The sequence below is a fragment of the Scytonema sp. UIC 10036 genome (assembly GCF_009725235.1).
The window spans coordinates 1-87,992 of record NZ_WJFC01000032.1; the positions used below are offsets into that span (position 1 = coordinate 1).

Below are 87,992 nucleotides of genomic sequence, written 5' to 3' on the forward strand. Positions count from 1 at the left end.
CCCAGCCTCAGGCTGGGAATGCCTTTTTAGGACGTCTTTTGTCACATTCCATTGCAGCCAAATTTTTCCGCTTTTTATGTCAATATGGATAATACAACTATGTATCCAATCCTGACCTTCCAGCTTATATAAACGATTTGGTAACGATCGCGTTCCGTATCAAAAGTTGTCTCAACTTCAACATCCCCGTAAGCAGGTTTTTCTTTTCCATACTCTCCAAGCATCTGTTGCACAAGCTGCCGATGTCGTACTATTTTTTCCATTCCACAATTACCGAAAGTATTTTCAGGAGTAAGTTCAAATGAGTAAGCTGGTAATACCAAATTTTACAGGAAACCAAATGGGGCAAGTCACCGTCACTTTAACTCTTACAAATCTAATCGATCAAGTTTTAGCTCAGCGAGGTTTTATTTCTTCTGAAGAAGTTCGCTCTTGTATCCTAGATGATGTTTTGGTAGATACGGGTGCAACAATGCTATGCTTACCCACTGCCATTATTAATCAACTCGGTTTAGTTCAGTCTGGCGAAGCGAATGTAGAGACAGCAGCCGGAATAAAGCTGGGACGGATTTTTCGAGCTGTTGACCTCTGTATTGAGGAGCGTCGAGGGACTTTTGATTGTCTGGAATTAACAGACGTGCCTTACGCCCTGCTAGGTGTGACACCAATGGAAGTTCTTGGGCTAGAACCAGATTTGAAAAATCGTAAGTTGCGGGTATTACCTATGAATTCCGAGCAAACTTATCTTAGTATTTTATAAGGAAGTATCAAAGTCATAGCATTGCATCTACCTTAAGCCCTGCTGTTTCAAAATCTCTGAAACCCAAGCAGCATTCTCTTGTGACAGTGGAGGTATGGGTTCTTGAGTATAGTCAATTACCAAATCGTAATTCCCTTCATCATATATTTCATTAATTAATATTTGGATATCTAGTAACGGTTCCGGATCGTTGTCTCGTAAAGGTAGGAAATAGCTAGGAATTGGATTTGGTAAATTAAAGGCGTATAAATCAGCTTTCGGACGATTGGAAGCACGGCTTATCAAAATTCTATAATCACTTTGAATGTTATTTGGTACTTGCTGAATTGGCTTTCCATCCCGCAGTAAATCAATTTCAACTAAATTCGTAGAACTTCCTAAGATTTGTAAACGCTTCTTTATATATGCATTTCGTCCTTCCCCCGAACGCTTGTTTTTAGGCGAAAGAATTTCAATGACAGTTATTACTTCTTGTGTTATGACATCTCGCACTTCTAAATAAGTTTCCTTGATGGTTTCGGGCATAGTAACATCTACTGTGACAACTTCGACTGATGGTGTTGTAACAGCGGTCGCTGCTTTTTGTGGTGATGATGTCTTTTGCGTATTCTGTACTGCAACATCGGCAACACCTACTAAAAGCGAATCTTCATCTGTTGTTTGATATACACGCTTTTCAATCGCCGCTTTATATTTAGGGCGCAATTGAGGGTTCAGTTTCCGGAAAATAGCTACTATCAGCAGGTTATGGATTTCTGCCCAAAATAAGGGATTCTCTAGATATGGGTTCATCCCCGAAAATGGTGAAGTCATTACAATACCTCATAATAATCTTTACTCCCTCTCTTAGAAAATAGACGCCGCATATAATAATAAAATTCAAATTGACACCAGAGCAAGCAACAAATGGCGCTAGACCAAGTAAGAATCATCTTAGTAGAGCCATCCGGACCAATGAATGTGGGATCTGTAGCACGAGTGATGAAAAATTTTGGGTTTAATCATCTAGTGTTAGTCAATCCTCAATGCGATCCGCTTTCACCAGAAGCACTGCAAATGGCAGTTCATGCTAAGGATATTCTACAATCGTCTCGAACGGTGGCAACTCTACCAGAAGCTTTACAAGGATGTACGCGAGCGATCGCCACAACTGCTCGCGTTCGTGACTGGGGAACACCTATGGAGAATCCCCGCGAAGTATTACCGTGGTTGCTCCAAGAACCAAAACACTCAGCAGCGCTGATCTTCGGTAGGGAAGATCGGGGCTTGAGCAATGAAGAACTGAACTACGCTCAACGATTTGTTCGCATTCCCACCAGTTTTATCTATCCATCTCTCAATCTAGCAACTGCTGTTTCTCTCTGCTGTTACGAACTGGCAGTTTTTGATACTGAGAATCAAGAGGATACTGAGACCGAAGAACTCATCGCTGCAAAAAATGTCTTAGACAATGACCCTGCTTCTTTGGACGTTGTGGAAACATACTACCAAGAACTAGAATCCCTTCTCCTCAAGATTGGTTATCTTTATAGCCATACATCAGCAAGTCGCATGGAAAAGTTCCGACAATTGTACAATCGCGCTCAGCTACAAACGAAAGAAGTTGCTATGTTGCGAGGTATTTTACGACAGGTAGAATGGGCTATTGGGAACCTTCATAACCATGAAGATTCATAATTCATTATTTCCAGTACACACAATCTTTTTCTCAAAGCTTACAATCATGGCTTAACCTATAGACAAATAATTTGGAGGGCTTGATTCATCATGATTGGGAGACTGACACCTAAAAAAATCTTTTTCACTCGCAATAGGGATTAGTATGTAATTGCACGTGTACTTTAGCGTTGGTATTTATTAAAATCAATTATATTATAAAAATTTATCATCATTATATATTATGAATACAAGAACGCGTATAAAAGTTATCTCACAACGTCAATCCCCTCCTCGGCGTCCCAATTTACGCAAAGTCCAAAAACTTCCACAGAAAAAGATGGAGGTACGCAACCAGCAGCGTCCCCCTCAACAAAAACCAACATCTTCACGTGTAAAAGTTATTCCACCATTGAAACCAGCCACTGTACCGAGAAGGCAAACAAAAGGAGTCGCTCCACCCGTTCAGCACTCTGCTACTTTTAAAGGGAGGATTCCTCCTTACAACCCCAACACTGTAGAGTTAAAAACTGTCAGAGTGCAAAAGCATCCGGTGATGAAACAACCATTATCATCTCGAAAAACGCGATTAAAGCCGATGGCAAGAACAATGTTATATGCCCTGCGGTTGTTAATTGTGGGAGTTGGTATAGGTGCGATTGTAGGTACTGTTTTATCTGTGTTAGATCCAGCCACTCGTCTGGCGACACCACCGGGCGCATCATCCGATACCACTGTTGAACAAAAAGCACAGTCCCAACCAACACCAACACCAACACCAACACCGACAGCGTCTAGTGTGTCTTTATCCCAAGAAAATATTCCCTTAAAATCGGCTATCCAAAGTTTGGCTGCATCAAATCCAAATCTCACACCAGGAGTTTTCTTGCTCGATTTAGACAACAGCGGTTATGTGGATTTGAATGGCTCTGCCAGTTTTGCTGCTGCTAGTACAATTAAAATTCCAATTCTAGTTGCTTTCTTTCAAGATGTCGATGCACAAAAAATTCGTCTTGATGAAAGCTTAACCATGTCCAAGGGAATGGTAGCAGGTGGTTCTGGGAATATGCAGTATAAACCAGTAGGAACCCAGTTTACAGCGCTTGAAGTTGCTACGAAAATGATGACAATCAGCGATAATACAGCAACTAATATGCTGATTGCTCGGTTGGGTGGTATTGATGCGTTAAATCAACGTTTTCAAAGTTGGGGTTTGACAACGACTGCGATTCGCAATATCTTACCGGATTTGGGAGGTACAAACACAACCAGCCCCAAAGAGTTGGGTACTTTGATGGCAATGGTTGGTAAAGGAAATTTGGTGAGTATGAGATCGCGCGATCGCATTTTGGACATTATGCGCCGAACTGTGAGAAATCACCTGTTACCAGCTGGTTTAGGTCCGGGAGCAACTATTGCTCACAAAACTGGTAATATTGGGACAATATTAGGAGATGCAGGTCTAGTGGATGTGCCTACTGGCAAACGTTATGTTGTTGCTGTCATGGTGCAACGCCCAAGAAACGATACCGATGCTGAAAAGCTCATTGTCTCCATTTCTCGCGTTGCTTACCAACAGCTTAGCCAAAGTTTTACCGTTCCAAATAACATGGGAAGCAGCATACCAACCACTAGCTATCAGCAGCCACCAGTGATAAGCCCTCCACCAGCCATAAATCAACCGTTCCCCAATGGCATGAGCAACACCTTACCTCCCACTGGATACCAACCCCCAGTCATGAATCCACCATTCCCCAATGGTATCAGTACTAATGTACCACAAGCGGGGTATCAAGCACCTGCGATCGCTCCACAAGTAGCACCGCAATATTACTACAATCCATACCAAAGATAAGTTTTCCAATTCCATGACTTCTAAAACACCGTCAATTCAATTTTTTGCTGGCATTTTTGAAGAACTGAACAATGTCAGCCTGCGCCGTAACCTTCGTTCCGGTAACCGTATTATTGTAATGCTTTTTAAACAAGTGAAAGCTTTAGATGGATTTAATAGCTTCACACAACAATCTTTGAACTCAATGCTATTAACTGATGAAGAAGGAGAAATTCGTGTCACACCTTCTTCAACTCAGTTTATTTTTGGAGGTGCAGAAGGGGATGAATTGCAGAGAGTAGAGTGTAAATTTGAAATCGAGCAAGACGATCAATGGCAAAGATTCATGCGTTTTATGCAGCGATATGCTGAAGCAAATGGTATGGCATATGGGGAATCATAAGTGACTAACCTACAGAAAAGATGATGTCTAACTCGATATATCAAAACCCACAGTTACCATAGCGTTAGCTGTAAATCATGAATTTGTTGTTTTGGAGTTTCTAAAGTGATTAGTTTAGGAATAGCAGCACGGCTCATCTCGTAATACTCTAAATTCCGCTCAATTCCAATGCAGCAAATGCCCATAGCTTCTGCTGCTGCTACTGTTGAACCAGAACCCATAAAAGGATCTATAACTACGCCCTCACCCAAAGGCAATGCTGCATAAACTATCTGTCGAAGAAAAGACTGTGGTTTAAGACTTGGATGATTAGCAATAGCGCGTTCTTTTTGAGAAGTTCTTTTGCTAGGAATAACATCCCCCAATGGTGTACCATCTGGGTTTCGTCTTAACCCATCAGTTTGGAATTGTCGGAGACAGTCACTCAGCTTCATTCCTGAGGGTATGGGCGCTCTAAAAACGCCCCAAGGTTCATAACAACCTCGCAACATAGAGGAGACATTGGGAAATTCATCTTCAGCTTTTACTCCATCCCCTCGAAGATTACTTAATTAATTGAACCGTTTTTTTAAATTATTTCATAAATACTAAAAAAATCCTACACAGAGAGTGAGCTATATTTAGCGTTTTTGGAGAAATTCCTACGCAATTAACAGCGTTGATACCTCATCCCTGGACGTTGTGAAACTAAACCAATTAATTCTAACTGTAGTAAAGCGCTGGATACTAATCCTGGAGCCATAGCAGTTTGTTGAACAATAAAATCGAATGGTAATGCTTCTGAAGAAAGTACATTCATAACTTGTTGAAGTTCTGGAGATAAATCGGGTAAAGTTAATTGCTGCGGTGGAGAGGCGGCTTCAATAGAATCAAGTTCCGGGATTGCTCCTAGCATTTTGAGGAGTTCGTCTAATTCTCTAAGAATGGGAAACGCCCCTTGGCTAATAAGTTTTAAACATCCTTGGGAAGGGTAGTCATCTAATCTTCCTGGTAGTGCGTAAATATCTCGCCCAAATTCATTGGCATAACTAGCAGTAATCAAAGCACCCGATTTGATTGGTGCTTCCATCACTAACACGGCGCGGCTTAAACCAGCTATGATCCGATTGCGGCGGGGAAAATGAGTGCGATCGGGTGGAGTTTTTGAGGGATATTCACTCAAAACTAATCCATTAGGCAAAATCTGTTTGTAAAGTTCTTTGTTTTTAGATGGATAAACAACATCTACGCCCGTACCAAGGACTGCTAGTGTACGTCCTCCTGCTTTAATCGTAGCGCTATGGCTTTCCGTATCGATTCCGTCTGCTAAACCGGACACAACTGTGAAACCATTTTTAGCTAAAGCCATACTAATTTGACGAGTCCAACGCAAACCATACTCTGAGGGCTGACGTGTTCCGACAATACCAACCGTTGGTTTCTGTCCGAGATTTTCTCGCAAATCAACTTCGCCGCGATAGTACAAAATAGGAGGTGGGCTGGGAATCTCTAGCAGCAACCGAGGATACTCTGGATCGGCTGGTGTCCAAAAATGAGGGTTTTGCTGTTGGTGTTGTTGAAGAAATTTTTCTGGGTGCAAACGCGATCGCTGTTGTATAACTTTAGATAATGTTTGAAAACCAAAACCTTCTACCTCTTTCAACTGAGCCTCGGTTGCTTCCCAAGCTGCTGCTAGCGTGCCAAAATGCTGTTGCAATCGTCCTAACAGGATAGGACCAACGCCTGAAATTTGCGACCACGCTACCCAATACGCACGTTCTTGTCCCACCAATTGCCCATCCTCATTCTCTCTGGGTTTATTGTTCCCAAATTTCAGGAGGTTCGTAGTTGCGGTGCATGGGCTGAAGCGCAACTACAAACAAAATAATTACGTTGCTTGCCGAGTTTTTAAATACTCGAATACAGACTTATCTCCAATATCTGGAGGAATTGCTTGCACTGCTTTCCGCACGGCAAATACGACAAACAGAACTGCCCAAATTCCTAATAAAATTTTTTCCCCTTGCGTTGGTAACACCCCAACTAAGTGTCCTAGCAAGAGCAACGGAACTATTGGTGTTAGTATTTTAGTTTCAAAGCGATTAAAGCAAAACGCTTCTTTAAAATAAATCCCTGTCAATGCTGCAAAAGTAAATCCTACCCCCAGTAATGTCACTGGTTGAGTATAAACAGTGACAGCTAAGGTTTCGCTACTATACAACGTTAATACTAAGGCGCTAACACTGCCAATTGCCCAAAAAACTTGCAAAAGTCGGTGTAACATCACCAGATAGATATGTATCATCAGTAAACTGACACCCAAAGCCAGACTAAAACAGACATATAAAGGTGTAAGTACTGAGAAAAATTCTGGTTTCTGGTTAAATAAGACTAAAGCAGTACCCGTAGCAAAGCAGAAAGCAGAGACCATAAGCCCTGTACGGTAAACAATAACACCCCTGCGATCGCTCTGATTAATTGTAAACTCCCCAAACTGACCTTGATAAACTTCCGGTGCAGGTAAAACTTGCTGAGCCATAGCAATAGAAATCCGAGATTTTTAATAACAGCCAATCATCCCTATGCTATTTTATCCGCGTTCATCTGCTACAGGCTGCGGTTCAATTCTTTATTCAAAATACACTTCCAAGCGATCGCCCAACTTTATCTGCAACTGCGATCGCGCATTGCCATTGTTCACAGCAATTTCCACCCAACCATGGCTACCAACCAGGGCGATGACCTCACCAACTTTAACATCACTATAAGTTCCACAGTTGGGAATAGTTATTCCCGCCACTTCTACATTCCATTTTTTCCCCAGCACATCAGTTCCTGGAATGTTAGTCACTAAGTTACCAAAGCGGTCAATATATTGAATACTACCACTTATTCCCGTTTCCATTACCGTACATTTGGCAATATCCAATTGTACGAGAGTTGCGGGATCGATTGAGTCGCCCAACTGCTTGAGGGGAACACCGCTAGAAAGATAAGCTGCAACTGGTGCGAAAATGTCCCTCCCGTGGAAGGTACTGCTGGGTTGAGGGGTTCTCCAATACTTGGGATTTGTGAGTTCTACGGCTGCTATTGCCGTGCTTTCACTCAAAACTCCACCAAATATACCATTATCAGGTCCCACGAGGTAACCTTTGGCAAATTCTACTGCGATCGCCCGTCGCGTATTACCTACACCAGGATCGACAACAGCTAGATGCACTGTACCGACTGGAAAATAAAGGTAAGCATCCATTAAGCAGAACCGAGCAGCCGCGATATCTTGCGGTGGAACTTCATGTGTCAAGTCTACTACCATAAGTTTTGGGTTGATTTGGGCAATCACTCCCTTCATCGCCCCAACGTAAACATCACGGGTTCCAAAATCGGTTAGCAAGGTAAGCATGGGGTTGTAAAGCTTCCACAGCAAGATATTGCTGCTTAATAATATATATTAAGTTTATTTTTTCTGTAGCAAAAGTTACGAAAAATTTGCTATGTTAGGAAAGTTAGACATTTGATGGAGAAATCCAAGAGGCACATTGTTAAAATGAGCAGGAACAGATTGGAATCCGTAAAACAAGCACGAGAAACCCACAAACTAAATATTAAAAGAACTTTAGAACATCGCTTAAAAGTGGCTAGAGAAAAAGGCGATGAAAATCTAGTTCGCCAATTGGAAGCTGAAATGAACTATTTCAGTTAAAAATAGAGTTTTATTGTTCTAGTTCATAGTTTTGTTGTGTGTTAACCCGCCTTGGCGGGTTTTCGTATCTTTAACAGCGAGCTATCATCAGCCCCTAATATTTAATCGGGATGAGCAAAAATACCCATCCTATAAGAAATGTGATTTATTTAGTTTGTGTTTTTATGCATTTGTGAATGCAGATTCGTCTTCGTATATCTCAAATAGTCTATCTAGTTGAGTCAATTCAAAAATCATTTTGAGTGCAGGCGATACAGAGCAAAGACTGAAGCGTCGTCCCATATTCTGAGATAACTTTAACACAGATACTAATGCTAACACCGCAGCACTATCTATAGATTCTACTTTACCCAAATCCAGCAGCAAAATTGAGCAGTCACCCTGTGTTAACAGTGTTGTCAGTTTGCGTTCAAACTCTAGTGCGTTTGCACCATTAATAGAACCATTTGGTCTGATAACTGTCATGTTTGGATTTACAAGTGTGCTTTGCATGGTTCAGCTTTTATGCGTCAGATAATCAAAGTCTTAATGAAAGGATAAATAGGTCAACCAAAACCAAAAAAGGACAAACAAGTCAACAAGAAGGTAGATGACAGAAGGCTAGAGGTAGGAGGCTAGGGTGAGAAAGATGAAGAGTTTGACTAGTATTGATTTTCGATAGCTCAACAAAACTTCTAACCCTCAAACTTGTAAAAGCTTAGCAATTAGTCATAAGTTATAACCACTAACTACCAACCACTAACCACTAACCACTAACTACCAACCACTAACCACTAACCACTAACTACTAGCCATAACCTAATAAGCCCCTGTTTTTTTCAAAACAACGCGTACTGTTTGTAACAAAATCTTCAAGTCCAGCCACAGCGACCAATTTTCAATGTATGAAATATCCAGTTTTACTGCGTCTTCAAAATTATCGATATTGGAACGACCAGAGACTTGCCACAATCCTGTAATACCAGGTAAGACTTCTTGTCTGAGAAAATGCTTTGTTTGGAACTTTTCTACATCTCTAATAGGAAGAGGACGAGGACCAACCAAACTCATCTCTCCTAGCACAACATTAAACAGTTGTGGTAACTCGTCTAAACTGTAGCGGCGTAAAAACTTACCAATTCTGGTGATGCGAGGGTCATTTTTGACTTTAAACAGAACACCATCCTTGACTTCGTTTTTGGCTTCTAAAGCAGCTTGTAACTTTTCCGCATTAACAACCATGGTACGGAATTTCCATATCTTGAATTTTTGACCGTGCAATCCAATTCTGTCCTGTCTAAAAAAGATTGGTCCTGGAGAGTCTAATTTAATCAGTACAGCAAGTGTTAAGTACACAGGTAAAAACAGGAGTATCAGAATGATTGAAGAACAAAGGTCAAAACATCTTTTTACCCAGAACTCACTACCAGTGATTAATGGTGCTGGAATTGTTACAAAAGGAACTTCACCAATCATCCAGAAATAAGATTTGGAAGGAAGTACTCCAGCTTCAGTTGGGATAATTCTGATTGTGATACCGGCAGTATAAAAGTGCCAACAGACGTACAGACGCTTTTTGATGGCATCCCAAGAGACAAAGACCTCTTCAACACCTAGACTGCGAATATAGTCTAAAGTTGTTTCGCGGACGCTTCTGTCCAAGCAACTTGGGTTAGCTACACCAACAACTGTATAACAATCTTCCTTTTCTATAAGCCTGATATTTCTTTCTTGTTCATCAGAATTAGTGATTAGAAAAACTGTATGACGGACGACTCCTTTTTTACGCAATAAGTTAGTGGTCACATCAACAAGGAAACGCCCACCACACAGGAAGGTTACTGAGAATAACCAAAATAGCAAAAAGGTTGAGCGAGAGATATAAGTATTTGGTTCGTAAAGAAAGGCAATGAATAGAAGAAATACATCGGCTAGGGAAACTGCTTTGATAAGACGGGAATAACTCCGACGATTGTACCCCGAACGATATAATCCCTGTGCGGTGAGAATTCCTATTTGAACAAATAGAGTTAGTAGTAAGAAAGAAGATTTTTCTGTCCAAGGAGAATTGACTGGAGTCCCATAAAATACTGCTGCTTTCCATGCTGTCGTTAAAAGTAAGACATCTAGTGGTACTAGCGTCAACACGCGCAAAAATTTAGTTGCAAATCCTTTTTGAATTCTTGCGCCACGACCTGACCTTAAATCTGGTTTGAACCCGATAACTGACAACTTGTAAGTCATATTGACTGTACCTAATTGTTTACTATGGTGTTTTTACTCTTTGGTTGATACATGAGAATTCGCGAGATTAACAATGGAGTAATCGGACGAATTTGAGTTCGAATGGGTAATTTAACGCTTTGACATATGAAAACTATTTTTAGCGCTTTCGAGCTTGGTCAAATGCTCTTGCTATTGCATTCCAAGCTAGTTTGCGTTGAAAGTTGAAATCCAGTGGTAAAGGACGCACTGGTTTACCATCAGAACGTGGTAGAAAAGATGCGTGCCATGTGTATCTATCGCTCAGTCCCCAGGTTAATACTGCAATGACTGCTTTTTCATCTAGCACCACTGAAAGATAATCTTCATAGACACTAGCAACCATGCGATCGCGAACTGCAGAATCTGCAGGCAACTGTTGATCTATTACGTCTAGTTCAGTAATCAGAATTTTTAAACCGAGACTCGCAACATTAGAGAGAAAAGCTCGCAATTTTTTAGGGTTCAAGCCTTTTTCATGAGCCATTAAGTGAGACTGAATACCAAGAGCGTGAATCGGTGTACCCTTCTTTAAGAGATTCTCTAGGAGCTTTAATGTTGCTTTTCTCCTAGCCTCATGTTTGGGTATATCGTACTCAATCCAAGTTTCATTATACACTAACATAGCTTTGGGGTCAGCTGCTGCTGTTGCCCGAAAGGCTAGTTCAATATAATCTGGCCCTAAAAAATCAAGCCATGGAGAGGTCTGCAAAGCATCAGACCTACCTGATTCTGGGTCTATCGCCTCGTTAACCACATCCCAAGAATGCATTTTACCCGCATAGCGTTTGGAAACAGTCGTGATATGGTCTACTAAAACTTTCTCTGCATTCTGGCGGTTAACAACCTCTTTAAACCATACAGGTATATCATTGTGCCATACCAAAGTATGCCCTCTGTATAACATACCATGAGCGCGTGCAAATGCAGCTAGCCAATCTGCTTTAGCAAAGTCATACCGTTCGGGAGCAGGACGGAGTTGAGTCCATTTGAGAGAGTTCTCCGGGACTATCATGCCGCAATCTTTGAGAAAGCTAGCTCTGAAGGGTGTATTGGATTGAAAAAACTCTGGTTCAACTGCTGCCCCATAAATAATTCCTTTTGAAGCAGCACGTTGTTTCAAAGAATTTTGTCCAACCACTTTAAAGTCTCTTTGTGGATTGTAAAGAGCTTGGACTTGACTATTTGTGTTAACTACTTTTCCTGCTGTGACAGCAGCTGACCCTGCTAATCCTGATAACCCAAGAAATAAGATTTGACGTCTGCTTAGAGGAAATTTTGGCAACATGGAAGATTCAGAGGTAGTACAACTGATAACTGGTCATTGGTCACTGGTCACTGATTACTGGTTACTGGTCCGAGTAGGTCTATAAATTTCTGCCGCAACAGCCGATAAAAAAATAATGAATTGCCTACTAAATATCTTTTCCAAAGACGACGAGGTTCAGTCACGAATCTTGTCAACCATTCAAACCCAGAGTCTGTCAGCCACTGCGGACCGCGATAGACAGTATTTGTATAGAAATCGAGGCAAGCACCAAGAGGCAAGAAAACTTTTGTATCGATTCGATCCATGTTGTCTGCAATCCAACGTTCCTGTATTGGCATTCCAAAACCCACGTACAGGATTCCTGGTTTAAATTCATTAATCTTCTCAATCAGAATATCGTTATCACGACCAGACTTATCAAAATAGCCGTGGTGCCCTTCTACTTTCAGATTAGGTGCGATCGCGGTTAACTGAGAAATTGCCTTGTTGACTACTCCTGGCTTTCCCGCAAGAAGGAATAAAGACACATTGTTTCTTTCACAAGCTAACGCCAAGCTTTCTATATAGTCAGGGCAAGTCATGCGATGTGTAGGTTCTACAGAGTACCCAAAAAATTTTGCTGCTAGCAGTACACCGAACCCATCACAGAAAACCACATCAGCTTTATTTAGGAAGTTGCGATACCAAGGCAATTCGCAAGCAAAGTTCATGGCTCGGATATTGACATTACCTACAACTGTCTTCTTTTGAGTTTTCGCTGACTCTACGACATACGAGATCAATTGACAAGCGGTGAGCTTGTGAAATCGAGTTTTCAGTATTGTGACTTCTTCAAATGGTGGCATAATTACACCCCTTACCTCTCTAAAATGAATAAGATTAATGCTGACGGAGATTGCTGCATTGCAAACATTCAGTAAACTTTATAAATTTCGTCACCTCTTATGACGCAATTCAACTTCTCGGTAGTCAAACGTATCGATAGAAGCCAAGAGAGTTACATTGGGGGAATTGAGATTTCTAAGACCTGGAAGCCTATCTCCACGCTTCAACCACACATAAAGATTTTACGGACTCAGTCTAAAGCGTGTCACCCCAATACGAGCGTTTGTATCAAGGCTTTCACTTAAACTACAGATGCACGCTATCAGCACAAACCGATAAGCAATAAAATATTTGCTATCAATTCATCAAAATATTTGTATATTTCGACACATCTACCCTGTCAATTTTTTTCTTTTCATAAATTATTTAATGAAGTATCTGTTAATTATTGTTTGATTGTGAGCATATCGCAATTACCATAGCATTGCAACTCGATTTTATATCAAATATTCAAATTAAAACTTCACAATATCTTTGAAAAAGTGAGCAAAGATAAATGCTATCTTGCTTAGCTTTTCCTGATTGTTAAAACTGTTTCTACTTACGATTTTCACAAATAGTGATAAATGTCATAAAAGTAATATTTGTGAGATATGTGTGTTGGTTTCAGATCGTTTCAAAAGCGAGAAGGGTTATCGTCTATTTTTATTTAGTAGTAATAAAATTATTTCATTTATCCTACTTAATATCCCAATAACATCACCGATCCGTCCTTTGCTGATGTTTAGATGAAATGAGGAGAGTACAATTTTTCCTCTTTTGTTCTCTCGTTCCGATGGTACAAGATTTCCAAGTAGATAGGGCTATGTCCACCATCAACTATTGATGGTGGGCATAGCCCTACCTACTACTTACTTATCAGTTGTGCGGCATAGCCATTCAAATTGTTTGTGCTTTGGGCTTGAAAGTGGAAGCAACGTGCAACTCTTTAAGCTGCTTTGCATCGACTGTCGAAGGTGCCTCTGTTAACAAGCAACGTGCTTGTTGAGTCTTTGGAAAAGCAATCACATCTCGAATGGATTCTTCTTTAGAAAGTAACATCACCAAACGATCCAAACCATAAGCAATTCCACCATGAGGTGGAGTACCGTACTCAAAAGCATCTAACAGAAAGCCAAACTTGTTGTGGGCTTCCTCCGGAGAAAGCCCAATTGCCTCAAAAACTTGCTCCTGCACTTCACGTTGATAGATCCGCAAGCTACCGCCACCAACTTCAAAACCATTAAACACCAAGTCATATGCTTGTGCTCGTGCAGTTTTTAAATCACTGAGATCGTTTGGATTTGGTGCAGTAAATGGGTGATGTAATGCCTCTAGACGTTTTTCGTCAGCATTCCATTCAAACATGGGGAATTCTGTAATCCAAAGCAAGTTAATTTTCTCTGGATCTATCAGTCCAAATTCTTTAGCAACAACTTGTCTCAATCTATCTAAGGTTTTATTGACAGTAGCAGTATCACCTGCACCAAATAGCAATAAATGACCGGGTTTTGCGTCTGTACGGCGTAAAATTTCCTGTTTTTGTTCTTCTGTTAGGTTAGTTTTGATGGCGTTAATTGTGTCGATCTCACCATCTTCTCTGACTCGAATGTATGCTAAACCTTGAGCACCTGCATCAGCCGCTTCCTTAAAGACATCACCGCCCGGTTTAATACGCACGTTGGAGATGATTTCCCCATTGGGGATAGGCAGAATTTTGACGACTCCTCCATTCGCTACAGCGTCCTTAAAAACTTTAAAACCACAATCTGTCAAAATATCAGAGACATTAACAAGTTCTAAACCGTATCGCGTATCTGGTTTATCACTTCCGTAGCGTTCCATCGCCTCTGCATAAGTCAGACGTGGAAAGGGACGTTGTAACTCAAAGTTTTTAACTGTTTTGAAGATGTGACAAACTAACTTTTCGTTGAGTTCGATAATTTCCTCTTGGGACATAAAGCTCATCTCCATGTCCAATTGAGTAAATTCTGGTTGTCTGTCAGCGCGTAAGTCTTCATCTCGGAAGCAACGAGCTATCTGATAGTATCTGTCAAATCCAGATACCATCAATAACTGTTTGAAAAGTTGGGGTGATTGTGGTAAAGCAAACCATTCACCTGGGTTAGCCCGACTCGGTACAAGATAATCCCGCGCACCTTCAGGGGTAGAACGAGTTAACACGGGAGTTTCAATTTCTACAAAACCTTCTACATCTTCCAAGTAACGGCGAATGGCTTTCACAATTTGATGCCGCAATTGTAAGTTATTTGCCATGCGATCGCGTCGCAAATCCAAGTAACGATACTTCAGCCTGAGTTCTTCCCGCACTGGATCTGCATCTGCGGTGGAAACTTGAAATGGAAGTTGTTTGCCCACAGCATTAAGCAGTTTAATATTATCGGCGTAAATTTCTACTTTGCCTGTGGGTATGCGAGAATTTAGAGATTCTTCGGGACGTTGCGTAACCCTACCCTTAATTTCTACAACATACTCATTTCTTAGAGCAGTAGCGTCTTCGTAGGAATTGGAAGTGCGCTGAGGATCGCTAACAATTTGAACTGTGCCACTGCGATCGCGTAAATCTATAAATATCACGCCTCCGTGATCGCGGCGACGATCTACCCATCCGTACAAGGTAACAGTTTCTCCAATGTGTTCTTTTCGGAGTTCGCCGCAATAGTAAGTTCGCATAATTGATTCTTGTTTACAGAGCTAGGGAGTCAAAACTAATATTAAAGCTTTTCCATTATCTAGCATCTATAGCAATTCTAGTAATTCACTTCCAAAAAATCATGCAAAAGCAAGCTAAATACCCACAGGCTAGCACCTACAATATTCGCATGAAAATTTTCTTACCCCTACTCCTTACTCTATAGCTAAAGAATTTTCAAACTAAAAACCATCTATAACTTTCTTTATGGGATGGGCATGACTGCCGTCGGTGAGAACGGGCGGGCGAGGATGCCCACCTCACAATCACAAATGATTCTAACTTCTTTACTTAGAAATCTCCACTCAACCCATTAAGAATGAGGGCGAGGAGCATTAAAAGCGTCCCAGGCGGCTTTTGCAGCATCTTGGAAACGATCGCCGAGTTCGGCAAACTGTTTCCAAAGCTCATGCCAGTTTTTCTCAGCTTCTCGCTGAAGTATTGTAAATGCGTTTTCAATGCGATCGCGTTCTATGAGTGTTTCACCTTCAATTGCTTCTCTTGCGCGACGTACTGCATCTAAAAAAGTTTCCCGAGTTAGAGTTCCTGCGGATTCTGCTTCTGCTTGGGCGCGTCTTCTGAGTGCTTCAATCAGTGCTTTGGTTTCGTGCTTAATTTCATCAGTTTCCCCCGCCATCTCTGTTTCTACCATTTCATTGGTTTGAGGGCTAACTTGTACCACAACTACGTTTTCTTCACCGTTTGCATTGTATGTCATTGGTTTGCCTCCTTGATTGAGTTAGTGGTTAGTGGTTGGTGGTTAGTAGTTAGTCGTTAGTTGTTTTTACCACCAACCACTAACTACTAACCACTAACTACTAACCGTTAACGAAATGAAAATTCAGAATTTCTAGACAGACCTTGTTCTAACTTTAGCAAAGCTTCTACTCTGGCTGCAGTGGGCGGGTGACTGGAGAACAGGCTGCTCATGAACTGTCCGGAAAACCCATTGGTAATTAACAGTGGTTCAAAGGCGGGATTGGCATTAAGAGGTAATTCCCTTGCTGTGGCTTCCAAACGTTGTAATGCACGGGCTAAAGCACGAGGATTGCCTGTCAATTTTGCAGAACCAGCATCGGCGGCAAACTCCCGTATGCGCGATATTGCCAATTGGATGACTGTTGCGGAAATTGGGGCAAGCAGTACTGTTAATAATAAGCCTATCGGATTTGGGCTGTTGTCGCGATCGCTCCTTTGATACGGTGCATACCAAACGCTGTAACTTACAATTTGGGCTAGAAACGAGATTGCGCCTGCAATTGTGGCAGCAACAGCTTGTGTGAGGGTGTCACGATTGGCAACGTGAGTTAATTCGTGAGCGATGACACCTTCTAGTTCATCTTCTGGGAGTAAATTTAAAATTCCTTCTGTCACTGCAACCGCAGCGTGTTCTGGATCGCGTCCCGTTGCAAAAGCATTGGCGGCTGGGCTAGGAACTCTGTATATTCTTGGTACGGGTAGGTTAGCGCGATCGCACAATCGCTGCACCATCCGATACAATCCCGGTGCTTCTTGTGCTGACACGGGCTGAGCGCGATATGCGGCTAAAGCAATCTTATCTGATTGATACCATGAAAATAAGTTTGTTACTGCGGCGATCGCAATCCCCATGACTATCCCACTGGTTCCGCCTATAATCCAGTAGCTTATGGTAATCAAAATTGCGCTTAATAAAGCCAGTAAAGCAGCAGTCTTTAATTGATTTCTCATGCTTTGGTCTCCTTATAATGCTGCACTTTCAAGTTCAAAGCTTGCTAGTAAAAGCATTACTTAAACCACTGTTTCATTTTATCAACCCAACCACAGATTTTAGAGGTAGAAATTTACTCCTGTTAAGTACGGCTTTCCCACCTTATTCTTTATCCTTCATATTTCCTACTTCATACTTCTGCCATAAGGTTGATTGACCTTAGGTATACTAGGGAACATTTTCTCTGAAAGTAGGAAAAGCAAGAAAATCGTTTGAAATTTACTTTGATTTTTAAGTTCTGTAGGTAAAGTAGGAGAATCAAAGCAAGAAATAGAAAAATGCCTAAAAAATAGTATTATTTATCTAAAAATTCTAAAAAAGTTGTTTTTCTCATCCGGGCAAAAATGTATACAATTATCCATTAAGAGTAAATTTTTCAATTTAAGAGCGCATTTTCCTCTGGATGACTCACTACTTAGTAGAGTTTCCAGTTGCAGGATCGACATCTCCGAGGACAAATTCCATGGCGCAAAATGTAAACAAAACAGGGTTGTTGCAGAAGGTTGTAAAAAGCTTGCAGGAAGTTGCAGAGTTTATTTTCAGCCCTTGGTTGCATCGTGCATATGTTAAATCATTGCACAGACGAGTCGAATACTTAGAACGAAGAGTCTATGAAGGTGTACCAAATACAGAGGAACGCCTAGAAGTGTTAATTCAGCATTGGCAACACCAGTTTGACTTACTACAAAATCAAGCAAAAAGTCAGTTAGATAAGCTGGCAGAATATAACCTGCGCCAGCAAATACTAGAAGTCCTTAAGGAACAAACACATATCATTATCCAAACAATAAAACCCACTGTAGAAGAGTTAGTATACGAGATTGAGGAGAAAAAAAATTTAAAAGATAATGAAAGCTCGGCAAACATTCAAGCAAAACAACAGAAGCTACAAGAATCTTTAGCACAAATTCAACAATTGAGTGCTTTGCTACCACGTATAGAAGCACAGACAGCAGCTAGCCTGGAAGCCGGACATTGGCTGTTAGCGACTAGAGAAGAACTGGCACAAGACTTAGCAAACGAGTTATTAGGTTGGCAACATTCACAGGTAGAAGTATTTCGCACTCAATTGAGTAGATACTTAAAGCTCCTAGGGAGTTGTCTGGAAAATGGCATTGAACCTCGTTTGTTATATCAAGGAATTATTACTCACGAGCAACCATCAAGTGAGATTTACCTGGAAGCATTTAATATCATTAAAGGTCGATACATTCCGGAGTGGGAATACTCATCAAAAATTTCCACAAAAGCGGCTAAGGAATTGAAGAAGTATTTCAATTACTTGACTGATTACCTAGTTACAGTTTCGCTCTGAACTGAAACATCCACATTCATAGCTACTGACTAAGTATGTTACAAAACCTTAACCTTAGTAATCCAATAGAGAGGATGCGCTCTTGGAAAGATTACCTTATATTAAGGAAATGGTAAGAGATGGGTTAGTGACGATTCAAAACGTTGAAGTTCTTCACCACGCACCTGTCGCATCAAGCGATCGCTATTTCAATTGAGTGCTACTTACTTTGAGTACTACAATAAGTGAGTTAGAAATGTAGGCTACCCACTTGGAAAACTCATGACTATTTCTAAAGTAGAAGCAAAGCAGTTGCTAGAAAGATTAATTTTTGAGAATACGCCTTCTCACGAGTGGGTGCAGGATGTGTGGGAGTTCAGTCCAACACTGGGAGACGGTGCAGCAAAGTTGTTAGAGGTGTACGAAGCATTGATCGATTGCTGTTCGGAAGAGCAGTTGGACAATTTGCTGCAAAGCTACTATCAACAAAGCCTTGAATGAATTGTTATAAAGTGTTACTATAGATAAAGCATAGTGTTTGGAGAGGTGGCAGAGCGGTTGAATGCGGCACACTCGAAATGTGTTTTAGGGAAACCTAACGGAGGTTCAAATCCTCTCCTCTCCGTTTTCATTACTAGGTAAGCTTTTTAGCAATTTTGAGTTCTTCTAGATTAGCTGAAAATGGTTGAACAATGGTTGAATGGTTGAACAAATGGTTGAATCAGGAAATCTTATTTAAATTATTAAACTACATAGGAATAGCTTAACCTTATATTTACCCCAATACTGCTTGGTTACGAATATTAGTAGGTTGGGTTGAGGAACGAAACCCAACAAACACATTTTTCTTTTTTTAACCAAAACCTACGCAGTATTGATAGTTGCTCGGTGTACCTCTAGCTTCTGAAAAAAAGTTTTTAGCGATCGCTGTTGAGACTGCATAAACCAAATCAGCCAGACATATGAACCGGTAGGAGCAAGAAAAACAACAATTGCTCTTCTAAAAATCAACTACCTACTGGGAGATATCAATGATTTTTTTACGTTCTAAATCCAGCCATTTTGCTTTTTTTATGAGCTTGGCTTTAGCCAGTTCAATTACCAGCACTGTCGCTAGGGCAGAGTCAAATCCTTTTATTGCTCAAAACACCGTAAGTCAAACTGGTGTTCAGAAAATTAATAATCCTATTATTCGCGACAAAATTGATGTACTCACTCCAGGAAAAATCAATGGAGCCGATCCCTTTAAAGAAGGATTTGCTGACTTCAAAGAAAAACCTGGTTTTGCTGACTTTACCAAACCTGTTGATAGGTCAAGTATCACCAATCCATCTATTATACAACGTCCATCAGCAGTTGATACATTCAAACAAATTCAAACTCGTTAAGTTTGAGTATTGCTTTACCTAATACGAAGTGGCAATACATCTGAGTTAAACCTTGTAAAGACGTTCTGGCAAAACGTCTTTACTTAACACATAGGTCATCATTATGATACAGGAAACAAAAAAAGTTCAATTTGTTGTCAAAACATCCAAGCATTGTAACCTACGGTGTCGCTACTGCTATGAATACGCAGAACTAGCCAACAAACAAGCGATCGCACTTGCTCAAATTCAACAAATGTTTACTAATATTGCTAGTTATTATCAACATTTAGAATTTACTGTTGAAATTGAGTTTGTCTGGCATGGTGGAGAACCATTACTGCAAACACCTGATTTTTACTGGAAAGTTTTTGAGTTCCAAAAGCAGATATTTAAATTTGACCATATTCGAGTTAGAAATGGCGTACAGACAAACCTGACATTATTAGATTCACGACGATTAAAACTTTTAAAAGAAGGATTTGATGGGGTAGGAGTTTCAATAGATTTATTTGGAGGATTGCGAGTTTACCAAACAGGTATTGAATCCCAAAATAAGGTTTTAGAAAACATTGATAAACTGACAAGGGCAAATATTGATTTTGGTTGTATCAGTGTCCTCACCAAGCAAAATTTAGAGTTTATTCCAGAAATCTACAATTTTTATAGACAGATGAACCTATCTGCCAGAATATTACCTTTATTCAAAGGCTCGTTTGAAAATCAACATCAAGGTTTCGAGATAACTCCATACGAAGTCTTAGAAGCTTATAAAAAACTGGTAGATTTATGGCTGGCAGATGAAAAATTGGTTTGGATATCGCCAATTTATGAAGCAATTAAGCAGGTAGTTCATCACTACACACCCAATGCTCCAACAAGTTTCTATGATAAACGTGAATGGGAGTCAATATATATTGTTGATGTTGATGGAGAAGTTTATAGCTATGCAGATGCTTATTTAATAACTCACAGCCACGGTAACATCTTTAATCAACCTCTTGGTTCATTAATTAATAGCGAGCGGCATCAAAAGATAGTTATTGAAGCAGAAGAAAGAATTCAAGAAACGTGCAGTCAATGTAAGTTTTTCGGGAGTTGTAGCAGTTATCCAATCGCCGAAGGAAATCGACAATATAATGAACTGAATTCAGACGGTTCGATTAAGTGTATTGTTGATAAAGGACTTCGACAATATATTGAGTATCGGCTATTTGATATGGGAATTATTGATGTGGATAGAGGATACATCAAATTGGAAAGGTTGGAACTCGAACGCCAAAGTTCGCCTAGTTTAGGCTATGTTTAGATTTCTGGCATTGTCAACCCTAAGTATATTTTACTGTTTCCTAATGAGAGTTCTTTGTTCCCTTTTTTGAGTTATACTAACCCCATATTTTGAGGAGTGCAATTATGGGCAACCAGCGCTTGGGGAAACTGTTGTCTTTTGGCTTTATTAGTTTGTGTTTTAGTTTGGGTATTGGTATAGGATTATTTATTCGCTTTGGACAAATACAGCGATCGCAAGCGGCAAGCACATCCACAGATACATTGCCAGTCCCTTTTTCTGTACCAGAGTTCCCAACGTCAGATACTATTACCATCCAAGCGGTTGGAGACATAATTCCCGGCACAAACTATCCTAACTACAGGTTACCAAGCGATCGCGACCAACTGCTGCCAAAGTCTGTACGAGCATATCTACACAGAGCAGACATTCTATTTGGTAACTTTGAAACGAGCTTAACCAACCACCCCTACAGCGCCAAAGACATCAGCCGGGGACAAGTGTTTGCCTTTCGTTCCCCACCCTCCTACGCTCAACTGTTTGCTGATGTTGGATTTGATGTTATGAACATAGCCAACAATCATGCACGAGATTTTGGTTTAATAGGGTTCCGAGACACAGTCAAACACCTTAAAGCAGTTGGAATAGACACATTAGGGCATAAAAATCAAATTCTTGTATTAGAACTTGACAATATTCGAGTTGCGATGATTGGGTTTGCTCCTTACGAACATTACAATTCCATTCACGATCTAGATACAGCCAAAGCACTCGTAGGAGAAGCCAAAAAAAATGCCAACATAGTCATTGTGTCAATGCACGCGGGAGCAGAGGGAACAAGTGCATTACACGTCAAAAATAAAACTGAGTATTTCTACGGAGAAAATCGAGGAAATTCCGTCCTGTTTGCGCGAACAATGATTGACGCGGGAGCAGATCTAGTCCTCGGACACGGTCCCCATGTTCCGCGAGCAATGGAAATCTATAATGATAAACTCATTGCCTACTCTTTAGGAAATTTTTTGGGATATCGAACGCTATCCACAGTAGCCCAAACAGGGTATTCAATGATTTTAGAAGTCAAGATTAATTCTCAAGGAGATTTGGTAGGAAGTAAGATTATTCCCATTCGTTTAGATCGCCAAGGAATCCCCCGTATCGATCAACGCTTCCATACAGTAGGGCTGTTACGTGATTTAATTAGTAAAGATTTTCCCAACCAACAAGTCAAGATTAACAAGAAAGGCGAAATTGTCGTGGACGATAGCGATTTAGTTGCAGAAAAAGAATAATACTATTTTGGATTTTGGATTTTGGATTTTGGATTTTGGATTTTGGATTTTGGTTTTTGGATTTTGGATTTTGGATTGACAGTTCCAGGTTCTACCTTTCTCGTTTTCTCGTTTCCAGGTTCAACCTGGGAACGAGGGATGTGGCGAACTTATCAGACTATACCCCTTGTAAAACCTCTCGATTTAACACTTGATTGAGCTTTCCACTGCGAAAACCTTCCAAATCAAGAGTGACGTACACAAAACCAAATCCCTGAAAAGTAGAAACTAGTGACTGCAAATCTGTCTTCACGACAAATTCTTTAATTTCTTCAGGTGGCAATTCTATCCGTGCTGTATCTCCTTCAGAACGAACTCGCAAACTGTTGTAACCCAGCTTTCTTAAATATATTTCTGCCCTCCCTACTCTTTGTAGCTTGGCTACAGTGATCTCTTCACCGTAAGGAAAGCGAGAACTCAGGCAAGGTTGTGCGGGTTTATCCCACCAAGGTAAACCAAGTTCTTGGGAAAGTTGCCGCACCTCCGCTTTTGTAATACCAACTTCTGCTAGAGGGGAACGTGCGCCTCTTTCCTTTGCAGCCTGAATTCCCGGACGGTAATCACGTAGATCGTCGGTATTCACTCCATCTACCACATAAGGATATCCCATTGCAGTTGCAAGCGGTTTGAGTGTATCATGCAGTTCGCTTTTACAAAAATAGCATCGGTTGACGGGGTTAGAAGTGTAATTGGGGTTTTCCATTTCGTGTGTTTGAACAATTTTATGACTAATCCCAATAGTTGCCGCTTGAATTTTAGCGTCTTCCAACTCCTCTGGTAGCAGCGAAGGGGAAACTGCTGTCACAGCTAAAGCACGTTCACCCAAAACATCGCAGGCAATCTTAGCTACCAAAGTACTATCAACACCTCCAGAGTAGGCAATCAATGCCTTTTCCATTTCTAGAAATATGCTTTTTAGTGTCTCAAGTTTTTCTGCAAGTATCATTTTATTTAATATCCCCTAAGATAGCACCCAATCAATTTCATTGTAGAAGGGGATGAGGAGAATGAGGGGCTGCCAGATCCTCGACTTCACATCAGTTGTCGGGGATCTAGAGCAACTTTAGCTCGCTTTTGCATAAATCAGGTAATATTCTCTAGATAACTCCGAATCAGTACTTGGAGAAGTTTTTGACAAAATTATGAATTTACAATTTGCCCAATTAATTGTTAATGGTATTGCTGTGGGAAGTATTATTGCTTTGGCAGCAGTTGGACTAACGCTGACTCTGGGAATTTTACGGTTATCTAACTTTGCTCACGGTGATTTTTTGACTTTAGGCGCTTACTTAACATTCTTACTAAATACAGTATTTAAGATAAATATTTGGTTATCTATGGTAGTAGCAGCAGTGGGAACAGTTGCTGCAATGCTTTTATCGGAAAAGTTGCTGTGGTCAAGAATGCGCTCTATCCGTGCTACTTCCACAACATTCATTATTATTTCCATTGGGTTAGCATTATTTATCCGCAATGGTATTATCTTTATCTGGGGTGGAAGTAACAAAAATTACGATTTGCCTATTAGTTCTGCTATAGATATTGGTGGTTTAAAAATACCACCCAATCAACTGTTGGTTTTTGTTTTAGCTATAGTGGTGATTTTAGTGTTGCACTATGTTCTACAAAATACCAAAATTGGTAAAGCGATGCGAGCAGTTGCTGATGATTTGGACTTAGCTAGGGTTTCTGGTATTAATGTTGACCAAGTTATCTTGTGGACTTGGGTCATGACTGGTAGCTTGACATCTCTCGGTGGGAGCATGTATGGCTTAATTACAGCCGTGCGTCCAAATATGGGATGGTTCTTAATTTTACCATTATTTGCATCAGTCATCTTGGGAGGAATTGGCAATCCCTATGGTGCGATCGCAGCGGCTTTTATCATCGGTGTTGCCCAAGAAGTCAGCACACCTCTGCTAGGTTCTCAGTACAAACAAGGTGTAGCATTATTCATCATGATTTTGGTGTTGCTCGTTCGTCCCAAAGGGTTATTCAAGGGCACAATATAAAGGGAACTGGGGACTGGAGATTAGCGATTGGGTATTGATTTCCTCATCCCCAGTCCCCAGTCCGCAGTTCCTATTTATCTATTTAACGTCTTACACCAAAATATGAAAATAATAGGCAGCTACAAGGAAGTTAATTGCCAACAGCAGTAACGCCCAACCTGTACGGAAGGGATAAGGTGCTTTTGCTTCGTTTTTTATAACGTCTTCGCCTACTTTTTTCTGAGCTTCGCTAACCATCGCATTCTCTCCTAATTTAAAGACTTATTAACAGATACCAAATATCTGTCATATTTAGCAAAATTCGTTAGAAATATTTGTCCTACTTCTTAATTTTCCCCTGCGTGATAGGAACTCCGAACTAAAGGACCGGAACGAACATGGCTAAATCCCATCTCTTGAGCGATTCTGCCTAATTCATCAAACTCTTCTGGTGTCCAATACTTTTGTACTGGCAAATGTTCTAAAGAGGGACGCATATACTGACCGATGGTTATACGATCGCATCCTACTTTACGTAAATCCACCATTGTTTCAATAATTTCCTCTCTCGTTTCCCCGTGTCCTAGCATCAACCCTGATTTTGTAGGAATTGTGGGGTCAATGTCTTTAACCACTTGCAGGACAAAAAGCGAGCGATCGTATTTAGCACCCCGACGCACTGGTCCCTGTAAACGTCTTACGGTTTCAATATTGTGATTGTAACAGGCAGGTTTAGCTTGCACTATTGTGTTGATGCGATCGCGCTGGCCCTGCTCGCCAACACCCACACCACCCCAAAAATCAGGTGTCAGTACCTCAATTTGAGTTTCTGGGTTCATTTGGCGAATCGTCTCCATCGTCCTCACAAAGTGACCTGCCCCTTGGTCTGGTAAATCGTCACGAGCGACAGAAGTCAGTACCACGTAACGCAATTTTAAAAGCTGCACTGCTTCTGCGACTTTTTGTGGTTCCTCTGAGTCAACAGGCATGGGGGCATGACCCTTATCCACTTGACAAAAAGCACAAGACCTGGTACAAGTTGGTCCCATAAGTAAAAAAGTAGCAGTTTGTTGGGCATAACACTCACCCCGATTCGGGCAACGTCCTTCTTCACAAATGGTGTGAATTTGACGCTGTTTAATAATCCGTTGTACCGTCGAGAGTTCGCTAGCTTTACCAATGGGGCGGCGTAACCATGGAGGCATTGCCATAATTTCAGACTTGATTTGGGATGGCTGCAAAGAAGTCATAAACAATTCAAAATTTTGATAAACCCAGTTGCCTTAAGTATTACTTTGCCACAATCGGAGCTTAAGATCGGTATTGGTTGCGTATGACACTTAAAGTATTGTCACTTCTACCGGAAATTACTCTCCCCCGATCCAGAGATAAGTTGGATATAGTGGGAGAATTCTTGACGCCTAAAGGCGCAACTACCATATAAACCTAAAGTTTCTATTAGAGCAAACAGTCGTGACAAGTAACAAAATTTTAGTTATCGATGACACCACAGTTGTCAGGGTAAAAGTACGAGAAATGTTACCCCCAGGAAACTTCCAAGTTTTGGAAGCAAAAGATGGCCTGGAGGGATTGAATTTAATTCATCAGGAAAAACTGAGCCTGATTATGCTAGATTTCCTACTGCCCAAAAAAACTGGCTGGGAAGTGTTTCAGGAGATCCAAGCTAGTAGTGACTTGAGAAAGATTCCTTTGGTCATTATGTCTGGTCGTAAGGAAGAGGTTACGGAGAAAATCTCCGAACCCTTCGAATATTTTGAGTTTCTGGGAAAACCTTTTGACCAAAAGCAACTTATTGGTGCAATTAAGTCCGCCATGACTAAGGCTAAACAGCCACGTCCCGAACCCGCTCAAGTTGCAGTCGCCGCAACGAACAATGGAGTAGCTGTAACGAACAATGGAGTCGTTGCAACTTCTAATGGAGCCAATGCAGTTACCTCTACTGAATCCGGGGCTTCATCTGCTGAAATCCAAGCATTAAATGAAAAAATTGCCAAAATGCAGGCAGAAATTGATGCTTTGAAAAAGCAACTCAATCAGGTTGTAACTTTTATCAAACAAAAGGTTAAATAACAATAAGTATCGTGATGATATTTCTCTAACGCTGTACTTAATGTAAAGTACGGCGTTTAGATTTTTGGTGTCATGTCTGTAATTATCGTTAACCCTCACGCAAAGACGCAAAGACGCAAGATTTTTATAAGTTTTTGTCTGAAAAATGATACAAACACTATGCTTTTGGGAATACTTATTACAGGGTATATTATTGCGAGTATTGGTGTAAATGTTAGTGCTATCAAATACAATTGTTGCTGTTACCGGTTATCGCATCACTCAACAAATTTACTCGGGAAGCAAAACCCTGGTTTATCAAGGTATTCGAGAAAAAGACCAACAGTCAGTTATCTTAAAGCTGATGCGGAATGAATACCCAACTTTTCATGAAATTGCTCAGTTTCGCAAACAGTATGCGATCGCAAAAAGCCTCAACATTACAGGTATTGTCAAACCCTATAGTTTGGAAAGCTATCGTAACAGTTATGTTTTGATCCTAGAAGACTTTGGCGGTCTTTCCTTAAAAGATTACATCACTCTTGTAGACACTACCCATATAGCGTTTCTACAACAATTTTTTCACATAGCCATTCAAATTGCCTCTACCCTTCAGGAATTACACGGTCACCGCATCATTCATAAAGATATTAAACCTGCTAATATTCTCATTAATTCCACAACATCTGAAGTTAAACTGACAGACTTTAGTATTGCTAGTCTCTTACCGAAAGAAATTCAACAACTGACAAATCCTAACTTTTTAGAAGGTACTCTCGCTTATATTTCCCCCGAACAAACAGGAAGAATGAACCGAGGGATTGATTATCGTAGCGATTTTTATTCTCTTGGCGTCACATTTTTTGAACTCCTGACTGGACAGTTACCCTTTACAACAAACGATCCCATGGAGTTGGTTCATTGCCATATTGCCAAACAACCACCAAAGGCTAGTGATATTAATTCAAATGTCCCTTCAATTTTGTGTGATATCATTAGTAAGTTAATGGCAAAAAATGCTGAAGAACGCTATCAGAGTGCTTCAGGGTTAAAACACGATTTAGAGATATGTAGGAACCAGTGGCAAGAAACTGGAAATATTGTGCCATTTCAGTTGGGAGAACAGGATTATTCCGAGCGTTTTGTAATTCCTGAAAAACTTTATGGTCGTCAACAGGAAGTAGAAAATTTGCTTGCGGCTTTTGAGAGAGTCACAGGTGGTACATCTGAAATAGTTTTGGTTACAGGTTCTTCTGGTATTGGTAAGACGTCTGTTGTCAACGAAGTTCACAAACCAATTGTTCGTCAGCGCAGCTACTTTATTAAAGGTAAGTTTGACCAATTTCAACGCGATATTCCTTTATCAGGATTTGTACAAGCTTTCCAAGATTTAATCAGACAATTATTGAGCGAGCCTGATACCGTTCTACAAAAATGGAAATCTAAAATTTTGTCAGCATTGGGAGAACAAGCTCAAGTTATCATCAATGTTATTCCCGAACTGGAAATTATTCTTGGTACTCAACCACTAGTGACTGAACTTTCTGGAACTGCTGCTCAAAATCGGTTTAATTTATTATTTCAGAGGTTTATTAAAGTCTTCACTACAAAAAAACATCCTTTGGTTCTCTTTCTGGATGACTTACAATGGGCAGATATAACTTCTTTAAAATTTCTTCAGTTATTGATCTGTCAAAATACTCCTTTAGAAGAGCGCTCTAAAGACTTTGACGATCGCGAGAAGCGAACTATAGGTGAGGAAGGTTTTTTACTGATAGGTGCATATCGAGATAATGAAATTTCTCAAATTCATCCTCTGTCTTTTACTTTGGATGAAATAGAAAAATCAAGTATTACCATCAAGACAATTCATTTAAAAGAATTAGCTTACAATCATTTACTAACTTTAATTTGCGATACGCTGAATTGCCAAGAAATTACAGCTATTCCTCTCACAAAAATTGTATTTAATAAAACTAAAGGCAATCCATTTTTTACCCATCAATTTCTTAAATATTTACAGAATGAAGCTCTATTAAAATTTAATTTTTCTCATCGTCATTGGCAGTACGATATTAACGAAGTTAAAGCCATAGCTCTCACAGACGATGTTGTAGAATTTATGGCGCTTCAACTAGAGAAGTTGCCAAGCCAAACTCAAGCAGTCTTAAAACTGGCTGCATGCATTGGTAATGAATTTGATTTAAGAACTCTTGCTATCATCTATGAAAAATCTGAAGTCGATACAGCAGTAGATTTATGGCAATCGTTACTTGAAGGTCTTGTTTTACCTGAAGCAGGTTACCAGTTATTGGTTGATGACAGCGAAGTCTCATCAATTCCCAATGAGGGTGTACAAAAGTATAAATTTGTACACGACAGGGTACAGCAAGCTGCTTATTCTCTCATTGCTAGCGATCGCAAACAGTCCATTCACTTGAAAATTGGACAATTGCTGCTTTGCAATCTTTCTGTTGAAGAAAGAAAAGATAAAATTTTTATTTTAGTCAACCAGTTAAATATGGCAACAGAACTGCTTGTAAATCAAAGCGAGCGCAATGAACTAGCACAAATGAATTTGATTGCTGGTCGCAAAGCTTTAGCATCAATAGCTTACATGGCTGCAGTTAAATATTTAACGACTAGTCTTCAATTACTAGCAAGCGATACCTGGGAAACCAATTATGATTTTACTCTTGCTTTGCATGAAACAGCCGCAGAAGCCGCATATCTAAATGGGAACTTTGAACTAGCAGAGCAATTCATAGAAGTGGTATTGATACGAGCAAAAACTTTATTAGATAAAGCGAAAGTTTACGAGATTAAAATTCAGGCTAATGGAGCACAGAATAAACCGCGACAAGCGATCGATGTCGCACTCGGGTTTTTAAAACTTTTGGGTATTGAGTTTCCCGATAGTCCCAATCAAACGGATACTCAGCTAGAAATGGCAGCACTAACATCAAATTTAGTTAGCAGGCGTATTGAGGACTTAATCAATTACACAGAGATGACAGAACCTCATTCACTAGTAGCTATCCGTATCTTATCTAATTTAACTAGTTTTGCCTATCAAGCTGTACCTGATTTGTTCCCCTTATTGGTGTTTAAGCAGATCGATTTATCACTTAAGTATGGCACTTCTCCTTTGTCTGCTCATGTTTATACTCTTTATGGAACAATACTCTGTGGAGTTGTGGGAGACATAGAGTTTGGCTATCAATTAGGCAAACTAGCTTTAGATCTGTTGTCTAAATTCCAAGTTAGAGAGATTATACCAAAGGTTGTTATAGGATTCAATGCGACTATTCGGCTTTGGAAAGAGCATATTCGAGAAACATTGCCACCTCTTTTAGAAGCTTATTCTACTAGTTTAGAAACAGGCAATTTAGAATTTGCTGCTTATGCTCTTTATTGTTACTCCTACTATGCATATTTCATAGGTGAGGAACTTTCAATACTCAAGCAGCAGATAGAAAATTACAGCCATGCCATTAAGCAAACAAACCAAACAATGGTGTTAAGCTGGAATAATATCTACTTACAAGCTGTCTTGAATTTATTGGACGTTCGGGAAAATCAAGTTGACTTAATAGGTGATTCATATAATGAAAGCTCAATAATAACATATTATCAGCAAGCCAATGACAGTCTTGGGCTTGTGCATTTGTATTTATGCAAGCTTCAAATTTGTTATTTACTCGCTGACTACAATAAGGCAATTGAAAATGCTCTCTGTGTAGAAAAGTATATAGAGGTTGCCGTCGGACATTTAGTTCTTGCTGAATTTCATTTCTATGATTCTCTGGCACGTTTGGCAGTGTATCCTAAGGCTAATAAATTAGAACAAGGAAGAATTCAGGAAAAAGTAGCTATTAATCAAGAAAAAATTCAGAAATGGGCATATCATGCCCCCATGAATTATTTGCATAAATTTTATTTGGTAGAAGCAGAGCGCTATAGGGTTCTCGGTCAATATCTTGAAGCTATGAATAGTTACGAGCAAGCGATTACCCTTGCTCGAGACAATGAGTACGTACATGAAGCGGCTCTTGCTAACGAACTGACTGGTAAATTTTATTTGGAGTGGGGAAAACTGAAAATTGCGAAAATTTACTTAATAGATGCTTATTACGATTATACCCGTTGGGGGGCAAAAGCTAAAGTTGATGATTTGGAAAAGCGTTATGCTCAAGTCCTGACTCCAATACTTCAACAAGGAAAACTAAATACCGAACTAGGGACAAATGGCTCTAGTGAGAGTAGCACGTCCCTATCCACCAGTATCTCCAAGCAAACGTTTGTAGCTTCAAACACTAGTAGTATTTCCGATTCTTTAGATTTGGCGTCTGTTGTCAAAGCTTCTATTGCTCTGTCTGGAGAAATTGAACTTGAGCAGTTGCTATCTACTTTAATGGAAGTGGTGATGGAGAATGCAGGTGCTTCTAAGTCTGCTCTCATTTTAAGTGAGGGCGATAGCCGGGGGAGGCTTGCGCTTCGCGATCAGCTGGGTACAGCTTGCGCTAAGAGCGATCGCGTAGCAACGGATGTGCATCTCACTGTTTCTGCAGTCAGTTCAAATTCAACAAGTGGGCGGAGCGATACAGAGTTTCCATCAAACCCTGTAGAATCTAGCAGTGAGGTTCCCGTGACTTTAATTAACTATGTCAAGCGAACCCAGGAAATTTTAGTCACTGATGATTTAAAAGATAAACCACTCCTAAGTGCGGATAGCTATATCCTCCGCGAGCAACCCAAAAGTCTGTTATGTATACCCATTATCAACCAAGGTAAATTACTGGGTATTCTTTATCTAGAAAATAATTTAACAGCAGAAGCATTTACACGCGAGCGCGTGGAACTTCTCAAACTCATCATCACTCAAGCAGCAATCTCTCTAGAGAATGCCATACTCTACCAAAATTTAGCACGAGCTAACGAAGAATTGGAAGAATACAACCGCACGTTAGAAGAAAAAGTATCTAAAAGAACGCAGGAAATTCATGAAAAAAATCAACATCTCAAGAGAGCTTTAAAAGAGTTACAAAACACGCAAACGCAATTAATCCAAAGTGAAAAAATGTCTTCCTTAGGGCAAATGGTAGCAGGAATTGCTCATGAAATCAATAATCCCATTAATTTTATTCATGGCAATATTACTCACGCCGCAGAGTACGTAGAATCCTTATTAAATATGATTGCCATATATCAGCAAGAATTTTCAAATTCCTCCACTCTCATTCTGGAAAAAGCTGTTGAAATTGATTTGGATTTCATAAAAGAAGATTTGCCCAAGCTTTTAGATTCCATGAGATCTGGAACATCAAGGATTCGGCAGATTGTTTTGGGCTTACGCAACTTCTCTCGTTTGGATGAAGCAGATATGAAACCTGTAGATATTCATGAGGGAATCGATAACGCTTTGATGATTCTACACCATAGATTTAAGGTAAAGAGCGATTGCCCTTTGCACAAGCCTTACCCAGCTTATCGCTCTGAGATAGAAGTTATTAAAGAATACAGTCAGCTTCCATTAGTTGAGTGCTACCCCAGTCAACTCAATCAGGTATTTATGAATATTATTGCCAATGCAATTGATGCTTTACACGATCGCACTGAAACTCAAGGTAAACGTTTATGCGACGGCTACAAACCAACAATTCGCATTCGGACTGAATTAGCAAACAAAAATCAGGTCATGGTTCGGATTGCCGACAATGGTGTTGGGATACCTGAGGATGTACGTCAGAAAGTCTTCGATCCCTTTTTTACCACTAAGCCAGTCGGAAGTGGTACGGGATTGGGATTATCAATTAGCTATCAGATTGTTGTGGATAAACACAAGGGTAGTTTAACTTACAGTTCTGTTCCCGGAGAGGGAACAGAGTTTGTCGTCCAAATTCCACTCAGACAATCACCTTAGGACGGGTTGGCAATGCCCACCCTACCATCGCTATGAGGCAAGACGGCGGAACTTAACCCTGAGACCATCATAAGGATATGGTGTAGGAAACAGGACTAGATTTAAATTTTGTCCTGGTTCCAGTTCCCACTCATACTCGCGTAGCAGCATTGCTGTCAGCAGTTTTAAGACCAACTTGCCAAACTCCTTACCGGGACATTCTCGCATTCCACCACCAAAAGGTACATAACCAAATGGTTTTGCTTTATCCTCAGCCCTTTCTGGCGCAAAACGCTGTGGATCGAAACGCTCGGGTTGTGTATAGATAGAACTATCTTGATGAGTTCTTCTCATTACGTAAACGGCAATCCAATCTTGGGGAATGCGATAACCATTAAATTCAAATTCCTTTATGACTTTGCGGAAACCAAAACTAGCAGAGGGAGTGACTCGCAAAACTTCCTTAACAACAAGATCTAGATAAGTCATCTGCTTTAGGTGTTCCAGTGTTAGCGGTTCCTTAAACTCCAACTGTCGTTGTTCTGCACGGGCAGTTGCCAAAACTTCCGGAGACTGTGCTAAAAACATAAACATAGATGTCAGCGCTGACGCTACTGTATCGTGACCACCAAATAGAAACGTTAAAATTTGGTCTTTCACTTCCTGCAAACTTAACTTATTCCCATCTTCGTCTTGTATTTGCAACAGTAGCCCCAAAAAATCTTGACTTGTATGTGATTGTTGCTGGCGTTTGCGTACAATTTCCTCAATACGTATCAGTAGTTGTTCGCGACTGTGTAATGCTCGACCAAACTTAGTCCAAGGTAAACGTATTGGTATAGAGAATAGCCCGTCTCCCCACTCCTCAAACAATTTACTGAAATGGCAATCGTTAGAAGTCTCCACGCCTAAGAGAAATTTGCAGGCGACATCAAGAGAATATTTACTCAGTTCTGGGAACCAGTTTAATGTACCCATGCGTTCCCATTTGTCTAAATAATTATGAGTAATGCTTTCTATTCCAGAAATGGACTGTTCCATAATTTTTGGTTGAAAGGCTTTATGGAACATCTTGCGTCGCTGTTGGTGCTCGTTACCTGTTTGGATAACTAAAGAGCCGATACCCAGCAGTACCTTGATAGTCTCAGGCCATCCAACAGAAAGATGCGATTTTTCATTGGCAAACAAATAGCGATTGGCTTCTGCTCCGATCGCAATAACTGTAGAACATCCAAATAAACTGGTTTTGAAAATCGATCCGTATTGCTTTTGTCGCTTTTCAACATAACGTGGATCGTACAAAAAGTTAAGTGTCTCACCAATTACAGGTAGACCAAAGTGACCAGGAGGTAAAGGTAGCGCTCCCTGGCTAATAGTTATTGTCATTTTAAGTATCCATCATGAACTGCGTACACGATAACAAATGAAAATTTTCTTTCTTTCTGTAGAGACGCTTCAAATAGCGCGTCTCTACTACTTCCTACTCCTTTTTTCAAGCTAGATTAGTGTTTAACTGGTTCCAACATTTCTACACTTTGATAGCGATCGGTATAAGAATACCAATCTAGATTGCCACGTATCCAAGCATGCATTATGGAGATATATTGCGCCAATTCTGTGTCTAGTTCGTTTCCAAAAACTGGCTTAGATTCTTCCAAGCTTGTAAGAGATTCCATCTCCCGATCGTGCATGATTACAGCACGCTCAACTGAGGTTTCTAAAGAAAGCTGTTGTTGATAATGCAGCACTAAGACTATGTTATGTACATCACCACTTGCCATTTCTCTTGATGCTGAAAAAATATCATTACACCAAGCAAGAACGTTGATTGTCATTAGCTTTAGCTTGTCTACAAAATAGTGATTTCTCCAAAAGTCACTTAGCATGAAGTTATTGCAAAACTCGCTGACTGTGAGGAAAAGATTTCCACCTACACTCGCTCTGCGTATCATCATATAAGCATCAATGTCAGGCACAATATTTTGTGCGCGGACGGCTGCTTCTTTAACACATCCAAGGAAGTATTCTTCAAAGCAAAGGAGGAAGTGACGAAACCATTGCGTGCTCGCTCTTTGAACCGTCCTCTGTCGCAAATCGTGTAAAGCGTGGCTTAGAGGTATATCGTTCTTTCTAGGTTCCGCTCCATTTAAGATTTCCAAAAATCTTGTGTGATAAACCTTCAAGGCTTCAGGTTGTTTTTTCAACTCTGACAAATCGCATTGATCGTCCCAAATAAATACCCAACTTAACCAGTCGTTTCCAATTTTTAATTCTTCTAATTGGCAGTTTGGGTATGCACGTGCAGCTAGCAAAAAGAATTTTGACTTAGAAAACCGACGATAAGTAGATTCTTTTGCCAATAAGTTGAAGCGCAACACCCATTCTAAAGAATAATCTTCCAAAACATTAAAGTATTTGTTGATTTGAGATGGAAATGGACAGTGTAATTTAGGGAAAGTTAATTGAGTCATAAAACCTCTCTCAGCGTTCGAAACACAGGATAAATTGACCCAACCTGAAGTCAGAGGGCTTAAATAACAACTGCAAGTGGCAGCTAATTTCTCATAGCTAGTGGCTAATCGCGTTCAAGCAGAAGCAACTCACTGCTTTAAGCAACACGACATTTTAGTTTTAGACATCTCCCAATGAAAATTTACAAAACGTAAACTTTTCTCAGGAAGTCATGCCTGAAACGAAAAGTCATTATTCTTTTGAGTCGATACTTGCAAATTCACTAAGCTTTATGGAACAAGCTAGAGCAAAATCATGCCCTTGCATCAATGCAATGACTTATTTCAACATCAATTTCCTCAAGATTTTCCATCTTTTGTTTTTTGAATAACAATGGCTACGCTACAACACTTTATACAGAATTTGAATTTAAAATTCAGCCTGTATTTTGTAGTGTTTCAGATAATTACTGTTGCTTCAAAAACTTTCTTTTACATAATTTTTGTTTTTTTTAATATTTTTTTTGCTTTTTTTTTTTGGTTTTTTTTTTTTGGATTTTTTTTTTTTGATTTTGGTTTTTGGATTTTTTATTTTTGATTTTGGATTTTGGATTTTGGATTTTGCGATTCTGGATTTTTCGATTTTGGGTTGGGGGATGAGGTTATGGATTTCCAATTAAAAAATATATGCAGGAATGGAAGATGGGCAAGATATTATTTAGTTATTTACTCACAGGCTTCTTTATCAATCTTCGGATATACCTTCAGTACGATTTTTTTAATCCTGAAGTACCTCTTTGTTGTGCATCCAGGAAGCATTTTCCTATATACAAATATCAATATAAGATTTCTTTCAATCCAAAATCCAAAATCTAAAATCCAAAATCATATTGGTTTATGTTGTTCAATTTAATTGACTCAATTTTAGGAAGCCGATTTTGGGCGCTCTTCCAAAAGGAGTTTGCTCAGATATTTCGCAACCGTCAGCTTTTGATTCAGTTGCTTGTTCCGCCGACTGTCTTTTTGATGCTGTTTGGTTTTGCTTTAAATCCGGAAGTGGAAAATCTGAAGGTTGGTATTAGGGATTACAGTAACAGTAGTGCTTCACGGGAATTTGTACAAATATTTGACCAGACGGATGCGTTTGTGGTAAGTCGGTATTATTCCGACCAGAAGGAGATGATAGAGGATTTGGCAACGGGAAAACTAACGGTTGCTATGACCATTCCGCGAGAGTTTGCTGGTGATATTGCTAAAAAACGTCCTGTAGAAGTGCAGGCATTGTATGATGCTGTTGATGCAAATACGGCAAGTCTTGCTTCGAGTTACATCAATCAATTGGTGAGCGATTATAACTCGCGACAGCAGGATAGGGGGGATTTACAAAAGAACCGGGTACAGGTTCAGACTTCGATTTTTTACAATCCTGGGCTGGAGAGTTCTTGGTTTATTGTGTCGGGAATGTTTGGCATTGTGCTGACGGTGATTGGTTCTCAAGCAGCTGCTTCTTTGGTGGTGAGGGAAAAGGAAGCAGGGACTGTTGAGCAGTTGGTGATGACTCCTGCTTCTAATAGTGAGGTGATTCTGGCTAAGGTTTGTCCGTTACTGGTTTTGCTAACGTTGGATGTTTTGATTGCTCTTGGTGTCGCAAGGCTGGTGTTTGGCGTGCCATTACGGGGTAATTTGTTGGTATTCCTACCGATCGCGGTGCTTTACTTTTGGGTAGGTATTAGTATTGGGATTTTGATTGCAACTTACTCAAAGAGCGAACAGCAGACGCAGTTGACTGCTTTCTTTATTAATCCACCGCTAGTTCTGTTGTGTGGAGCTACAACTCCAATTTCTTCTATGCCAACGTTTATACAATGGCTCTCTTATTTAGATCCCTTGCGCTATTTTATTGAGGTTTGCCGTGGGGTGTTGTTGAAGGGGGTGGGTCTGGAGACGCTTTGGCCTCAGGTGCTGATTTTACTAGTTTTTGCTGCGGTGCTTATGTCTTTGAGTATTCGGCAGTTTCGGCAACAGTTGGGGTAACCAGTGACCAGTGACCAGTGACCAGTGACCAGGTGCTTGGTGCTCATAACTTCATTAATCGTGCTCGGACATTGTGGAGAGATTCATTGCAAACTTGGAGGCAACAAAGTGTTTGCGTGTCCCAAGTGTAAGTTTACGGCTCCCAGAGATTGGGTGGGCGCAGTTAACATTATGTTGGCTGCTTTGCAGGCTACCGCCTTCCAGGTTAAGGGAACACAACTGTCTATTGAGTCCTTAACCCAGGATGTTGTAGTTTCACAATCAATCTTGTGAGAGATGTGAGGCTTAAAGGTAGCACGAATGCTGACGTTGTAAAAAAGGCGGGCTAACTTAGCGCTCATACTACAATTTTCGCTTTTTTTGTCACGTAACCCTGACAATTACTGCTAAAATAACAGCAGGTAACTGTAACAATTCAACGGGTTAATGTAAAATACATTAGGTGTTTGTAAGGCAATGACTCAACCACTAAGGTGTAGTAATCTAAGGTAATTAAGCGTATGTTTGTCTACTTATGCCTAACGTCCCTAAGAAAGATCGTCCCAGAGTGCAATTTGTATGCGACCAATGGGTTAAGGAGTATCTTGACCAATGGGCGGGAGTCGAAAACCGCTCTACAAGTAACTTAATTGAAACTATTGTTTTGGAAGCAGTGACAACGAAGCAAGCACAGGGAGAATTGCCACCACCACCCAAGCCACCTAAAAAATAAGGAAAATTAATGACCAACGCAGAACAACCCAATCGGCTAGATCTTATAGAAGCACTCCTGTTGCAAACTGTACAGCAACAGCAGGTTAACACAGCAGCTATCTCGCAGCTAACCCAGCAGCAGCAGGTTAATATAGCAGCGATCGCACAGCTAGCTCAGCAACAAGCAGAACTCAAGCAAGAATTGCAAGATAGCATTAGCCACTTAGTTGGTGTCATAGGTGATTTTGTTGAAGAAGCTCAACAAGATCGAGTGATTATGCGAGAACTTCAATCTGAAGTCAGGGGTATTCAAACCGAAAACCAACGAATTCTTCAATATTTATTTGGACGACAGGGGCAGGGGTAACTGTCGAATAGCGAATCTTGCCCACCATGGGGGATAAAATTTTGAAACCGCCAGATAATAAAGTAGCGGGCGAGGACGCCATTTATTGTTGGTAGCAATTGTGACTGCGCTTCTAACGACTAGCTCCCTGACTTCTTAAACGAGAGGTTACATTTCTTATACTAGTCCTCATTTTTCTAGTGCGGCGATCGATTTTTTATGGCTCTGGTTTTGTAGTTGTGTGATGAGCTGGGTACAGCTTGCGCCGAAGCGATCGCCGCACTATAGCATAACACCAGATCGATCCCTTACTGACTCATGCGCTGTAATGCCGATGCAGAAGGATACCTATCAACTGTCATTAATACTTGACGTTCCACCACTCGCTCATCATTGTTAAAATCAAAAATACGTACCGTGACCTCTCCAATGTCTGTCAAAGGTCGAATAATAGCATCTTCTAAGCGAAAATGATCTCCCCAAAAATCGCGACGTGGATTAAAAAACCTCACGAGTTCCCCAGTTTGCCAATTAATCGATCCTAAATCGGTTCCTTTTTGGAGATTGCAAAAGATACAAGAATAAGCGAGGTTTTCTGCTGTGGTTGCACCGCCGTGTTTGACGCTGATAATGTGGTCAAGTTGAAAATCTATACCATCCGTATCTGAAAACAGACAGTACTCACAGAGAGAATCAGTACGTTTGATAACTAAACGACGGAGATCTGTACTAATGTAGAGACGAAGCACATTCAATACTTACTCAATTTTAATATAGGTATAAGCACGGGCTTTTGCTAACCTCATTATATGCTCTAACGTCAAAAAACAATCTAATTCCTTCTTTTCATCTGGTGTCAGTTCTCCAGTGTGATGAGCATATACCAGATCGTCTAAACGTTCTTTTGCCTCAGCCGATATTTTAAAATCAATCACGCTTTGAGGAGTTGTTCCCGCAGCAATAAACTCGATGATTTCATCGTAAACTTTGGTAACCTTGACTACGGTAGTCATATATGTATATGTTCTTCTGGATTTACTTTATCTATGGTACTTGAAATAAATATCCTAGGGTTCTAAGTTTCGGTCAAGGTTCATGCGTAAGTTCTAAGAAAATTCAGAGTAATAAAATAGCGGGCGAATACGCCCGTCCCACAAAATGGATGATTTATTTCTTGAAATCTTTAGTTTTTGATTATACATCTTGATTTGGAGTTAATGGAGTTAATAACTTTGCAACCCACTCTCGATCTACTGCTGATAGTGCGGGAGGTGGGATAGGTTGGCGATAATCAATTCTTGTGGAATAACGAGCGCGATCGTACACGCCGTTAAAGATGTCTTGTAATGGCACCAAAGGTTCTTCTTCGTTGGGCTTTAGGGGAATTGGAAAAGTAGGTAGTTTTTGTTGCAAGGTAAAGCTGTATAAATCGGCTGTGGGACGTCGATCGCTCCGACTGATGAGGATGCGGTATGCTGTTGTCGATCGCGAAGCGCAAGCTGTACCCAGCTTATCGCATTCCTAGAATTGCCATTGGTTGACCACCGCGTAGCAAGTCCAGTTCTACTAAGTGAGTGGCGCTACCGAGAATTGCCCGTCGCTTTTTCTCATAAGCTGTTCTACCATCTCCAGAACGTTTATTTTTTGGAGATAAAAGTTCTATTACGGTAATAACCTCGTCTGTAACAATTTCCCGAACTTCTAGATAGCGCTCGTTGACAGCTAGAGGCATGGGGACTTTAACTTGTCCCTTGTCGGATCTGGGTGGCTGTGGAGCGATCGCCTGCTGTTGGTTGTTCTTCTGTGGAATTATCGGAGCGATCGGAGAAGATAATAGTTCTGAGAGGATGTTTGAAAATTGGTTGGCTGTCATTTTAATCACATTGTGTGTTCGGAATTGGGAATTGTTTTAACCATAGATACGCTCCGTCATTAGGACATTTAATAATTATACCCTTCATACCAATATTGATATTAAGACTTAGGCAAAGCCCCATTAAGACTTACACAAAGCCCCCCTTTTTAAGGAGGGTTGGGGGGATCTACAAAGCGTAAAATTCCTAAAAGAACGTTGAGGTTGCGTAAGTCTTGAAGATAACCCTTGCATCACTGCTTTAGCAAATTCTTCACCTTAAAAAATCCTTATAAAGGGGGTATGAAAATTAAGTTCCCTCCCCAATCCATCGGTCTGTCTTAACGCTACAATTCAGTATCCATTAATTCTTCTTCTAATTCTTTAATGGCAGAAATACCTGCTAGTGCGACTGGTGGACGGTTTGGAAATTCAACAACAAGCTTTAACTCACCTCCCATTGCACCAATGTATTTCCGCAAGGTTGAGAGTATTAAATCAGTTTGCTGTTCTAGTTGAGAAATATTGCCTTGGTCGATTTGAAGAAGTTGCGCCATTTGTTCCTGAGTAAGTTTGAGCGCTGTTCTCAATTGCTGTCGAGTCATTTCCTCAGCAATGAGAAAGTTAGCTTCTTCTTCAATTTTTTTTCGTCGTTCTGGTGACAACTCTTCTAGTTTTTCTTTCAAAGTTTTTCCCATGGTCTATCCTCCGTTTTCTTCTTGTTGAATCTTTAGTTTTGCAAGATGGGCGTCAAACCGGGCATCAGCAGTTTTGAGCAGTTGCTTGTAAAAACGACTTTCACTACTGCCTGACTTGTCACCTGCAACTAGCAATATTGCACGTCGCTTGGGGTCAAAAGCAAATGCAACACGCCAAGTACCATCTGCTGCTTTAAACCTTAATTCTTTCATGTTGCTATGCCGCGAACCATTAAGTGTATCAACATGGGGTCTTCCTAGCTCAGAGCCGAAAGCTTGCAACAGGGTTATACGGGACAGTAATTTGTTTTGCACCTCTTCTGGTAGAGCATCAAATTCTGGATCGAAATCTTCATGAAATTCAACAACCCAACTCATTAATTATGTGCTCAAAAATATATATTTTCAACAGTATATTAGAACTTGGCGATCGCAAAGTGGACATGAAAGCAATATCTCCAATAATTCACTTATTGAGATCTCTTAGATCGAGTACGAAACTACTGGGTAGGTGCAAGTAGTAACGAGATCGCACAACTTCCACTCAGTACATCATGCGATCGCGCCTGAAATGCTACATCTCTAGTAACTTAAGTGCTGTTGAAAACATGACTGTGGCTGAAACTTTAAATTTGCTGGTACAAATGGGATACAGCCCCCAATTGCGTTATCGTCAAGCGAAAGATGGTAATGTTTTACTCTATGCACTTCTTAAGCACGAGCACGTAGAGCCAGAGATGCTAGCGAACACAGATTATCTTGGAAATGAATTGGATGCACTTGCAGAAGTTATTCAACCACCAGATGCGCTACGCAAAACCTAAGATTTTCTTGTACAGCGCTTACCCGATCGCTTCTCCTCGCGGGCTTTCTCCCTCTAGAAAACCAGTAACCGCATAAATATTTTTTACTTTTTAGAAGTTTAGCTGAATGTGAATTAGCAATATAGGCGATCGCCAATTCCCATTCAGTTATCTCAATCTCTGGGTTGACGTTTTTTACCACTGGGATATTTACGTTGTAAGAAACCCCATTTCTCTAAGATCGGACTGCACATTGAAAAAGGTTCGTAGTTGCGCTTTAGCGCCAGAATCAACAATGTGTAACGTTGCGTGCTTGGGGAAGTGAGGGATTTTGTTGGTGAAATGACACACTGGGGATAGAGCTATGAATTATCTTGTTGCAGTTTTACCGGATAGGGTTAAGGCTGAGGAAGCTTACACGGCATTGGAAAAGGAAGGTTTACCAACCAATCAAATTGATATTTTAGGTCAGGGGTATAAGAGTGCTGATGAGTTTGGGTTCATCGATCCGAACAAGCAGGCAAAAAAAGGGATTGCCCGTTTGAACTCTTGGCTGCTTCCTTTTGGTTTTGTGGCTGGGTACGCTTTTAACGCTTTGACGGGGATTGAGATATTGCCCATTGGAAATATTGGCAATCATATTATTGGCGGGATTTTCGGTGCTGCTGCTGGTGCGATGGGTGCATATTTTGTTGGTGGCGGAGTTGGTTTGGCTGTGGGGAGTGGGGATGCTCTACCTTATCGCAATCGTCTGAATGCAGGGAAGTATTTGATTGTTGTGAAGGGGACTCAGGAATTGACCAATCAGGCGACTCGCATTTTGCGCCAGTTTGAGCCGGAAAACTTGCAGGGGTATGCGGAACCGACAGGGGCTTAATTGTAGATATGTAGAGACGCGCTGTTTGAAGCGTCTCTACACTGGTTCTGTAAGCGGAAAGGGTAGGAGTAAGTTCGTTGATAGCTATATCAGTTTCCTATCGATAGAATCACTCCCAAAAAAGGAACTTTTTACCTGTTGGAGTTGTCATAAATGCCCAAGCCGTAGTGAGGCATTTTTTGGACTCTGTTTATTAGCACTGACAGAGCAGAAAAAAATAGTGTATAAATTTATAGTATTTCTTCTTATATCTATAATTATTAGAATCCCTAAGAAGGCGCTGGTATAACCGCCAATAACTAACAGTTTTGACCGAAAATGGGAAATGAGGTGGGACTATAACCTTATCGTGGTTCTAACTCAGCTAGCTATATGCTTTCTATCCATTGAGCTATAGTACATGGAACGCTAAAGCTTGATTTATTCATAGATATAAATCTAGGTATCAATGTATAAAAATCAGTAATTTCACGAATAGTAACACCTTGTAAAAAGAGTAATATGTATATGTCAAAGTGAATCTGTAACGACAAGGAACAGTACACATATATTATTAAGAAAAACTAAGAAAAAATTGTTGTTTCGATCGATCTACCAGCTTTTTTGAAATCTGAGGCTTTCTTCTTAGCAGAGCCGTTGTGTTCTGCATGAAAGCTTAAGTTGGCTAAAGCTTATCAAGTCCCTTATACACAAGTTTGTAGTCATTCTAAAGCGAGGGTTGCTGTAGATGCGATCCCCGCATTTTTTTGGGAATTTTTTAAGCTACAAGCATAGCTATGCATATATACAAATTTGTCCCAACTACAACTAAAAATCAATTTTAATAAATTTTAAATGAATAGCTAGAATTTGATTTCTTGTGAAGGACTTGTACTGCCCAAAATTGTTTCCAAAAAGTCTTAAATTTTCTTTCTGCAAGAGCATACTTCTATGACACAGAGTGAAAGAGTACAGCGAGTTATTCAAAGCGATTTTGAAAGCTTACAGCATATTAATGTCAGCGATTTTTTAGGTATAGAGCAATTTATTAAATTGTCTGTTGTGACTCAGTTTTTTCCTCCAGACTTTGCAGCTACTGGGCAACTTATTGAGGAACTGGTGAAACAATTGGAAAAAGAGGGGGTAGATGTCGAAGTTTTTACAGGTCAACCAGGGTATGCGTTTAAGACGGCTAATGCTCCATCCGTTGAACAATCTGGCGGGTTAAAAATTAAACGCTCTTGTACGACTCAACTCTGTCCTCAACGGATTCGTGGTAAAGCGATTAATGGTATTTTGTTTACTTTGCGTGCTCTATTCTATCTGTTGAATGCTGCTCGACGGCGCAATGTGGTGTTATTAACTACGGCCCCTCCATTCTTGCCAATTTTAGGATATATAGCACATATTCTTTTTGGAGTCTCTTATGTGTGCATACTCTACGACCTTTATCCAGATATTGCGATCGCGCTAAACGTCATACCAAAACATCACTGGATAGCTCGTATCTGGCGGGGTGTGAACAGACAAATTTTGAAGAAAGCAAAGAGCATTATTGTTCTGAGTCCAGCCATGAAGCGACAGGTAGCAGCTCAATGTCCGGAGGCTGCTCACAAAATTTCTGTCATCCACAGTTGGGCAAATCCAAATTTTATTGTGCCTATTGAAAAGAAAGACAACTGGTTTGCCCACCAACACGACTTAGTGAGTAAATTTACTGTAATGTACTCAGGTAACCTGGGTCGATGCCATGACATAAAAACTATGTTGGAAACAGCTCAATACTTGCAAGATGAAGAAAATATTCAGTTTGTCTGTATTGGTGGTGGGGCTAAACGTGATGAGTTGATTCAACAGGTGCATCGACTGGGGCTGAAGAATTTTCTGTTTCTTCCATATCAAGAAAAGGGCGTGTTGCCTTATTCTCTGACAGCCTGCGATTTATCACTGGTGAGTGTCGATCCTGGTATGGAAAACCTAGTTGCTCCGAGCAAACTTTACCCTGCTCTCGCAACGGGACGACCTGTCGCTGTTATTTGTCCGGGACATTCATATTTAAAGCAACTGATTGCAGATGGGAATTGTGGCACTACGTTTGAAAACACAGATAGTGTTGGTTTAGCTGAGTTTATTCGCTTGCTGAGTCAAGATAATAATTTAGCTGAGAAGATGGGTCAAGCAGCTCGTGACTACGTTGAGTGTTATTTCACTCCTCAGGTGATATCGAAGCAGTATCTCAGGGTATTGCGGGAAGCTATGCTGTAGGGCTAGTAGCGTTTTTACAGTAGTTTTCACCTAAATGAATCGTTTGTAGGGGCGCAATGCCTTGCGCCCCTACTGTGGTCTATTTACACACTCAAGTAGTTTTACTTGTATCAATTGCACATGAAAACAATTATTCAGTAGTTTTACGAATAGCATAATTTTGGATACGCAATATTATATAAATGTCAATTAAAAGTACGGAGAATAATATACATAAATTCTTAAAAGGTGGCATAGCTGACCAACCTACCGAACGGGAAAAAAATTAGAATATTAAGTTTTTTTGCCGATGTGTTAGTCATGACTATTTTTTGGGAAATATAGGCTCGGCAAATTAAAGCAACAGGAGCTTAGAATGATATATTCTTGTTCATCTACTTAACTGTAAAAACTTAGTCAGTGTAGTCCCTAACGTTATCTGTGTTCCATCTATTAATTTGTCTGCGATCGCGTAATTGCGATGCTTGAAAAGTTTGAGGACATCGGTATAACGCTAGAAAAATCTTGTTGAAATTAAATATATTTACCATGATTTAGGAGCGGGCTTCGATGGTCTTTCGATCTCAGTCCCTCCTCCACAAAACCTTCATTTTGTCTGTGTATTATCTGTTGATAAAGGAGGTTGAAATGCAGAGAAGGTGTGACCGAAATCGCAAGCGTTCAAAACGGCGGGCTATTTCTTGCCCAATGCATGGTTGCTATCTTGATAGCGTCAGTCAAAAACATCCGTTATTTGCAGATAAGGCTGGACAACTTCAGCAACGAGGGATGGGGCGAAAGAGTTCTTTATTGTTAATAGGGAGCAAAACTACAGTCCTTCTGAGTGGTGAATGGTTGGAGGCTTTTTGGTGTCAAGAGTGTGAGGAGACAAAATGGTATCACGTGCGGAAGCGAGATAACACCTATGATTTGTCTGTTGCACCTCCAGAACTTTGGCAGCAGGCAATGGGGGTGGTTCCTCTACAAGGAAATCCTTCTGTAGGAGAGTTTAGTTTGCGGCAGTCAAGGAAAGTTGGTTATAGGTGCAGGGAGGATTTTAAATGTGTTGGATGAGCCAATGATGAATGGTCAAGAAACGACTAAGCATGAGTTAGTTCTTGAAGCCGGACGTATGGAACGGCAGTACTGGAAGGACTTATGGCGTTACCGAGAATTGTTCTATTTTTTGGCGTGGCGAGACATTCTTGTACGGTACAAGCAGACTGCGATCGGTATGGCTTGGGCGCTGATTCGTCCGTTTTTGACGATGGTGGTGTTCTCCTTTGTGTTTGGACATTTAGCAAAGTTGCCTTCCGAGGGTGTACCTTACCCAATTTTGGTGTTTGCAGCAATGTTACCATGGCAGTTTTTTGCCAACGCTCTTTCCGAATGCAGCAATAGTTTAATTAGTAATGCTAACTTGATTTCAAAGGTCTATTTTCCACGGTTGGTTGTACCTACAAGTGCTGTAGTTGTCAGTTTTGTGGACTTTTTAGTTTCAGGGATGATTTTGCTGGGGTTGATGGCGTGGTACAACTATGTGCCTAGCTGGCGTATACTGACACTGCCGTTGTTTGTTGCGATCGCTTTTGGTGCTTCAATGGGGGCAGGGTTGTGGTTGGCATCGTTGAATGTGCAATATCGGGATTTTCGCTACATCGTACCGTTTATCGTGCAGTTCGGTCTGTATATTTCGCCAGTGGGATTTAGCAGTAGCATTGTTCCAGAACAGTGGCGCTTGCTTTATTCGTTGAACCCAATGGTTGGGGTGATTGATGGTTTCCGTTGGGCGATTTTAGGAGGGAAAGCACATCTGTATTTACCAGGCTTTGGCTTATCTTTAGGGCTGGTTGTCTTGCTGTTCTTTAGTGGTATTTGGTATTTCCGCAAGATGGAGCGCACGTTTGCAGATGTGATTTAGGTGAGGAGCACAACAGGTGTCAGATACGGTTATTAGAGTTGAAAATTTAGGTAAAAAGTATATTATTGGGCATCAGCAGCAGGAGAGATATACAGCACTGCGAGATGTGATTGCCAATCGCGCCAAGGCTTTGTTAAACCCATTTCAAAAGACAAACTCTCAAATCCAAAATTCTAAGGAGGAGTTTTGGGCGCTGAAGGACGTTTCCTTTGAGATTAAGCAGGGTGACACAATTGGTATTATTGGGCGAAATGGAGCAGGAAAATCAACGCTACTGAAAATTCTTAGTAGAATTACAGAACCAACTAGTGGCTCTATCCGAATACAGGGTAGAGTTGCCAGCTTATTAGAAGTAGGAACAGGTTTTCATCCAGAGTTAACTGGAAGAGAAAATATCTATCTCAACGGTGCAATTCTGGGAATGAGCAAGGCTGACATAAAGCGAAAGTTTGATGAAATTGTAGCATTTGCAGAAATTGAAAAGTTTTTAGATACGCCTGTGAAGCGCTACTCATCAGGGATGTATGTGCGATTGGCGTTTGCAGTTGCAGCACATTTAAATCCCGAAATCCTTATAGTGGATGAAGTCTTGGCCGTAGGAGATGCCCAATTTCAAAGGAAGTGTTTGGGTAAGATGGGCGATGTAACTAATAAAGAAGGGAGAACAGTATTATTTGTTAGCCATAATATGGCAGCAGTGAGAAAATTATGCAAAAAGGGAATTGTTTTAGATAAAGGACTGGTTAAATTTAATGGGATAGCTGATGAAGCTATTGATGAATATTTTAAAGGTAGCACTATTAAAGCTTGGTATTGTCAGGATATCAATAAAAATAAACCCCAAATTTTAAATGTTGGTATTCTTGACAACTGTGGCAAGGACTCAGAAGTTTTACATTCAGATGAGAAATACTATTTGGTAGTCAGAATATTTTCGGCTGAGATTTCTAATCTCAAGTTTGGTTTTACAATTTTTAATTCTCAGGATATTGGTGTCATATCTTCAATTACATCCGATTCAATACAAAACATTCCTTTAGGTACCTGTGAGGTAGAAATAGAAATTCCCGTAAATCTTTTAAATCCCGGACATTACAGACTGGAAGGAGCTTTATATGATGATACACAAGTTTATGAACAAAGCGATTGTTTAAGGTATTTTACTTGTCTAAAAGACAATGATTTTGACATTAAGAAAAATCAATCCAAAGGAATATTAAGAGTAAACAGTTCTTGGAAAATGAGATAACTAGAAGAAGTTAAAGGAGTTTAAATAAATGATATATTATATACAAAAAATAGTCAAAAAAATTATTAACTATATTTTAAATAATTCTGATATTGGCAGTAAAATCATGGCATTTCCTAAAGAAGTCTATGAAATAAATTTAAAGACAAATTCACAAAATATTGAGTATCAATTAAATTTAAATTCTTTAAAATCAACTGTTGACTACGTAGAACATAATCTTACATATGCTCAACCTTTATCTAATTTTATGGAAATTTGTGACCATGCACTTACAAAAGTTTCTCTCATAGATGGTCTTTTCTGTGAATTTGGAGTTTACAAAGGTGGAACGATTAACTATATTGCTAGTAAGATTAACTGCCAGATTCATGGTTTTGATTCCTTTGAAGGACTGCCAGAATTTTGGCGTTCAGGATATGATACAGGTGCATTCAAAGTAGAACATTCGAAACTACCTATTTTTAATCCAAATGTGTGTTTACATATTGGTTTATTTGAAGATACACTCAAGAATTTTGTAGAAGAATATAAACAGCCGATTGCTTTTTTACACATAGATTGTGATTTGTATTCCTCCACAAAAACAATCTTAGATTATCTTGTTAATAGGATACGAGAGGGTACAATCATAGTCTTTAATGAATACTTCAATTATCCTGGTTGGCAGCAACATGAATTTAAAGCTTTTCAGGAGTTTGTGAAGATAAATCAAATTACCTATGAATACTTGTGCTACAATCAGTACCATGAACAAGTTGCGGTCATAATTACTCATTTTCCATCTTTAAATAAGACCAACTAATGCTGTAATTCTGAAACAGCATATATTTTAAGTGATTAACACTTTTGGTTAGGACTGACGTATAGCCCCCTTTGTAAGCAGGAATGTTTTATTTCATAAAGAGAGAGAATTTGTCAATGTTATTGACGCATATTTTTGAATCAGAATTGATGGTAAACTTAAACTTGAACCTACAAAGTTTAAGTTTTTTATAGGAAAATTAGAGGGAGCGCTAAAAATAAACCTTGGCATTATAAGCCTTTGAGAGAATGAAACAAACCTGCTGTTTCTAAGGGTTTAGAGGTATCTACAGAACGTGAAATCCTCAAAATACTGTTGAAGTTGCGTAAGTTCTGTTGATAACAAATTTGATGCATATCTCTCATATAAGTTTTAATTTACTGTTTGTGTATAAATTTTATCCTTCTTGTTTAAAGAGAGCGATTATGAATAGTTTGGAAACTATAATTTTAGGTGGTGGCATAACTGGACTAGCTGCTGGTATAACCTCAGGAGCCCCAGTTTTCGAGGCAGTTAATAGTCCTGGTGGTATTTGTGCTTCTTACTATGTACGTCCAGGTGAAAAAGAACGCCTCAACCAAGCTCCAAAAGATCAAGAAGCTTATCATTTTGAAATTGGTGGAGGGCATTGGATTTTTGGCGTTGATCCAGCTGTTTTAAATTTTATCACGACTTTAACATCAGTAAAAAGCTACGCTAGACGTTCATCAGTCTACTTTCAAGAAAAGAAATTATATGTTCCATATCCTATCCAAAATCACCTTCGCTTCCTAAATTCTAAGATTGTAGAACAAGCTTTATCTGAAATGGCTCATCCAAAAAGCTCATTCTGCACAATGAAAGAGTGGTTAGAGCAGAGTTTTGGTAAAACCCTCTCTGAACTATTTTTCAATCCCTTCCATGAGTTGTATACTGCGGGACTCTACAAAAAAATTGCTCCCCAAGATGGCTATAAATCACCAGTAGACTTATCTCTTGCTATTCGAGGTGCCCTGAATGATGTGCCTTCAATTGGTTACAATACTCAGTTTATTTATCCAGAAGAAGGCTTAAATACTCTAGCTCAACGTATGGCAGAACATTGCAATATCCGTTATGGTAAGCGAGCCGTAAAAATTGATGTAGAGGCAAAGGAAGTTTTATTTGAAGATAGGAGTACTATCTCATATAAGAAACTAATATCCACTTTGCCACTTAATCGTATGCTGGACATAACTGGGTTAATAGTAGAAACTTCTCCAGACCCCTATACATCAGTGTTAGTGCTAAATATTGGTGCAATTAGAGGTGAAAATTGCCCTAACGATCATTGGTTATATAATCCTGATGCAACTTCAAGTTTTCACCGTGTTGGTTTTTACAGTAATGTAGATAGCTTTTTTCTGCCAAAATCTTCGCGACAAAAGGGAGATCGCGTCAGTATCTATGTTGAACGAGCTTTTCTTGGTGGTACTAAGCCTACTGATACTGAAGTCGCTCTCTATAGCAATACGGTTGTTAAGGAACTACAAGACTGGGGCTATATAATGGAGGCTGAGGTAGTTGATTCAACGTGGATAGATGTTGCTTATACATGGTCTCTCCCTGAGTCTCAATGGAAACAAGAAGCTTTCAAAGTGTTAGAAAGGCATAATATTTACCAAATCGGTCGTTACGGACGTTGGATTTTCCAAGGTATTGCAGACTCTATTAGAGATGGCTTTATTATTGGATCGAGCTTTAAAAAATATTAATCTTATGGCAATTTTATTTTAGTTATCAAAATGCTCGTTAGATAGCAATCATAATTGAATTGTGAGAAAATTCATAGTAACGAAGAACTGCATTACTCCTATCCCGCTTGAAGATTACCTAATTAAATAAACCGCACTCGACGCAAAGAGCACGAAGAAAGAGGAGAAGAAGATCGGTAATCTTATGGCGGAAAGGGAGTAATTTTACATTAATGCAGTTCTTACAATGAGAAATTGCAATTATACATACAAAAGTGTTTTACTTTGATATTGTCAGGTAAAGCAAGTTATAAGGAAAAAATCAAAGATGAGAATAATAGAAGATAAAGTTTTAATTTTCAATAATTATCCTTTAAATCTTACTGATGGAGGACCAAGTGGGTTTTTAGCTCATAATTTGTCAGGTCATACTTCTCAGTACTATGAGATGAATTCAATTGACTTACATTCTTCTTTTAATCAGAGAGTATTTTCTAACTTAATAAGTTCCATTAAACAGAGTTCCTTTGAAAAGAAGGCTGCTGGTTTAGATCGGCTTTCTAAATTTAAAGAATGGTGTGTTAATGCCCAACGTATCTTTAAGAAGATTCAAGCTAAAAATTATAAATTTATTTATTTCCATGATGTTTGGCAACTAAAATCTTGTTTACCATTAATTCTACCTACACAGAAGGTATTATTACAATGCCATTGTCCTGAGTTACCTTCAGAGGAAATATCTCTACTACAGCCTGAATGTAGCCTAGGTGATGTAGAATGGGCTAGAGAAGCAGAGTATGATGCTTTCTCCAGAGCAGATATTCTTATATTTCCTAATCATTATACAACAAGAATTTATGCTTCGTTAATTTCTCCTCATTCTACAATATACTATTTGTCAAGTGGTGCTAGGGAAGTAAAAGATCTTAGACAGTATCCTATAGATAGAGAAATAATAAATCTCCTATATATAGGAAGAAGAAATCAAATTAAAGGCTTTGATATCATACTGAATTCTTTTCAAGAAGCTTATAAATTAAGAAAAAATTTAAATTTAATACTACTAGGTCTAGGAAAGCAAATTCTTAGTGAAGAAGGTATATACGATATTGGCTTTAGTTCTTCACCACATCAATGGATTTATAACTGCGATTATGTTATAAACTGTAACCGTCAAAGTTACTTTGATCTGAGTGTTTTAGAAACATTGTCTGTCGGAACGCCTCTAATTATCTCAACAAATTTTGGGCATCAGCAACTTGCTGAGGATAACTCGCAAGGTATTATTGATATAGGTGAACCTACAATACAAAATTTGCTTAATACCTTACTTTCTCAAGTACTTATAAAGAAAGAGTTTAACCAAAAAGCTGTTCAGGAAAATAAGTTGCTTTATCAGCAGAAATATTCAGATTCAGTTTATAGAAAAAACTTGAATAACTTACTGAGTAAAATTATTTTTTCAAAATAAAACAAGTAACTCTAATAGCATATGGAAAGTTATAATTTTATTTCTTCATTTACTACTTATTCATTCAGTTATATTTTTGTAATTTTTTTTTAATTATAGCAAAGTTTTATGAGCGAGCTGGTTACATGGTTACTTCCTATAAAAAATGGTATGCCCTACTTGCCAGAAACGTTGGCATCAATTGAAGCACAAACATATAAAAATTGGAAAGTTTTGGTATGGGATAACGGATCAACTGACGATACTTTAGAAGAATTACAAAAGTGGATACCTTCTCGTTTACCAGGTCAAATCATTACAGGAAAACATCTAACTTTGGGGGATTCTTTAGCGAAGATGGTGGAGAAATGCCAGACAGAATTCTGTGCTCGAATCGATGCTGATGATATTAACCTGCCTGAACGTTTAGAAAAACAAGTTGCCTTTTTGGAGGTACATCCAGAGGTAGCAGTCCTGGGTAGCCAAATGTATTACATGAACGCACAAGGATTTGATGATGTTGATTTATACAACGTACCAATTGCTCATAATGACATTATTCATGCAATGTTAACAAAAAACAGTATTGCTCATCCATCAGTTCTATTTAGACGTTCTGCTATTTTAAAAGTTGGTAATTATCGGCATTTATCCGAATGGCAGGGTGTAAATGTAGAAGATTATGACCTGTGGCTACGAGTTGCTGCTACAAATTACTATAAATTAGCCAATTTGGATGTACCATTAGTCCGATATCGGATTCATGATAAAAGTACAACCCAAATAGCAATTCGCGAAAACCGAATTAATCAAGCATTAGACGAATGCTTCTATAAAAATGCTCCACTTCTTTTTGGTTGTACGCAAGGTGAAGCCAAACTGTTGAGAGAAAAGAAGCATATTTGCGCGATTAAACCACTTTATAAAATTGCAAATCATTTACAACAGAATCAAGGTGGTGAGTTAATGAATAGACTTCTTGCTGATTCATTTATTCAAGCGGCAAAAAGTCTTGTGTCTTCTAAAGATATTATCTCTAGATTAGCTATAGCCAGCTTAGAACAGCAACCGTATGCTTTAAGTGAGGAAATATTTAGTATCGGGAAAACAGTATTTTTAAATTTTATAAAAAATAAAATCTATAATGATAAATTACGTAAAGATTTGCTAGATATCATTTGGAAAAAAAGGCTAAATAAGTGGTTAAAAGAAAAAGCAAGAGGAGGAACATTTATTCATAAAACAATTAGTTTTTGTGAAGGTAATAGACCAATTTTCTCAGCTATAGAAATAGCTGAGAAATGTTATATAGAGCAAGATTTTACCCTATGGCTGAGTCAAGATAAGGGAGCAAATCCAAAATTTATTATGAAGAGACGAGCTTATATTGGGAGAAATACATTTATTGGAGTATTCCATCCAATTACTATAGGAGAAGCCTCTCAGATAGGTGCTTATTCTTATCTTATTTCTGCAAATCACTGCTATGAAAGGCGGGACATTCCAATTATTGAACAAGGGTTTGTAGGAGCAGAAATTGTAATTGAAGATGATGTTTGGTTGGGAACTCATGTGGTTGTGCTTCCAGGAGTGACTATAGGACAAGGAGCAATTGTAGCTGCTGGTAGTGTTGTGACTAAAGATATTCCTCCATATCAAGTTTGGGGAGGCGTACCAGCTAAGTTTATTAAACATCGTCCTTAACGAAAAATAAAGCTATTACAGTTTTTGAGCCTGATACTACGGTTTTCAAGACTTAAGATATAAAATACCTCAGTTCGTCACTTAGGAATCACTTCCTTAAACAAAATACAGGCTTATAGTTAATTTTTGAAAAAGATATGAATCATAAACATCATCTATACTTTGGACGAGCATAAGCTGAGTTTTTACATAAATCACACGTTTTGTAGGACGTAAAGCTGCAGCCTTACAACTATGGCTCATTTGCCGAAAAATTACTGTGATTTTGGTTTCAAAAGTACAATCTGTGCCTTTTTAAAGTATACTCAAAATTGAGCCGTAGTATTCTTAGTAAGAATCCAACTAGATTCCTATAGTTTCTAAATGCCGCTAGAAGTGCCTTCAACTTTTATCAAATATTACTGTTTTTGAAAAATAATGAGAATTGCTTTTGTATCAACAATGGCTGGTTATCCTTGGGGAGGTAGTGAGTATCTATGGGCAGCAGCAGCAGCACAAGCTCTTGAGGAAGGACATGAGGTATTTATCTCTATCTATGATTGGTCTACAAATCATCCATTAATCACTAAGCTTCAGCATCAGGGGGCACGCTTACTTGCTCGACCTCGATTCCCTAAGTATCCATGTTTACTTTCTAAAGTTTTCAAAAAATTATTGCAATTTTGTTTTATAACACCAGCATTTTCTAATTCATTATATAAATCTGTTTTCGATTGTCATCCAGATATTATTTGTATTAGTCAAGGTAGCAGCTATGAAGCTATCTATATTCCAGATTTTTTACATTTACTTAGTGGTAATTCGATTCCCTACATAGTTATTTGTCAATTTAACTCTGATACGGTTTCACTTGACAGTTCTACTAGGAACAAAGTCCAACGATTCTTCAATCAGGCTGCTGGCGTTGCTTTTGTTTCACATGACAACCTTAAATTAGCCGAACGCCAACTGGCTCAATCTTTGTCTAATGCAGTCATAGTACAAAATCCTGTTAACTTGCTAGATTGTAGTTTAGTTCCCTGTCCACCACAATCAACAGTGAGTTTTGCTAGTGTTGCTCGCTTAGAAGCAGCTTGCAAAGGTCAAGACGTACTGCTCGAAGCCCTTAGTTTTCCAACGTGGAAACAACGAGATTGGCAATGTTGCCTTTATGGTTCTGGTCCTGACCAAGCTTACTTGGAAGCTTTAGCTCAGCACTATGGTATTGGTGACAGAATTAAATTTATGGGACATATTAACGATGTTCGAGCAATTTGGGAAGATAACCATATTTTAGTTCTCCCTTCTAGAGCAGAAGGTACACCTCTAGCCTTAGTGGAGGCAATGCTATGTGGTCGTCCTGCTGTTGTTACTGATGTTGGAGGTAATACAGAGTGGATAAAAGAATCGCAAACTGGTTTCATTGCAGAAGCTCCAACTACTAAGTCTTTCAGTGCTGCTCTAGAAAGGGCATGGTTAGTTCAAGACGAGTGGAAACAAATGGGCGTTAAAGCACATGAATATGCTAAAGCCAATTTTGATCCTTTGACGGTGCAAAAATTACTCAACATGATTCTTAATGCTACAAAAAGGAAGTAGTATGCAACATATTGTTTTAAGTGTTATCATCTGTACTCACAATCCAAGGCTAAATTACCTTGAGAGAGTATTACAAGCTCTGAAGAACCAAACTTTACCAACCGAGTTGTGGGAACTCTTACTTATTGATAATGCTAGTGACAAACTTCTTTCATCAGAAGTTGACTTAAGCTGGCATCCTCAATCTCGTTATATTCGTGAAGAAAAGCTAGGTTTAACGCCTGCTCGTTTAAGAGGTATTAAAGAAACAGTAGCTGAAACTTTGGTCTTTGTTGATGATGATAACGTTTTAGACTCAGATTATTTAGAAGTTGCGTCGAAAATCAGCAAAGATTGGCCCATCCTTGGTGCTTGGGGTGGACAAATCAGACCTGAGTTTGAAGAGATTCCTCCAGATTGGACAAAACCTTACTGGGGAGCTTTAGCAATTAAAGAATTTGACCAAGATATGTGGTCGAACTTGCTTGAAGCTATCCCAACTGGTGCAGGAATGTGTGTCCGAAAAATTATAGCTCAGAAGTATAGTGAATTAACCCATAACAACCAAAAACGGCTTCTATTAGACAGAAGAGGTAAGTTATTAACTTCTGCTGGGGATTTAGATCTAGCACGCACAACTCGCGATCTGAACTTGGGTACGGGGTTATTTGTTGCTTTGAAGCTCACTCACTTGATTCCAGCCTACAGGTTACAGGAGAAATACTTAATTCGATGGTTAGAAGGGAATTCGTACTCTTGCACGATACTTAATTATATCAGAGGTGAGGTACCTCCACCAGTCGATTTTACCTGGGTTAGAAAACTAATTGATTTGTATCGCCTTTTGCGTATGAAACCTAGACAGCGCCGTTTTCATCAAGCTTGGCAGCGGGGAAGAATGCTAGCTATCAAGGAGATATTATAAATTGTCAGTATAGATACAGTTTTATTACAAAAATAACAATAGCGATATATAAGCATTGGCTCGCACCATCATACCTGACTAAGTCCTTATTTTTAATGAAACGTTATCTGAATTTAAGGATGAACGGAATTAAGCAGCGACTGCGTTCATTCAATATGTAATCTCATATAATCAGGGTTTTTTATGGAATTCAAATCAAAGACTTTTGGGAGATGTAACGAATGATTTATAATCAATCAAAAGCAGTTTTAACAATAGCAACTGGCAAATTAATTTATATCCAGATGGCGGTTAATCTTGCACGTTCTTTTAAGTGGTGGCACAAAAATAGTTCAATAAAATTTGTATTAGCAACTGACCAGAAACATTTACTTCCTGAAGATTTGCTAGATATTGAAATTATTGAATTGCAACCAGGGGAGTACGGTTATGGCTTTTCTCCTAAGTTGTATTTAGACAAACTCGCTCCAGCTAAACATACTCTCTTTATTGATGCAGATTGTCTCTGCGTAAATTCTTTGGACTCAGTATTCGAGCGCTTTGCAGGTCATGCAGTTTCTGTAGTTGGAGGAACAATTTCCCAAGGTGAATGGTTTGGTGATGTCGCAAGAGTGTGTCAACGCTTCAAAGTAGCAGTTTTACCCAAGTTTAATGGGGGTGTTTACTACCTAGAAAAGGGTGAACTAAGCGATCGTGTCTACAGTACTGCTCGTGAATTAGAACCCCAATACGACGAGATTGGTTTAGTGCGGTTGCGGAATCGTCCGAACGATGAATTATTGATGGCTATCGCTATGGCGTTACATAACCAGACTCCTATCCCCGACGATGGATCTATTATGAGTGACCCCCAAGCTTGTCCTGGTGCATTATTCATAGATGTATTGCGAGGAAAGTCACGTCTGCTAAATCCTCCTGCTCCTCACCCTAAACATCAAGCCTGGTATCCCTTTACGGAAGTTAATCCAGTTATAGTACATTTTTTAGGGGATTACACCACAAAATACCCTTATAAGCGAGAGGAATTCAAGTTGTTACTGGCAGGATCTGAAGGTTGGCCAATTAGGGCAGCCGATCTATGGGCTACTGTGTTTCGCACCATTCCTTTGTTGAGTATTCAGATTTTGAAGAATACTCTGCGACCTGCTTACCGAAAATTGTTTGGTACTAGACGTATAGCGGTTTCAGAGCGTCTGTAAAATGACGGTAATTGCTGCATATAGCTTGTCAGGTAAATAATCTAATGGATGTTTCTGTTATTATTCCGACTTATAATCGCCTTTGGTGTCTTCCCAAAGCGATAGAGTCTTGCCGCCACACTCAATGTCAAACTGAAATCATTGTAGTTGATGATGGCAGTTCTGATGGCACTTGGGAATGGCTACAAACTCAACCAGACATTATTAGTCTGCGACAGGATAACTGGGGTAAATGCTGGGCTGTTAATCGTGGTTTTACCTTTGCCCAAGGTAAGTATATACGCTTTCTAGACTCTGATGACTGGCTCTGCCCTGAAGCAATTGATCGACAGTTTGAGTTGACCATAACACAGGAAACAGACGTAGTAGTTGGAGGCTACGAAGTGTATTCACAAGAAGGAACACTTCTGCGGCAAGTTTACTGGAATGATTGCGATGATTTCGTAGCTCAACAACTGGGTGAGTGCGATAGTTCTCATTACTCTGCTTACCTATTTCGTAGAGAATTTCTCAAAGATATTCCCCATCGTCCAGACTACGCTTGGCGCGATGACCGTCTATTAATCATTGAGGTAGCCATAGCAAATCCTAAAGTTGCAGTCTATCCACAACCTACCTTTTGTCATCGTCATCATTCTCAAACCCGACTACAATTTCAGCAAGGAATGACAGCAGTAGCTACAAATTTACAACATTTGACACTTTACAAAAAGTGCCTTAGTAAACTTGCTGCAAGAGATCAGCTTACCCCACGCCGCCGAAAAGCAAGCTGTAAAATACTTTGGTCTCTTGCTCATTGGATTGCGTATACTCATCTACATGAGGCTTGCGAAGTTGTGGATTGGATTTATCAGCTAGATCCTGATTTTCAACCTCCTGAGCCGGGGTTGTTAGGAAAGCTATACACTTATCTTGGCTTTCGGCATACAGAAAATTTATTATGGCTGCGGCGGAATATCTTGACTTTGTTTGGTAAACGTTCAAACATAAAATATCATGATTTTTCAGTTTGAACTGAAACACATTAACGAAAATAAATTCTCATAATAACTTCAGATGCTCCTACCTAGAACAGTACTTAACACCATTAACTACTTACTACTTCAACCGCTAAATATACATCTCGATACCTTAACATCTGAGAAATTGGAAAAGGTTTTTATCTCTATGCATTGGGAGTTAATACCTCTTTAGGGTAAAGACTTGTTCAAACCGATGCTCTGTTTACACGTAGTATCTCATAGAAACTTTCTACACTAAGCTATGCGAATCTTTTTAGTTTGTCAGCAATCTATTTATAACCACCCTATCCCTGCGTATCAGTTCTGGAAAACCTATTTTAGAAACGGAATAGCAGAAGCTGGTTATGAATGGGTTGAGGCTCAAGATGTTGATTGGGCAAAAGGTTTAGTTAATTTGGATAAATATTCTCTTAAAAAATGGCGTGAACATTCATGGAACATTACTGTTGATTCAATAAAAAAACAACATCAAATAAAGCCTATTGATATTTTTCTCAGTTATCTTTTTCCACAGCAAGTTGAACTACAAGCTGTACAAGAAATTCAATTATTAGGAATACCTTGTATAAATTTTTTTTGTGACAATGTTAGAAATTTTCTTAAGATTCCTAAAGAATTTTCCTGTTTTGATATTCATTGGGTTCCTGAATTTAAAGCAATTAAAATGTATCAACAAGCAGGTTTAAGATATGTCTATGCTCCAATGCCTGTTTGGATTCCACCACATAAACGAACTTATTGCCATCCTGAAAATTATGGTATTAGCTTCATTGGTTCTCAAGATATTCAGCGAGAAGCTCTGTTGGCTCAAGTCCTAAAGCTCGGTATCTCATTAGAAATTCGTGGAGAGGGTTGGAATCAAGAAAATAATACTGAATTTATTGAAAGATTCCAAGATAAAAACTTATTGAAAACATTTATTAATCAATTAGATTTTCTACAAAGAGATGGTTTTCTTTCTTATAAAGAAAAAATTATGCATAAGTTTCAACCTAAGAAAAAAAAATATCAATTTCAAAACTCTATTAAAGCCAAACCGAATCCTCAAGAATATACGCAAATTATTCAAGAAAGCTTGATTACTTTGGGAATTAATCGTTATCCTAGTTTTCGCTATCCTTTTTCTCAACCGGATACCTATTCCCGAATGCGAGACATAGAAGCCCCGATGATGGGTGCTTGCTACTTGACTGAGTGGACAGAAGGACTAAATCACCTTTATGATTTAGGTGAAGAAATTGAAACTTATCACTCTTCCGAGGAACTGGTAGAGAAAATTAGAGAACTGGAAAAGAATTCAGAGAAAAGAAAAAATATGCGTTATAAAGCTCAGAGAAGAGCTTTGGCAGAACATACAGTTGCTAGAAGTATTTCTAAAATTAGTGATGCTTTAGGTCTTAAAAAATGAAGCAAAATAACTCCGCTAACCCTGAGCTTTTATCTAAATTTACCAATGTGTGGCATCAGAATCAGAAGGGCGGATGGATATGTATCGTATCAATGAGATCCAGCAGTTAAGTAAGGTTTAAATACTAATGAGCCGCCTGTGCTTGTACTACATTCGAGAATCAGAACAAAATCGATGGCTACCTGGAGATCGCTATGTTCGCCCAATTGTTCGTCGCATCATCCGTGGAGCTCCTCGTCCTGGAGGTGTCGATAAAGTATTTATTAATTTGTGCCTGGGATTGGATAAGTTAGGAATTCCTTACGAGGTTAATTTACCTTTCCCTAAATTACAGCAACACGATCGCGTTGGTATTTTGGGGCGGGGTCTCTCATGCCTAAACGGCTACAATCAACGAAATCCTATTGTTGCTGGGATTGGTTTAATGACCCATCCGAGTGAGTGGCCCAATCTTTGTGAACAGTATCCTGTAGTCAGATATCTCCAGCACTCTCACTGGGCTAATGAAGTCTATAAACCCTATTTTGGTCATCGCTGCACAATCTGGCCTGTCGGAATTGACACTGAGACTTGGTGCTCTACACATAGCGAAAGTAAATCAATTGATTTCTTGATTTACAACAAAATCATGTGGAATTACGACCAACGAAACTTAGATCTCTTAGAGCCAATATGTCGCATTTTGACTCAAAAAAAACTCTCCTTTGAACAGCTGCGTTACGGCTTTTATCATCCGCAGGATTATCGCCAAGCTCTCAAGCGCTGTCGCGCTATGATTTTTCTGTGTGAGCATGAGAGCCAAGGACTTGCTTACCAGGAATGCTTATCTAGTGATATACCCATTCTCGCTTGGGATCGAGGAGAATGTTTAGACCCTAATCGTTTCAAATGGGGAATGCCACACATTCCTGCTACCTCTGTTCCTTACTGGGATGAGCGCTGCGGAGTCAAGTTCAAAGACATTCATGAGTTTCCTATAAGGTTGGGGGAGTTCTTAGAAAAACTCAACTCTCAGCAATTTTCCCCCCGCAACTACATATTAGAAAACCTAACTTTGGAAAAGTGTGCCCGCCATTACCTAGAAATTTTGAACCAAGTGCAGAAAAGCATAACTTAGATGGCAAATATTCTTATCTTAATTAGCGGGCATTTGTGTATGGCTCCTCGTCCTCAAAAGGAAGCAGAAGCACTAGCTAACACTGGTCATGATGTGACAGTGCGTGGTTTTTGGTTTGACCCAGAGTTAGTGAAACGCGATTGCCTTCTCATGACTAACAAAAAATGGCGCTTTGAACCCATTATTGACTTTCAACCAATTTATCGTCAAAAAAACTTTGGAATCAGACTTCAAAGCCGAGTAGCTAAGGAAAAATTTAAACGGTTCGGCACTTTCTCACCAGCCTTACTAGGATACGGTGTAAAAGCAATGCTAAAAGTTGCCCGTCAATTTCGTGCTGACTTGACGATTGTTCACTCGGAACCAGGTCTTTGGGTGGGCAATTGTTTACTAGATGAAGGCTACCGTGTAGGAGTAGACTTTGAAGATTGGTTTTCTGAAGACCTTTTACCGGATGCTCGTGCTGTTCGACCAATTGCTCAACTGAAGACTCTAGAGAGCCGCCTTGCTCGTGACTGCACCTACTGTTTAACGACCTCCCATACTCTAGCTGAGGCTTTGGCAGAAGCTTACCAAGCACCAAAACCAACTGTTATTTATAACACGTTTCCCTGGTTCGAACGGCAACAAATTGATTATCAAAAGCGCGATCGCCACAATCCTAACCTACTATCTATTCACTGGTTTTCTCAAACAATTGGACCGGGACGAGGATTAGACACTCTCTTTCATGCTTTACAGTACCTAAAAATACGTGTAGAAATTCATCTTCGGGGCAAGTACCCTGATAGCTATCATCAAGAATTAGAATCGTTAATTCCAGATGAGTGGCGTGATTACCTATTTATTCACCCCACTGTCTGTAATGCTGAATTACTATCTCGTATTACCGAGCATGATATTGGGTTAGCTTTAGAATGCACAGATATTCCGAGCAGAGATTTTACAGTAACGAATAAACTATTTCAATATTTACAAGCTGGTCTAGCAGTGATTGCTACTGACACAGTTGGTCAACGCGAAATATTCTCCCAACAGCCCGCAATTGGTCGATTAGTTCCCAGTAATAATCCTTTATCTCTAGCACAAGCTCTAAACGAATTGTTAGAATTTCCTGAAAAATTGAAATCGGCTAAAGATGCGGCTCTACTAGCATCTAAAAAACAGTTTTGTTGGGAGATAGAAGCACAAAAACTTGTAAAATTATCTGAGATTGCAATAATTAATAATAGTAAATAAGGTTATTTAAAAACTCAAACAATATGCGCTCTAATCATGGCGTAACTTTACAAATCAATCTAGCCCCTAGTGACTGGCTTCATGCCAAATATACATTACCTCATCAGCTAAGACAATTAGCTCAACAAGTAGATGAAATATTACTAACGTTAGATTTACATCGTAGCCCTGGACGTTTTTCTGAAGGTTGGCAAGAAAGACTACCAAAAATTCAAAATTTGATCCAAGAATGCTGTACTCAGTATCCTCATGTACATTTAAAAGAAGTTGACTATTCCCCAAAAGTCGTTGCTAATGTAAGTGATATGTTTTTTGGTGGACTTCCTATTCCACCTAAAGACTTTCGAGGTGGTCCCTTCTACTCTTATTTTTTTGGTTTATATTCTGCTCAACACAATTACATATTTCATCTTGATTCCGATTTAATGTTTGGAGGAGGAAGTTCTACATGGATTGCTGAAGCTATTGACTTATTAAATCAACGTCCTAATGTTTTAGTGTGTGGTCCGCTTCCAGGTCCACCAACTGCTGATGGTCAATTGCGATCGCAAGTTGCAGAAACAGAACCTTATGACTCGCCTGCTTTTCGCTTTTCTTCTTTGAGTTCTCGCTATTTTCTATTAGATAGAAATCGATTTACATCTCTAGTTAAGAAGCTTCCTCTCAAATATGCGCCTATACGCGGTATTATCAAAGCTTTAGTAGAAGGTAATTATCCTTACAATTTACCAGAAAAGATTTTTACCGAAGCAATGCTAGAGAACTCTTTATATCGAATTGAATTTTTAGGAAAACAAACTGGAATGTGGTCACTTCACCCTCCCTATCGTTCAAAAAATTTTTATGACTGCCTTCCTGAACTGATTCAAAGAGTAGAATCTGGAGATATTCCTGAAGCTCAGCGAGGAGTTCATGATGTTAATGACAGCTTAGTAGATTGGAGTAGTGCCAAAGAAGCTCTTAAAAAAAATCGTTGGTGGAAGCGAATGGGAAAGCAATTAAAGCAAAAACTTCTAAATTAAAATGACTCAAGAAATTTGTCCTCAAGTTAAAAACTTTTACTCCCTTCCATTTCCTCTCTTATGGTTACAAGCCATTGATTTTCCTCATAAGCTAGGAATTTGTGAGCGCCTTTTTGGTAAAGCGCTTGTATCACAAGGTATACGTTGGGTAAAAACTGGAGCAGGCATTCCTTGGAAACTTAACTTAGCAAACCCAACTCATAGATGGATTGTTTATGGCAAATATGAAGGCGCATCATTTATTAACTGGGCTAGGAAATTTCTCGCGTCAGATGGCATTATTGTAGATTCGGGAGCAAATATTGGTCAAATGTTAATGTACATAGCGCAGTGGGTACCACAAGGCAAAATACTAGCATTTGAACCTGGACAAGAAGCAGCTAATTGGCTTGAAGAATGTTTATCTGAGCATACACATTTACCTGTAGAAATTCTCCGAGTAGGTCTTGGTGCTTCTACTGCCCAATTATGTCTTAAAAGTATAGGAGCTAACTATGGACATGGTGCCTGGAATCAAGTATCTGAAAATGAAGGTGAAGCTATTCATATTGTACGTTTAACAGATGAATTAGCAGCACGTTCTATTGAAACTGTAAATTTATGGATTTTAGATGTAGAAGGCTTTGAAATTCCAGCGTTACAAGGAGCAGAAGTGTTACTCAAAGAGCATCGGATCAAAGCGATATATGGAGAATTAGATGGTAGTAATGGTCAACGAATTATAGAGTATTTGAGTACATTTGGCTATCGCTGTTATCTCTTGAAAAATAACCAACTCTACATTCCTGATGAATTACCCAGCCACACCAACGGACTTTTTTTAGCTAACTAAATAGGTAGGAAACTTTATCTTGAGCCATCAAGTTTTAATTGTCAGCCCTCACTTTCCACCAGTTAACGCTGCTGACCACCAACGAGTACGAATGTCTTTGCCCTACTTCAAAGAGTTTGGTTGGGAGCCTCACGTGTTGACTGTTTGGCCAGACTGCATTGAAGGAGTCCAAGACTCTCTGTTGGTAAAAACAGTTCCTTCTCATATCCCAGTCACTTATACAAAAGCGTTGCCCATCCAGCTGACTCGGCGTATTGGTATGAGCACTCTAGGACTGCGATGTTTTCCTTATTTGCTAAAAGCAGGCGATCGCCTCCTCCATCAAAATAAGTTCGATCTGATTTACTTCTCAAGTACCGTATTTATTACAATGACTCTGGGTTTCATGTGGTACAAGCGTTTTGGTATTCCTTATGTCCTAGATTTCCAAGACCCTTGGTTGAGTGATTACTACAAACAGCCCGGTGCAGCACCTCCACCAGGAGGACGTTGGAAGTACGGGTATTCTCAACTTCAGGCAAAACTGCTGGAACCTAAAACTCTAAGTAAGGTTAGTCATGTAATTAGCGTTTCACCAGCATATCCACAAACACTACAACATCGTTATCCTCAATTGCGTCCAGACCAGTTTACAGTTTTGCCTTTTGGTGCGCCTGAAGCCGATTTCGAGCAACTACCCTCCCTCAACATTCAGCAAACCATTTTTGACCCTAATGATGGTAAGCGCCACTGGGTTTACGTGGGCAGAGGTGGCAATGATATGGCACTGGCACTAAGAATTTTATTCTTAGGCATACAGTTAGAACGTCAACGTAACCCCGAACAATGGCAAGCAGTTCGGTTACACTTTATTGGCACCAGTTATGCTCCGAAAGATCGAGCTGTAAAAACCATAGAACCAATTGCCCAAGAGTTAGGAGTAGCCGATTTAGTGACAGAATATACCGATCGCATTCCCTATTTTGAAGCGCTGAAGGTACTTGCTGATAGTGATGCTATCTTGCTAATTGGTTCCAATGACCCTGGATATACAGCTTCTAAGCTTTATCCCTGCATTTTAGCCCGTAAACCTATCTTGGCAATCTTCCACAAACACAGCTCTGTTGTGGACATTTTGCAAAGTTGTCAGGCGGGTCAGGCTGTAACCTTTGCTTCAGAAAACCAACCAAGTGACTTACTACCTGCAGTAACGTTTCAACTCCGTACACTTCTGTCTTTACCCAAAGGATATCAGCCAAAAACCAACTGGAATGCCTTTCAACCTTATACAGCCAGGGAAATGACTCGTCAACAGTGTGCCATATTTGACAAATATCTTTCGACTTAGATTTCAAGTCAACCATCATGACCCATTATTTAGAACTCACTTCCAAAGAGTTAGCTTCTTCATCTGCCCATGCACGGCAGGAACGTCGGCAATTACTAAAAGTATTTTGGCTAATTGCTTTAGGGCTATTTGTGTTTGAATTGTTTTGGACTGAGACTAACTCCTTTGCAACTCATTTTGGGGCTATTTTAATCACTGTAGCGGCTCTAGTACCAACCTATCTATGGTGCTCGGGTCGTGCCTTAGGAATACCCATTTTCCCGTTGTTTGCCCTAACCTTTACTTGGACTCATGCCTTACCTTTGATCGGTAAACATCCTATAGTAATAACTTACTCTCCTGAAAACCACTTATTTGCTAGTTACACAGTCGTAGGTTTTTTAGGGATCGGAACTTTTATCTGGTTTCAATATGTTAAATCTGCGCCTTTGCCACCTCAGTCCTATCGCACCATAAATAGTCAGAAGGGTGATGGGTTTTTCTTATGGGTTTTGGCAGCTGGCGTTTTATTCAATATGAATTTTCTTGGGGGCTGGCTTGTCCTTGATGGAGGTGTATTCGCTATTCTTCGGGGCGTAATTCTAGGATTAACTGCTCTGTCTACCTTTGTACTTGCCTACAATTTAGGAACTCAAAAGCTAGCCAAAGGACAAGCTCAATGGTTTCTAGTTTTGCTGATTGCTCATATGGTGTCCAACGCAGCTAGTTTGTTGTTAGTCGCCTCAGCTTCTACATTTTTGATAGCAACACTTGCCTTTATCATTGGAAGCAAAAAAATACCTGTTTTGCCTATTTTAATTATTTTGATTTGCCTGTCACTATTGCATACTGGTAAAGACGAGATGCGAGCTAAATATTGGGGGCAAGTTTCTGTTCAACCTTGGGACTACCCCAGTTGGTTTGCTGAATGGGTTGGTTACTCATTGGAAAATGTAGGCAAGGAGAATAGTTCACCTCAGTCACAACAACAAGAAGCTTCATTTTTAGAGCGTTCCAGCGTCATTCATATGCTGCTTCTGACTCAGGATCAAAGTCCCGATCGGGTACCTTTTTTAGATGGAAAAACCTACGAAATTTTACCACAAGTGATCGTTCCTCGCATTCTAAATACCAACAAAATCTGGACGCATGAAGGAACGTACTTGTTAAATATTCACTACGGAATTCAAACCCGCGAACAAACTCTCACCACAACCATAGGTTGGGGATTACTGGCTGAGTCCTATGCTAATTTTGGAGTACTTGGCTGTGCAGGGCTTGCTATTGTTTTAGGGGTAGTCTACGGGCAGTCAACTCGCTGGTGTCTCAACACACCAATTCTTTCAGATCGCTCTTTGTTTGCTGTACTGATAATGACCTTTGCCTTTCAATCAGAATGGACAGCAGGTGTCTATGTTTCAGCTTTGTTTCAGTCTAGTGTAGCACTTGGTGGCATTGTGGTGTTTCTGATGAAAACCTATAAGATGCCCAGTCAGCCAGTTTTAACTCATAAAGCATAACCTTAATTATTGCTATGAAAAAACTGGCTATTATTACCTCCCATCCCATTCAGTATTACGCACCTTGGTTTCGCCATCTAGCTTGTCATGCAGATTTTGCCATTAAGGTGTTTTATCTTTGGGATTTTGGTGTTACACACCAGGTTGATGCAGGGTTTCAAAAATCTTTACAGTGGGATATTCCGCTACTAACAGGGTACGATTGCGAATTTGTTCCTAATGTCAGCTCTAATCCAGGTACCCATCATTTTTGGGGTTTACAAAATCCTTCCTTAGGAGCGCAAGTCAGGGTATATAATCCTGATGCAGTGCTACTAATGAGCTATAACTATGCTAGCATTTATCAATATCTTTTAAATTGGAATACTCGTCACGCTCCCTTGTTATTTCGCGGAGATTCCCATCGGTTGTTACCAGTTTCTGGGTTGAAAGCATGGGCGCGACGACAATTTATTTCCCTCATCTATCGGCGTTTTGCTGCCTGCTTATATGTCGGTAAAGCAAACTATAGTTACTTCCAATATCATGGCGTTCCTGCTAACCATCTATTTTTCTCTCCCCATGCTGTAGATAACGATCGCTTCTTTGCCCAAGCCGAAATTGCTACTCAGCAAGCTGTTGCTTGGAAAAAGGAATTGGGTATTCCTGAAGGCGATGCAGTGGTTTTATTTGCTGGTAAGTTTGAAGAGAAAAAACGACCTCTAGATTTACTCCGAGCTTTTTTACAAGCACAACTTTCTCAGGTGTCACTGTTATTTGTCGGGTCTGGATTTTTAGAACAAAATCTAAAATTGGAAGCAGCAGAGCATAGAAATATCTACTTTGCTCCCTTTCAAAACCAAACTTTGATGCCGCGCACTTATGCGGTTGCAAACCTAGTAGTGCTACCTAGCTATGGTATCGGCGAAACTTGGGGCTTGGCTATCAATGAAGCTATGTGCCTAGCTCGCCCGATCGTAACTAGTACTCATGTAGGATGTTCTCAAGACCTTGTTTATCCATATCGCAATGGTCTGATTTTTCCTGCTGGTGATATCCCAGCTCTAGCCTATAGTTTACGAGAGGCATTTTCTGACCGACAACGTTTGCAGCAATGGGGAGAGAACAGCCGCTACATCATATCTCAGTACAGTTATACTCAAACAACTCAAGGTCTACATCAAGCCCTAAAGTACATCATTTAAAGAAATTAACCTCTTATAAAATGCCAACCTATACTGATTCTACCCTGTTTCATCTTTGGTTTCCCAACTTGTTTGGGTACAAGGGAGGTATTCAAGTATATACAAGTTTTTTCTTACACGCTCTGCAAAATCTTTACCCTCAAAGTCAGTATGATGTTTTCCTGAAGCACGATGTCCAAACTAAACCTGACATTTCCTGGTTACCTCAGACTCGGTTTCACTTTGCTGGAGCATGGTCAGTACAATTCCGCACAGCTCTGTTTGCGGCTCAAATTATCAATGGAGGTTTTCAACAACGCCCCAACCTGGTCATTGCAACACACTTAAATTTTACCGTTGCTGCTTATTGGCTTAAACGTCTAACTGGCATACCTTACTGGACAGTCGCCCACGGAATAGAAGCTTGGAATATTAAAAACTCCGCTATAAAAACTGCTCTACATCATGCAGACCGCATTCTAGCTGTCAGTAACTACACTCGCGATCGCCTACTGGCAGAACAAAACCTGAAACCCAACAAAGTCTGTCTCTTACCCAATACATTTGATTCTAGTCACTTCCAACCTGCACCGAAACCCGCCTATTTATTAGCGCAACATAAACTTAAACCGGAACAACCAGTTATATTGACTGTTGCACGACTGGCAGAGGTTGAGCGGTACAAGGGATACGACCAAGTTCTAAAAGCCCTTCCTCAAATTCGTCATACTATTCCTGATGTTCACTATATCATTGTTGGCAAGGGAGATGATAGACCGAGAATAGAGCAGCTCATTACACAACTCGATTTACAAGATTGTGTCACTTTAGCTGGGTTTGTAGCAGATGAGCAGTTATGTGATTATTATAATCTCTGCGATGTTTTTGCCATGCCCAGTAAAAAGGAAGGGTTTGGCATCGTCTACTTAGAAGCATTAGCTTGTGGCAAACCCGTATTAGCGGGCAACCAAGATGGGGCAACTGATGCTCTTTGTCATGGTGAGTTAGGTGCATTAATTAATCCTGATGATGTCGAAGCGATCGCTCTGACGCTGATTCAAATTTTACAGGGTGCCTATCCAAATACTTTAATATACCAGCCGGAAGCTTTGCGCCAGAAGGTGATTGAACACTTTGGATTTGAGCGTTTCCAACAAACTCTTGCTACCTTAGTGGACAAGCATTTTCCGCCCACGATCGGGAGATAATTTATTATGTGCGGCATAGCGGGGATTCTCACACTTAATCAATATCAAGATGCCTTAGAAACAATAATTCGACGGATGCAGACTGCGATACGACATCGCGGTCCTGATGATTCAGGCATTTATATTTCCACTGACAAACAAGCAGTTCTTGCCCATACCCGTCTCTCCATTCTCGACCTCAGCCCAGCTGGACATCAGCCCATGTCCACATCTGACGGAAGATACTGGATTACCTTTAACGGTGAGATTTATAACTATCAACAACTGCGACAAAGTCTCATCTTTCAAGGGGAGCGGTTCTATTCGCAAACAGACACAGAAGTCATCCTTAAACTTTACCAAAGAATGGGTCATAACTGTGTGGAGCATTTACGAGGGATGTTTGCCTTTGCGATCTGGGATAATTTAGAGAAAACTTGTTTTTTAGCTCGCGATCCTTTGGGAATCAAGCCCTTGTATTACTGGCAATCTGGTTCAACTCTAGTCTTTGCCTCAGAACTTCGAGCCATTCTTGCCTCTGGTTTACCAGCCGTAAACATGAGCGAGTTAGGGTTATATGGCTATTTAATAACTGGTTCAGTGCCAGAACCATACACTCTGGTAGAAGATATTTACTGTTTAAATGCAGGGCATTGGCTCTATTGGCAGCCCGATCGGGTGACAATAGAGCAATACTGGCAAATTAACTTTGCTTCTGCATCAATTTCTCCACAACAAGCAAAAGAAACAGTTCGTGTTGCCTTGGTTGATTCAATCAAACACCACTTTATTAGTGATGTGCCTGTAGGAATTTTTCTTAGTGGTGGTATCGACTCAACAACCATTCTCGCCTTGGCAAAAAAAATCCAGAACGAACAGTTATCTACTTACTCTATAGCTTTTGAAGAACAAGAGTGGAATGAAGGAGAAATTGCCAAGCAAATTGCTAAGGAGTTCGGTGCAAAACATACAGAATATAAAGTGACAGCATCAGCTGCTAAAGAGCTATTACCTAAATTCTTAGAAGCAATTGACCAACCTAGTATTGATGGCTTTAATACTTTTTGTGTATCAAAAGTTGCTCGTGAAATGGGTACTAAAGTTGTACTATCTGGATTAGGTGGAGACGAACTATTTGGTGGATACCAGTCCTTCAAAAAAATTCCACAAATGCTGGCATGGGGTAAGCCGTTACAAGCAATTCCTCTCGTTGCTACTAGCGCAGGTATGGCATTGGCACATTGGGGTACATCACCAAAAATGAAGCGCCTAGGTGATTTCCTACAGCAAACTCCCAGTTTATCTGCGGCTTATTGCAGTTTTCGAGGAATTTTCTCTCATACAGAAGCTTGTGCAATTGCTCATCAATATATTAGATCCCCCCTAGCCCCCCTTAAAAAGGGGGGTTGGGAAGTAGGTTCTTTTAATAAGTGGGGTTGGGACGCAGGTTCTCTTAATAAAGGGGATTGGAGGGATGGCTTCACCTTAGAAGATGAAGTGAGTTTTTTAGAATTGAGTTGCTATATGCGTAATCAGTTATTGCGAGATAGCGATGTCATGAGCATGACGTGGGGACTAGAATTACGTGTCCCTTTGGTCGATCGCAGTTTACTTGAAGCAGTTGCGCCAATTCCCAGCAGTATGCGTTTAGCCTTTGGAAAAAAATTATTGATTGCAGCCGTCCCTGAGTTACCAGATTGGGTTGTCAATCGTTCTAAACGAGGCTTTTTCTTTCCCTATAAGCAATGGATGGCGAGTGAATGGCGTGATTACTTCAGTCATATTAACGCTCCGAGTCATATACCTCTCAAACCTTGGTATCGTCGCTGGAGTCTGGCAGTTCTTAAATATTGGTGGGAGCGGATAACAAAATGAAAGTCCTTCATGTGATTCCATCTGTTGCTCCAGTCCGAGGTGGTCCAAGCCGTGCTGTAATAGAAATGGTTCAAGCACTACGAAATGGTGGCATTGATGCAGAAATTGCCACTACAGATGATAATGGACCCAATTTGCTAGATGTGCCTCTTAAGCAACGCACTGACTATCAAGGAGTACCAGTCTGGTTTTTTCCCCGCTTTTCCCCTAACTACCACGCCCTAAGCGAGTTTGCTTTCTCTAGCCAGTTAACTGCTTGGCTGTGGCAAAAGATTCACCAGTATGACCTGCTACACGTCCATGCTATCTTTTCCTATCCTTCCACAGCAGCAATGGCGATCGCCCGCCAAAAGCAAGTTCCTTATATAGTTCGCCCCTTGGGACAATTATGCCAATGGTCTCTTCAGCAGAGTGCTCGTAAAAAACAAATCTATCTCAAACTTATAGAAAAAGCTAATCTTAATCACAGCCAAGCACTTCACCTCACCTCTGAACAAGAACAGCAAGAAGTTTCCCGGTTAAATTTAAATACACCTAACTTTATCTTACCCCACGGTCTGTTTATCCCGGACACAATCAATACTGCTCGCCAGCGTTTGCGTCAGCACCTTAATGTTCCAGCAGATGAACCGATCATCTTATTTTTGTCTCGCCTGCATCCTAAAAAAGGTCTAGATTACCTAATTTCAGCTTTAGGGAAACTCACTAACCACCGCTTTACCTTTGTCATAGCAGGTAGTGGCTCGCCAGAATACGAAAGGGAGGTAAAATCACTGATTATCTCCCACGGCATTCTCAATCATACGTATATTACCGGATTTGTTGAAGGAGAGATCAAAGATACATTGATGCAGGGAGCAGACTTATTTGCTCTCACGTCCCATTCGGAAAACTTTGGCATAGCTGTTCTAGAAGCCCTCGCTGTCGGTCTTCCTGTGCTTGTGACTCCTGGTGTTGCTTTAGCTGACTTAGTAGCAGAGCAACACCTAGGATATGTGGCAAAACTTGATGTACCTGCAATTGTATCTCTTTTACAACAGGCTTTAGAACATCCTCAAGAAGCAAAGAGTATGGGCGAGCGTGCTCGTCAACTGATTCTTGAACACTATACCTGGGACAAAGTAGCTAGCCAGTTGATCGACATTTACACCGAAATTACCAACACAAAACCAGTCCTTCAAGTGCAATAGGTAAAATTTTATTTATGGCAACCGAAATAATATCAAAGTCAGCATATGAGTATCAATACCAAGATAGTGCTCTGACACATACTGATTCATACTTAAGAGTTCCACTACTCTCAATACTGTCTGATAAAGCAAAACCTGGAGCAAGGATTTTAGATTTAGGATGCGGCAATGGAAGTTTGAGTCATATTCTTGCTCAACACGGCTATGATGTTGTTGGTATGGAAGACTCTGCATCAGGCATAACAATTGCTCGTCAAAACTTTCCAGATTGTCAGTTCATCCAAGCTAGCATCTACGATTCACCTAAGGCAGAACTTTTAAATGCTTTTGATATTGTCATTGCAGTTGAGGTTATTGAGCATTTATTATATCCCAGAGAATTGGTCAAATTGGCCCAAAAATGTCTTAAACCAGGAGGGCATTTGATTATTACTACACCCTATCATGGCTATTTGAAAAATCTTATTGTTGCTTTATTAGGTAAAATGGATAGTCACTTTTCTCCTCTCTGGGATGGAGGTCATATAAAATTTTTCTCAGTGAAATCTCTAACTCATCTGTTAGAAACAGAGGATTGTATAGATATTAGTTTCCAATTTGCTGGAAGATTTCCTTATCTTTGGAAATCTATGTTATGTTCGGCATTTGTGGCTGAAAAATAATTTCATTTCTTACATAAAATTACTATGTTAAAAGAAATTACACCGCTTTTAATTACGTATAACGAAGCACCTAATATTAATCGTAGCCTTCAAAGGCTTACTTGGGCAGAGAGGATTGTTGTTATTGACAGCTACAGCAACGATGAAACTCTAGAAATTCTCAAATCTTATCCTCAAGTAGAATTCTTTCAAAGAAAATTTGACTCCTTTGCCAATCAATGTAATTACGGGTTATCTGAGATTGAATCTTCGTGGGTACTTTCTTTAGACGCAGATTACATCCTCACTAATGAATTTATAACTGAAATCAAAGCCCTAGCAGAAAATTCTGAAGTTGATGGCTACACCGTTAGATTTAAGTATTGTGTCTTTGGCGAACCTCTACAAGGTACTTTACTCCCACCACGTCAAGTTCTTTTCAAACGAGACAAAGCAGTCTATAAAGATGATGGTCATGCCCATCAAGTTATCGTCAAGGGAACTTCCAAGCAGCTTTCTTCCTACATATACCACGACGATCGCAAACCCCTTAGTCGCTGGTTACAGGCGCAAGACCGTTATATGGTGATTGAAGCTCAGAAGCTAACAGAGACGCCAGCTTCTGAACTCAACTTAGGCGATCGCATTCGCAAGCAAAAAATCCTAGCACCCTTGATCGTACTCTTCTATTGTCTTTTCCTGAAAAGAGGTATTCTTGATGGATGGCATGGTTGGTACTATGCATTTCAGAGAGTTTTGGCAGAAATTTTACTGTCTATTCGCTTGATCGAATTGGAAAAAAGACAAAAGCAAAATCTTTAGAAATTACTTAATATTATGCAAAATTTATTTGCTCAGCAAACAATTCAATATATTTGGTCACATCCTAATTGTCAACAGCAAAAAATTAAATCAATTTTTAGATTTATAGGTTGGCAGTTCTATAAAAGATTATTTCATAAATCTATTGATATTCAAATTATTCCTCAAGTAAAAATTCGTTGTTATCCTGACAGTTATTCTGCTGGTGCCGTTCTTTATTGCGGTCTCTATGACTACGATGAAATGAATTTTTTACTGAGATATCTAAGAGATGAAGATTCTTTTCTTGACGTTGGTGCTAACGTTGGTGTGTACACTCTTCTAGCAGCATCTAAAATTAAATCTGGGTTAATTTATAGCTTTGAAGCATTGCCTAAAAACTATGCACGCTTAAGAGAAAATATCCAACTTAACCAATTTAAGCAGGTTAAACCCCACTCTATAGCTATCTCTAACTCTCCTGGAAGTACTGCCTTCAATCTTGCTGAAGGGGATTCAATGCCATTTATCACCTCAACAATAACAAATAATACAATTACAATTCAAACCGATACGCTTGATAATTTACTGAGAGAAGAGTGTCTAACTAATCTCACCTTAGCCAAGATTGATATTGAAGGGGCTGAAATGTTAGCCTTCAAAGGTGCGACTTCTTTATTAAAGCAACAACGTCCTTATGTTTGGATTGTGGAGATTAATGATACGGTAAATCATTTTGGATATCAAAAGCAAAATGTAGTAGATCTTCTACAAGATTATGGGTATGGTTTATACAATTATAATGCTGTCACTAACCAGATTACTTCGATGACACTTAAGCAAAAGCAACGTGACAATGTTCTAGCGATCGCCAACTCTGCTCTAGATTTTGTACGTTCTAGATTAAGTGAAGGAGTATAGTAAATTAGTGAATTTCTACGTGAGACAATTACGTCGCCAAATGAAAAAATATTCAATTTTTGCGATGTTAGGTCTAATCCTTATCCTCTTGAGTATAATTCCTGTACGATTAGCGATCGCCTCCTACCAAGCCCCTTTTCCACAAGGAATTCTTACTCTTGGTGGTGGTGCAGACAGAGAACAATTTACTGCTCAATTTGCCCAACACTTTCCCGATCTAGACATCTGGGTTTCTTCTGGTACAACCCCAGATCAAGCCTACGCCATCTTTCAAAGAGCAGATATTCCAGATTCCCGCCTTCACCTCGATTACCGTGCTGTTGACACTGTGACCAACTTCACCTCTCTTGTACCCGATTTCAAACAACGTCATATTCAGCACCTCTACGTAATTACCTCTAAGTTCCATATGCCAAGGGCAAAAGTCATCGCTACCCTCATTCTTGGCAGTCAAGGCATTACATTCACCCCCTTATCCGTTCCCTCTAAAGAACCCAAAGAATCACTTCCCCATATCCTTCGTGACAGTGCGCGATCGCTCCTTTGGATTGTTACAGGTCGTACTGGAGCCAGTCTAAATCCTCGTCTTGCTCGCTCATCATATGCATCTAAATAATTACACCTTAAGTACTTATACTTCTGGTGCTCCCTTTTGGAAACAAATACTGTGGTACTTCCTCGGAGCACCTGTGGTACAAAGCCATTGGCTTCCGATGTCATATTTAAAAGTGTGGATTCTCCGCTTATTTGGTGCAACAATCGGTCAAAGAGTCCGCATAAAACCCGGAGTTCGGGTAAAGTTTCCTTGGCGGTTAACCGTAGGCGACTATGTTTGGATTGGTGAAGATGCTTGGCTCGATAATCTTGCGCCGATTACCATTGAAAGTCATGTATGTTTATCTCAAGGCATTTACCTATGTACTGGAAATCATGACTGGAACCACCCTGATTTCAAACTCATTCCTGCACCAATCCATATAGAAGAAAGTAGTTGGATTGCAGCTAAAGCAGTCATTGGTCCTGGCGTCACAGTAGGACGGGGAGCAGTGCTGACATTAGGTGGAGTAACCGGGCATTCTTTAGAACCAATGACAATATATGCAGGAAATCCAGCCCAACCTCTTAAGAAGAGGGGGATAAGGAGACAAGGGGAGGGATTTTTATCCGCAGTGCTGAATGAAAGTTGATTAATAAGAAATTTGCGCTTACCCTTCCCCTAGTCTTCCTAGACTCTACCGTTGCTTGCAATCACCGACTTGCGGAATTGCCCTACACTTTTAGCAAACTTATCGGCTATAAGTTGACGATACACTGCTTCGTAACCATCCGTCATTGCTTGATAACTAAAACGGTTAAAGACATATTCCCGACAAGTTGCACGGTCTAATTCAGCAACCTTGTCAACAGCCGCTACACATTCCTCAACACTGTTGCAGAGGAACCCTGTCTTTCCGTGGGCAATAACCTCTTTTGTCGATCCCAATTTCATAGCAATTACTGGAGTCCCAGATGCCATTGATTCAATCATCACTAATCCAAAAGGTTCTCGCCAAGTGATGGGGAACAAAGTTGCGACTGCACCACCCATCAATACATTCTTTTGCTCGTGGTTAGCTTCACCCAGGTACTGAATTTGCTTGCCGTCGATCAGAGGTTTAATTTCCTTTTCGTAATACTCTACATCAACGACATCTACTTTACCTGCCATCTTCAAGCGCCAACCTGTTCTCTTGGCTATCTCTATGGCGTGATGCGGTCCCTTTTCAGGAGATATGCGACCTAAGAAAGCTAAGTAAGGTTCTTCATGAGGTTGAGGATAGAACTTATAGCTGCTGACATCTATACCGTTGTACACCGTTGCAGCATAGTTCAACCCCAATCTTGCTTCCCTCTGTGCATTAGAAATACTAACGTATGGTTGCTTTCTCCCATACTTGTACATCTTTTCATTATCAGGGGTAAAAATACCGTGCAATGTATGAACAGTAGGTGTTTTCACCAGATTGGCATAGGGTATGACACCATAACCCATATGAGAGTGAATAACATCAAATTCTTCCGCCATTTCATACACCTGGCTGAGTTGCAACGTCTCATAGACGTTATACTCCTTCACGCTCTTATCAAGTCTAAGAGCTTGGGGATGAACTGACACCAGCTTTGCCAAACTGATAGAGTCTCCCGATGCAAAAAGGGTTACTTCGTGTCCGCGACGGACTAATTCATCAGTCAGTAACCCCACTACTAACTCTACGCCACCATAAGCTGGGGGCGGTACTCTCTCCCATAATGGAGCAACCTGAGCAATCCGCACAAATAACCTCCTAAAAAGTTAATTTATAAAAGTGCAGACCTTCTTACTAATGCATCATTTGAAGCTACCCTGTCTGCATGAGAGCTTAGTGAAAAGAAAAAATTTAGTAAGAATCATATACAAACTGTATAGGGTTATCTCGATATTATCTGTCTATCCTAGGTAGGGAAATCATTCTCTATCCAACCAAGTGGAAAGTTTTTATTTATTAATAATAATACTATATTTATTACTTCTATAGACCGTTACCAAAACAATCAAAATCTGTAGAAATTTAATTTATCTTTCTAAAAGAATATTACTTTAGTTATAGAAAAGCCCATTTTGGATTCTAATACCCGACCTTGTCTATCTCCTAAAATGCAGAGAAATATCACGATTAACTTCATTAAGATATTTAAAGCCTTATAACCCTGTAACAGATTGCTAATGTTGCTACAATAATAGCGTATCTAAAGGAAATTTAGTTGAATTAATCAAACTAATAACAATCTATTTTCAAACATCAGCTTATGAACAGAACATATTTGTGGTTAGGGCTTTTTCTAGGGCTTGTTGGTTATTGGCTTTTGGTAAATATCATGATGTGACGTTAAAAACTTAGTTTTTTGGAAACAGGGGGATAAGGGAACATGGGGACATATCCCCATGTCCTCTAAACTCTTGCAGCACTCACACCGTAGGTAGTAGTCTTACTCTGTGCCGCGTTAATCGCCACACCCAAAACGTGCTGACCTGCTTTTTCCAGTAAATCTTTAGATAGCTCAATATTCCCTGAATCCGCTACCCCTGGTCGAACAACAAATAAGACACCGTTAGAAATCTTACCTAGAATAGTCGCATCAGCCGCTACAGTTAATGGAGGAGTATCGATAATCACAAAGTCATAAGTTTGTGCAACCTGCGCCACCAATACAGCCATTTGGCTGGAATCAAGTAGAGCAACCGGATTGCGAGTAGCAACACCCGCAATCAGAACTTGCAAATTCGGCTGAACTTCAACCACAGACTCTTCCAAATAAGACTCACTCGTGAGAACACTGCTTAAACCACGCTCATTTGGAATTTCCCAGATTTTATGCTGGCTGGGATGACGTAAATCTCCATCTATCAGCAACACTCTACGCCCTAACTGAGACATGGCAACAGCTAAATTAACAGCGACAGTGGACTTGCCTTCTTTAGGTACGGAACTTGTGACTACTGTAACTTTGATTGGTCTATCTGAATTAAAAAATCTCAGATTAGTTTGCAGCATTTGAAATGCTTCACTGACAGGAGAATCTGGATTATTTCTTACAATGACTTCTGGAACAGAGTGAATCAGATTGCGATGGGGAAAAGGAGGAACGATCGCTAGTACAGGGTAAGAACTTAACAAGTCTCTAGCCGATTTAGAGGTTTTAACCGTACCGTCAATTTTTTCCAACAACCAAGCAGCAGCGCTAGCTAAGAGAATTCCACCCATTAAACCTTGCAGCAAGTTCATGTACTGACGGCTTTTAATTGGCTGTCCTGGAACTAAAGCAGGTGTAATAATCCGAGCATTACCTACCTGTTGGTTTTCAGCTACTTGAAGTTCCTGATATCTATCCAACAGATTTTTATAACTTGTTTCAGTAGCAGCTATTTCACGTTCGATCTGACGCTGTTGAAGTTCTAGCTGAGGTAAGGTATTAGCCCGTTGTCTGTAGGAGTCAATGACTCTATCTAAGGCTTTAAGCCTAACCTGTAGACTCAGACGTTCTGCTTCAGCACCTGCAAAAGTCTGAAGGAGTCCTTGTTGCAGACCTAAAGTTCTAAGCTGGACAATTTTTTCTGGATCTTTGATTTGGTTAAAGCGCCCAGCTTTACCGATAAAACTTTGTTGTATTCGCCTTTTAAGTTCTTTATTAAGAATATTAACTTGTTCTCTTAAGTTAATCACTGTTGGGTGAGCGTCTGTTAAGCGAAGTCTTGAAACTTCAAGCTTTTGTTGAGCTTCTTGTAACTGTCCGAGAACAGAAATAGTTGTAGGAGACTCACCAACAAAACCTGCAATAACAGCTTCTTGGGAACTAACGCCAAACATACTCTGGATTGATTGTTTGCGGGCAGTTTGAGACGCAAATTCAGACCGAGTCGCAGCAACTTGTCTGTCAAGATCGCTAAGAATTGCCACGCTCGAAGCTGCTTCTGCTTTTAAGTCTAAAACTCTATTTCGCTGTTTGAATTTTTGAAGTGTTTCTTCTGCGGCTTGTAATGCTGCTTTTCTTATAGGTAATTGCTGTGCAATAAAATCTCTTGCTGACCGAGTTTCAGCACGGTTTGCACTTATATCATTTTCTATGTAAATCCTCATTAAGGTATTGACAATTGATGCAGCCTTTTTAGACTCTGTACTCGTATAAGATAACTCCAGGATATCAGTTCCCTTTACATTAAACACTTGCAATTCTTGTAACAATGCTTGAGGATGTTGAGATAGCCTTAAAGCAGCTATGGCTCTCTCTGCTAAAGGCAAAGAACGCAAAATTGCTGCCTCGTTATCTAAAGGATTACCCCGTACTGAAGTTTCTAGCTGCCCCAGTTGGCTGCCAACTCCCGTCAAAGAAGAGGTCGTATTCTTTTTAAACAAAAGTTGACCGCTTGCTTGATATATAGGTGTATCCTGCATCGTTCTCACGGCACTTAACAGGAATACAGCCAAAAAGACGATAGAAGCTGGTAACCATCGCCGTCTGAGAATAAACCAAATTTGTAGATAATCTTCCATGATTGTTGTTATAGGGAAAGCGGGTTTTACTTAACGTAATTTTTTAGATAGCAAAATACACCCTCACCAGACTAACGCCCATGTGCTGAAAAAACCTATTCAATTCATGTTTGGGCTTGTGGTCTGTTTGATAATATTACATTAGTTATAGTCAATAAAACTCTCTAAAGTATAGAAGCCCTGACTGTAAATGCTAATGGCAGAATTACGGAAAATAATTGGCAACCTCACTAAGATTTTGAAGCTTTTTCAGAGTAATTACAGTTGACAATTGGCAAGACGAGCATAGGAAAAGATATTTTTCAAGTAGCTACATTCACTGAGATACCAGGATAACTATATTTAACTATCTAGCTTGATAAGCTATTGTAGCGGTTGTTAACAACATATTTATACCTAAGTAAAACTCTTGGCTTTGTGTATCATCTTACGGAGATCGTTTCCAATACTGCAAGGGCTGAGACTATCTTGCCTGATTGTAATCTCTGTAGAGAATAGCCATGCCAGTCTCTACATTTTTAAATTGGGCTAACAGTCCAAAACCCGAGTAGTATTGAGATCGTTTCTTACCAAACAAATGCTTAATGCGTATGCTTTCTTAATGTTATTGAGAGTACTTTAATGCTAAATCGCTAAATCGTAACGTGCCTGGTTGTAAATTTGCAAGAGCAGGCTTTGCAAATCGACCGACAGTTCTGCATCTTTTGGCTTTAACGGGAGTGGGAACGTAGGAATCGTTTGCTGAAGATTAAACGCATATAGTTGCGCTTGCGGACGTTGTGGAGCGCGACTGACTAAAATTCGGTAGTGTGACTGAGGAAAGTTACCCACCATTGCCATTGGCGTTCCTTCCCGTAATAAATCTATCTCCACCAAATGGGTTGCGCTTTCTAAAACGGCATTGCGTTTTTTTTCATAAGTCTCTCGTCCTTTACCTGGACGTTTGTTGGTTGGAGATAAAACTTCAATCGCTGTAATCACTGCTCCTGTTGCAATATCCCGAATTTCTAGATAACTTTCTCGAATTTCTTCAGGAATTGGTAGCATGACAGTAACATATGAATCCGATTCAGGGGTTGTGAGTGTGGTAGCAGATTGACGACGACTAGACTGAGATACCACTGATGCATCTGGAATTCCAACCAATACCGCATCTTCCGGTGCGCTGGTATAAATCCGCTTTTCAATTGCCACCCGGTAGTCTTGGCTCAAGTTTGACTCAATTGCATTAGCGTTAGCGAAGCTCCTCCTTTAGGAGGCTCGCACTAATCAATCGGTGATGTACTTCTGGCCATAATTCGGGATTTTCAAGATAAGGATTCATTCCCGGAAAAGGAGACGGCATAAAACAGGCTTACGTTCGGGAGTTTCTACTCTTCTATTATAGAAAAGTTACTGTACTCTCAACTACTTCTACTCATAAACGTCGCAACCATATTGGTTTGAGCGACAACAAGTTTGGTAAGTTCGCCAATATTAAGTGCTTGCTGCTTAGCGACTTCTAAATGACCATTCACGGCGTTAGTGAGTTCGCTAATACGGTCAGCCAGTCGATCAATCTTGTCACCCAACCTCTCGATTTTAATATCGATCGCAGTAAGATGCTCGGACATTAATCCGACCTGATGCTCAATCCGGTCAGCAGACTGCTGCATTCCCAACACAGCACCGTTAACATGAAGTCACAAGTACTTATTTACATTACTTCATATTTTTGTTTAAGTACTTATCAGTTTGAATCTACCTTTTTTGGCTGGAAACTCGCTCTGGGCCAAGTTGTGTGTACACCGTAGATGAATCAGGGGAGGTTGGGAGGGGTCAAAATAATGTGCTGCTTCATATTAAATTGGTATGAGTCAAAATGTATATTTTTATCTATGTTAAAGCCCATTGAGCAAAACTTCTAGTTCGTTTAAATATTTAGTATCGAATTTAGATAATTTCCATCCCATCTTTTGTTTAACTAAAGGTATGCAAAATTGTTTAGTGAATTTATCAAATTTTTCTTTGGAAAGAAATAGCCCTTCCTCTGTGCAAACTTGAGAGACGAACGCCCTCAGCGAGTACTCAAGCTCAGTAGGATAAAGCGTTTTCCAAGCTCTGACAAACTTATGCCCGGTCAGTGCATCATTTAAGTTGGTTGTTCGCCCAATGGTGAATATTCCATTATACTCTACTACGTAAACATAGGGGTAAAGCTTAGGATTCAAAAAATGAGATGGAATGTAGAGTGTAGCCATTGTTTATTTTTATTCAAAAAAAATATAATGCTCCCTGATATTTAATCCAAATTTCTAGTTACTTTTCAGTCAACTCCTAGATTGGCAAATACTTTGTAAAAAATTCCACAAAAACATTAGAATGATGGGATTTTAAGCTTTGCACAACACCTAGTTGTTAAATCAACTAGTTTTTGCCATAAAGATTTCCTCTCAATTCCTAAAGCGCGATCGCAACAACGATAGCACTCTTTGTAACGACCAAGCCCGTGGAGAGCAGCAGCCCGAATAACCCAAGTCTCTTCATCATTAGGTTGAAATTCTAGTGCTTTGTCGCAGCTGACCAAAGCTTCCGGGTAACGACCAAGCATAACTAGAACTGCACCTCTAGAAACTAAGCTTTTGCAACAATCTGGTCTTAAAGTGAGAGCCCGATCGAAGCTAGCAAGCGCTTGCTTGTACCAACCAAGATTTGCATACACATCACCCCGCTTGTACCATGCATCTGCTTCATCAACACAATCATGTGCAACAAATATTTCAGCAGTCAGATTGAGATTAGTCATCTTTTTGATAATTCCGTCTTTTAGCTTAGATTGTCTGGCGATTTCTTATAAGATAATGTTTGCTTTTTTTATGTAATAAATAAACGCCAAAAGCACCGAATTTCTTCCTTGGATCTTTTCATGATATCTGCTTATGACTCATAGCGGATATTCTCTAAGTGACTGAGAGACATATTTGCGTACTTACCACTAAATAGTCCTGTTCACACAGTCAGTACTAGTATGGGGCATACTAAAATGGCACATAGGAATGGGGGGATGAGGGGGCATGGGGGAGTATCGTCTGGACTGCCTCCCGTTCCCAGACAGAGCCTGGGAACGAGGGTGGCTGGGTGGGAGGATGGCTGGTCACTGGTCACTGGTCACTGTTAACGGAATTTTGACGGTAAATGTAGTTCCTTTGCCAACTTCACTCTCTACTGTAATTTGACCACCTTGTAAGTCTACACATTTCTTAACAATCGCTAGCCCTAGCCCAGTACCGGGAATTTTCCCGACGTTTTTAGCGCGATGGAAAGCGGTAAACAAATTTTCTTGACAGGCAGCTGGAATACCGATCCCTTCATCTTGAATGCGGAAAATAACTTGTGAATCTGCAAGCACGAGTTCTACACGAACAGTACCGCCTTCTGGAGAGTACTTAATGGCATTTGAGATTAAATTGGTGAGGATGTGATATGTTAGTTTTTCATCCATCATCACACAGACACGCTCATCTTGACTCATAAAAGAAACTATGTGATTACCTTTATCAGTCGATTGCAGATTTTCTACGAGTTGGTGACTGTATTCAACTATATAGAGCGGTGCAGGATTACAAGTGAGCGAGCCTGACTCAGCAGAGCCAATTGTCAAAACATCTTCTAACAACTGAGTCATCATGCCAACGGCAGTTTTAATGTTGTCAATTTGTTGAAGCTTTTTCTCTTCACTCAACTTGGCATTGTAATGCCGCAGTAATTCAGAAGACATTAAGATAATGCTGAGGGGATTGCGAAATTCATGGGACACCATTGAAACATATTGACATTGGCGATCGCTCTCCTCTTGGGCTTGTTGTTTTAATTCCGCTGCTTTTGCTAAATCGGCACGAATTTTTTCTTCTACCTGATACCGATTGAGAGCAATTTCAATAGTTGTATGTAATTCTTTTGCTTCAAATGGTTTGACCAAATAACCAAATGGTTCTGTTACTTTAGTACGTTCCAATGTTTTTTGATCGGCATAAGCCGTTACGAAAACAACTGGAATGTGAAACTTTTCCCGGACTTGTTGAGCCGCTTCTACTCCGTCAATTTTTCCTTGTAACATAATATCCATCAGCACTAAATCGGGCTGAGTTTTGCTAACAGTTTCAACAACTTTTTCTCCTACGGCAACAATACCAACAACGATATATCCTAAGTTTCTTAAGGTATCTGCTGTGTCCTCAGCAATGACCAATTCATCTTCAACTATCAGTATCTTTTTAGCAGTCATATAATTAAATTCTTGGTGTATAATGTAATTCTAAAAACTTTAATTTAAAGGTAGTACCATGGCTCCTATCCAATTCAAGAGAACCTTGTAGCTGGTTAGCCCAAGTGTTAACGAGACGCAATCCTAATGTTTGATTGTTGGTCAAGTTTATATGTTCTGGTAATCCAATGCCGTTATCATTTACAACGAGTAAAAACTGGTCGTCATCGGTTTGATGAAATTTGATGCAAATTTGTCCTTGCCGTCCTTGAGGAAAAGCGTGTTTTAAAGCATTAGAAACCAATTCATTAATAAATAATCCACAAGGAATAGCTGTTTCCAAATTGAGCGTAACCTGCTCTACATCAATGTTGAGTTTAACTGTATTAAAATCAATACTGTAAGAATAAAGTAAATTCTTAGCTAAATTGTGGATGTAGTCATTAAAATCAATTCGAGATAAATCTTCGGATTGATACAGTTTTTCGTGAATGAGAGCCATTGATTTGACTCTGTTTTGGCTTTCCTTCAGTATGCTTAAAGTTTGCGGATCTTTTGTATAGCGCGATTGCAACTGGAGTAAACTGGAAATTACTTGCAAGTTGTTCTTCACTCTATGGTGAATCTCTCTGAGCAGCACCTCTTTCTCTTCCAATGAAGCTTTGAGCCGCTCGTCTGCTTGTCGGCGTTGAGTGATATCCTCTGCAATCCCAGCAATTCGGTAAACCTCCCCATGCTCGTTACGTATGGGAAAAGCGCGATCGCGTATCCAACGCTCTTCACCATCAGGGCGCACTATCCGGTATTCATGGTCAAACTCTCCTAAAGGTGCTGTTTTAAGATTGGTCATGATGCGATCGCGGTCTTCTGGATGAACAGCATCGAGATAGGATAATGGTTGAGCGTAAATACTTTCGCGGCTGCGTCCCCAAATACGCTCGTAAGCTAAACTTAAGTAGAGGTTTTGACTTTTTCCAGAGTCTGTCATCCAAAAGACTTGAATGATATTATCTGCAAACTGACGGAAACGTTCTTCGCTGTCTCTCAGTGCTTCCAGATCCTGCTTGCGCTTTGTAATATCACGACAAACGCAAATCAGCCCTCCACCTTCTATCGAAGTTAAGGACAGTTCTTCAAAAAATGTAGTACCATCGCGTTTTTTGGCAATAGCTTCTCCGTGCCACTGACCAGTTTGTAGCAAAATGGGAAAAATAACTTGCTCTAGCCTACTCATTTCCTCTAGCTCGTACAGTACTTTCCAATGCCGACCAACGAGTTCGATAGCGCTCTCATATCCAAACATTGTCACATGAGCATTGTTCAGGTAGCTGAATTCTCCATTGGGATTGACAATCGCAATGCCATCTCCAGCCGCCTCAATAGCAGCTAACTGCTTTCGCAATTGCTGGTTAAGCTGTTTTAATTCTGCTGTCCGCTCCTCAACACGCATTTCTAGCTCAGCGGCAAATTGTTGTAATGCTTTAATTGCTTGCTGCCGTTCTAATTCTGCTGCTGCTCGTGCTGCAAAGATCCGGAGAATTGCTTCACTTTGCGGCTCATTAGTCAGCTTTATGTGGTCTAGAATGAAAAGGCTACCAATGACTTGACCAGATGAATCAATAAGGCTAACTCCCAAGTAACTTTCAATATTAAAAGTCTTTAAAAGGTGGTTTTCTGGAAACAGTTGTTGTATACCAGCCGCACAGCAGTATATCCCCTGTTCTAGAGTACGCTGGCAAGGATTGCCAATTATTTCAAATGTTGTGTTTGGTAGCAATTGGTCATTAGACCAAAAAGCAAGGGTCTGGAGTTGGCTACCTCTCTTTTGTGCGACCACGGCATGACGGACACCAAGCGCTAGCACCAAATGCTGTACCAGCACGGGGAAGAAATCTTCTCCCGTGACAGAGGCTGTTCCTGACACCAGACTTTGCAATGCTTGCTCTTCCTGCTTGCGCTTGCTAATATCTCGAGCTTCAGGAATTAGCAGAATGACTGCCCCGGTTTCATCAAAAATCGGCTTGAGTGAAAAGTCAAATGTTGTTAAATTGCCCCAAGCATTTGGTAAAGTAAATTCATGACGGATAAACTTACCTAGAGCAGCTTCGGCGATCGCCGCTTTCACTGTTTCTTGGATTTCTTGGAAAAAAGCCCAACACGGCACTTCCCAAAATGGCAGCCCTACAATTTCTTCCTGAGTGAGACCAAAAAAATCCAACGCGGCACGGTTTGCTACCACAAACGTGCCGTCAGGTCTAAGTAGTCCGCTCAACTGAAATGTATTATTGAAAACTGCATGAAATCGTCGCTCGCTCTCACGCAGTGCCTGTTCAGCTGCCTTGCGCTCCGTAATATCACGTTGTAATGAAACCCAGTGAGTGTACCAACCACATTCATTTGCAATTGGCACAATATTGAGTTCCACCCAAAACTCCGAACCATCCTTGCGGTAGTTAATCAACTCAGTTCGTATTGGCTCCCAGTTTAATAGCGCGGCGCGAATCTTATCGAGTTGAGCGCGGTCAGTCTTTGGACCTTGAAGGATACGTGGTGACTTGCCAAGAACCTCTTCGGGGGTATACCCCGTCTGATGGGTAAACGCTTCATTTACATAAAGGATGCGGGGACTTGGAGAACTAATGAGTTCAGCCTCTGTCACCACAATGGTGTCGTTGGCGTTGACAACAACCGACTCCAAAAGCCGTAATTGTTCGTTTGCCTTAAAGAGTGCTGCAGTGCGTTCTTCCACTAACTCTTCCAAGTGATTCCGGTACTGGGCTAATTCCTCTTCTACTCGCAGGCGTTCTTTCACCTCTGCCAGTGCTTGGTCTCTCATGGTTCGGTAATCCTGAACCCTTTGAGTCAATTCGGTGACATCCTGAATGGATAATATAGCGTAAAAGCCTGCTGGCTCATCACTAGCAGGTATAGCAGTTACTGTAGTATGCTGAATCCGCAACTGTCCGTTCGGTAGGGGTGCGGGAATCAAGTGCTTGTGCAGTTGAGAAGAAAAAATGGTGGGAGGTCCGCCAGCAAAAATTTGCTGGAGTCGGCTGGCATACTCCACCTGGCTGAGGTGTGGGAAATAGTCACAGAGATGAGTGCCTACAATCTCGCTACTGGGGAGGTGCGTCCAATCTTCCATACAACGATTCCAAAACAGCACGACAAAATCTTCGCGCAGCACACAAATGCCGATCGGCACCCGCTCGAGAACGCTAAATTTTTCTGCTGCTATTTCTAGGTTTTGCATAGTTTACCGCACAACTTAATACTTAAACTGGGTGACCAGTGCTTGTAACTTTAACGCTAACGCTGCCAGTTCGCTCGCAGACTTGAGGTATTGCTCCAACGCAACGAGGTCGCGCTCAATCTGGTCAAGATTTTCGTAATTATCTATTAAAAATGCTTTAATATCTTCATCCATATCAATTGACGGTTACCCTCAAAAAAAATATCATTGAAAATAAATTATGTTTGATTTTTAATCTCTTTAATAATAGAATTTACGAGTACTTTATAAGTATTCTTATCATAATTTAGTCTTCATTTTGCTTGTTTACAAAGAGTAATAATACTGAATTGGATTTTCAATCCAATTCAGTATTTATGCGGGTAACATATAGACTGAAAATTAGTTAGTTTGGACTAAGTAGCTAGGTACAAATAAACCGAACTACATTACAAAATGTAAACAGACCTAAAATCCTTACCAATGACGAATGACTAATGACTAATGACGATCCTCACTAGTTAACTTTAATTATGCTGATACCAATTTAATATGAAGCTGCACATTATTTTTACCCCTCCTAACCTCCCCTTATAAAGGGGAGGAAAATAAATTTCCTGTTTCCCCCCTTTATAAGGGGGGATTAAGGGGGGTAAAGAGAGATGTCACAGATGGTGGAGTTTTTTCTATGCATCTTCATCTGAAAACGGTATGACTGACTTAACACATTCGTCAAGTTATTCCAAAACATCGCTTTTGTTTGAGAAAAAAGCCAGTTCGCAAAAATTATGACTTTGTTGGCGAATTCCTGAAACCCCGATTATATTGTTTAAGCAGATATGCCTAAACTATTCCAATACTTTTAAAAGAACTCAAAGCAACAATCAACAGATGTTGGGACAAACAAAAGAGTACTGAATGCTAAGTCAATAGGATTTGGTTTCAAATTTGTATTAGCTACAAACATATCACATAGATGGATGTTGTAGAAAATACTAACCCATTTTTAGTATTTTATATTACTGCGTAACATAGTAAACTCTCGTAAATAGGAGATTGATTTTTATATTCAGTCAACTTATAATATAATGTTAGATTAAAAACTTATCATTAAAGCAAACGAGGAACCAGAGACCCCCATTCAGTGGGGGTGAGAGATGATTGGGGGATTTTAAGATGGGGAGTGGGTTTTCCGGTTTTTGCATTCTTCCTCATCTCTCCGCGTCCCCGCGTCCCCTGGTCTCCGCGTCGCACTTCTTAGTGCCATTCGGGTAGGGGTCTCCTCTGGGG

General features: G+C 40.0%; 81 protein-coding genes and 1 tRNA gene. 49 read left to right on the forward strand and 33 right to left on the reverse strand.

Annotated elements, in window-relative coordinates:
- Positions 1-74: 74 nt before the first annotated feature.
- Complete coding sequence (locus F7734_RS17000; protein ID WP_243146928.1) at positions 75-263, reverse strand: element excision factor XisI family protein; 189 nt, start codon at positions 261-263, stop codon at positions 75-77.
- A 38-nt stretch (positions 264-301) separates the two neighbouring features.
- Here F7734_RS17000 and F7734_RS17005 point away from each other — a divergent pair, with 38 nt between their 5' ends.
- Positions 302-760 (forward strand): aspartyl protease, encoded by a 459-nt coding sequence (locus F7734_RS17005; protein ID WP_155745799.1) that lies wholly within the window; start codon positions 302-304, stop codon positions 758-760.
- A gap of 27 nt (positions 761-787) precedes the next feature.
- Here the strand turns inward: F7734_RS17005 and F7734_RS17010 are convergent, their stop codons facing one another.
- Entirely contained in the window at positions 788-1,573 is a 786-nt protein-coding gene (locus F7734_RS17010; protein ID WP_155745800.1) for a DUF4058 family protein, read from the reverse strand.
- Positions 1,574-1,666: 93 nt separating this feature from the next.
- Here F7734_RS17010 and F7734_RS17015 point away from each other — a divergent pair, with 93 nt between their 5' ends.
- From F7734_RS17015 to psb28, 3 genes are all read left to right on the forward strand, one after another.
- The gene (locus F7734_RS17015) at positions 1,667-2,437 is read left to right on the forward strand and encodes an RNA methyltransferase (RefSeq protein ID WP_155745801.1); all 771 of its coding nucleotides are present in this window, start codon (positions 1,667-1,669) and stop codon (positions 2,435-2,437) included.
- Positions 2,438-2,660: 223 nt separating this feature from the next.
- Positions 2,661-4,271 carry a serine hydrolase gene (locus F7734_RS17020; protein ID WP_155745802.1) on the forward strand — a complete coding sequence of 537 codons (1,611 nt, stop codon included), beginning with the start codon at positions 2,661-2,663 and terminating at the stop codon, positions 4,269-4,271.
- Positions 4,272-4,284: 13 nt separating this feature from the next.
- A complete protein-coding gene (psb28, locus tag F7734_RS17025) occupies positions 4,285-4,653 on the forward strand; it encodes a photosystem II reaction center protein Psb28 (protein WP_155745803.1) in 369 nt (122 codons plus the stop codon).
- A gap of 53 nt (positions 4,654-4,706) precedes the next feature.
- On the opposite strand, the gene F7734_RS17030 is transcribed toward psb28, so the two are convergent.
- From F7734_RS17030 to F7734_RS17045, 4 genes are all read right to left on the reverse strand, one after another.
- Positions 4,707-5,087 carry a site-specific DNA-methyltransferase gene (locus tag F7734_RS17030; RefSeq protein WP_207714123.1) on the reverse strand — a complete coding sequence of 127 codons (381 nt, stop codon included), beginning with the start codon at positions 5,085-5,087 and terminating at the stop codon, positions 4,707-4,709.
- A gap of 215 nt (positions 5,088-5,302) precedes the next feature.
- Positions 5,303-6,421 (reverse strand): DNA-processing protein DprA, encoded by a 1,119-nt coding sequence (dprA, locus tag F7734_RS17035; RefSeq protein WP_166481959.1) that lies wholly within the window; start codon positions 6,419-6,421, stop codon positions 5,303-5,305.
- Positions 6,422-6,520: 99 nt separating this feature from the next.
- The gene (locus F7734_RS17040) at positions 6,521-7,171 is read right to left on the reverse strand and encodes a DUF2301 domain-containing membrane protein (RefSeq protein ID WP_155745806.1); all 651 of its coding nucleotides are present in this window, start codon (positions 7,169-7,171) and stop codon (positions 6,521-6,523) included.
- A gap of 90 nt (positions 7,172-7,261) precedes the next feature.
- Positions 7,262-8,035, reverse strand: a complete 774-nt coding sequence (locus F7734_RS17045) for an SAM-dependent chlorinase/fluorinase (RefSeq protein WP_155745807.1) — start codon at positions 8,033-8,035, stop codon at positions 7,262-7,264.
- A gap of 144 nt (positions 8,036-8,179) precedes the next feature.
- Between F7734_RS17045 and F7734_RS60755 the strand changes: the two genes are divergently transcribed.
- On the forward strand, positions 8,180-8,335 hold the full coding sequence (locus F7734_RS60755) for a hypothetical protein (protein WP_166481960.1): 156 nt from the start codon (positions 8,180-8,182) through the stop codon (positions 8,333-8,335).
- Between the two features lie 162 nt (positions 8,336-8,497).
- Here the strand turns inward: F7734_RS60755 and F7734_RS17050 are convergent, their stop codons facing one another.
- From F7734_RS17050 to F7734_RS17080, 7 genes are all read right to left on the reverse strand, one after another.
- The gene (locus F7734_RS17050; protein WP_155745808.1) at positions 8,498-8,827 is read right to left on the reverse strand and encodes an STAS domain-containing protein; all 330 of its coding nucleotides are present in this window, start codon (positions 8,825-8,827) and stop codon (positions 8,498-8,500) included.
- 306 nt (positions 8,828-9,133) lie between these two features.
- Positions 9,134-10,558, reverse strand: a complete 1,425-nt coding sequence (locus F7734_RS17055) for a sugar transferase (protein WP_155745809.1) — start codon at positions 10,556-10,558, stop codon at positions 9,134-9,136.
- 139 nt (positions 10,559-10,697) lie between these two features.
- Entirely contained in the window at positions 10,698-11,864 is a 1,167-nt protein-coding gene (locus F7734_RS17060; RefSeq protein ID WP_155745810.1) for an endo-1,4-beta-xylanase, read from the reverse strand.
- Positions 11,865-11,911: 47 nt separating this feature from the next.
- Positions 11,912-12,691: a WecB/TagA/CpsF family glycosyltransferase gene (locus tag F7734_RS17065; protein ID WP_155745811.1), complete on the reverse strand. Its 780-nt coding sequence runs from the start codon at positions 12,689-12,691 to the stop codon at positions 11,912-11,914.
- 919 nt (positions 12,692-13,610) lie between these two features.
- Positions 13,611-15,404: an aspartate--tRNA ligase gene (aspS, locus tag F7734_RS17070; RefSeq protein ID WP_155745812.1), complete on the reverse strand. Its 1,794-nt coding sequence runs from the start codon at positions 15,402-15,404 to the stop codon at positions 13,611-13,613.
- 332 nt (positions 15,405-15,736) lie between these two features.
- The gene (locus F7734_RS17075; RefSeq protein WP_155745813.1) at positions 15,737-16,141 is read right to left on the reverse strand and encodes a hypothetical protein; all 405 of its coding nucleotides are present in this window, start codon (positions 16,139-16,141) and stop codon (positions 15,737-15,739) included.
- A gap of 107 nt (positions 16,142-16,248) precedes the next feature.
- The gene (locus F7734_RS17080) at positions 16,249-17,133 is read right to left on the reverse strand and encodes a M48 family metalloprotease (RefSeq protein WP_155745814.1); all 885 of its coding nucleotides are present in this window, start codon (positions 17,131-17,133) and stop codon (positions 16,249-16,251) included.
- A 503-nt stretch (positions 17,134-17,636) separates the two neighbouring features.
- Here F7734_RS17080 and F7734_RS17085 point away from each other — a divergent pair.
- The 7 genes from F7734_RS17085 to F7734_RS17110 all read left to right on the forward strand — a co-directional run bounded on the left by F7734_RS17085 (position 17,637) and on the right by F7734_RS17110 (position 22,414).
- Positions 17,637-18,488 carry a hypothetical protein gene (locus F7734_RS17085; RefSeq protein ID WP_155745815.1) on the forward strand — a complete coding sequence of 284 codons (852 nt, stop codon included), beginning with the start codon at positions 17,637-17,639 and terminating at the stop codon, positions 18,486-18,488.
- Positions 18,489-18,570: 82 nt separating this feature from the next.
- Complete coding sequence (locus F7734_RS63550) at positions 18,571-18,684, forward strand: DUF190 domain-containing protein (protein ID WP_166481961.1); 114 nt, start codon at positions 18,571-18,573, stop codon at positions 18,682-18,684.
- A gap of 65 nt (positions 18,685-18,749) precedes the next feature.
- On the forward strand, positions 18,750-18,968 hold the full coding sequence (locus F7734_RS17090; protein ID WP_155745816.1) for a hypothetical protein: 219 nt from the start codon (positions 18,750-18,752) through the stop codon (positions 18,966-18,968).
- Positions 18,969-19,007: 39 nt separating this feature from the next.
- Positions 19,008-19,092: transfer RNA gene (locus tag F7734_RS17095), tRNA-Ser, on the forward strand.
- Between the two features lie 406 nt (positions 19,093-19,498).
- Positions 19,499-19,855 carry a hypothetical protein gene (locus F7734_RS17100; protein ID WP_155745817.1) on the forward strand — a complete coding sequence of 119 codons (357 nt, stop codon included), beginning with the start codon at positions 19,499-19,501 and terminating at the stop codon, positions 19,853-19,855.
- Positions 19,856-19,958: 103 nt separating this feature from the next.
- The gene (locus tag F7734_RS17105) at positions 19,959-21,143 is read left to right on the forward strand and encodes a radical SAM protein (protein WP_155745818.1); all 1,185 of its coding nucleotides are present in this window, start codon (positions 19,959-19,961) and stop codon (positions 21,141-21,143) included.
- 104 nt (positions 21,144-21,247) lie between these two features.
- A complete protein-coding gene (locus tag F7734_RS17110; protein ID WP_155745819.1) occupies positions 21,248-22,414 on the forward strand; it encodes a CapA family protein in 1,167 nt (388 codons plus the stop codon).
- Positions 22,415-22,571: 157 nt separating this feature from the next.
- Here F7734_RS17110 and larE read toward each other — a convergent pair whose 3' ends face one another.
- Entirely contained in the window at positions 22,572-23,399 is an 828-nt protein-coding gene (larE, locus tag F7734_RS17115) for an ATP-dependent sacrificial sulfur transferase LarE (protein ID WP_155745820.1), read from the reverse strand.
- A 196-nt stretch (positions 23,400-23,595) separates the two neighbouring features.
- On the opposite strand from larE, the gene F7734_RS17120 reads away from it, so the two are divergent.
- Entirely contained in the window at positions 23,596-24,465 is an 870-nt protein-coding gene (locus F7734_RS17120) for a branched-chain amino acid ABC transporter permease (RefSeq protein ID WP_155745821.1), read from the forward strand.
- Between the two features lie 90 nt (positions 24,466-24,555).
- Here F7734_RS17120 and F7734_RS17125 read toward each other — a convergent pair whose 3' ends face one another.
- Complete coding sequence (locus F7734_RS17125) at positions 24,556-24,702, reverse strand: photosystem I protein PsaX (RefSeq protein WP_155745822.1); 147 nt, start codon at positions 24,700-24,702, stop codon at positions 24,556-24,558.
- Positions 24,703-24,791: 89 nt separating this feature from the next.
- Positions 24,792-25,694 (reverse strand): lipoyl synthase, encoded by a 903-nt coding sequence (lipA, locus tag F7734_RS17130; protein ID WP_155745823.1) that lies wholly within the window; start codon positions 25,692-25,694, stop codon positions 24,792-24,794.
- 223 nt (positions 25,695-25,917) lie between these two features.
- Here lipA and F7734_RS17135 point away from each other — a divergent pair, with 223 nt between their 5' ends.
- On the forward strand, positions 25,918-26,535 hold the full coding sequence (locus F7734_RS17135) for a response regulator (RefSeq protein WP_166481962.1): 618 nt from the start codon (positions 25,918-25,920) through the stop codon (positions 26,533-26,535).
- Between the two features lie 211 nt (positions 26,536-26,746).
- Positions 26,747-32,437: an ATP-binding sensor histidine kinase gene (locus F7734_RS17140; protein WP_155745824.1), complete on the forward strand. Its 5,691-nt coding sequence runs from the start codon at positions 26,747-26,749 to the stop codon at positions 32,435-32,437.
- A 30-nt stretch (positions 32,438-32,467) separates the two neighbouring features.
- Here F7734_RS17140 and F7734_RS17145 read toward each other — a convergent pair whose 3' ends face one another.
- Together F7734_RS17145 and F7734_RS17150 are read right to left on the reverse strand one after the other, a co-directional pair.
- Positions 32,468-33,802, reverse strand: coding sequence for a cytochrome P450 (locus F7734_RS17145; protein WP_155745825.1), 1,335 nt, complete (start codon positions 33,800-33,802; stop codon positions 32,468-32,470).
- A gap of 116 nt (positions 33,803-33,918) precedes the next feature.
- Complete coding sequence (locus tag F7734_RS17150; protein ID WP_155745826.1) at positions 33,919-34,887, reverse strand: terpene synthase; 969 nt, start codon at positions 34,885-34,887, stop codon at positions 33,919-33,921.
- A gap of 876 nt (positions 34,888-35,763) precedes the next feature.
- Here F7734_RS17150 and F7734_RS17155 point away from each other — a divergent pair.
- The 4 genes from F7734_RS17155 (at position 35,764) to F7734_RS17170 (ending at position 37,960) form a co-directional block, all read left to right on the forward strand.
- Positions 35,764-36,900, forward strand: coding sequence for an ABC transporter permease (locus F7734_RS17155; RefSeq protein ID WP_155745827.1), 1,137 nt, complete (start codon positions 35,764-35,766; stop codon positions 36,898-36,900).
- Positions 36,901-36,960: 60 nt separating this feature from the next.
- A complete protein-coding gene (locus tag F7734_RS62040) occupies positions 36,961-37,173 on the forward strand; it encodes a zinc ribbon domain-containing protein (protein ID WP_347566222.1) in 213 nt (70 codons plus the stop codon).
- A gap of 241 nt (positions 37,174-37,414) precedes the next feature.
- Positions 37,415-37,612: a hypothetical protein gene (locus tag F7734_RS17165; protein ID WP_155745828.1), complete on the forward strand. Its 198-nt coding sequence runs from the start codon at positions 37,415-37,417 to the stop codon at positions 37,610-37,612.
- A gap of 9 nt (positions 37,613-37,621) precedes the next feature.
- Positions 37,622-37,960: a hypothetical protein gene (locus F7734_RS17170; protein WP_155745829.1), complete on the forward strand. Its 339-nt coding sequence runs from the start codon at positions 37,622-37,624 to the stop codon at positions 37,958-37,960.
- A gap of 287 nt (positions 37,961-38,247) precedes the next feature.
- On the opposite strand, the gene F7734_RS17175 is transcribed toward F7734_RS17170, so the two are convergent.
- From F7734_RS17175 to F7734_RS17195, 6 genes are all read right to left on the reverse strand, one after another.
- Positions 38,248-38,688: an HNH endonuclease signature motif containing protein gene (locus tag F7734_RS17175; RefSeq protein WP_166481963.1), complete on the reverse strand. Its 441-nt coding sequence runs from the start codon at positions 38,686-38,688 to the stop codon at positions 38,248-38,250.
- 9 nt (positions 38,689-38,697) lie between these two features.
- On the reverse strand, positions 38,698-38,952 hold the full coding sequence (locus F7734_RS17180; RefSeq protein WP_155745831.1) for a hypothetical protein: 255 nt from the start codon (positions 38,950-38,952) through the stop codon (positions 38,698-38,700).
- Between the two features lie 181 nt (positions 38,953-39,133).
- Positions 39,134-39,448 carry a DUF4058 family protein gene (locus F7734_RS65350; protein ID WP_207714128.1) on the reverse strand — a complete coding sequence of 105 codons (315 nt, stop codon included), beginning with the start codon at positions 39,446-39,448 and terminating at the stop codon, positions 39,134-39,136.
- A gap of 1 nt (position 39,449) precedes the next feature.
- Positions 39,450-39,812: a DUF4058 family protein gene (locus tag F7734_RS65355; RefSeq protein WP_207714125.1), complete on the reverse strand. Its 363-nt coding sequence runs from the start codon at positions 39,810-39,812 to the stop codon at positions 39,450-39,452.
- A gap of 326 nt (positions 39,813-40,138) precedes the next feature.
- Positions 40,139-40,489 (reverse strand): XRE family transcriptional regulator, encoded by a 351-nt coding sequence (locus tag F7734_RS17190; RefSeq protein ID WP_155745832.1) that lies wholly within the window; start codon positions 40,487-40,489, stop codon positions 40,139-40,141.
- Positions 40,490-40,492: 3 nt separating this feature from the next.
- Positions 40,493-40,867, reverse strand: a complete 375-nt coding sequence (locus F7734_RS17195) for a type II toxin-antitoxin system RelE/ParE family toxin (RefSeq protein ID WP_155745833.1) — start codon at positions 40,865-40,867, stop codon at positions 40,493-40,495.
- Between the two features lie 176 nt (positions 40,868-41,043).
- Between F7734_RS17195 and F7734_RS17200 the strand changes: the two genes are divergently transcribed.
- From F7734_RS17200 to F7734_RS17350, 30 genes are all read left to right on the forward strand, one after another.
- Positions 41,044-41,313, forward strand: coding sequence for an acyl carrier protein (locus F7734_RS17200; protein ID WP_243146929.1), 270 nt, complete (start codon positions 41,044-41,046; stop codon positions 41,311-41,313).
- Between the two features lie 343 nt (positions 41,314-41,656).
- Positions 41,657-42,169: a hypothetical protein gene (locus F7734_RS17205; protein WP_155745834.1), complete on the forward strand. Its 513-nt coding sequence runs from the start codon at positions 41,657-41,659 to the stop codon at positions 42,167-42,169.
- Positions 42,170-43,099: 930 nt separating this feature from the next.
- Positions 43,100-44,413, forward strand: coding sequence for a glycosyltransferase family 4 protein (locus F7734_RS17210; protein ID WP_155745835.1), 1,314 nt, complete (start codon positions 43,100-43,102; stop codon positions 44,411-44,413).
- Between the two features lie 627 nt (positions 44,414-45,040).
- A complete protein-coding gene (locus F7734_RS17215; RefSeq protein ID WP_155745836.1) occupies positions 45,041-45,466 on the forward strand; it encodes a hypothetical protein in 426 nt (141 codons plus the stop codon).
- 7 nt (positions 45,467-45,473) lie between these two features.
- On the forward strand, positions 45,474-46,313 hold the full coding sequence (locus F7734_RS17220; RefSeq protein WP_155745865.1) for an ABC transporter permease: 840 nt from the start codon (positions 45,474-45,476) through the stop codon (positions 46,311-46,313).
- Between the two features lie 16 nt (positions 46,314-46,329).
- Positions 46,330-47,562, forward strand: a complete 1,233-nt coding sequence (locus tag F7734_RS17225; RefSeq protein WP_166481964.1) for an ABC transporter ATP-binding protein — start codon at positions 46,330-46,332, stop codon at positions 47,560-47,562.
- A gap of 28 nt (positions 47,563-47,590) precedes the next feature.
- Complete coding sequence (locus F7734_RS17230; RefSeq protein ID WP_155745837.1) at positions 47,591-48,367, forward strand: class I SAM-dependent methyltransferase; 777 nt, start codon at positions 47,591-47,593, stop codon at positions 48,365-48,367.
- A gap of 386 nt (positions 48,368-48,753) precedes the next feature.
- Complete coding sequence (locus F7734_RS17235; RefSeq protein WP_207714126.1) at positions 48,754-50,100, forward strand: FAD-dependent oxidoreductase; 1,347 nt, start codon at positions 48,754-48,756, stop codon at positions 50,098-50,100.
- 307 nt (positions 50,101-50,407) lie between these two features.
- Entirely contained in the window at positions 50,408-51,550 is a 1,143-nt protein-coding gene (locus F7734_RS17240; RefSeq protein WP_155745838.1) for a glycosyltransferase, read from the forward strand.
- A 108-nt stretch (positions 51,551-51,658) separates the two neighbouring features.
- Positions 51,659-53,233, forward strand: coding sequence for a glycosyltransferase (locus F7734_RS62050; protein WP_207714127.1), 1,575 nt, complete (start codon positions 51,659-51,661; stop codon positions 53,231-53,233).
- A gap of 417 nt (positions 53,234-53,650) precedes the next feature.
- Positions 53,651-54,811, forward strand: coding sequence for a glycosyltransferase (locus F7734_RS17255; RefSeq protein WP_155745839.1), 1,161 nt, complete (start codon positions 53,651-53,653; stop codon positions 54,809-54,811).
- Position 54,812: 1 nt separating this feature from the next.
- Positions 54,813-55,715, forward strand: coding sequence for a glycosyltransferase (locus tag F7734_RS17260; protein WP_243146930.1), 903 nt, complete (start codon positions 54,813-54,815; stop codon positions 55,713-55,715).
- A 221-nt stretch (positions 55,716-55,936) separates the two neighbouring features.
- A complete protein-coding gene (locus tag F7734_RS17265) occupies positions 55,937-56,914 on the forward strand; it encodes a hypothetical protein (RefSeq protein WP_155745841.1) in 978 nt (325 codons plus the stop codon).
- A 44-nt stretch (positions 56,915-56,958) separates the two neighbouring features.
- Positions 56,959-57,927, forward strand: coding sequence for a glycosyltransferase family 2 protein (locus tag F7734_RS17270; protein ID WP_155745842.1), 969 nt, complete (start codon positions 56,959-56,961; stop codon positions 57,925-57,927).
- Between the two features lie 250 nt (positions 57,928-58,177).
- Positions 58,178-59,344: a glycosyltransferase gene (locus F7734_RS17275; RefSeq protein ID WP_155745843.1), complete on the forward strand. Its 1,167-nt coding sequence runs from the start codon at positions 58,178-58,180 to the stop codon at positions 59,342-59,344.
- Positions 59,345-59,471: 127 nt separating this feature from the next.
- Positions 59,472-60,461, forward strand: a complete 990-nt coding sequence (locus F7734_RS17280) for a glycosyltransferase (RefSeq protein WP_155745844.1) — start codon at positions 59,472-59,474, stop codon at positions 60,459-60,461.
- A complete protein-coding gene (locus F7734_RS17285) occupies positions 60,462-61,700 on the forward strand; it encodes a glycosyltransferase (RefSeq protein WP_155745845.1) in 1,239 nt (412 codons plus the stop codon).
- Between the two features lie 23 nt (positions 61,701-61,723).
- Entirely contained in the window at positions 61,724-62,722 is a 999-nt protein-coding gene (locus tag F7734_RS17290; protein ID WP_155745846.1) for a hypothetical protein, read from the forward strand.
- Between the two features lies 1 nt (position 62,723).
- On the forward strand, positions 62,724-63,554 hold the full coding sequence (locus F7734_RS17295; protein WP_155745847.1) for an FkbM family methyltransferase: 831 nt from the start codon (positions 62,724-62,726) through the stop codon (positions 63,552-63,554).
- Between the two features lie 19 nt (positions 63,555-63,573).
- Positions 63,574-64,881 (forward strand): hypothetical protein, encoded by a 1,308-nt coding sequence (locus F7734_RS17300; protein ID WP_155745848.1) that lies wholly within the window; start codon positions 63,574-63,576, stop codon positions 64,879-64,881.
- Between the two features lie 17 nt (positions 64,882-64,898).
- Positions 64,899-66,380 (forward strand): hypothetical protein, encoded by a 1,482-nt coding sequence (locus F7734_RS17305; protein WP_155745849.1) that lies wholly within the window; start codon positions 64,899-64,901, stop codon positions 66,378-66,380.
- Positions 66,381-66,394: 14 nt separating this feature from the next.
- Entirely contained in the window at positions 66,395-67,564 is a 1,170-nt protein-coding gene (locus tag F7734_RS17310; protein ID WP_155745850.1) for a glycosyltransferase family 4 protein, read from the forward strand.
- Between the two features lie 20 nt (positions 67,565-67,584).
- Entirely contained in the window at positions 67,585-68,751 is a 1,167-nt protein-coding gene (locus F7734_RS17315; RefSeq protein ID WP_155745851.1) for a glycosyltransferase, read from the forward strand.
- Between the two features lie 6 nt (positions 68,752-68,757).
- Entirely contained in the window at positions 68,758-70,605 is a 1,848-nt protein-coding gene (gene asnB, locus F7734_RS17320; RefSeq protein WP_155745852.1) for an asparagine synthase (glutamine-hydrolyzing), read from the forward strand.
- Positions 70,602-71,795, forward strand: coding sequence for a glycosyltransferase (locus F7734_RS17325; RefSeq protein ID WP_155745853.1), 1,194 nt, complete (start codon positions 70,602-70,604; stop codon positions 71,793-71,795). Before asnB ends, F7734_RS17325 begins: the two co-directional genes overlap by 4 nt.
- Positions 71,796-71,809: 14 nt before the next feature.
- Entirely contained in the window at positions 71,810-72,457 is a 648-nt protein-coding gene (locus tag F7734_RS17330) for a class I SAM-dependent methyltransferase (RefSeq protein ID WP_155745854.1), read from the forward strand.
- A gap of 24 nt (positions 72,458-72,481) precedes the next feature.
- Positions 72,482-73,258 carry a glycosyltransferase family 2 protein gene (locus F7734_RS17335; RefSeq protein WP_155745855.1) on the forward strand — a complete coding sequence of 259 codons (777 nt, stop codon included), beginning with the start codon at positions 72,482-72,484 and terminating at the stop codon, positions 73,256-73,258.
- 15 nt (positions 73,259-73,273) lie between these two features.
- Entirely contained in the window at positions 73,274-74,158 is an 885-nt protein-coding gene (locus F7734_RS17340) for an FkbM family methyltransferase (protein WP_155745856.1), read from the forward strand.
- Positions 74,159-74,222: 64 nt separating this feature from the next.
- The gene (locus F7734_RS17345) at positions 74,223-74,774 is read left to right on the forward strand and encodes a YdcF family protein (protein WP_243146931.1); all 552 of its coding nucleotides are present in this window, start codon (positions 74,223-74,225) and stop codon (positions 74,772-74,774) included.
- Complete coding sequence (locus tag F7734_RS17350; RefSeq protein ID WP_155745858.1) at positions 74,761-75,345, forward strand: WcaF family extracellular polysaccharide biosynthesis acetyltransferase; 585 nt, start codon at positions 74,761-74,763, stop codon at positions 75,343-75,345. Before F7734_RS17345 ends, F7734_RS17350 begins: the two co-directional genes overlap by 14 nt.
- A gap of 38 nt (positions 75,346-75,383) precedes the next feature.
- On the opposite strand, the gene F7734_RS17355 is transcribed toward F7734_RS17350, so the two are convergent.
- The 9 genes from F7734_RS17355 to F7734_RS17395 form a co-directional block, all read right to left on the reverse strand.
- Entirely contained in the window at positions 75,384-76,472 is a 1,089-nt protein-coding gene (locus F7734_RS17355) for a glycosyltransferase family 4 protein (RefSeq protein ID WP_166481965.1), read from the reverse strand.
- 655 nt (positions 76,473-77,127) lie between these two features.
- The gene (locus F7734_RS17360; RefSeq protein WP_155745859.1) at positions 77,128-79,227 is read right to left on the reverse strand and encodes a polysaccharide biosynthesis tyrosine autokinase; all 2,100 of its coding nucleotides are present in this window, start codon (positions 79,225-79,227) and stop codon (positions 77,128-77,130) included.
- Between the two features lie 624 nt (positions 79,228-79,851).
- A complete protein-coding gene (locus tag F7734_RS17365; RefSeq protein WP_243146932.1) occupies positions 79,852-80,439 on the reverse strand; it encodes a DUF4058 family protein in 588 nt (195 codons plus the stop codon).
- Positions 80,440-80,630: 191 nt separating this feature from the next.
- Positions 80,631-80,882: a hypothetical protein gene (locus F7734_RS17370; RefSeq protein WP_243146933.1), complete on the reverse strand. Its 252-nt coding sequence runs from the start codon at positions 80,880-80,882 to the stop codon at positions 80,631-80,633.
- A gap of 225 nt (positions 80,883-81,107) precedes the next feature.
- Complete coding sequence (locus F7734_RS17375; protein ID WP_155745860.1) at positions 81,108-81,467, reverse strand: hypothetical protein; 360 nt, start codon at positions 81,465-81,467, stop codon at positions 81,108-81,110.
- Between the two features lie 116 nt (positions 81,468-81,583).
- Entirely contained in the window at positions 81,584-82,012 is a 429-nt protein-coding gene (locus tag F7734_RS17380) for a tetratricopeptide repeat protein (RefSeq protein WP_155745861.1), read from the reverse strand.
- A gap of 348 nt (positions 82,013-82,360) precedes the next feature.
- Positions 82,361-83,491 carry an ATP-binding protein gene (locus tag F7734_RS17385; RefSeq protein ID WP_155745862.1) on the reverse strand — a complete coding sequence of 377 codons (1,131 nt, stop codon included), beginning with the start codon at positions 83,489-83,491 and terminating at the stop codon, positions 82,361-82,363.
- Positions 83,492-83,495: 4 nt separating this feature from the next.
- A complete protein-coding gene (locus F7734_RS17390; protein WP_155745863.1) occupies positions 83,496-86,723 on the reverse strand; it encodes a PAS domain S-box protein in 3,228 nt (1,075 codons plus the stop codon).
- A 15-nt stretch (positions 86,724-86,738) separates the two neighbouring features.
- On the reverse strand, positions 86,739-86,897 hold the full coding sequence (locus F7734_RS17395; protein WP_155745864.1) for a hypothetical protein: 159 nt from the start codon (positions 86,895-86,897) through the stop codon (positions 86,739-86,741).
- Positions 86,898-87,992 lie beyond the last annotated feature (1,095 nt).

Bases quoted from the DNA above. Each gene is read 5' to 3' on its own strand.
- F7734_RS17000 (WP_243146928.1), bottom strand. From the start codon at position 263: ATGGAAAAAATAGTACGACATCGGCAGCTTGTGCAACAGATGCTTGGA.
- F7734_RS17005 (WP_155745799.1), top strand. From the start codon at position 302: ATGAGTAAGCTGGTAATACCAAATTTTACAGGAAACCAAATGGGGCAA.
- F7734_RS17010 (WP_155745800.1), bottom strand. From the start codon at position 1,573: ATGACTTCACCATTTTCGGGGATGAACCCATATCTAGAGAATCCCTTA.
- F7734_RS17015 (WP_155745801.1), top strand. From the start codon at position 1,667: ATGGCGCTAGACCAAGTAAGAATCATCTTAGTAGAGCCATCCGGACCA.
- F7734_RS17020 (WP_155745802.1), top strand. From the start codon at position 2,661: ATGAATACAAGAACGCGTATAAAAGTTATCTCACAACGTCAATCCCCT.
- psb28 (WP_155745803.1), top strand. From the start codon at position 4,285: ATGACTTCTAAAACACCGTCAATTCAATTTTTTGCTGGCATTTTTGAA.
- F7734_RS17030 (WP_207714123.1), bottom strand. From the start codon at position 5,087: ATGAAGCTGAGTGACTGTCTCCGACAATTCCAAACTGATGGGTTAAGA.
- F7734_RS17040 (WP_155745806.1), bottom strand. From the start codon at position 7,171: ATGGCTCAGCAAGTTTTACCTGCACCGGAAGTTTATCAAGGTCAGTTT.
- F7734_RS17045 (WP_155745807.1), bottom strand. From the start codon at position 8,035: ATGCTTACCTTGCTAACCGATTTTGGAACCCGTGATGTTTACGTTGGG.
- F7734_RS60755 (WP_166481960.1), top strand. From the start codon at position 8,180: ATGAGCAGGAACAGATTGGAATCCGTAAAACAAGCACGAGAAACCCAC.
- F7734_RS17050 (WP_155745808.1), bottom strand. From the start codon at position 8,827: ATGCAAAGCACACTTGTAAATCCAAACATGACAGTTATCAGACCAAAT.
- F7734_RS17055 (WP_155745809.1), bottom strand. From the start codon at position 10,558: ATGACTTACAAGTTGTCAGTTATCGGGTTCAAACCAGATTTAAGGTCA.
- F7734_RS17060 (WP_155745810.1), bottom strand. From the start codon at position 11,864: ATGTTGCCAAAATTTCCTCTAAGCAGACGTCAAATCTTATTTCTTGGG.
- F7734_RS17065 (WP_155745811.1), bottom strand. From the start codon at position 12,691: ATGCCACCATTTGAAGAAGTCACAATACTGAAAACTCGATTTCACAAG.
- aspS (WP_155745812.1), bottom strand. From the start codon at position 15,404: ATGCGAACTTACTATTGCGGCGAACTCCGAAAAGAACACATTGGAGAA.
- F7734_RS17075 (WP_155745813.1), bottom strand. From the start codon at position 16,141: ATGACATACAATGCAAACGGTGAAGAAAACGTAGTTGTGGTACAAGTT.
- F7734_RS17080 (WP_155745814.1), bottom strand. From the start codon at position 17,133: ATGAGAAATCAATTAAAGACTGCTGCTTTACTGGCTTTATTAAGCGCA.
- F7734_RS17085 (WP_155745815.1), top strand. From the start codon at position 17,637: ATGGCGCAAAATGTAAACAAAACAGGGTTGTTGCAGAAGGTTGTAAAA.
- F7734_RS17090 (WP_155745816.1), top strand. From the start codon at position 18,750: ATGACTATTTCTAAAGTAGAAGCAAAGCAGTTGCTAGAAAGATTAATT.
- F7734_RS17100 (WP_155745817.1), top strand. From the start codon at position 19,499: ATGATTTTTTTACGTTCTAAATCCAGCCATTTTGCTTTTTTTATGAGC.
- F7734_RS17105 (WP_155745818.1), top strand. From the start codon at position 19,959: ATGATACAGGAAACAAAAAAAGTTCAATTTGTTGTCAAAACATCCAAG.
- F7734_RS17110 (WP_155745819.1), top strand. From the start codon at position 21,248: ATGGGCAACCAGCGCTTGGGGAAACTGTTGTCTTTTGGCTTTATTAGT.
- larE (WP_155745820.1), bottom strand. From the start codon at position 23,399: ATGATACTTGCAGAAAAACTTGAGACACTAAAAAGCATATTTCTAGAA.
- F7734_RS17120 (WP_155745821.1), top strand. From the start codon at position 23,596: ATGAATTTACAATTTGCCCAATTAATTGTTAATGGTATTGCTGTGGGA.
- F7734_RS17125 (WP_155745822.1), bottom strand. From the start codon at position 24,702: ATGGTTAGCGAAGCTCAGAAAAAAGTAGGCGAAGACGTTATAAAAAAC.
- lipA (WP_155745823.1), bottom strand. From the start codon at position 25,694: ATGACTTCTTTGCAGCCATCCCAAATCAAGTCTGAAATTATGGCAATG.
- F7734_RS17140 (WP_155745824.1), top strand. From the start codon at position 26,747: ATGTTAGTGCTATCAAATACAATTGTTGCTGTTACCGGTTATCGCATC.
- F7734_RS17145 (WP_155745825.1), bottom strand. From the start codon at position 33,802: ATGACAATAACTATTAGCCAGGGAGCGCTACCTTTACCTCCTGGTCAC.
- F7734_RS17150 (WP_155745826.1), bottom strand. From the start codon at position 34,887: ATGACTCAATTAACTTTCCCTAAATTACACTGTCCATTTCCATCTCAA.
- F7734_RS17155 (WP_155745827.1), top strand. From the start codon at position 35,764: ATGTTGTTCAATTTAATTGACTCAATTTTAGGAAGCCGATTTTGGGCG.
- F7734_RS17165 (WP_155745828.1), top strand. From the start codon at position 37,415: ATGCCTAACGTCCCTAAGAAAGATCGTCCCAGAGTGCAATTTGTATGC.
- F7734_RS17170 (WP_155745829.1), top strand. From the start codon at position 37,622: ATGACCAACGCAGAACAACCCAATCGGCTAGATCTTATAGAAGCACTC.
- F7734_RS17180 (WP_155745831.1), bottom strand. From the start codon at position 38,952: ATGACTACCGTAGTCAAGGTTACCAAAGTTTACGATGAAATCATCGAG.
- F7734_RS65355 (WP_207714125.1), bottom strand. From the start codon at position 39,812: ATGACAGCCAACCAATTTTCAAACATCCTCTCAGAACTATTATCTTCT.
- F7734_RS17190 (WP_155745832.1), bottom strand. From the start codon at position 40,489: ATGGGAAAAACTTTGAAAGAAAAACTAGAAGAGTTGTCACCAGAACGA.
- F7734_RS17195 (WP_155745833.1), bottom strand. From the start codon at position 40,867: ATGAGTTGGGTTGTTGAATTTCATGAAGATTTCGATCCAGAATTTGAT.
- F7734_RS17200 (WP_243146929.1), top strand. From the start codon at position 41,044: ATGCGATCGCGCCTGAAATGCTACATCTCTAGTAACTTAAGTGCTGTT.
- F7734_RS17205 (WP_155745834.1), top strand. From the start codon at position 41,657: ATGAATTATCTTGTTGCAGTTTTACCGGATAGGGTTAAGGCTGAGGAA.
- F7734_RS17210 (WP_155745835.1), top strand. From the start codon at position 43,100: ATGACACAGAGTGAAAGAGTACAGCGAGTTATTCAAAGCGATTTTGAA.
- F7734_RS17215 (WP_155745836.1), top strand. From the start codon at position 45,041: ATGCAGAGAAGGTGTGACCGAAATCGCAAGCGTTCAAAACGGCGGGCT.
- F7734_RS17220 (WP_155745865.1), top strand. From the start codon at position 45,474: ATGAATGGTCAAGAAACGACTAAGCATGAGTTAGTTCTTGAAGCCGGA.
- F7734_RS17230 (WP_155745837.1), top strand. From the start codon at position 47,591: ATGATATATTATATACAAAAAATAGTCAAAAAAATTATTAACTATATT.
- F7734_RS17240 (WP_155745838.1), top strand. From the start codon at position 50,408: ATGAGAATAATAGAAGATAAAGTTTTAATTTTCAATAATTATCCTTTA.
- F7734_RS62050 (WP_207714127.1), top strand. From the start codon at position 51,659: ATGAGCGAGCTGGTTACATGGTTACTTCCTATAAAAAATGGTATGCCC.
- F7734_RS17255 (WP_155745839.1), top strand. From the start codon at position 53,651: ATGAGAATTGCTTTTGTATCAACAATGGCTGGTTATCCTTGGGGAGGT.
- F7734_RS17260 (WP_243146930.1), top strand. From the start codon at position 54,813: ATGCAACATATTGTTTTAAGTGTTATCATCTGTACTCACAATCCAAGG.
- F7734_RS17265 (WP_155745841.1), top strand. From the start codon at position 55,937: ATGATTTATAATCAATCAAAAGCAGTTTTAACAATAGCAACTGGCAAA.
- F7734_RS17270 (WP_155745842.1), top strand. From the start codon at position 56,959: ATGGATGTTTCTGTTATTATTCCGACTTATAATCGCCTTTGGTGTCTT.
- F7734_RS17275 (WP_155745843.1), top strand. From the start codon at position 58,178: ATGCGAATCTTTTTAGTTTGTCAGCAATCTATTTATAACCACCCTATC.
- F7734_RS17280 (WP_155745844.1), top strand. From the start codon at position 59,472: ATGAGCCGCCTGTGCTTGTACTACATTCGAGAATCAGAACAAAATCGA.
- F7734_RS17285 (WP_155745845.1), top strand. From the start codon at position 60,462: ATGGCAAATATTCTTATCTTAATTAGCGGGCATTTGTGTATGGCTCCT.
- F7734_RS17290 (WP_155745846.1), top strand. From the start codon at position 61,724: ATGCGCTCTAATCATGGCGTAACTTTACAAATCAATCTAGCCCCTAGT.
- F7734_RS17295 (WP_155745847.1), top strand. From the start codon at position 62,724: ATGACTCAAGAAATTTGTCCTCAAGTTAAAAACTTTTACTCCCTTCCA.
- F7734_RS17305 (WP_155745849.1), top strand. From the start codon at position 64,899: ATGACCCATTATTTAGAACTCACTTCCAAAGAGTTAGCTTCTTCATCT.
- F7734_RS17310 (WP_155745850.1), top strand. From the start codon at position 66,395: ATGAAAAAACTGGCTATTATTACCTCCCATCCCATTCAGTATTACGCA.
- F7734_RS17315 (WP_155745851.1), top strand. From the start codon at position 67,585: ATGCCAACCTATACTGATTCTACCCTGTTTCATCTTTGGTTTCCCAAC.
- asnB (WP_155745852.1), top strand. From the start codon at position 68,758: ATGTGCGGCATAGCGGGGATTCTCACACTTAATCAATATCAAGATGCC.
- F7734_RS17325 (WP_155745853.1), top strand. From the start codon at position 70,602: ATGAAAGTCCTTCATGTGATTCCATCTGTTGCTCCAGTCCGAGGTGGT.
- F7734_RS17330 (WP_155745854.1), top strand. From the start codon at position 71,810: ATGGCAACCGAAATAATATCAAAGTCAGCATATGAGTATCAATACCAA.
- F7734_RS17335 (WP_155745855.1), top strand. From the start codon at position 72,482: ATGTTAAAAGAAATTACACCGCTTTTAATTACGTATAACGAAGCACCT.
- F7734_RS17340 (WP_155745856.1), top strand. From the start codon at position 73,274: ATGCAAAATTTATTTGCTCAGCAAACAATTCAATATATTTGGTCACAT.
- F7734_RS17345 (WP_243146931.1), top strand. From the start codon at position 74,223: ATGTTAGGTCTAATCCTTATCCTCTTGAGTATAATTCCTGTACGATTA.
- F7734_RS17350 (WP_155745858.1), top strand. From the start codon at position 74,761: ATGCATCTAAATAATTACACCTTAAGTACTTATACTTCTGGTGCTCCC.
- F7734_RS17360 (WP_155745859.1), bottom strand. From the start codon at position 79,227: ATGGAAGATTATCTACAAATTTGGTTTATTCTCAGACGGCGATGGTTA.
- F7734_RS17370 (WP_243146933.1), bottom strand. From the start codon at position 80,882: ATGCAGCAGTCTGCTGACCGGATTGAGCATCAGGTCGGATTAATGTCC.
- F7734_RS17375 (WP_155745860.1), bottom strand. From the start codon at position 81,467: ATGGCTACACTCTACATTCCATCTCATTTTTTGAATCCTAAGCTTTAC.
- F7734_RS17380 (WP_155745861.1), bottom strand. From the start codon at position 82,012: ATGACTAATCTCAATCTGACTGCTGAAATATTTGTTGCACATGATTGT.
- F7734_RS17385 (WP_155745862.1), bottom strand. From the start codon at position 83,491: ATGACTGCTAAAAAGATACTGATAGTTGAAGATGAATTGGTCATTGCT.
- F7734_RS17390 (WP_155745863.1), bottom strand. From the start codon at position 86,723: ATGCAAAACCTAGAAATAGCAGCAGAAAAATTTAGCGTTCTCGAGCGG.
- F7734_RS17395 (WP_155745864.1), bottom strand. From the start codon at position 86,897: ATGGATGAAGATATTAAAGCATTTTTAATAGATAATTACGAAAATCTT.